The organism is Curtobacterium sp. MCPF17_047, from assembly GCF_003234045.1.
In the GTDB taxonomy this organism is placed as follows: domain Bacteria; phylum Actinomycetota; class Actinomycetes; order Actinomycetales; family Microbacteriaceae; genus Curtobacterium.
Genome location: NZ_QKSF01000009.1, coordinates 56,541 through 166,794 on the forward strand (window position 1 = coordinate 56,541; position 110,254 = coordinate 166,794).

At 72.3% G+C, this 110,254-nt stretch carries 111 protein-coding genes and 1 pseudogene (1 of these 112 running past the window's edge); 68 read left to right on the top strand and 44 right to left on the bottom strand.

Annotated features, from left to right (window positions below; genetic code table 11):
• The 11 genes from DEJ33_RS10640 to DEJ33_RS10685 form a co-directional block, all read left to right on the top strand.
• Positions 1 to 248: the 3' portion of a glycoside hydrolase family 127 protein gene (locus tag DEJ33_RS10640; protein ID WP_111194919.1), read on the top strand. Its footprint begins 1,648 nt before the window's first position; the window shows 248 of its 1,896 coding nt (coding positions 1,649-1,896); its start codon lies beyond the left edge, outside the window; its stop codon occupies positions 246 to 248.
• A 102-nt stretch (positions 249 to 350) separates the two neighbouring features.
• On the top strand, positions 351 to 2,021 hold the full coding sequence (locus DEJ33_RS10645; RefSeq protein WP_111194920.1) for a xylulokinase: 1,671 nt from the start codon (positions 351 to 353) through the stop codon (positions 2,019 to 2,021).
• Entirely contained in the window at positions 2,021 to 2,722 is a 702-nt protein-coding gene (locus tag DEJ33_RS10650) for an L-ribulose-5-phosphate 4-epimerase (protein WP_111194921.1), read from the top strand. The genes DEJ33_RS10645 and DEJ33_RS10650 overlap by 1 nt, the downstream gene beginning before the upstream one ends.
• Positions 2,719 to 4,248, top strand: a complete 1,530-nt coding sequence (araA, locus tag DEJ33_RS10655) for an L-arabinose isomerase (RefSeq protein WP_111194922.1) — start codon at positions 2,719 to 2,721, stop codon at positions 4,246 to 4,248. The genes DEJ33_RS10650 and araA overlap by 4 nt, the downstream gene beginning before the upstream one ends.
• Before the next feature lie 28 nt (positions 4,249 to 4,276).
• Positions 4,277 to 5,554: a D-arabinono-1,4-lactone oxidase gene (locus DEJ33_RS10660; RefSeq protein ID WP_258378147.1), complete on the top strand. Its 1,278-nt coding sequence runs from the start codon at positions 4,277 to 4,279 to the stop codon at positions 5,552 to 5,554.
• A gap of 169 nt (positions 5,555 to 5,723) precedes the next feature.
• Entirely contained in the window at positions 5,724 to 5,894 is a 171-nt protein-coding gene (locus DEJ33_RS17260; RefSeq protein ID WP_181432943.1) for a hypothetical protein, read from the top strand.
• Positions 5,895 to 6,006: 112 nt separating this feature from the next.
• Positions 6,007 to 6,876, top strand: a complete 870-nt coding sequence (locus tag DEJ33_RS10665) for a cation-transporting ATPase (protein ID WP_111194924.1) — start codon at positions 6,007 to 6,009, stop codon at positions 6,874 to 6,876.
• 184 nt (positions 6,877 to 7,060) lie between these two features.
• Entirely contained in the window at positions 7,061 to 8,728 is a 1,668-nt protein-coding gene (locus DEJ33_RS10670; RefSeq protein WP_111194925.1) for an ABC transporter substrate-binding protein, read from the top strand.
• Positions 8,725 to 10,524, top strand: a complete 1,800-nt coding sequence (locus DEJ33_RS10675) for an ABC transporter ATP-binding protein (RefSeq protein ID WP_111194926.1) — start codon at positions 8,725 to 8,727, stop codon at positions 10,522 to 10,524. The genes DEJ33_RS10670 and DEJ33_RS10675 overlap by 4 nt, the downstream gene beginning before the upstream one ends.
• A complete protein-coding gene (locus DEJ33_RS10680) occupies positions 10,521 to 11,459 on the top strand; it encodes an ABC transporter permease (RefSeq protein WP_111194927.1) in 939 nt (312 codons plus the stop codon). Before DEJ33_RS10675 ends, DEJ33_RS10680 begins: the two co-directional genes overlap by 4 nt.
• Positions 11,456 to 12,454 (top strand): ABC transporter permease, encoded by a 999-nt coding sequence (locus DEJ33_RS10685; RefSeq protein ID WP_111194928.1) that lies wholly within the window; start codon positions 11,456 to 11,458, stop codon positions 12,452 to 12,454. The genes DEJ33_RS10680 and DEJ33_RS10685 overlap by 4 nt, the downstream gene beginning before the upstream one ends.
• 199 nt (positions 12,455 to 12,653) lie before the next feature.
• Here the strand turns inward: DEJ33_RS10685 and DEJ33_RS10690 are convergent, their stop codons facing one another.
• Positions 12,654 to 13,982, bottom strand: a complete 1,329-nt coding sequence (locus DEJ33_RS10690) for a GNAT family N-acetyltransferase (RefSeq protein ID WP_111194929.1) — start codon at positions 13,980 to 13,982, stop codon at positions 12,654 to 12,656.
• 201 nt (positions 13,983 to 14,183) lie between these two features.
• On the opposite strand from DEJ33_RS10690, the gene DEJ33_RS10695 reads away from it, so the two are divergent.
• Positions 14,184 to 15,230, top strand: a complete 1,047-nt coding sequence (locus DEJ33_RS10695) for an NAD(P)-dependent alcohol dehydrogenase (protein ID WP_111194930.1) — start codon at positions 14,184 to 14,186, stop codon at positions 15,228 to 15,230.
• 61 nt (positions 15,231 to 15,291) lie between these two features.
• Here the strand turns inward: DEJ33_RS10695 and DEJ33_RS10700 are convergent, their stop codons facing one another.
• Positions 15,292 to 15,831 (bottom strand): hypothetical protein, encoded by a 540-nt coding sequence (locus DEJ33_RS10700; RefSeq protein ID WP_111078998.1) that lies wholly within the window; start codon positions 15,829 to 15,831, stop codon positions 15,292 to 15,294.
• A 198-nt stretch (positions 15,832 to 16,029) separates the two neighbouring features.
• Between DEJ33_RS10700 and DEJ33_RS10705 the strand changes: the two genes are divergently transcribed.
• Together DEJ33_RS10705 and pnuC are read left to right on the top strand one after the other, a co-directional pair.
• On the top strand, positions 16,030 to 17,640 hold the full coding sequence (locus DEJ33_RS10705; RefSeq protein WP_111194931.1) for a Mur ligase family protein: 1,611 nt from the start codon (positions 16,030 to 16,032) through the stop codon (positions 17,638 to 17,640).
• A gap of 132 nt (positions 17,641 to 17,772) precedes the next feature.
• Positions 17,773 to 18,438 (top strand): nicotinamide riboside transporter PnuC, encoded by a 666-nt coding sequence (gene pnuC / locus DEJ33_RS10710; protein ID WP_110904371.1) that lies wholly within the window; start codon positions 17,773 to 17,775, stop codon positions 18,436 to 18,438.
• A gap of 34 nt (positions 18,439 to 18,472) precedes the next feature.
• Here pnuC and DEJ33_RS10715 read toward each other — a convergent pair whose 3' ends face one another.
• The 3 genes from DEJ33_RS10715 to DEJ33_RS10725 form a co-directional block, all read right to left on the bottom strand.
• The gene (locus DEJ33_RS10715) at positions 18,473 to 19,693 is read right to left on the bottom strand and encodes an ABC transporter permease (RefSeq protein WP_111194932.1); all 1,221 of its coding nucleotides are present in this window, start codon (positions 19,691 to 19,693) and stop codon (positions 18,473 to 18,475) included.
• Positions 19,690 to 20,661: an ABC transporter ATP-binding protein gene (locus DEJ33_RS10720; RefSeq protein WP_258374665.1), complete on the bottom strand. Its 972-nt coding sequence runs from the start codon at positions 20,659 to 20,661 to the stop codon at positions 19,690 to 19,692. The genes DEJ33_RS10715 and DEJ33_RS10720 overlap by 4 nt, the downstream gene beginning before the upstream one ends.
• A 91-nt stretch (positions 20,662 to 20,752) precedes the next feature.
• Positions 20,753 to 21,751: a low specificity L-threonine aldolase gene (locus DEJ33_RS10725; RefSeq protein WP_111078996.1), complete on the bottom strand. Its 999-nt coding sequence runs from the start codon at positions 21,749 to 21,751 to the stop codon at positions 20,753 to 20,755.
• A 59-nt stretch (positions 21,752 to 21,810) separates the two neighbouring features.
• Here DEJ33_RS10725 and DEJ33_RS10730 point away from each other — a divergent pair, with 59 nt between their 5' ends.
• Positions 21,811 to 22,722 (top strand): metallophosphoesterase, encoded by a 912-nt coding sequence (locus DEJ33_RS10730; protein ID WP_111194933.1) that lies wholly within the window; start codon positions 21,811 to 21,813, stop codon positions 22,720 to 22,722.
• Positions 22,723 to 22,932: 210 nt separating this feature from the next.
• Positions 22,933 to 24,012, top strand: coding sequence for an NADP-dependent oxidoreductase (locus DEJ33_RS10735; protein WP_111194934.1), 1,080 nt, complete (start codon positions 22,933 to 22,935; stop codon positions 24,010 to 24,012).
• A gap of 83 nt (positions 24,013 to 24,095) precedes the next feature.
• Here DEJ33_RS10735 and DEJ33_RS10740 read toward each other — a convergent pair whose 3' ends face one another.
• From DEJ33_RS10740 to DEJ33_RS10765, 6 genes are all read right to left on the bottom strand, one after another.
• The gene (locus tag DEJ33_RS10740; protein ID WP_111194935.1) at positions 24,096 to 24,992 is read right to left on the bottom strand and encodes an ABC transporter permease; all 897 of its coding nucleotides are present in this window, start codon (positions 24,990 to 24,992) and stop codon (positions 24,096 to 24,098) included.
• Positions 24,979 to 25,992, bottom strand: coding sequence for an ABC transporter ATP-binding protein (locus DEJ33_RS10745; RefSeq protein ID WP_111194936.1), 1,014 nt, complete (start codon positions 25,990 to 25,992; stop codon positions 24,979 to 24,981). Before DEJ33_RS10745 ends, DEJ33_RS10740 begins: the two co-directional genes overlap by 14 nt.
• Entirely contained in the window at positions 25,989 to 27,056 is a 1,068-nt protein-coding gene (locus tag DEJ33_RS10750) for an outer membrane lipoprotein carrier protein LolA (protein ID WP_111194937.1), read from the bottom strand. Before DEJ33_RS10750 ends, DEJ33_RS10745 begins: the two co-directional genes overlap by 4 nt.
• A 127-nt stretch (positions 27,057 to 27,183) precedes the next feature.
• The gene (locus tag DEJ33_RS10755; RefSeq protein ID WP_111194938.1) at positions 27,184 to 27,645 is read right to left on the bottom strand and encodes a ribose-5-phosphate isomerase; all 462 of its coding nucleotides are present in this window, start codon (positions 27,643 to 27,645) and stop codon (positions 27,184 to 27,186) included.
• Positions 27,642 to 29,435, bottom strand: a complete 1,794-nt coding sequence (locus tag DEJ33_RS10760) for a dihydroxyacetone kinase family protein (protein WP_111194939.1) — start codon at positions 29,433 to 29,435, stop codon at positions 27,642 to 27,644. Before DEJ33_RS10760 ends, DEJ33_RS10755 begins: the two co-directional genes overlap by 4 nt.
• 52 nt (positions 29,436 to 29,487) lie before the next feature.
• Positions 29,488 to 30,801 (bottom strand): RbtT/DalT/CsbX family MFS transporter, encoded by a 1,314-nt coding sequence (locus DEJ33_RS10765; protein ID WP_111194940.1) that lies wholly within the window; start codon positions 30,799 to 30,801, stop codon positions 29,488 to 29,490.
• 49 nt (positions 30,802 to 30,850) lie between these two features.
• Between DEJ33_RS10765 and DEJ33_RS10770 the strand changes: the two genes are divergently transcribed.
• Both DEJ33_RS10770 and DEJ33_RS10775 read left to right on the top strand, forming a co-directional pair.
• Positions 30,851 to 31,675 (top strand): GolD/DthD family dehydrogenase, encoded by an 825-nt coding sequence (locus tag DEJ33_RS10770; RefSeq protein ID WP_111194941.1) that lies wholly within the window; start codon positions 30,851 to 30,853, stop codon positions 31,673 to 31,675.
• A gap of 70 nt (positions 31,676 to 31,745) precedes the next feature.
• Positions 31,746 to 32,771, top strand: coding sequence for a sugar-binding transcriptional regulator (locus DEJ33_RS10775; RefSeq protein WP_111194942.1), 1,026 nt, complete (start codon positions 31,746 to 31,748; stop codon positions 32,769 to 32,771).
• 87 nt (positions 32,772 to 32,858) lie between these two features.
• Here DEJ33_RS10775 and DEJ33_RS10780 read toward each other — a convergent pair whose 3' ends face one another.
• The gene (locus DEJ33_RS10780; RefSeq protein ID WP_111078986.1) at positions 32,859 to 33,383 is read right to left on the bottom strand and encodes a DinB family protein; all 525 of its coding nucleotides are present in this window, start codon (positions 33,381 to 33,383) and stop codon (positions 32,859 to 32,861) included.
• 53 nt (positions 33,384 to 33,436) lie between these two features.
• Between DEJ33_RS10780 and DEJ33_RS10785 the strand changes: the two genes are divergently transcribed.
• Positions 33,437 to 34,096: a histidine phosphatase family protein gene (locus DEJ33_RS10785; RefSeq protein ID WP_111194943.1), complete on the top strand. Its 660-nt coding sequence runs from the start codon at positions 33,437 to 33,439 to the stop codon at positions 34,094 to 34,096.
• A 109-nt stretch (positions 34,097 to 34,205) separates the two neighbouring features.
• Here the strand turns inward: DEJ33_RS10785 and DEJ33_RS10790 are convergent, their stop codons facing one another.
• Positions 34,206 to 35,948 carry a glycerol-3-phosphate dehydrogenase/oxidase gene (locus DEJ33_RS10790; RefSeq protein ID WP_181437293.1) on the bottom strand — a complete coding sequence of 581 codons (1,743 nt, stop codon included), beginning with the start codon at positions 35,946 to 35,948 and terminating at the stop codon, positions 34,206 to 34,208.
• 193 nt (positions 35,949 to 36,141) lie between these two features.
• On the opposite strand from DEJ33_RS10790, the gene DEJ33_RS10795 reads away from it, so the two are divergent.
• The 3 genes from DEJ33_RS10795 (at position 36,142) to ald (ending at position 39,482) form a co-directional block, all read left to right on the top strand.
• On the top strand, positions 36,142 to 37,104 hold the full coding sequence (locus DEJ33_RS10795; protein WP_111079032.1) for a sugar-binding transcriptional regulator: 963 nt from the start codon (positions 36,142 to 36,144) through the stop codon (positions 37,102 to 37,104).
• A 104-nt stretch (positions 37,105 to 37,208) separates the two neighbouring features.
• Positions 37,209 to 38,228 (top strand): helix-turn-helix domain-containing protein, encoded by a 1,020-nt coding sequence (locus DEJ33_RS17690; protein ID WP_111194945.1) that lies wholly within the window; start codon positions 37,209 to 37,211, stop codon positions 38,226 to 38,228.
• Between the two features lie 153 nt (positions 38,229 to 38,381).
• Complete coding sequence (ald, locus tag DEJ33_RS10805; RefSeq protein ID WP_111078982.1) at positions 38,382 to 39,482, top strand: alanine dehydrogenase; 1,101 nt, start codon at positions 38,382 to 38,384, stop codon at positions 39,480 to 39,482.
• Positions 39,483 to 39,710: 228 nt separating this feature from the next.
• Here the strand turns inward: ald and DEJ33_RS10810 are convergent, their stop codons facing one another.
• Positions 39,711 to 40,499, bottom strand: coding sequence for a tryptophan-rich sensory protein (locus DEJ33_RS10810; RefSeq protein WP_258378148.1), 789 nt, complete (start codon positions 40,497 to 40,499; stop codon positions 39,711 to 39,713).
• A gap of 102 nt (positions 40,500 to 40,601) precedes the next feature.
• On the opposite strand from DEJ33_RS10810, the gene DEJ33_RS10815 reads away from it, so the two are divergent.
• The 6 genes and pseudogenes from DEJ33_RS10815 to DEJ33_RS10840 all read left to right on the top strand — a co-directional run bounded on the left by DEJ33_RS10815 (position 40,602) and on the right by DEJ33_RS10840 (position 46,059).
• Positions 40,602 to 41,585 (top strand): magnesium and cobalt transport protein CorA, encoded by a 984-nt coding sequence (locus tag DEJ33_RS10815; protein WP_258366531.1) that lies wholly within the window; start codon positions 40,602 to 40,604, stop codon positions 41,583 to 41,585.
• A 151-nt stretch (positions 41,586 to 41,736) separates the two neighbouring features.
• Complete coding sequence (locus DEJ33_RS10820; protein ID WP_111194948.1) at positions 41,737 to 43,020, top strand: chloride channel protein; 1,284 nt, start codon at positions 41,737 to 41,739, stop codon at positions 43,018 to 43,020.
• Positions 43,021 to 43,154: 134 nt separating this feature from the next.
• Positions 43,155 to 43,367 carry an antitoxin gene (locus tag DEJ33_RS10825; RefSeq protein WP_110902524.1) on the top strand — a complete coding sequence of 71 codons (213 nt, stop codon included), beginning with the start codon at positions 43,155 to 43,157 and terminating at the stop codon, positions 43,365 to 43,367.
• A 93-nt stretch (positions 43,368 to 43,460) separates the two neighbouring features.
• Entirely contained in the window at positions 43,461 to 44,792 is a 1,332-nt protein-coding gene (locus tag DEJ33_RS10830) for a SufS family cysteine desulfurase (protein WP_258378149.1), read from the top strand.
• Positions 44,789 to 45,226, top strand: a pseudogene (gene sufU, locus DEJ33_RS10835) (Fe-S cluster assembly sulfur transfer protein SufU); the annotation flags it as partial. The gene DEJ33_RS10830 and the pseudogene sufU, both read left to right, overlap by 4 nt.
• 146 nt (positions 45,227 to 45,372) lie before the next feature.
• Entirely contained in the window at positions 45,373 to 46,059 is a 687-nt protein-coding gene (locus DEJ33_RS10840) for an alpha/beta fold hydrolase (protein WP_111194950.1), read from the top strand.
• A 22-nt stretch (positions 46,060 to 46,081) separates the two neighbouring features.
• Here the strand turns inward: DEJ33_RS10840 and DEJ33_RS10845 are convergent, their stop codons facing one another.
• Positions 46,082 to 46,567, bottom strand: coding sequence for a MarR family winged helix-turn-helix transcriptional regulator (locus DEJ33_RS10845; protein WP_110902526.1), 486 nt, complete (start codon positions 46,565 to 46,567; stop codon positions 46,082 to 46,084).
• Between the two features lie 63 nt (positions 46,568 to 46,630).
• On the opposite strand from DEJ33_RS10845, the gene DEJ33_RS10850 reads away from it, so the two are divergent.
• From DEJ33_RS10850 to DEJ33_RS10860, 3 genes are all read left to right on the top strand, one after another.
• Entirely contained in the window at positions 46,631 to 46,999 is a 369-nt protein-coding gene (locus DEJ33_RS10850) for a VOC family protein (protein ID WP_111194951.1), read from the top strand.
• Between the two features lie 110 nt (positions 47,000 to 47,109).
• Positions 47,110 to 48,510 carry an LLM class flavin-dependent oxidoreductase gene (locus DEJ33_RS10855; protein ID WP_258366530.1) on the top strand — a complete coding sequence of 467 codons (1,401 nt, stop codon included), beginning with the start codon at positions 47,110 to 47,112 and terminating at the stop codon, positions 48,508 to 48,510.
• An 82-nt stretch (positions 48,511 to 48,592) separates the two neighbouring features.
• Positions 48,593 to 49,087 carry an N-acetyltransferase gene (locus DEJ33_RS10860; protein WP_110902528.1) on the top strand — a complete coding sequence of 165 codons (495 nt, stop codon included), beginning with the start codon at positions 48,593 to 48,595 and terminating at the stop codon, positions 49,085 to 49,087.
• Here the strand turns inward: DEJ33_RS10860 and DEJ33_RS10865 are convergent.
• A complete protein-coding gene (locus DEJ33_RS10865) occupies positions 49,075 to 49,881 on the bottom strand; it encodes an SGNH/GDSL hydrolase family protein (protein WP_111194952.1) in 807 nt (268 codons plus the stop codon). The two genes, DEJ33_RS10860 and DEJ33_RS10865, sit on opposite strands and share 13 nt — an antisense overlap.
• A gap of 152 nt (positions 49,882 to 50,033) precedes the next feature.
• Here DEJ33_RS10865 and DEJ33_RS10870 point away from each other — a divergent pair, with 152 nt between their 5' ends.
• Positions 50,034 to 50,756 carry a VIT1/CCC1 transporter family protein gene (locus DEJ33_RS10870; RefSeq protein WP_111078973.1) on the top strand — a complete coding sequence of 241 codons (723 nt, stop codon included), beginning with the start codon at positions 50,034 to 50,036 and terminating at the stop codon, positions 50,754 to 50,756.
• 295 nt (positions 50,757 to 51,051) lie between these two features.
• On the opposite strand, the gene DEJ33_RS10875 is transcribed toward DEJ33_RS10870, so the two are convergent.
• From DEJ33_RS10875 to DEJ33_RS10885, 3 genes are read right to left on the bottom strand one after another with little or no spacing between them, the layout of a single operon-like run.
• A complete protein-coding gene (locus tag DEJ33_RS10875) occupies positions 51,052 to 51,993 on the bottom strand; it encodes an acetamidase/formamidase family protein (RefSeq protein WP_111078972.1) in 942 nt (313 codons plus the stop codon).
• Complete coding sequence (locus DEJ33_RS10880; protein WP_258378150.1) at positions 51,990 to 53,459, bottom strand: APC family permease; 1,470 nt, start codon at positions 53,457 to 53,459, stop codon at positions 51,990 to 51,992. Before DEJ33_RS10880 ends, DEJ33_RS10875 begins: the two co-directional genes overlap by 4 nt.
• A 46-nt stretch (positions 53,460 to 53,505) precedes the next feature.
• On the bottom strand, positions 53,506 to 54,420 hold the full coding sequence (locus DEJ33_RS10885; protein WP_111194953.1) for a proline iminopeptidase-family hydrolase: 915 nt from the start codon (positions 54,418 to 54,420) through the stop codon (positions 53,506 to 53,508).
• A 115-nt stretch (positions 54,421 to 54,535) separates the two neighbouring features.
• Here DEJ33_RS10885 and DEJ33_RS10890 point away from each other — a divergent pair, with 115 nt between their 5' ends.
• Complete coding sequence (locus tag DEJ33_RS10890; RefSeq protein ID WP_111194988.1) at positions 54,536 to 55,273, top strand: FadR/GntR family transcriptional regulator; 738 nt, start codon at positions 54,536 to 54,538, stop codon at positions 55,271 to 55,273.
• A gap of 105 nt (positions 55,274 to 55,378) precedes the next feature.
• Here the strand turns inward: DEJ33_RS10890 and DEJ33_RS10895 are convergent, their stop codons facing one another.
• Positions 55,379 to 56,257: an ABC transporter permease subunit gene (locus DEJ33_RS10895; protein WP_111194954.1), complete on the bottom strand. Its 879-nt coding sequence runs from the start codon at positions 56,255 to 56,257 to the stop codon at positions 55,379 to 55,381.
• Positions 56,254 to 57,183: an ABC transporter ATP-binding protein gene (locus tag DEJ33_RS10900; protein WP_111194955.1), complete on the bottom strand. Its 930-nt coding sequence runs from the start codon at positions 57,181 to 57,183 to the stop codon at positions 56,254 to 56,256. Before DEJ33_RS10900 ends, DEJ33_RS10895 begins: the two co-directional genes overlap by 4 nt.
• A gap of 273 nt (positions 57,184 to 57,456) precedes the next feature.
• Between DEJ33_RS10900 and DEJ33_RS10905 the strand changes: the two genes are divergently transcribed.
• The 8 genes from DEJ33_RS10905 (at position 57,457) to DEJ33_RS10940 (ending at position 67,442) form a co-directional block, all read left to right on the top strand.
• Positions 57,457 to 59,016, top strand: coding sequence for an NCS1 family nucleobase:cation symporter-1 (locus tag DEJ33_RS10905; protein ID WP_111194956.1), 1,560 nt, complete (start codon positions 57,457 to 57,459; stop codon positions 59,014 to 59,016).
• A 157-nt stretch (positions 59,017 to 59,173) separates the two neighbouring features.
• Positions 59,174 to 59,935: an aspartate/glutamate racemase family protein gene (locus tag DEJ33_RS10910; protein ID WP_111194957.1), complete on the top strand. Its 762-nt coding sequence runs from the start codon at positions 59,174 to 59,176 to the stop codon at positions 59,933 to 59,935.
• Positions 59,932 to 61,311, top strand: a complete 1,380-nt coding sequence (gene allB, locus DEJ33_RS10915) for an allantoinase AllB (RefSeq protein ID WP_111194958.1) — start codon at positions 59,932 to 59,934, stop codon at positions 61,309 to 61,311. Before DEJ33_RS10910 ends, allB begins: the two co-directional genes overlap by 4 nt.
• Entirely contained in the window at positions 61,304 to 62,374 is a 1,071-nt protein-coding gene (locus DEJ33_RS10920; protein WP_111194959.1) for an acetamidase/formamidase family protein, read from the top strand. The genes allB and DEJ33_RS10920 overlap by 8 nt, the downstream gene beginning before the upstream one ends.
• Entirely contained in the window at positions 62,365 to 63,969 is a 1,605-nt protein-coding gene (locus DEJ33_RS10925; protein WP_258378151.1) for an AtzH-like domain-containing protein, read from the top strand. The genes DEJ33_RS10920 and DEJ33_RS10925 overlap by 10 nt, the downstream gene beginning before the upstream one ends.
• Before the next feature lie 43 nt (positions 63,970 to 64,012).
• Positions 64,013 to 65,317, top strand: a complete 1,305-nt coding sequence (locus DEJ33_RS10930; protein ID WP_111194960.1) for an alanine--glyoxylate aminotransferase family protein — start codon at positions 64,013 to 64,015, stop codon at positions 65,315 to 65,317.
• A complete protein-coding gene (locus DEJ33_RS10935; protein WP_111194961.1) occupies positions 65,314 to 66,618 on the top strand; it encodes an allantoate amidohydrolase in 1,305 nt (434 codons plus the stop codon). The genes DEJ33_RS10930 and DEJ33_RS10935 overlap by 4 nt, the downstream gene beginning before the upstream one ends.
• Positions 66,615 to 67,442, top strand: coding sequence for a MurR/RpiR family transcriptional regulator (locus tag DEJ33_RS10940; protein WP_111194962.1), 828 nt, complete (start codon positions 66,615 to 66,617; stop codon positions 67,440 to 67,442). Before DEJ33_RS10935 ends, DEJ33_RS10940 begins: the two co-directional genes overlap by 4 nt.
• Here DEJ33_RS10940 and DEJ33_RS10945 read toward each other — a convergent pair.
• The gene (locus tag DEJ33_RS10945) at positions 67,409 to 67,924 is read right to left on the bottom strand and encodes an SRPBCC family protein (RefSeq protein ID WP_111194963.1); all 516 of its coding nucleotides are present in this window, start codon (positions 67,922 to 67,924) and stop codon (positions 67,409 to 67,411) included. The two genes, DEJ33_RS10940 and DEJ33_RS10945, sit on opposite strands and share 34 nt — an antisense overlap.
• 36 nt (positions 67,925 to 67,960) lie before the next feature.
• Between DEJ33_RS10945 and DEJ33_RS10950 the strand changes: the two genes are divergently transcribed.
• The 4 genes from DEJ33_RS10950 to epsC all read left to right on the top strand — a co-directional run bounded on the left by DEJ33_RS10950 (position 67,961) and on the right by epsC (position 71,871).
• Positions 67,961 to 69,049 (top strand): YeiH family protein, encoded by a 1,089-nt coding sequence (locus DEJ33_RS10950; RefSeq protein ID WP_111194964.1) that lies wholly within the window; start codon positions 67,961 to 67,963, stop codon positions 69,047 to 69,049.
• Positions 69,050 to 69,159: 110 nt separating this feature from the next.
• Positions 69,160 to 70,197 carry a dipeptidase gene (locus tag DEJ33_RS10955; protein WP_111194965.1) on the top strand — a complete coding sequence of 346 codons (1,038 nt, stop codon included), beginning with the start codon at positions 69,160 to 69,162 and terminating at the stop codon, positions 70,195 to 70,197.
• Between the two features lie 154 nt (positions 70,198 to 70,351).
• Entirely contained in the window at positions 70,352 to 71,290 is a 939-nt protein-coding gene (gene cysK, locus DEJ33_RS10960) for a cysteine synthase A (protein ID WP_111194966.1), read from the top strand.
• On the top strand, positions 71,287 to 71,871 hold the full coding sequence (epsC, locus tag DEJ33_RS10965) for a serine O-acetyltransferase EpsC (RefSeq protein ID WP_258374654.1): 585 nt from the start codon (positions 71,287 to 71,289) through the stop codon (positions 71,869 to 71,871). The genes cysK and epsC overlap by 4 nt, the downstream gene beginning before the upstream one ends.
• Before the next feature lie 33 nt (positions 71,872 to 71,904).
• Here the strand turns inward: epsC and DEJ33_RS10970 are convergent, their stop codons facing one another.
• On the bottom strand, positions 71,905 to 72,204 hold the full coding sequence (locus DEJ33_RS10970) for an excalibur calcium-binding domain-containing protein (RefSeq protein WP_258374814.1): 300 nt from the start codon (positions 72,202 to 72,204) through the stop codon (positions 71,905 to 71,907).
• Positions 72,205 to 72,322: 118 nt separating this feature from the next.
• Between DEJ33_RS10970 and DEJ33_RS10975 the strand changes: the two genes are divergently transcribed.
• Positions 72,323 to 72,706, top strand: a complete 384-nt coding sequence (locus tag DEJ33_RS10975; RefSeq protein ID WP_110902547.1) for an MmcQ/YjbR family DNA-binding protein — start codon at positions 72,323 to 72,325, stop codon at positions 72,704 to 72,706.
• 67 nt (positions 72,707 to 72,773) lie between these two features.
• On the opposite strand, the gene DEJ33_RS10980 is transcribed toward DEJ33_RS10975, so the two are convergent.
• The 8 genes from DEJ33_RS10980 to DEJ33_RS11015 form a co-directional block, all read right to left on the bottom strand.
• Positions 72,774 to 73,409 (bottom strand): MOSC domain-containing protein, encoded by a 636-nt coding sequence (locus DEJ33_RS10980; protein WP_111194968.1) that lies wholly within the window; start codon positions 73,407 to 73,409, stop codon positions 72,774 to 72,776.
• A gap of 170 nt (positions 73,410 to 73,579) precedes the next feature.
• Positions 73,580 to 74,464, bottom strand: coding sequence for a phospholipase (locus tag DEJ33_RS17265; protein ID WP_181437294.1), 885 nt, complete (start codon positions 74,462 to 74,464; stop codon positions 73,580 to 73,582).
• A 363-nt stretch (positions 74,465 to 74,827) separates the two neighbouring features.
• Positions 74,828 to 75,283, bottom strand: coding sequence for a MarR family winged helix-turn-helix transcriptional regulator (locus tag DEJ33_RS10990; RefSeq protein WP_111194969.1), 456 nt, complete (start codon positions 75,281 to 75,283; stop codon positions 74,828 to 74,830).
• 187 nt (positions 75,284 to 75,470) lie between these two features.
• Positions 75,471 to 76,121: a GntR family transcriptional regulator gene (locus tag DEJ33_RS10995; RefSeq protein WP_111194970.1), complete on the bottom strand. Its 651-nt coding sequence runs from the start codon at positions 76,119 to 76,121 to the stop codon at positions 75,471 to 75,473.
• A 127-nt stretch (positions 76,122 to 76,248) separates the two neighbouring features.
• Positions 76,249 to 76,686 (bottom strand): DUF1810 domain-containing protein, encoded by a 438-nt coding sequence (locus tag DEJ33_RS11000; RefSeq protein ID WP_111194971.1) that lies wholly within the window; start codon positions 76,684 to 76,686, stop codon positions 76,249 to 76,251.
• Positions 76,683 to 77,510 carry a DUF2071 domain-containing protein gene (locus DEJ33_RS11005; RefSeq protein ID WP_111194972.1) on the bottom strand — a complete coding sequence of 276 codons (828 nt, stop codon included), beginning with the start codon at positions 77,508 to 77,510 and terminating at the stop codon, positions 76,683 to 76,685. Before DEJ33_RS11005 ends, DEJ33_RS11000 begins: the two co-directional genes overlap by 4 nt.
• A complete protein-coding gene (locus tag DEJ33_RS11010) occupies positions 77,507 to 77,908 on the bottom strand; it encodes a hypothetical protein (protein ID WP_111194973.1) in 402 nt (133 codons plus the stop codon). The genes DEJ33_RS11005 and DEJ33_RS11010 overlap by 4 nt, the downstream gene beginning before the upstream one ends.
• A 65-nt stretch (positions 77,909 to 77,973) precedes the next feature.
• A complete protein-coding gene (locus DEJ33_RS11015; protein ID WP_111194990.1) occupies positions 77,974 to 79,275 on the bottom strand; it encodes a phosphopantothenate--cysteine ligase family flavoprotein in 1,302 nt (433 codons plus the stop codon).
• A gap of 74 nt (positions 79,276 to 79,349) precedes the next feature.
• Between DEJ33_RS11015 and DEJ33_RS11020 the strand changes: the two genes are divergently transcribed.
• Positions 79,350 to 80,117 (top strand): NRDE family protein, encoded by a 768-nt coding sequence (locus DEJ33_RS11020; protein WP_111194974.1) that lies wholly within the window; start codon positions 79,350 to 79,352, stop codon positions 80,115 to 80,117.
• An 80-nt stretch (positions 80,118 to 80,197) separates the two neighbouring features.
• Here the strand turns inward: DEJ33_RS11020 and DEJ33_RS11025 are convergent, their stop codons facing one another.
• Positions 80,198 to 81,115 (bottom strand): SDR family oxidoreductase, encoded by a 918-nt coding sequence (locus tag DEJ33_RS11025; protein WP_111194975.1) that lies wholly within the window; start codon positions 81,113 to 81,115, stop codon positions 80,198 to 80,200.
• 101 nt (positions 81,116 to 81,216) lie between these two features.
• Between DEJ33_RS11025 and DEJ33_RS11030 the strand changes: the two genes are divergently transcribed.
• From DEJ33_RS11030 to DEJ33_RS11040, 3 genes are all read left to right on the top strand, one after another.
• The gene (locus tag DEJ33_RS11030; protein WP_111079324.1) at positions 81,217 to 82,326 is read left to right on the top strand and encodes an LLM class flavin-dependent oxidoreductase; all 1,110 of its coding nucleotides are present in this window, start codon (positions 81,217 to 81,219) and stop codon (positions 82,324 to 82,326) included.
• A gap of 137 nt (positions 82,327 to 82,463) precedes the next feature.
• A complete protein-coding gene (locus DEJ33_RS11035) occupies positions 82,464 to 83,090 on the top strand; it encodes a hypothetical protein (RefSeq protein ID WP_111194976.1) in 627 nt (208 codons plus the stop codon).
• Between the two features lie 120 nt (positions 83,091 to 83,210).
• Positions 83,211 to 83,702 (top strand): pyridoxamine 5'-phosphate oxidase family protein, encoded by a 492-nt coding sequence (locus DEJ33_RS11040; protein ID WP_111079322.1) that lies wholly within the window; start codon positions 83,211 to 83,213, stop codon positions 83,700 to 83,702.
• Positions 83,703 to 83,766: 64 nt separating this feature from the next.
• Here the strand turns inward: DEJ33_RS11040 and DEJ33_RS11045 are convergent, their stop codons facing one another.
• Positions 83,767 to 85,008: a hypothetical protein gene (locus tag DEJ33_RS11045; RefSeq protein WP_111194977.1), complete on the bottom strand. Its 1,242-nt coding sequence runs from the start codon at positions 85,006 to 85,008 to the stop codon at positions 83,767 to 83,769.
• Positions 85,009 to 85,182: 174 nt separating this feature from the next.
• On the opposite strand from DEJ33_RS11045, the gene DEJ33_RS11050 reads away from it, so the two are divergent.
• Together DEJ33_RS11050 and DEJ33_RS11055 are read left to right on the top strand one after the other, a co-directional pair.
• Complete coding sequence (locus DEJ33_RS11050) at positions 85,183 to 86,622, top strand: MFS transporter (protein ID WP_111194978.1); 1,440 nt, start codon at positions 85,183 to 85,185, stop codon at positions 86,620 to 86,622.
• Positions 86,623 to 86,833: 211 nt separating this feature from the next.
• Entirely contained in the window at positions 86,834 to 87,541 is a 708-nt protein-coding gene (locus tag DEJ33_RS11055) for an endonuclease/exonuclease/phosphatase family protein (RefSeq protein ID WP_258374667.1), read from the top strand.
• Between the two features lie 575 nt (positions 87,542 to 88,116).
• On the opposite strand, the gene DEJ33_RS11060 is transcribed toward DEJ33_RS11055, so the two are convergent.
• From DEJ33_RS11060 to DEJ33_RS11070, 3 genes are read right to left on the bottom strand one after another with little or no spacing between them, the layout of a single operon-like run.
• Positions 88,117 to 88,788, bottom strand: a complete 672-nt coding sequence (locus tag DEJ33_RS11060) for a methionine ABC transporter permease (protein ID WP_111194979.1) — start codon at positions 88,786 to 88,788, stop codon at positions 88,117 to 88,119.
• Complete coding sequence (locus tag DEJ33_RS11065; protein WP_111194980.1) at positions 88,785 to 89,822, bottom strand: methionine ABC transporter ATP-binding protein; 1,038 nt, start codon at positions 89,820 to 89,822, stop codon at positions 88,785 to 88,787. Before DEJ33_RS11065 ends, DEJ33_RS11060 begins: the two co-directional genes overlap by 4 nt.
• Complete coding sequence (locus DEJ33_RS11070) at positions 89,822 to 90,787, bottom strand: MetQ/NlpA family ABC transporter substrate-binding protein (protein ID WP_111194981.1); 966 nt, start codon at positions 90,785 to 90,787, stop codon at positions 89,822 to 89,824. Before DEJ33_RS11070 ends, DEJ33_RS11065 begins: the two co-directional genes overlap by 1 nt.
• 210 nt (positions 90,788 to 90,997) lie before the next feature.
• Here DEJ33_RS11070 and DEJ33_RS11075 point away from each other — a divergent pair, with 210 nt between their 5' ends.
• Positions 90,998 to 91,495: a 2'-5' RNA ligase family protein gene (locus DEJ33_RS11075; protein WP_111194982.1), complete on the top strand. Its 498-nt coding sequence runs from the start codon at positions 90,998 to 91,000 to the stop codon at positions 91,493 to 91,495.
• Between the two features lie 32 nt (positions 91,496 to 91,527).
• On the opposite strand, the gene DEJ33_RS11080 is transcribed toward DEJ33_RS11075, so the two are convergent.
• From DEJ33_RS11080 to DEJ33_RS11090, 3 genes are all read right to left on the bottom strand, one after another.
• On the bottom strand, positions 91,528 to 92,775 hold the full coding sequence (locus DEJ33_RS11080) for a D-arabinono-1,4-lactone oxidase (RefSeq protein WP_111194983.1): 1,248 nt from the start codon (positions 92,773 to 92,775) through the stop codon (positions 91,528 to 91,530).
• A gap of 101 nt (positions 92,776 to 92,876) precedes the next feature.
• On the bottom strand, positions 92,877 to 94,376 hold the full coding sequence (locus DEJ33_RS11085) for an MDR family MFS transporter (RefSeq protein WP_111194984.1): 1,500 nt from the start codon (positions 94,374 to 94,376) through the stop codon (positions 92,877 to 92,879).
• 131 nt (positions 94,377 to 94,507) lie between these two features.
• Positions 94,508 to 94,789 carry an acylphosphatase gene (locus tag DEJ33_RS11090; protein ID WP_111044419.1) on the bottom strand — a complete coding sequence of 94 codons (282 nt, stop codon included), beginning with the start codon at positions 94,787 to 94,789 and terminating at the stop codon, positions 94,508 to 94,510.
• A gap of 127 nt (positions 94,790 to 94,916) precedes the next feature.
• On the opposite strand from DEJ33_RS11090, the gene DEJ33_RS11095 reads away from it, so the two are divergent.
• The 6 genes from DEJ33_RS11095 (at position 94,917) to DEJ33_RS11120 (ending at position 101,086) form a co-directional block, all read left to right on the top strand.
• Positions 94,917 to 95,597 carry an NUDIX domain-containing protein gene (locus tag DEJ33_RS11095; RefSeq protein WP_111079312.1) on the top strand — a complete coding sequence of 227 codons (681 nt, stop codon included), beginning with the start codon at positions 94,917 to 94,919 and terminating at the stop codon, positions 95,595 to 95,597.
• A gap of 31 nt (positions 95,598 to 95,628) precedes the next feature.
• The gene (gene nadA / locus DEJ33_RS11100; RefSeq protein WP_258374651.1) at positions 95,629 to 96,996 is read left to right on the top strand and encodes a quinolinate synthase NadA; all 1,368 of its coding nucleotides are present in this window, start codon (positions 95,629 to 95,631) and stop codon (positions 96,994 to 96,996) included.
• 2 nt (positions 96,997 to 96,998) lie between these two features.
• Entirely contained in the window at positions 96,999 to 98,651 is a 1,653-nt protein-coding gene (gene nadB, locus DEJ33_RS11105; RefSeq protein WP_111079311.1) for an L-aspartate oxidase, read from the top strand.
• Positions 98,648 to 99,592, top strand: coding sequence for a carboxylating nicotinate-nucleotide diphosphorylase (nadC, locus tag DEJ33_RS11110; RefSeq protein ID WP_111079310.1), 945 nt, complete (start codon positions 98,648 to 98,650; stop codon positions 99,590 to 99,592). Before nadB ends, nadC begins: the two co-directional genes overlap by 4 nt.
• Positions 99,593 to 99,600: 8 nt before the next feature.
• Positions 99,601 to 100,740 carry a cysteine desulfurase family protein gene (locus tag DEJ33_RS11115; protein WP_111079309.1) on the top strand — a complete coding sequence of 380 codons (1,140 nt, stop codon included), beginning with the start codon at positions 99,601 to 99,603 and terminating at the stop codon, positions 100,738 to 100,740.
• A gap of 82 nt (positions 100,741 to 100,822) precedes the next feature.
• On the top strand, positions 100,823 to 101,086 hold the full coding sequence (locus DEJ33_RS11120; protein WP_111079308.1) for a hypothetical protein: 264 nt from the start codon (positions 100,823 to 100,825) through the stop codon (positions 101,084 to 101,086).
• A 187-nt stretch (positions 101,087 to 101,273) separates the two neighbouring features.
• On the opposite strand, the gene DEJ33_RS11125 is transcribed toward DEJ33_RS11120, so the two are convergent.
• Positions 101,274 to 101,738 (bottom strand): MSMEG_6728 family protein, encoded by a 465-nt coding sequence (locus DEJ33_RS11125; RefSeq protein ID WP_110902572.1) that lies wholly within the window; start codon positions 101,736 to 101,738, stop codon positions 101,274 to 101,276.
• A gap of 104 nt (positions 101,739 to 101,842) precedes the next feature.
• On the opposite strand from DEJ33_RS11125, the gene DEJ33_RS11130 reads away from it, so the two are divergent.
• Complete coding sequence (locus tag DEJ33_RS11130) at positions 101,843 to 102,439, top strand: NAD(P)H-dependent oxidoreductase (RefSeq protein ID WP_181432939.1); 597 nt, start codon at positions 101,843 to 101,845, stop codon at positions 102,437 to 102,439.
• A gap of 240 nt (positions 102,440 to 102,679) precedes the next feature.
• Here DEJ33_RS11130 and aroQ read toward each other — a convergent pair whose 3' ends face one another.
• Positions 102,680 to 103,114 (bottom strand): type II 3-dehydroquinate dehydratase, encoded by a 435-nt coding sequence (gene aroQ / locus DEJ33_RS11135; RefSeq protein WP_111079306.1) that lies wholly within the window; start codon positions 103,112 to 103,114, stop codon positions 102,680 to 102,682.
• Positions 103,115 to 103,252: 138 nt separating this feature from the next.
• Here aroQ and DEJ33_RS11140 point away from each other — a divergent pair, with 138 nt between their 5' ends.
• The 4 genes from DEJ33_RS11140 (at position 103,253) to DEJ33_RS11155 (ending at position 106,505) form a co-directional block, all read left to right on the top strand.
• Entirely contained in the window at positions 103,253 to 104,923 is a 1,671-nt protein-coding gene (locus DEJ33_RS11140; RefSeq protein WP_111079305.1) for a sodium:solute symporter family protein, read from the top strand.
• 24 nt (positions 104,924 to 104,947) lie between these two features.
• The gene (locus tag DEJ33_RS11145) at positions 104,948 to 105,286 is read left to right on the top strand and encodes a hypothetical protein (protein WP_220033191.1); all 339 of its coding nucleotides are present in this window, start codon (positions 104,948 to 104,950) and stop codon (positions 105,284 to 105,286) included.
• A gap of 175 nt (positions 105,287 to 105,461) precedes the next feature.
• Positions 105,462 to 105,878: a VOC family protein gene (locus DEJ33_RS11150; RefSeq protein WP_111079304.1), complete on the top strand. Its 417-nt coding sequence runs from the start codon at positions 105,462 to 105,464 to the stop codon at positions 105,876 to 105,878.
• A gap of 30 nt (positions 105,879 to 105,908) precedes the next feature.
• Complete coding sequence (locus DEJ33_RS11155; RefSeq protein ID WP_111079303.1) at positions 105,909 to 106,505, top strand: DNA-3-methyladenine glycosylase I; 597 nt, start codon at positions 105,909 to 105,911, stop codon at positions 106,503 to 106,505.
• A gap of 31 nt (positions 106,506 to 106,536) precedes the next feature.
• Here the strand turns inward: DEJ33_RS11155 and DEJ33_RS11160 are convergent, their stop codons facing one another.
• Together DEJ33_RS11160 and DEJ33_RS11165 are read right to left on the bottom strand one after the other, a co-directional pair.
• Positions 106,537 to 107,040 carry a GNAT family N-acetyltransferase gene (locus DEJ33_RS11160; protein ID WP_111079302.1) on the bottom strand — a complete coding sequence of 168 codons (504 nt, stop codon included), beginning with the start codon at positions 107,038 to 107,040 and terminating at the stop codon, positions 106,537 to 106,539.
• A gap of 2 nt (positions 107,041 to 107,042) precedes the next feature.
• On the bottom strand, positions 107,043 to 107,861 hold the full coding sequence (locus DEJ33_RS11165) for a LysR family transcriptional regulator substrate-binding protein (RefSeq protein WP_181436630.1): 819 nt from the start codon (positions 107,859 to 107,861) through the stop codon (positions 107,043 to 107,045).
• Positions 107,862 to 107,894: 33 nt separating this feature from the next.
• On the opposite strand from DEJ33_RS11165, the gene DEJ33_RS11170 reads away from it, so the two are divergent.
• The 3 genes from DEJ33_RS11170 to DEJ33_RS11180 are packed head-to-tail and all read left to right on the top strand — an operon-like array spanning position 107,895 to position 109,340.
• Positions 107,895 to 108,272, top strand: a complete 378-nt coding sequence (locus DEJ33_RS11170) for a DUF5997 family protein (RefSeq protein WP_110902580.1) — start codon at positions 107,895 to 107,897, stop codon at positions 108,270 to 108,272.
• 8 nt (positions 108,273 to 108,280) lie between these two features.
• On the top strand, positions 108,281 to 108,790 hold the full coding sequence (locus DEJ33_RS11175) for a hypothetical protein (protein ID WP_111079300.1): 510 nt from the start codon (positions 108,281 to 108,283) through the stop codon (positions 108,788 to 108,790).
• 19 nt (positions 108,791 to 108,809) lie between these two features.
• The gene (locus tag DEJ33_RS11180; RefSeq protein ID WP_110902582.1) at positions 108,810 to 109,340 is read left to right on the top strand and encodes an Lrp/AsnC family transcriptional regulator; all 531 of its coding nucleotides are present in this window, start codon (positions 108,810 to 108,812) and stop codon (positions 109,338 to 109,340) included.
• A gap of 19 nt (positions 109,341 to 109,359) precedes the next feature.
• Here DEJ33_RS11180 and DEJ33_RS11185 read toward each other — a convergent pair whose 3' ends face one another.
• Entirely contained in the window at positions 109,360 to 109,791 is a 432-nt protein-coding gene (locus tag DEJ33_RS11185) for a GNAT family N-acetyltransferase (RefSeq protein WP_220034040.1), read from the bottom strand.
• Between the two features lie 107 nt (positions 109,792 to 109,898).
• On the opposite strand from DEJ33_RS11185, the gene DEJ33_RS17270 reads away from it, so the two are divergent.
• On the top strand, positions 109,899 to 110,254 hold a 356-nt coding region (locus DEJ33_RS17270; RefSeq protein ID WP_220034478.1), incomplete at its 3' end, for a hypothetical protein.

Sequence of the window (110,254 nt, forward strand, 5' to 3'; positions counted from 1 at the left end):
TGGAGTCCACGGACCTCGGCCGCGACGTCGGCGACGTCGTGGTGCAGCCTGGGTCGGACCCGCTCGACGACGGACCGGACGCCGTGCGCATGCGGGTGCGCCAGCGCACGGTGCACCGTGTCGGGCCCCTGCCGTACGGCGACCCCGACGTGCAGGAGACCGAGCCGGAGACGGTCCGGCTCGTGCCCTACGCGACGTGGGGCAACCGCGGGCCGTCCACGATGCGGGTGTTCCTGCCCGTCGCCTGACCCGGGTCGCTCCCGCCGCGACACGGCCGGACGAGTTGTCGGGTGAGCGCTCACGCGCTACGGTGTGAGCGCTCACTCGACGGCGAGAGCAGGAGGCCCACCATGAGCGACGACCGGACCCGCGAGATCGCGGACGGCCGCACGACCCTCGGCATCGAACTCGGGTCGACCCGGATCAAGGCGTGTCTGGTGGGCGAGGACCTGACGGTCATCGCCGCGGGCTCCCACGAGTGGGAGAACGAGTTCGTCGACGGCCGCTGGACGTACCCGTTGGCCGCCGTCGAGACCGGCGTGCGTGCCGCGTACGCCGCACTCGTCTCCGACCTGCAGGAGCAGCACGGCTCGGTGCCGACGACGTTCCGCGCCGTCGGCGTCTCGGCGATGATGCACGGCTATCTGCCGTTCGACGCCGACGGTGAGCTGCTCGTGCCGTTCCGCACCTGGCGGAACACCTCGACCGGCCCCGCTGCGGCTGCGCTGAGCGACGCCCTCGGCTGCAACATCCCGCTCCGCTGGTCGATCGCGCACCTGTACCAGGCCGTCCTCGACGACGAGCAGCACGTCGCGCAGACCACGGGCATCACGACGCTCGCCGGGTACGTGCACCGCCAGCTCACCGGGCAGGACGTCCTCGGGGTCGGCGACGCGTCGGGCATGTTCCCGATCGACCCCGCCACCGGCGACTACGACGCCCGGATGCTCAGCACCGCGCAGGACCTGATCGGCGTCCCCGACCTCCGCGCACTCCTGCCCGAGGTCCGCGTCGCCGGCCAGGACGCCGGCACCCTGACCCCGGCGGGCGCCGCCTGGCTCGATCCCACCGGCACACTGCAGCCGGGTGCACCGCTCTGCCCGCCCGAGGGAGACGCCGGCACCGGCATGGTCGCCACGAACGCGGTCGCCCAACGCACCGGCAACGTCAGCGTCGGCACGAGCATCTTCGCGATGGTCGTGCTCGAGCGGCCGCTCGGCACCCCGCACGAGGAGCTCGACGTCGTCACCACCCCCGCCGGCGACGCCGTCGCGATGGTGCACTGCAACAACGGCGCCAGCGAGATCGGCAGCTGGGCCCGCGTGTTCGGCCGGTTCGCCGAGGCCGCCGGCAGCCCGGCCGACGCCGACTCCGTGTTCCGCACGCTGCTCGACGAGGCCGCCACCGCCGACCCGGACGCCGGCGGCCTGCTCGCGGTCAACTACCTGGCCGGCGAACCGGTCACCGGTGTCGACGACGGCCGACCGCTGCTCCTCCGCGCCCCCGACGCCCGCTTCACGCTCGGCAACCTCGTCCGCGCCGAACTCATGGGCGCCTTCGCCACGCTCGCCATCGGCATGGAGGTCCTGCACGGCGAGGGCGTCACCGTCGACCGGATGACCGCGCACGGCGGGCTCTTCCGGACGCCCGGGCTGCCGCAGCGCCAGCTCGCCGCCGCACTCCGCGTGCCCGTGGCCCTCGAGGCGACCGCCAGCGAGGGTGGGGCGTGGGGCATCGCCGTCCTCGCCGCCTACCTCGAGCACGCCGCCGACACCTCGCTCACCCAGTACCTGGAAACGACCGTGTTCGGGACGGCGGACTCGGACGTGGTCGACCCGGACCAGCGCGACGTCGACGGGTTCACCGTGTACCTCGACCGTTTCCGCGCGGCGCTGCCGATCCAGGCGATCGCCGCCGCGGTCCCCGGCACCCGCGACGCGGCCACGTCGAGCGGCGAGCCGACGACGGCACCCGGCCCGGGCCTCCCGACCGAACACCAGCAGGAACAGGACGTGAACTGATGACCGACGACACCACCCGAGCGGCCGTCGCCGCAGCGCGTGAGCGCGTGGCCCGACTGCACGGCGAACTCGTCCGCTACGGCCTGGTCATCTGGACCGGCGGCAACGTCTCCGAGCGCGTGCCCGGCACCGACCTGTTCGTCATCAAGCCGAGCGGCGTCGTCAGCGAGGACCTGACGCCGGAGAACCAGGTCGTCTGCACCCTCGACGGCGTGCCGGCCGAGGGCTGGGGCAACGAGCACGGCCCGTCCTCCGACACGGCCGCGCATGCCTTCGTGTACCGGAACATGCCCGAGGTGAACGGCGTCGTGCACACCCACTCGACGTACGCCACCGCGTGGGCCGCCCGCGCGGAGGAGATCCCGTGCGTGATCACCGCGATGGCGGACGAGTTCGGCGGACCGATCCCGGTCGGCCCGTTCGCGATCATCGGCGACGACTCGATCGGCCGCGGCATCGTCGACACCCTCGGCGGACACCGTTCCCGGGCAGTCCTCATGCAGAACCACGGCGTCTTCACGATCGGCAAGGACGCGAAGGACGCCGTCAAGGCCGCCGTGATGTGCGAGGACGTCGCACGTACGGTCCACATCGCGAAGCAGGGCGGTGACCTCGTGCCGATCGCGCCCGAGGACGTCGACCGCCTGTTCGACCGATACCAGAACGTCTACGGACAGAACCCCGAAGGAGCCATGCGATGACGCAGGACAACGTCGACCCCCAGGCCACACTCGACGGCTACGAGGTCTGGTTCCTCACCGGCTCACAGGGCCTCTACGGCGAGGAGACCCTCCGCCAGGTCGAGGAGCAGAGCCGCGCGGTGCACGCCGAGCTCGCCGGCGCCCTGCCGGTCCGGCTCGTCTGGAAGCCCGTCCTCAAGGACGCCGACGGCATCCGCCGCGCCCTCATCGAGGCCAGCGCCGACGACAGGGTCATCGGCGTGACGACGTGGATGCACACGTTCAGCCCCGCCAAGATGTGGATCGGCGGCCTCAACGCGCTGACCAAGCCGCTGCTGCACCTGCACACGCAGGCGAACGTCGCACTGCCGTGGGCGGACATCGACTTCGACTTCATGAACCTCAACCAGGCCGCGCACGGCGACCGTGAGTTCGGGTACGCCCTGGCACGGATGGGCGTGCGCCACGCCACCGCCGTCGGCCACGTGTCCGACCCGCGCGTGCAGCAGCGGGTGTCCGACTGGACCCGTGCCGCCGCCGGCGCCGCCGCGATCCGCGAGCTCAAGCTCACCCGCTTCGGCGACAACATGCGCTACGTCGCCGTCACCGAGGGCGACAAGACCGAGGCCGAGATCGAGCTCGGCGTGCAGGTCAACACCTGGGGCGTCAACGACCTCGTCGCGGCCGTCGAGACCGCGACCGCGGACACCGCCGCCGTCGACGCGCTCGTCGCGCAGTACGACAGCGCCTACGACCTGGTGCCGGAGCTCCGGGCCGACGGTGCGCGACGCCAGTCCCTCCGCGACGGCGCCGCGATCGAGCTCGGCCTCCGCGCCCTGCTCGCCGAGAACGGGTCCGCCGCCTTCACCACGAACTTCGAGGACCTCGGCACGCTCAAGCAGCTGCCCGGTCTGGCGGTCCAGCGGCTGATGGCGGACGGCTACGGCTTCGGTGCCGAGGGCGACTGGAAGACCGCCGTCCTCGTCCGCGCGATGAACGTCGCCGGCGCCGGACTCCCCGGTGGCGCCTCGCTCATGGAGGACTACACGTACGACCTGACGCCGGGCGCGGAGAAGATCCTCGGTGCCCACATGCTCGAGGTCTCGCCGACCCTGACGTCGTCGACCCCGACGCTCGAGATCCACCCGCTCGGCATCGGCGGGAAGGACGACCCGGTGCGCCTGGTCTTCACCGCCGACGCCGGCCCCGCGGTCGTCGCCGCACTGAGCGACACCCGCGACGGCTTCCGCCTCACCGCCAACGTCGTCCAGGTCGTCCCGCCGACCGAGGCGCTGCCGAACCTGCCCGTCGGCCGGGCCGTCTGGGAGCCGCAGCCGTCGTTCCCCGTGTCCGCCGAAGCCTGGCTCACCGCCGGTGCCGCACACCACACGGTGATGACGACGGCCGTCGGGATCCAGGTGATCGAGGACCTCGCCACCATGATCGGCACCGAGTTCCTGGTCATCGACGAGCACACCACGCTGCGCGGCTTCCGCGACGAGGTCCGCACGCAGCAGACCTGGCACCGGCTCGACCGGGGCTTCTGAGCCGGTCGGGAGGCCTACGATGAGCGACGTGATCGACGACGACACCACCACCGCAGCCCACACCCGCACCAACTGGGCGGCGAACGTCACCTACTCGGCGAGCCGCCTGGCGGAACCGACGAGCGTGGACGAACTCCAGCGGCTCGTCGCCTCGACCCCGCGCCTGACGGCGCTCGGGTCACGGCACTCGTTCAACACCATCGCCGACACCGACGCGGTGCAGGTGACGCTCACGGGCCTCCCGCCCGAACTCGACGTGGACTCGGACCGGCGCGTGGCCCGCGTCGCCGCCGGCCTCACGCACGCGCAGGTCGCCGTCGGCCTGGAGGCCCGTGGCTGGGCCCTCGCGAACCTCGCGTCCCTGCCGCACATCTCCGTCGCCGGCGCCGTCGCGACGGGCACCCACGGTTCCGGCGTCGGCAACGCGTCGCTCGCCCAGTCCGTCGTCGGACTCGAGATCGTCCGGGCCTCCGGCGACGTCGAGGTCGTCGGCGCGGATGACCCCCGGCTCGACGCGCACCGGGTCGCCCTCGGCGCACTCGGGGTCGTCGTCGCGGTGCACCTGGCCATCGAACCGACCTACCGCGTCGCGCAGACCGTGCACACCGGCGTCGGCTGGGACGTCGTCGACGCCCAGTTCGAGTCGATCATGTCGGCCGGGTACAGCGTCAGCATGTTCACCGGGTACACCGATGACGGCATCCGGCAGATCTGGACCAAGCGGCGCGAGGACCGTGACGACGCCGTCATCGACCTCGCCGCCCTCGGTGCCGTCGCCGGCGTCGAGCCGATCCACCCCGTGCCCGGCAGCGAGACCGCGGGCGTCACCGAACAGGGCGGCGTGCCCGGACCCTGGCACGAGCGACTGCCGCACTTCCGGTCCTCGTTCACGCCGTCCGCGGGCGAGGAGATCCAGGCCGAGTACATGATCGCCGCGAGCGATGCCGTGCCCGCGATCCAGGCCCTCCGGCGCATCGGGGACGCCATCGCGCCCGTGCTGTTCGTCTCCGAGATCCGCCGCATCGCCGCCGACGACGCCTGGCTCGCGCCGAGCTCCGGACGGGACTCGGTCGCCTTCCACTTCACGTTCCGCCGACAGACCGAGGACGTCGCGGTCGCGCTGCCCCTCATCGAGAACGCCCTCGCGCCGTTCGGTCCCCGGCCGCACTGGGGCAAGGTCACGGCGGCGAGCGCTGAGCGGCTGCACCAGGTCTACCCGCAGCTCGGCGCGTTCTCGGCGCTGGCGCGGGACCTCGACCCGGAGGGGCGCTTCCGCAACCCGTTCCTGGAGCGTGTGCTCGCCTGACCCCGGATAGACCTCCTGGTGTCATCGCCGGCGGACACGAGGAGCGTCAGGCCAGTCCCGGGCTTCACTCGTTCGCTCTGAGCGCGGTCCGGCGGTCGCGCGCTCGACGACGAGCCCACCGGCGTGATACACGTATTCCAGTGTCATCACGGCTCGGAGGGTGCAACGCATGGACGTCATCGGATCGCATCTCGTACCGTTCCTCGCACTCGTCCTGCTCGGCACCGTCGGGCTCTGCGGCGTGTTCGCCTGGCAACTCACCGCGCCGTTGCGGCGAACGTACCGGGACGAGGTCGGCAGTGTCGGACGGGCGGCGCCGGAAGACGTCGACGCGGAGTGAGGAGGGTCACGAGTGGGACCGCGGCGGTCCTCACAGGGGATGTCGGGGGACTGCACCGCTGGTCCACCGGGTCGTCGCCGGGACCGTACATGTGAGAACGCAAAGGTCAGGTATGGCGAACCTGAACCGCATCCTCGGCATGGCCTCGAAGGTCATCGACAAGCAGCTCCAGAAGCGCTCCGGCCAGCAGCCCGGCAGCGGGCAGCAGCCCGGGGGTGTGCAGCAGTACCGGCAGCCCGGCCGACCCGGCGGGACGGACTGGCGGGGGCTGGTGCGCACCGCGGCGGAGAAGCTGACGGGCGACGACCGCGGGGGCCAGCAGCACCAGCAGTCTGACCACCCGCGCTCTGGCCAGCAGCAGCCGTACGGCCAACAGCAGCGATCCGCGCCGCAACAGCCGGGCGCAGGGCAGGGTCGCGCCCACGCGAACGAGGCCGAACGGGTCGCGATCGCGAAGTACGACTACCTGCTGAAGACCGCCGACCCCGAGCGCCTCGAGCAGGCGCACCACGACGCGTTCGCCCGACTCACCCCGGAGCAGCGGCAGCAGGTCCTGCAGCGACTCAACGCGGAACTGCCGCAGCACGACCAGGGGACCGATGCCTCCGCGGCAGGTCTCGCCCGCACCGCGACCCGGGGTGAGACGAGCCGTCCCGGGACGATGCGCAAGGTGCTCGGCGGCGCCGCGATCGGTGGCGGTGCCCTGGCGGTCGGCGGTCTCGCGGTCGCGGTCGCCGGCGGTGCGGTCCTCAGCGCGGCCGCCGGACCGGTGCTCGCGCAGGCGGCGGACCTCGGCGTGGACTTCGAGGGCGTCGCGGCCGGCCTCGGCGACACGGTGGGCGGCGGGCTCGGCGACCTCGGCGGCAGCGTCGAGGGCGTGGCCGCACAGGGGGAGCAGGCGCTCGGCGGTCTCGGCGAACAGGTCGGGAACCTCGGCGAGGGCTTCCAGTGGCCCGGGATCGGCGACTTCTTCGACCGCTGAGCCGTCTCTGGAGACCGCACGGTCTCCAGATCGCGACCACCGTTCGGGAATGGCGGACGACGCCGACGACTTGGAGTGTTTCGTCGTGCGTCGTCCCGCACGCGCGGGATTCGGAACGGATCCGGGCGCGGTGCCAGGATGGACGCCGCCCACCCGGCACCCCCGAACAAGGAGACCCGTCGTCATGAGACGTCCGAAGCGCCTGACCATCACCGCGGCCGTCGCCGCCGCAGCGGCCCTGGTCCTCACGGGCTGCTCGGGCGGCAACGCCTCCGACGACGCGAGCGGCGGGACGGACAAGGGCGGCACGCTCAACATCCTCACGTCGCAGACCGCGTTCCACCTCGACCCCGCGACGAGCCAGAGCCTCGGCATCACCTCGATGGGCCTCGTCGCCCGTCGCCTCACCACGTGGGACGTCGAGCCGGGCAAGACCGCGAAGGTCGTCCCGGACCTCGCCACGAACACCGGCGTCGCGAGCGACGGCGGCAAGACCTGGACGTACACGCTGAAGGACGGCGTCGAGTTCCAGGACGGCACGCCGATCACGACGAAGGACATCAAGTGGGGGATCGAGCGCTCGTTCGCGCCGACCCTGTCCGGTGGCCTCAGCTACCACAAGTCGCTCCTGGTCGGCGGCAGCGACTACCGGGGGCCGTTCGAGGGCAAGAGCCTCGACAGCATCGAGACCCCGAACGACAAGACCATCGTCTTCAAGCTCAACGACGCGTACGGCGACTGGCCGTGGCTCGCGTCGATGCCGGCGTTCACCCCGGTCCCCGAGGGCGAGGGCACCGACACCGGTGCGTACGACCTCAAGCCGGTCGCGTCCGGCCCGTACCAGGTGCAGTCGAACCAGCAGGGCTCGCAGGTCACCCTGGTCCGCAACGAGGCCTGGTCCGCGAAGACCGACGAGGTCCGCACCGCCGGCCCCTCGAAGATCGTCTTCAAGGAGAGCCAGGACCCGTCCACGGTCACGCAGACGCTGATCGCCGACAACGGTGACGCGAAGAGCTCCTTCGGTGCGATCTACCTCGGTGCCGCCGAGCTCAACCAGGTCCGGAGCAACCCGTCCGCGCAGGACCGCCTCGCCACGTCGAAGGCCGGGCCGATCAGCTACATGGCGATCAACACGCAGCGGGGCGAACTCAAGGACCTCAAGGTCCGTCAGGCCCTGCAGTACGCGGTCGACCGGAAGTCGTTCCGGATCGCCGCGGGCGGTGCTCTCGCCGGCACGTACGCCTCGACGCTGATCACGCCGGGCATCGCCGGACGTCAGGACTACGACCTCTACAAGACGAGCGCCACGGGTGACGTCGACAAGGCGAAGTCCCTGCTCGAACAGGCCGGTGTCTCGGACCTCAAGCTGACGCTCGTCACGCAGAACGACCCGACGTTCCTCGCCCAGGCGCAGGCCCTGCAGGCCGGACTCAAGCGCGCCGGCATCACGGTCACGCTGAAGCCGCTCGACTACGACTCGTTCACGCAGGCCACCACGAACGGCACCGACTTCGACCTGTCGCTGTCGAGCTGGCAGCCCGACTTCCCGAGCGCGAACGCCAACCTGCAGCCGCTCTACGACTCGTCGCAGATCGGTGGCGGTGGCTACAACGTCTCGAAGTACAGCAACCCGGAGGTCGACGCGCTCATCGCGAAGGCCAGTGCGACGGTCGACCAGGACGACGCGCAGAAGACCTGGGCGAAGGCGGACAAGACGATCATGGCCGACGCCCCGGTCGTGCCACTGATGTACGCCAAGCAGTCGTTCCTGGCCGGCTCGGACGTCCAGAACTTCCAGATCGCCGACTTCCCGGCGTACCCGAACTACCTCAAGGTCTCGCTCAAGCGGTGACCGGTCCCATCCTGGAAGTCCGTGGGCTCCGCGTCGCGTTCGGCGACGCGGAGCCCGTCGTCCGTGACGTCTCCTTCGACCTGACGCCCGGGCGGGTGCTCGCGCTCGTCGGGGAGTCCGGCTCCGGCAAGTCCGTGGGTGCCATGAGCGTGCTCGGACTCCTGCCACCGCAGGCGCGTGTCGAGGGCAGCGCCCGGTTCCGCGGCGAGGAGCTCGTCGGTGCACCCGTCGAGGAACTCCGCCAGGTCCGCGGTGCCGGCATCGGCGTGGTGTTCCAGGAACCGATGAACTCCTTCACCCCGGTGCTGTCGATCGGGACCCAGATCGCCGAAGCGGTCCGGGCGCACCCGACGTCCCTCGACCGCGCAGGGGTGTCCGCGAGGGTGGACGAGCTCCTCCGGTCCGCCGGCCTCGACGACCCGGCGCGGATCCGGAAGGCCTTCCCGCACGAGTTGTCCGGCGGGCAGCTGCAGCGCGCGATGATCGCGATGGCACTGGCCGGTGACCCGGTCGCGCTCATCGCGGATGAGCCGACCACAGCGCTCGACGTCACCGTGCAGGCGGGGATCCTCGACCTGCTCCGGACCCTCTGCCGTGACCGCGGGCTCGCGGTGCTGCTCATCACGCACGACATGGGTGTGGTGGCCGACGTCGCCGACGAGGTGCTCGTGATGCGCCGGGGAGACCCCGTCGAGCACGGCCCGGTCGTCGAGCTGTTCGCGCACCCGCAGGCCGAGTACACGCGGGCGCTCCTCGCCGCCGTCCCCGCTCTGGGCCCCCTCGTGCCGGTCCCGCCGCGCCGCGGAGCTCGCGGAGCGGCGGGGCGGCCGAGCTCGCGGGGAGAGGCGCGTCCCACCTCCGCCACGGACGGCACCTCGGCCGAGACTCGCCCTGGCGGACACGACGCGGCCCCGGGGAGCCGCGATCTGTCCGCGGACGCGGGACTCGGCGCGGTGCCGATCGACGACGCGAGGCGCGCCTCCCGGCCGGTGGTCGCGCGCCTGCGCGACGTCGGCGTGCGGTACTCGCGCCGCGGCGAGCCCACCGTGTCGGGCATCGACCTGGAGCTGCACGCCGGCGAGACCCTGGGCCTCGTGGGGGAGTCGGGCTCCGGCAAGACCACGATCGGTCGTGCCCTGGCCGGCCTCGTCCCGGTGGTCGAGGGGACGGTGGACGTCGACGGGCAGGACCTCCGCACCGCCCGCGGCCGTCGTCTCCGCGAGATCCGGAAGCGCGTCGGCATCGTGTTCCAGGACCCGGCCTCGTCGCTGAACCCTCGGCAGAGCATCGGATGGAGCATCGCCGAGCCGCTCCTGGTGCACGAGCCGAGCGCCGACCGACCGGCACGCGTCCGGGAACTGCTCCAGGCCGTGCAGCTCGACCCGTCGTGGGCCGAGCGGTTCCCGCACCAGCTCTCCGGCGGGCAGCGACAGCGCGTCGCCGTGGCACGGGCCCTGGCGCTCCGGCCGGCCCTGCTCATCGCCGACGAACCGACCTCGGCGCTCGACGTGACCGTGCAGGCAGCGGTGCTCGACCTGCTCCGAGACCTGCAGGACGAATTCGGGTTCGGGTGCCTGCTGGTCAGCCACGACCTGGCCGTCGTCCGACAGCTCGCCGACCGTGTGGCCGTGCTGCACCACGGGCGGATCGTCGAACACGGCACGACCCAGGCCGTCCTCGACGACCCGCAGGAGGACTACACCCGCATGCTGCTCGCCGCCGCACCGGTCGCCGACCCCGCCAGGCAGGCGGAACGCCGCCGCGCCTGGCGCGGATGGGAAGGGGTGGTCGCATGACCGCGAACGTCGTCGACCGTCCGGTCCGTCCGGCTCCGGGCTCCGGCACCGGCTTCCGTGCCGTCGTCGGCCGCATCCGTCGTGACCGGTGGGCCGTGGTCTCCGCGGTCGTCATCGCCGTCTTCGTCGTGGTCGCCCTCGCCGCGCCGCTCATCGCCCGGATCAGTGGGCAGGACCCGTACGGCTACCACGTCGACGCCCTCAACGACTTCGGCGCACCCCGCGGTCCCCTCGGTGGGATGAGTGCGCAGCACTTGTTCGGCGTCGAACCGCTGACCGGTCGGGACCTCTTCGCGATCGTCACCTACGGCGCGCGGACGTCGCTCGGCATCGGGCTCGCCGCGACCGTGGTGTCGCTCGTCATCGGCGTGCTCGTCGGCGTCACCACCGGCTTCTTCGGCGGTTGGTACGACCGGGTGCTCAGCCGGGTCGTCGACGTGATGTTCGGCTTCCCGTCGCTGGTGTTCATGATCGCCCTGACCGCGATCGTGCCGACCTCGTTCCCGAAGCCCGTGCTGGTCGTGCTCGTCATCGGGTTCTTCGGCTGGCCGGCGGTCGCGCGCGTGATCCGCGGGCAGACCCTGTCCCTCCGCGAGCGGAACTACGTCGTCGCCTCGACGGCGATGGGGGCAGGCCGCTGGCACGTCATCCGGACCCAGCTCCTGCCGAACCTGGCCGCGACGATCACCGTCTACGCCACCATCTCGATCCCGTCGATGATCGGTGCCGAGGCGGCGCTGTCGTTCTTGGCCGTCGGCGTCACCCCACCGACGCCGTCCTGGGGGCGGAGCATCGGCGACGCCGTCGGATGGGTGCAGACCGACCCGATGTACCTCGTCTTCCCGGGAGCCGCCCTGTTCCTCGTCACCCTGGCGTTCAACGTGCTCGGCGACGCCCTCCGCGACGCACTCGACCCGCGAGGAGGCACCCGATGATCGCGTTCCGCTTCGTGCTGTTCCGGGTGCTCGGCGCCGTCGTCGTGCTGCTCGTCGTCGCCGCGATCACCTACGCCCTGTTCATGCTCCTGCCGACGAACCCGGCGCGCGCGATCTGCGACAAGCCCTGCACCCCCGACCGGCTGGCGCAGGTACAGGCGTTCCTCGGCACCGACAAGCCGTGGATCCTGCAGTTCACGGCCTACCTCGGCGGGATCTTCACCGGTCGGTCGTTCGGCAGCGGCGTCTCGGCCGTGCAGTGCGCCGCGCCCTGCTTCGGGTACTCGTTCCAGCTGCACGAGAGCGTCACCACGCTCATCGTCGACCGGCTGCCGGTGACGGCGTCGATCGCGATCGGTGCCGCGCTCCTCTGGCTCGTCGCCGGTGTGCTCGGTGGGACCGCCTCGGCGCTCCGACCCGGCTCTGCCCTCGACAGAACCGTGATGACGGTCGCGGTGGCGGGGGTGTCCTCGCCCGCGTACCTGATCGGGCTGCTGTCGATCCTGCTGTTCGGGTTCGTGCTCGGGATCCTGCCGACGAGCGGGTACGTACCGCTGACGGAGGACCCGGTCGGCTGGCTGACGCACCTGGTGCTGCCGTGGTGTGTGCTCGCGTTCATCAGTGCCGCGATCTACGCCCGGCTCACCCGCGGCGAGATGCTCGAGGCGATGGGGCAGGACTTCGTCCGGACCGCCCGCGCCAAGGGTCTCCGTGAGCGCCAGGTCGTCGTGCGGCACGGGCTGCGGACGGCGATCCTGCCCGTGGTGACGCTGTTCGGCCTGGACCTCGGGACCCTGCTCGGCGGCGCTGTCATCACCGAGAAGGTGTTCTCGATGCAGGGGCTCGGGGCGCTGCTCATCGACGCGGTGCACACCCTGGACCTGCAGGTCGTCGTCGGCTTCACGGTGTTCTCGGCGTTCCTGGTGGTCACCGCGAACGTCGTCGTCGACCTGGTCTACGCGGTCGTCGACCCGCGGGTGCGCCGCCGGACGTAGGGCGAGCCTCCCGTCCTGCGCTGCCCGCCCGTGGCGCAGGCCGGACCCGGACAACAGGATCCGGCCCGAACCACGAGATCCCTTGGTTCGGGCCGGTTCCTGTTGTGCGACGCCACGCGACGCCACGCGACGCCACACCACGCGACGCGACGCCACGCCGGCCGGCCGCGGCCGACCGGCCGCGCGGCCGCCGCCCGCGTCAGAAGTACGTGATGCCGTGCGGGGTCCGGGGCGGCGTGAGCATCGCGCGGAGGAGCACCGGCGCCGCCGGGTCCATCGCACGCAGCAGCCCCGCCGCCGCGAGCGTCACCGGTGAGACCGACCCGATCAACAGCGCGCCGAGGTCGGCGACGTCGAGCGCGATGTCGGAGCCGGCCACGTCCGTGTCGGATGCCAGGCGCGTGACGGTGCCACGGGCCTCCCGGACGTCGAGCCGGTACGTGCCGGAGGCGTGGCCGAGCGAGTCGGTGACCGCGATGGTGAGCGAGCCGTCGGCCGCGTACGGGCGGGACTGCAGCACCGCGGCGACGTCGAGGACGCGCAGCCAGACGTGGTCCTCCTCGTGGTCGACGTCGTAGGTGCGAGCGTCCGCCAGCGCGGCGACGATCGGGTCGTCCATCCGGGACCGCTTGTAGACGACGACGTCGTTGAGGTCGATGGACAGCAGGAACTCCCACAGCGACAGGTACGCGGCGTCGGTCGTGTACACCAGGTCGACGATCTCGACGCGGGTGTCCTCGCCGGTCCTGCCCTCGACGACGCGCCAGGTGACGTAGCCGTCGACCTCGTCGGAGTCGTCGGGGCGGTGCACGGCGGCGCGGACGTCCTTGGCCTTCTGGCCGTCGGGACCGAGCTCCCCGAACACGATCGGCCAGGTCCCGGTGTTGCGCACCATCGAGCCGGGCGTGCGGGCATGGAAGCGGGTGAAGACGTCCTGGCCGACGCCGTCCGCCAGCCACTGTGTGGTGACCATGACGACCGTGCCGGTGGTCGGGGCGAGGAACGGCAGCGCCCGGGCACGGCGGACGTGCACGGCGCGCTCGCGGATGGCGCAGCCGAATCCGAAGCGGCGGTAGATGGTGCCCTCTGAGGCGGTGAGCGAGGCGACGGCGTAGCCCTCCTCCACCCCGCGCTCGAGTGCGTGCGTCATCATCCGGCGGAGGATGCCGCGCCGACGTTCGGTCGGGCGGACCGTCACGGCGGACACGGCCTGGGTCCGGATCGCGGTCCCGTCGCCCCAGCTGAGGTCCTTCGGGAACCACGTGAACGTGCCGGCGGGCCAGGTCTCGTCGACGGACCCGGCGACGGGCCGGTTGACGTACACGCCGAGGAACGTCTCCTGGTCGGCGACGAAGTGCGACGCCATCCGGGCGGCACCCTCGTCGGACTCCGGAGGCTCGTGGAAACCGACGCCCACGGCGTCCATCCAGGCGCGGGTGGTGGCGTCCGGCGCCCCCTGGTCGTCGGTCTGCGGGCGGAACTCGCGGAGGTCGTAGCGGTCGGTGGATTCGTCGTTGATCAGAGCCACGATCCGACCCTACCGGGGAGCCGGTCGGGGACAGTGGGCATGCCGCATCCACACCCCGGGGGACCCGTGTGATGGCGGGCACGCCCCGGAGCAGTGCACCTGCGAGCGTCAGGCACCGGGGCGGAGCAGCATGGGACCCGCGCGTCGAGCGACACGTGTCGGCCAACGGAGGCCACGCGCTCCCGCGGAGGAGGTCCCCACATGAAGGCACTGCGATACGTCGAGGTCGGCAAGCCGCCGGTGGTCGTCGACATCCCGATCCCCACCCCCGGCCCTGGGCAGGTGCTGCTCAAGGTCACTGCCGCCGGTGTCTGCCACTCGGACGACTACGTGATGAGCCTGCCCGAAGAGGCCTACCGCGACCAGCACTACCCACTGCCGCTCACCCTCGGCCACGAGGGCGCCGGTGTCGTCCACGAGCTCGGCGAGGGTGTCGACACGGCCCTGCAGGTGGGCGACGCAGTCGCGGTCTACGGACCGTGGGGTTGCGGCTACTGCCACAACTGCTCGACGGGACGCGAGAACTACTGCACGAACGCGGACGCCCTCGGCATCCGTCCGCCCGGCCTCGGCAACCAGGGCTCGATGGCGGAGTACATGATCGTCGACGACCCGCGGCACCTCGTGCCGCTCGGCGACCTCGACCCCGTGCAGAACGTGTCACTGACCGATGCGGGACTCACGCCGTACCACGCCATCAAGCGGTCCCTGCCGAAACTCGGTGCGGGCACGTACGCGGTCGTCATCGGCTCCGGCGGGCTCGGCCACGTCGGCATCCAGATCCTCAAGGCACTGTCCGGCGCGACCGTGATCGTGCTCGACGTCAACGAGGACAAGCTCGAGCTCGCGAAGCACGTCGGCGCGGACGTCACGCTGATCAGCGACGCGTCCGCGGCCGCGAAGATCCGTGAGATCACCGGCGGCCTCGGTGCGAACGCGGTGTTCGACTTCGTCGGCGCCGACCCGACGATCGCGACGGCCATCGCGGTCGCGGGACTCGACTCGGACGTCACGATCGTCGGGATCGGTGGCGGCACCGCCTCGTTCGGCTTCGGATCGATCGCCTACGACGCGGCTGTCCGCGTGCCGTACTGGGGATCGCGGAGCGAGCTCATCGAAGTGCTCGACCTCGCCCGTGCCGGCAAGGTCGACGTCGAGGTGCAGACGTACTCCCTCGACGACGGGCCCAAGGCGTACGAGGACCTCGCCGCGAGCACCATCCGCGGGCGCGCGGTGATCGTCCCGTAGCGAGCGAGCGAGCGAGCGAGCAGGACTGGAGGGACGGAGCGGCCCAGCACCGTCCCTCCAGTCAGTCCGTCGCACCGGGCGGCGGGTCCACGAGCAGGCCGACCCGGTCGGCGAGGTAGTCGGCCAGTGGCACGTCGGTGCCGGCGGTCGCGGACCACCGCACACGGGGCTCGTCGTCCCGCACGAACAGCGTCGTGTCCGCACCGACGAGCGTGGCGTCGAGCGGGATCGGCGTCACACTGTGGTTCACGGTGTCCCCGGGCGCGAAGTGCCCCTTCGCCGCAGCCGCCCGGTACGCGCGACGGACCTCGGCGGAGACGGAGACGAACTGGGACCGCCCGGCCTCGGTCACACGCGTGATCGATCCCGTCGCCCAGACCTGGCCGGCGGTCTCGGGTGAGGACCCGAGCAGCAGCGCACCGACCCGCCAGACCCGCCCGAGGGAGCGGATGGTGGGGTCCCGTCGGATGCCGAGCACCGGCTTCGGTTCGACGTACTCCCCGAGCGCCTCGTCCCGCGCGCCCGCTGCCGCCAGTCGCGCCGTCGCGTCGTCGAGCAGGGAGCGTGCGCGCTGCACCCCGTCCACCCGACCGTCCGTCACCCGCCAGAGCCTAGACCGCGACCGGCGCCGGATCGACCCACCGCCACCCGCGCACCACCGGGGTACGGGTGCCTGTGGTGCCGCTCGGTGCGCAGCGCGTTGACTGGTCCTCCGGGTCACGGCCGCGCTGCGACAGCCGACGTCGTCGCCCGGTGGATTGACACCCTGACGATCCGCACGCGACGTCCGTCGGACCCGATGCTCGTCGACCCGACCACCGCCGTCCCGACGGCCGTGGAGCCCGACGAGGAGGACCCCGTGTCGCACGCCTTCGATCCCGTCCGCCCGCAGCCGATCCGGCTCGCCGACGTCGCTGCGGCGGCCGGGGCCCGTCCGCTGCCGTCGGTGTTCGCGGACGTGCACGTCACCGGGGCAGCCGTCGCCACCGAGGACCTCCGACCCGGGTGGCTCTTCGTCGCGGTGCCCGGTCGGCTCGGGCACGGCGTCCGTCACGTCGGCGCAGCCCGCGCGAGCGGTGCGGTCGCGGTGCTGACCGACGAGGCCGGGGCCAGGGAGGCGACCCGATCCGGTCTGCCGACCGTGGTCGTCCACGACCCGCGAGCCGTCCTCGGAGTGGTCGCCCGGACGGTGTCCGGCACCGCGGACCTCGGTTTCCCGGTGCTCGGCGTCACCGGTACGAACGGCAAGACCTCGACAGTCTCCGTCCTCGACGCCCTCATGCGGCGGCTCGGGTGGACGACGGCGATGACGTCCACCGCCGAGCGTCGCATCGCGGACCAGGTCGTGGCGAGCCGTCTGACCACCCCCGAGGCCACCGAGCTGCACGCCTTCCTCGCGCGGGCCCGGGAGCGTTCCGTCGACGGCGCCGCGATCGAGGTCAGCGCCCAGGGGCTCTCGCGGCACCGTGTCGACGGCGTGCACTTCGACGTCGCCGGGTTCACGAACCTCAGCCACGACCACCTCGACGACTACGCCGACATGGACGAGTACCTCCGCGCGAAGCTGCGGCTGTTCCAGCCGGACCGCGCCACCCGCGGTGTCGTCTCGCTCGACTCCGCCGCCGGTCGCGCGGTCGTCGCCGAGGCCGGGATCCCGGTCGAGACGATCACCAGCGAACCCCGCACGGTCGCGGACTGGCACGTGACGGTGCTCGACCAGCACGCGGACGGCACACGGTTCCGGATCGACGGCCCGGACGTCAGCATGACGACCGAGGTCCCGCTGCTCGGCCGGCACATGGCGGCGAACGTCGGCCTCGCCGTCGCGATGCTCCGGGCTGCGGGCATCCCGGCAGCGGACCTGGTGGCGGCAGCCGGCGGATCGCTCGACGTCGTCGTCCCGGGCCGGATGGCCGACGCGTCGAGCCCGACCGGACCGCGGGTCTTCGTCGACTTCGCCCACACCCCGGACGCCTTCGCGAAGAGCCTGGAGGCCATCCGGGCGTTCGCCACCGGGCCGGTCGGCATCGTCCTCGGTGCCGACGGCGACCGTGACCCGAGCAAACGGGAGGCCATGGGCACGGTGGCAGCGTCGCTGGCGGAAGTCGTCGTGGTCGCCGACCACCACCCGCGGTTCGAGGACCCGGACGGCATCCGGGCCGCGATCCTCCGCGGTGCGCACGGGGTCCGGGGAGCGACACGGGTCGTCGAATTGCCGGACCCGGCGCAGGCGATCCGTCATGCCCTGGCCGCGGTCGGGGACGACGGTGTCGTCTACTGGGCGGGACCAGGACTCACCGACTACCGGGACGTCCGCGGCGTGCACGTGCCGTACTCGTCCTTCCGGGACGCGCAGGCGGCGCTCGCCGAGGCCGGCCATCCGGCGAGGGAGGCCGTCTCCGCCTGCTGAGCGGGACGGTGGACGTGGTCCACACAGCGCTCCCGACGGCGAGCCCGAGCCTGTGCCGGGATGCCGACGAGGCCTGTGCCGGAATGCCGACGAGGTCTGTGCAGTTGCATCGAGTCGGATCGAGGAGGTCACATGGGCATCGTGCGGTGGTTGTTCGACGCGCAGCTCGTCATCGGCGACCAGACGGTGCTCTGGCGCGAGGTGATCGGCAACGTCTTCGGGCTGCTCAGCGCCCTGGGCGGGATGCGCCGCAAGGTGTGGGCCTGGCCGGTCGGCATCGCGGGCAACGCGCTCCTCTTCACCGTCTTCATGGGCGCGCTCTTCGACACCCCGAACCCCGTCAACCTGCTCGGTCAGGCCGGGCGCCAGGTCATGTTCATCCTGGTCAGTGTCTACGGCTGGTACCGCTGGACGCACCGCGCGGACGAGGCGACCACCGTGCTCGAGCCGAAGTGGGCCTCCTGGCGGTCCCGCGCACTGCTCGTCGTCGCGCTGGTCGGCGGCACCGCGGTCCTGACCCCGGTGTTCCGTGCCCTCGGCTCGTACGAGCCGGTGTGGAGCGACGCGTGGATCTTCGTCGGATCACTCCTGGCCACCTACGGCATGGCGAAGGGCTGGGTCGAGTTCTGGCTCATCTGGGTCGCGGTCGACCTGGTCGGCGTACCGCTGCTGTTCTCCGCCGGCTACTACGCCTCGGGCCTGATGTACGTCGTCTACGGCGCCTTCACCCTGGCCGGGTTCTTCGTCTGGATGGCACAGGGCCGGAAGCCCTCCGCCGCGCCGGTCACCGTCGGCTGACGGGAGGCCCGGGGGCGCCTCACGGAGACGGGCGTCAGCGTGCTCGGGTCCGCCGCCAGCCCGCGATCTGCTTCAGGCTGACCTTCGACCCGTACTGGGCGACCGAGTGCCGGAACAGGTACTCCGCGAACCAGAGCAGCACGCCCGCGACGACGAACACCTCGACGATGCACGCGATCGTCTCGACGACCGACAGGGACCCCACGGCGTTCCGCACCATGGCCGTCACCGGCGTGAACGTGGGGAAGTACGTGAAGAACGCGGCGACGGGCGACGAGGGCGTCGTCATCACGAAGAACGCCGCGTAGAGCGGGATGATCACCGCGAACAGCGCCGCCGACTGCAGCGTCGACGCGTCCTTGATCGTCGGCACCGACGCCCCGACCGCCACGAACAGCGCCGACGCCAGCAGCACCCCGCCGACGAGCAGCAGCGCCCCCGCGACCATCCGCCAGGGATCCAGCGCGACCGTGCCGACCCGACCGGCGACCAACGGCAGCACGACCGCCAGCGACAGCAGCCCGGGCACCAGGAACACGCCGACCTGCACGAGTCCCACGAGCAGCATCGCGATGACCTTGCCGCGGATCAGCGTGCCGGCCGTGACGGTGGTCAGGATCATCTCGGAGATCCGGTTCTCCTTCTCCTCGACCACGACGGTGACCATGCGGGCGGCGAGCAGGATCACCAGCCCGAAGAAGGCCGCCACGTAGAGCAGCGGCGGCACGATCGACAGCCAACCCGGCGCGACCCGCCCGTCGGCGTAGGTGGTGACCGTCGCGTCCGGTGGTGACCGGAGGATGTGCACGGCCTCGGCGTCGTCGACCTGCGCGGCGACGCTCTGCTCGAGCACCCGCTCCGCCAGGGCCGAGTACCCGGTGTTGGCGAACAGCCCACGGTCCGCTCCGAGCACGGTGACGGGCGTGCTCGACGGTGCCACCGGGAACTCGATGAACGCATCGAGGTGTCCGGCGCGGACGGCCGCCCTGTCTGCCGCGGGGTCGGTGGAGGGGGAGCCGCCCCACTTCGCGGCGACCGTCTCGGACACCAGCCCGGACCGGTCGACGTAGTGGAACGGCGTCCGGGCGGCGGAGCCGCTGGAGATCGCGGAGTCCGTGCCGGCGGCCTGCCCGACGCCGACGAGCAGCGACACGACGACGACGACGAGCGGGAGGGCGAGGGTGCCGATCCAGAACGCCGGCTTCTTCACCGCGCGGACGAACTCGAACCGGACGACCGTGCCCAGGCGGTTCATCGCGCTGCTCCGACCGCGACGGCCGGGCGAGCGGCGGACGCGGTCTCGGCCCGAGCGGCGTCCGCGTCGGCGTCGTGCCCGTACAGCTGCACGAAGATCTCGTCGAGCGGGATCCGGCGCATCTCGAAACCGGTCACGTGGACGTCGGCGGCCACGAGTTCGGCGAGGATGTCCGACCCGTCGGCCGCCGCCGCCGCGGTGGGCACCAGGTACGCGACGTGGCCCTCGTGGCGGGCGAGCCGGTAGCGGTCGGACCGCGGGACCGGCCCGCTGAGGGCGACCTTCGCGACGGCACCGCCGAAGGCGTCCTGCACCTCGGGGATCGTCCCGTACGCGGCGGCGACCCCGTCCTTGAGGAGCAGGATCCGGTCGCAGAGCCGCTCGACCTCGTCCATGTGGTGAGTGACGAGGACGACCGTCGCGCCGTCGGCCTTCCGCTCGTCGACCAGGTCCAGGAGCAGCCGGCGGTTCACCGGGTCCAGGCCCTTCGTCGGCTCGTCGAGGATCAGCAGCCGCGGCCGGTCCATGATCGTGATGCCGAGCTGCACCTTCTGCTGCTGCCCGCCGGAGAGCTTGTCGATGCGCACCTTCGCCTTGTCCGCCAGACCGACGCGCTCCAGGTAGTCCGTCGCCCACCGGGTCGCCGGGCCGCGGGGCATGCCGCGGAGGGCCGCGAAGTACGTCATGACGTCGATGACCGTCTCCTTCCGGTAGAGCCCGCGCTCCTCCGGCAGGTACCCGATGCCGCCCGTCGCGGGCCGGTAGGGTTCGCCGTCGATCGTCAGGGTGCCGGCGGTCGGGGCGGTGATGCCGAGGAGCGCGCGGATCGTCGTGGTCTTGCCGGAGCCGTTGCTGCCGAGCAGGCCGAACGTCTCACCGGGGGCGATGTCGAACGTCAACCCGTCGACGACGTTGCGGTCACCGAAGCGCATGACGAAGTCGCGGACGCTGATGCCTGCTCCGGCCACGGTGGACCCCTTCCGACGTGCCGACCCTACCGAGGCCGTCTGACGGACCGGTCTCCGGCGTCGCTGACGCGATCGGTACGCCGGTCGCGCCTCAGCGGGGGAGTGCGGCCAGCACCCGGGCCGCCTGCTCGGCGTCCTCGGCCGACACGTCGAGGTGTGTCACGATCCGCACCGTCGTCCGCCCGAGCTGCATCACCCGGACACCGGCCGCCGCAGCAGCCGCGACGAAGGCCGCCGGGTCGGACACCTCGGCGAAGACGATGTTCGTGTCCACCGTCCCCGGGTCGACGTCGAGCGCTGCCGCGATCGTCCGGGCGTTCGCGTGGTCCTCGGCCAACCGGTCGACGTGCTCGTGCAGGGCGTACCGGGCACCGGCGGCCAGGATGCCGGTCTGCCGCATGCCCCCGCCGTAGCGCTTCCGCCAGATCCGGGCTGCCGCGATCCGTTCGGCCGAGCTGACGAGCACCGACCCGACCGGCGCGCCGAGACCCTTCGACATGCAGACCGACACGGTGTCGAAGCCGCTGGCGAGCTCCCGGAACGAGGTGCCCGACGCGACGTGGGCGTTCCACAGCCGGGCGCCGTCCAGGTGCAGCCCGATGCCGTGCGCACGACCGAAGTCCTGCACGGCACGCACCTCGAGCTGCGGCTGGACGGTGCCGCCGCCGAAGTTGTGGGTGTTCTCGACCGCGATCGCCGTGGTCGACACCGAGTAGGCGCCCGCGTTGGGTTCGGCGATCTCCTGCACGGACTCGGCGACCAGCCGGCCCCGCTCCGACGCCCACGTCCGGGTCGTGATGCCGGAGAACACCGCCGCCGCCCCGAGTTCGGCGCGGACGACGTGGGCCTGGACGTCGGCGAGCAGCTCCTCACCCGGACCGACGAGCAGCCGCAGACCGAGCTGGTTCGCCATCGAGCCGGACGGGGTGAACAAGCCGGCCTCGTGCCCGAGGAGCTCCGCGACCTCCTGCTCGAGCAGGGTGGTCTCCGGGTCCTCGCCGAACACGTCGTCGCCGACCTCGGCCTCCGCCATCGCGCGGCGCATCGCCGGGGTCGGACGGGTGACGGTGTCGGAGCGCAGGTCGATCACCGGACAACGGTAACCCTGCCGACGGTCCGCTGGTGCACGGCCCGGCTACGGTGTGCGACATGCAGCCTCCCGCACCCGGAACACTCCGCATCCTGCACCTGTCGGACACGCACCTGACGGGCGACGGCGCCCTGCACCAGGGCACGGTCGACACGACCGCGGCGCTCCGCGCGCTGCTCGAGCACCTGGACACCGTTCCGGGCGTCGGCCTGGTGGTGATCTCCGGCGACGTGTCCGAGGACGGCTCGCCCCGGTCCTACGAGACGGTCCGGCAGACGGTGGGCAGCTGGGCCGAACGGCACGGTGCCGCGTTCGTCACCGTGCCCGGCAACCACGACCAGCGCGCCGGCTTCCGGCAGGTCCTGGTCGACGGCCACGTCCTCGGCGAGGGCGGACAGCCGCTCATGCACACCATGGAGTACCACGACCCGTCGGTGCCGGTGCGGGGGCAGTCGATCGTCGCCGGGCGGCGCGTCGTCACCGTCGACACCAGCGTCCCGGGGGCGGGGTACGGCGAGCTCGACGCGTCGGTGCTCGAGCACCTGCGCACCGTGCTCGCCGAGCCGTCCGACCACGGTTCCGTCGTCGTCCTGCACCACCCACCACTGCCCGCGCCGACCGCGCTGCACGACGCCCTGAAGCTCCGGAACCCGCAGGACCTCGCCGACGTGCTGCGGGGGACCGACGTCCGCGTCGTGCTCGGCGGTCACTACCACCACCACTTCGCCGGGTCGGTCGGCGGGGTGCCGGTGCTCGTGGCGCCGGGTGTCGCGAACGACAACGACGTCGCCGGACCGTACGAGCAGGAGACCGCGCTCATCGGCACCGGCGCGCTCGTGGTCGACCTGGCAGCCGACGGCTCGCTCTGGTCGACACCCGTCCGCCTGCCCCGCGCCGACGCGGACCAGCAGGCCCTGCACCTCGACGCGGCCGCCGCGACCCGGATCGCGGAGGCGTTCGGCCCGTCGTGACCGGCAGGTCCGGACGAACCACCTGACGGCCGGGAGGCACGTGGCGGCCCCGCCCCGCGCCTCCCGGCCGTCTCGTCCGCCTTCCCGACGTCCCGCCACCCACGGCCGGTCCCCGGAACCGGGCCGGTCCCTGCGAGTACCCCACATCCACGGACAGAGCCGTGGCTGAGGCGAGTAGGACGGAACGCACGACGTCCCGAGGAGGGTCTCATGCGAACCGGTAGCGCAGTGCAGTACGAGCGGTACGGCGACTTCGACGTGGTCGAGGTCGTGCCACAGGAACGGCCGAAGCCCGGACCCGGAGAGGTCGTCGTCGAGGTCATCGCCGCCGGCCTCAACCACATCGAGCGGTTCCTCCGCGAGGGCAGGTTGCAGGACCACGTCCAGGTCGACTTCCCCGCGCGACAGGGCGTCGACCTCGCCGGCATCGTCCGCGCCCGCGGCGACGGCGTGAAGGACCTGCGCGTCGGCGACGAGGTCATGGGCCACGCACCCGAGGGTGGCTCGCACGCCACATGGGTCGTGGTGCCCCGTGAAGCGGTCGTCATCAAGCCCACACACGTCGGGTGGGAGGTCGCCGGCGGGCTCTACCTGGCGGGCTGCACCGCCGTCGACGTGGTCCGGAAGCTCCGCCTGGGCCCGGACGACACCGTCGTCATCAGCGCCGCCGCCGGTGGTGTCGGCCACATCCAGTGCCAGCTCGCCCGCGACGCCGGCGCGACCGTGATCGGACTCGGCAGCCCACGCAACCACGACTACCTCCGCCAGATCGGCATCCTGCCCGTCGCCTACGGGGACGGTGAGGAGGCCCGGATCGCCGAGATCGCGAACGGCCGACCCGTCACCGCGTTCATCGACAACCACGGTGACGACGCCGCGCACGAACTGGCCCTCCGCCTGGGCGTGGACGAGAAGCGCTTCGTCTCGTCCGAGGCCCGGCGCGACGCCGAGCTGCGGTTCCTCCGGGCCCCCGCGTCCGACCCGGAGGCGAAGGAGCTCATCCTGTTCCTGGCGAAGGCCGTCGAGGACCGCCGCGTGCAGATCCTCATCTCGGGCTTCTACCCGTTCGAGTACATCGTGGACGCGTACGAGGACCTGGCCGAGATGCACTCCCGTGGCAAGGTCGTCGTCGGCATGCAGCCGGTCGAGACCGGAGCCCGACAGGACTGGTACCGGTCCGAGAAGGCCCGCGATCTGCGCGACCGGTACGCCGAGGAGAAGGCCGACGGCACGCTCGAGAGCGGCTCGCCGGCGTCCCGCGGGGCCGAAGGCGCGGTCTCGACCAGCTGACGTGCCGATCGAGGACGCCCTTGCCGTGGAGCGGAGGGCGTCCTCGGTCGCCTCCGTCCTCGGTTGCCGACGTCCTCGGGCGCCTAGCTGAGGATGTCCTTGCTGGTGAAGCGGCCGTACGCCAGCGCCCCGAACACGACCAGGTAGCCGAGCTGCAGCAGTGCGTTGCTGCCGAACGAGTCGAACGAGATCGGGTCGCGGAGCAGGTCGCCGAACCCGAGCCACAGGTGCGAGAACAGGTACGGGTGCAGCCAGTCCAGCTGCGGCAGCTGGTCGAGCACCTGCGAGACACCGGCCAGCACCACGGTCGCCGCCATCGCCCCGACCGGAACGTTCGTCAGCGTCGAGGCGAACAGCCCGATCGCGACCAGTCCGAGCATCGACAGGGTGACGTAGAGCGCGAGGAGCAGGGCGCGCGCGGCGTACGACCAGCCGCCGACCTGCGTGCCGGACAGCAGCGTCACCGGACCGATCGGGAACAGCACCGCTCCGATCGCCGCACCGACGAGCACGACGAGCAGGGTCGCGGCGAGGCAGAACGCGATCGCACCCGCGGTCTTGACCAGGATGAACCGCACCCGACCGGTCGGGGCGACCAGCAGGTACCGCAGCGTGCCGTGGCTCGCCTCACCCGCCACGGTGTCGCCCGCGACGACGCCGACGGTGAGCGGCAGGAACAGCGGGATCGACACGGTCAGGGCGGTGAAGGCGACGAAGAGGCCGTTGTTCGTGATGTCGCCGAGGAACGCCGGGCCGCCGCTGTCCTCACCGGTGGTCAGGCGGACGGCGACGGCGATCAGGATCGGCACGGCCGCCAGTGCCCCGAGCATCGCCCAGGTACGGCGGCGTCGGAAGACGAGCGCGAGTTCGGAGCCGAGCAGGGCGAAGGCACGCGACCGCCGCACGGGGGCGGAAGCGGGGACGACGCCGGCCCTCGACGGTCGCTCGGCAGTGGTCGGGGTGGGGTCAGCCAGCGACATCGAATCCCTCTCCGGTGAGCGCGACGAACAGGTCCTCGAGCGTCCCGCCACCGACGGCGATGCCCCGGACCCGGACGTCGGAGCGGACGAGTTCCGCGGTGATGGTCTCGGGTTCGACGTCGGCGACCAGGTCGGCGACGAGGACGTCCGACCCGCCGTCCCGTCGCGGTGCCAGACCGAGGCGCCCCAGGACGACCGCTGCCTGTCCGACGTCCGGGGTGCGGACCGTGACGGTGCGGGCACCGGCGGAGCGGAGGTCGTCGAGCGTGCCCTGCGCGACGAGCTGCCCGGTCCGCATCACGGCGGCGTGCGTGCAGACCTGCTCGATCTCCGCGAGCAGGTGGCTCGACACGAACACCGTGGTGCCGTCGTCTGCCAGGGAGCGGATGAGGTTGCGGACCTCGCGGGTGCCCTGCGGGTCGAGGCCGTTCGTCGGCTCGTCGAGGACCAGGAGTTCGCGGGGGGTGAGCAGGGCGTTCGCCAGACCCAGGCGCTGCTTCATGCCGAGGGAGTACGCGTGCGCCTTCTTGTCGGCGGCGTGCGTCAGGCCGACGCGGTCCAGTGCGTGCGCGACCCGGTCCTTGCGGCTCCGTGGGTCCGAGGTGGGGTCGGCGGCGTCGAACCGGGACAGGTTCGCGCGGCCCGACAGGTAGGGGTAGAAGGCCGGACCCTCGACGAGCGCACCGACGCGGGGGAGCACCGAGCGGAGCGCCGCGGGCATCGACTCGCCGAGCACCTCGATCGAGCCACCGGTCGCGCTGGAGAGCCCGAGGAGCATCCGGATCGTGGTGGTCTTGCCGGAGCCGTTCGGCCCGAGGAACCCGAAGACCGAGCCGCGGGGGACGGCCAGGTCGATGCCGTCCACCGCGCGCTGCTTGTGGAACACCTTCCGGAGTCCGTCGGTGCGGATCGCGAGGTCGGTGGTGGTCTCCGGTCCCGCCGCCGCTGCCGTGGCCGTGCCGGTCTGGGGCGCCGCGGCTGCGTCCGTACCCGTCGTCACTTCGCCGCGGCGACCAGGGCCGTGACCGGCACCGCGCCTGCCAGGACCCGGCCGTCGTCGGTCAGGTAGACCGACACGAGCGAGGTCTGGACGGCTCGACCGCCGGCCACCGCGGTCGTCAGCTGGTCGAGGAGCCCCGACGCGTCCGACCCGAGGCCGGCCTGGTCGGCGCTCCCCGCGGGCAGCGCCACGACGGTGTCCCAGCCGCTGCCGGAGACGGTCGGGCGGTCGGCGCCGGCAGACTCGTGGTGGCGCGCACCCGGGCCCGGGCGGGCGTCGGACAGGTCCTTCGAATCGACGTCGGCACCGGTCGGCGGGGTGAAGTCGAACAACCGTGCTGCCGGCGCTCCGTACTCGAGACTGGTGAACCCGACCTGGAACGCCGGGTCGTCCGCGCCGGTGGCCGTGACGGTCGCGCGGAGCGGGAGCCCGGTCTGCTGGTCGACCCCGAGCTGGACCGAACCGACCAGGGTGTCCGAGGACTTCGGAGTGAGGGTGAGCAACCAGGCGTCGTGCCCCGCGACCGAGGTCGCAACGGGCTTCGAGACGGTCGTGGTCGGCGTGATCGCGTCGATGGCCTGCTCGGCGACGTCCGACGGAGTGGCCGTGCCGCTGGCGTGGGACTCGGCCGACCGGCTGGGCAGCGTGGTCTTCGTCGCCGCGCGCTCCTTCGAGTCCCACGTCCACACGGTGCTGCCGTTGCGGATCAGGTCCTGCTCGGCGAGCTGCTCGGTGACCTGCACGCGCTGCTTGCTCGGTCCGTCGACGTAGACGCGGGCGGTGTGCGATGCCGTGAGCAGGCTGAGGGCGTCCGAGGCATCGCTCTCGAGCGAGGAACCGCCGGCACCGGCGGGGAGTTCCGGCAGCCCCAGGTCGCTCGTCTGTGCGAGCTTGCCCGAGTACTGCGCGTCGGACGACTTCGCGATGCTGGCGATGACGGCAGCCGCGGTCGGGTCGTCGCCGGCGATCGGGGTGGACGCGGCCTGCGCGATGACGGGAGCGGCGACGGCACCGGCCACGACGACGGGTGCGATCAGGGCTGGCAGCCAGACGGACTTCTTCATGGGTCGATCCCCTCGGTGGAACGGCAGACCTCGGTGGAGCATCGGAGTCGGCAGCACCGTACGTCCGACAGCCGACAGAACGCTGTGCTCCGGCCACCCCTGCGGCCGGAGCACAGCGTCCGTGGTCTCAGTCGTCCGAGCGCTCGTAGGACCGGATCGCGTCGACCTTCCCGGCGCTCGCCGAGGTGGGGTCGAACGTGTATCCGAGCCACTCCCGGACCAGGCGTCGGGCGAGTTCGGACCCGATCACACGTTGCCCGAGGCAGAGCACCTGGGCGTCGTTGGACAGCACCGAGCGCTCGACGCTGAACGGGTCGTGTGCGGTGACGGCTCGGATGCCCGGCACCTTGTTCGCGCTGATCGCCACGCCGAGACCCGTGCCGCAGACCAGCAGGGCCCGGTCGGCATGGCCCGCGGCGACGAGACGGGCCGCCTCGACGGCGACGTGGGGGTACGCGGTGTGGGCGTCGGCGTCGACCCCGACATCGGTGAGCTCGGCGACGCGCGGGTCGGCGGCGAGGTCGGCGCGCAGCACCTCCTTCAGGGTGAAACCGGCGTCGTCGGACCCGATCGCGATGCGGAACGTCATGCGTGCACTCCTCTGTTCGTGGTGGTGGTGCTACCGGTGGTGTCGGGCTGCTCGTCACGGCCTGCCAGGACCTCGCCGATCCGGGTGAGGAGCATCCCCATCGAGACAGCACCGGCGTCCGGCGTCCCGAGGCTCTTCTCGGCGAGCGGGCGTGCCCGGCCGACCCGCGGAGTCAGCGCGGCGGTCGCCTCTGCCCGCCGGACGGCGACCTCGGCGGCGGTGGCCCAGGCCTCGGGGAGCGGCCGACCGGTCGTGACCGCCTCGGCGAGTTCGTCGACGAACGGCAACAGCGCGTCGAGGAGCGTCTTGTCCCCGCGCTGCGCCCGACCGAGCTGGACGATCGCCTCCGCGAACGCCGCCGCGGCGTCGACCACCATCGGCGGGGTGACCTCGTCGGCGTCGTCTCCGATCGACGCGCCGAACGCTTCGAGCGCCGCACCCCACAGGACGCCGGACGTCCCGCCGGCCTCGGCCGCCCAGGCCTCTCCCGCGCGTCCGAGCAGGAAGCCGACCCCGGCGGACCCGTCGATGCCCTCGACTGCCCGGCGAGCGGCGCCGACGCCCTTCACCATCCCGCGTCCGTGGTCCCCGTCACCGGCCACCGCGTCGATGCGACCCAGTTCGTGTTCCTGCTCGCGGAGCAGTCCGTCCATCGCCAGGACCGCGGCGCGTGCTGCCTCGCCCGCTCGACGGGAGGCCGGGGTCGCGTCCGGGACGACGGACGCCGTGGTCGCCGCCTCGGTCGCGACGTCCGCCGGGACCAGTGCCGCGACCGGTGCGGCGGACTTGCGGTACGCCGGCGTGTGGGCATCGGCTCGCCAGAGGCGCTCGAGTTCGTCGTCGAGCCACTGCAGGGTGAGCGAGCAGCCGCCCATGTCCAGGCTCGTCACGAGTTCGCCGACCTCGGGTTCGACGACCTCGACCCCCGCGGCCGTCAGCAGCGGAGCGATCCGGCCCCACAGCAGGAACAGCTCCTCGTACTTCGTGTCCCCCAGGCCGTTCAGGACGGCTGCGACCCGACGGGGCGCCGTCGAGTCACGCACCGCTGCGTCGAGCGGGGACTCCGCCAGCAGACGCTCGACGAGCAACTCGGCCAGGGCTCGTGCCGGGAGCAACGGGACGTCCCGGATGCCCGGCTCACCGTGGATGCCGAGCCCGAGGCCGAGGTGTCCGGCCGGCACGGTGAAGAGCGGCCCGTCCGAACCCGGCAGGGTGCACCCGGAGAAGGCGACCCCGATGGTGCGGGTCCGTCCGTTCGCGTGTCGACCGATCCGCTCGACCTCGTCGAGGGACGCACCCTCGGCCGCGGCGGCACCCATCGCCTTGAACACCGCGAAGTCGCCCGCGATGCCGCGGCGACGGTCGGCCTCGTCGCCCGAGGCGACGTCGTCGGTGACGACGACGATCCGGGTGTCGATGCCGGCCGCACGGAGCCGCTCCGCAGCGAGCCCGAAGTTCATCGTGTCTCCGGCGTAGTTGCCGAAGGACAGCACGACCCCGCGGCCCTGGTCGGCGGCCCTCGCGACCGAGTAGACCTGCGCGGCCGACGGCGAGGTGAACACGTTGCCGACGACGGCACCGGTCGCGAGCCCGGGTCCGACCAGCCCGCTGAACGCCGGGTAGTGCCCCGAGCCTCCGCCCACGACGACCGCGACCTGCGGTGACGCGTCGGCGGTCGGCAGGGTCACCACCCCGCCGGTGACGCCGCGCACCCGGTCGGCGTACAGGGCGAGCCAGCCCCTGAGTTGGTCCTCGGCGAAGTCCTCGGGGTCGTCGCAGATCGTGGTCATGGTGTGGTCCTCCTCAGGGACTTGTGGGTGGGTGGCATTGCGGTCATCTGTCTCAGGGCTGCGCATCGGTCGTCGGGGCCGGCGGCACGCGGAGTCGGCCGACCATGACGAAGGCGCAGGCGTAGAGCCCGACGAAGGTCCACGTGACCGCGGCGCCGTCACCGCCGAGCGCGAAGACCGCGGCGACGACCCCGGTACCGAGGAACGCGGCGCCCCCGGCAGCGGTGGTGTACATCGCCATCGCGGCGCCCCGGTGCCGCGGTGCGAGCGCCGGCATGATGGCGCCCATCGGGACGAAACCGGCGAGCGAGCAGCCGAATGAACACCCCGCGACGACGGCGAGGACGTAGCCCCAGTCGGAGCCGGCCGGGACGAGCTGTGGGACGTACCACCAGGCGAGCAGGCCGATCGCGGAACCGACGACACCGAACCACCGCACGGTACGGACCCACCCGATGCGGTCTCCGACCCAGCCGAAGAAGGCGTTCACCAGGACGTTCGTCGCGTAGACGCAGACGGTCATCAGCAGCCAACGCCCCTGTCCCCAACCCCGGTCCTCGGCGATGACGACGGGCAGGACGATGAACATGCCGAACTCGGGCGCGGTGTTGATGAGCCGGACGAGGAAGCCCATGAGCACCTGTGGTCGGGTGACAGTGAGCCGGAGGCCGCTCGTGAGGACCCGGCCTGCGCGCTCCTCCCGCGGCGCGATCCGCTCGCTCGGCAGGTGGACGCCGAAGTGCGCGAGTGCCCAACCCGCCGCGACGAGGACGATCGACGCGGTCATCGCGCCGGTCTCCCCGACGACGCCACCGCCGAGGACCGGGATGGCGCCCAGGGCGACCAGGGAGCCGAGGGTGGGCAGGCCGCCGGTGAACGCGACGGAGAACCAGCCGACCGCCGCGCCACGCCGTTCCGCCGGCGCGGTCACGTTCACCCAGACGAGGAACGCGAAGGCGAAGAGCGGGTGTCCGAACCCGCGGAGGGTGTACGCGACGGCGGTGATCGGGACGCTGCCCAGCTGCAGCCCGCCGAGGAACAGGAGCTCGAAGACGACCCAGACGACCATGCCCAGGGCCATCACGCGGCGGGGTCCGACGAGGTCGGACAGTGCTCCGGACAGGTAGCTGCCGACCAGGGTGGCGAGGCTCGCGGCGGTGACGATGGTCGCGACCGTCGTCTCGGGGCTGCCGAGGACGGTGACCAGGTGCGGCGTGACGAAGTTCGACTCGACGCCGACGCCGGTCATGGTGACGAGGACCCCGAGGAGACCAGCGGCCAGGGGACTGGGGATCCCCAGGCGGTCGAGCGCGCCCGGGCCGGCCGGACGCGCGCGAGGGAGGAGGGGTTTCGTCGACGTTGACATGTTCGCTCTCGATCGCGGGACTATGTGACATCGGGTATGTTACCCACTCATGTCCCACTCCTCGCACCACGACCCTGCAGCAGACGACGTCGCAGCGGCCCTCCGCTCCGGTCCGGTCAGCGTCGACCACACCAATGCCTTCGCCGGCCGGGTGGCGGTGGTGACCGGTGGCGCCTCCGGAATCGGCGAGGCCATCGCCCACGCGCTCGCCGAGCGCGGCGCCCGGGTCGCCGTCGTCGACGTCCGCGCGGAGGCTGCTGCCGCCGTCGCGGCCGACCTCGTCGGTACCGGGCACCTCGGTACGGCCTGCGACGTGACCGACCGAGCTTCGGTGGACGCCGCGGTCGCGACCGTGATGGCCGCCACCGGCCGTGTCGACGTCCTCGTCAACAGTGCGGGCATCGTGGCCCTCGGAGCGGCCGAGGACCTGGGTGCCGACGCCTGGGCACGGACGCTCGACGTCAACCTCACCGGCACGCACCGGGTGGCGCAGGCGGTGGGGCGGCACATGCTCGCAGCCGGGTACGGGCGCATCGTGAACATCGCGTCGCAGGCTGCGCACGTCGGGCTCGACGGGCACGCCGCGTACTGCGCGTCGAAGGCCGGTGTCCTCGGCCTCACCCGGGTGCTCGCGCTCGAGTGGGGACGTCGGGGTGTGACGGTCAACACGGTGTCGCCGACCGTCGTGCTCACCGCGCTCGGGCGCTCGGCGTGGGCGAACGACGCGGGCCTGCGCCACCAGGACGAGATCCCGACCGGGCGGTTCGCCACCCCGGCCGAGATCGCGTCGGCCGTGCTCTTCCTCGCGGGCGAGTCCGCAGCGATGGTGAACGGTGCGGACCTCCGGGTCGACGGTGGTTTCACGATCCGGTGACGCGGTCGGCGTTACGATCGCGGTGCCGTCCGCACGCCCGACGGCACCGCACCCGGGAGGCCCGCGCTCGATGTCCGACAGAACCCCGTCCGCATCGGCGCCGTCCGTTCCCGCTCCGGTCAGCCCGGACCGGCCCGGGTCGGCGACGCCCGCACCCGAGGGCCAGCGGTCCCGGTTCCCGCTCGACACGGTCTACCAGGCCGCGCGGATGTACTACCTCGAGGACGCCACGCAGAACGAGATCGCCACCCGTCTCGGGGTGTCCCGCCCGACGGTGAGTCGACTCGTGTCGGAGGCCCGCCGTGCCGGCCTGGTCCGGATCGAGGTCGTCGACCCGTTCCAGGACGAGACCGTCGCCCTGGCAGAGCGACTGCAGGTGGTGCTCGGGCTCCAGGCCGTGCACCTCGCCGCCGTCACGCACACCGCGACCCTGGGCGTGGACCTCGCCGAACCGGTCGCCGCCGCCGTCGAGGGGATGCGCCTGGCCCCGGGCGACGCCGTGCTGATGTCGTCCGGCAGCACCGTGCACGCGATCGCGCACGGAGCGATGCCAGCGATGCCGGGCGTGCAACTCGTCCCGACCGTCGGCGGTCAGGCCGACCCGAACCAGTGGTTCCAGACGAACGAGATCACCCGCGCGGCCGCGGAGCGGTCCGGTGCGATCCCGACGTTCCTGTTCGCGCAGGCCCTGCCGTCGGAGGCGCTCCGGGCCTCCCTGGACGAGGACCCCGCGTTCCAGCACGTCGTCGGGCTGTGGAGCCGAGCGAAGGGCGCGATCCTGGGGATCGGCGCGCCGGTCGTGACGCGGGACGCGATGGCCCGCGGGCTGCCGGTCGACGACGACGTGTTCGACCGGGCGACCGGCGACGTCTGCCTCAACTTCACCGGCCCGGACGGTGAGCCCATCGAGTTCCCCGGCAGCGACCGGATGGTGCGGACCTCTCGCGAGGTGCTCGCCGCCGTGCCCCACGCGGTCGGCGTCGCCGTCGGTGCGGTCAAGGTGCCGAGCATCATCAGCGCCGTGCGCGGCCGTCTGGTCAACGAGCTGGTCACGGACGCGGCGACGGCCAGGGCGCTGCTCGACGCGCTGGCCTGAACCGTCGGCGGCCCGGTCCGTCGGCGGCCCCGTCCGTCAGTGGTCCGGTCCGTCAGTGGTCCTGGTCGGCCGGGAGGCCCGGATCACTCAGCGCGCGTGCCGCACGTCCCACAGGTGGTGGACCGGGTCGTGCGCGTAGTAGACCGCGAGGGTCGCCACCGTGAAGCCGCTGCCGTCGGAACGACGTCCGGTGCGGTCGAGCTGGTCGTCACGGACGGCGGCGAAGGCCCGGGCGGCCCGACGGGCGGCGGCCGTCAGCTCCTCGGTGACCGCCGCGGGGTCCTGCTCGCCGTAGCGCTCGGCGACGGCGGTGGCGTCCTGGTCCCAGTTCGGGAACAGCGGGTCGTCCTCGGCGAGCATCAGCTCGAGGCGCTCGGTCATCTTCCGGTGCACGTCGCGGACGTGTGCGCCGTACTCGAGTGGTGACCAGGTCGCGTCGTCCGGGCGCTGCCGGACGTCGTCGCGGCGCAACCGCTCCGGCCACCCCGCGGTGTTCGCGTCGATGAGTTCCGGCACGTCGCGGATCGTCGTCGTGCCGCCGTCGAAGCCACAGTCCGGGCAGGCCGACTCGATGACCCAGGTCCAGTTCTTCGTGTCCGGTTCGATCGCCACGGCCAGACCGTAGCAGTCACCGGACCCGGCAGGGCGGTCCGTAGGGTGAGGCCATGCGACTGCTGCTCGTCCGCCACGGACAGACCCCCGCCAACGTGACCGGCCTGCTCGATGCCGAAGTCCCCGGGCCCGGCCTGACCGACCTCGGGCAGGAGCAGGCGGACGCGCTGCCCGCAGCCCTCGGCGACCGGGGGATCGAGCGGCTCTTCACCTCGACCATGGTCCGGACGCAGATCACCGCCGCACCGCTCGCGCGTGCGCTCGACCTGGAGCCCGTGGTGCTGCCGGGCCTCCGTGAGATCGAGGCCGGCGAGCTGCAGGGCAAGCGCGACACCGTGTCGGTGCAGAGCTACCTCGCCGTGGCGTACGCCTGGGCCGCGGGAGACCTCGACGAGCGGATGCCCGGCGCCGAGGACGGCCACGCCTTCTTCGGCCGCTACGACGACGCCGTCCGGCGGATCGAGGAGACCGGCGCCGAGGTCGCGGCGGCGTTCAGCCACGGTGCCGCGATCCGGATCTGGGCCGCGGTGACGGCGCAGAACGTCCCGAACGACCTCGGCCGGAACCGGCGGCATCTGGAGAACACCGGCGTCGTCGAGCTCGAGGGCTCGACGACGGACGGGTGGCGCCTCGTGGACTGGGCGGGCGAGCCGACCGGCGGCGACGACCTGGCGGATCTGAGCGCGCAAGACCCGACCGGCGAGCGGTTCTGACGGGGCCGGTCCGGGCCTCCCGTCCGGGTCCCCGCACAACGCAAGGCGGGCGGCTCCACGCAACGGGATGTCGTTGCGTGGAGCCGCCCACGTTGCGTGTTGCGAGGGGTCAGGCGAGCTGCGACGCCGACGTCAGCGGCACGATGACGCGGTGCGACTCGCGCAGCACGTCCAGGGTGCGCTGGACCTCGTCGGCACGGTCCTCCGCCGTCCAGTCGAGGGTCTCGGCCATCACGTCGGCGAGCTCGTCGAGCAGGTCGATCGTGACGCCACCGACGAACGCGAGGTTCGTGCGGCGCAGCACCACGTCGACCAGGTGCACGGCCTGCTCGCGCTCGGCGAAGTACCGGACCTCGGCGCGGGTGAGCGTGGCGTCGGACTCGAGCGGCTCGACCGGACCGGTGACCAGCGCGTCGACGACCTCGGCGGCACGGGTGCCGTAGCGGTCGAGCAGACGGTCGACGGTCTCGGATGCGAGGCCGTCGCGGTGCGACTTGATCCACAGGGCACGCTGCCCGTCGGTGGTGGGGAAGTCCTTGCCACCGCCGATCGGCATGCCGGTCGTGTCGACCTTGCGGGTGATGCCGAGCTTCGTCGTGACGTCGGTCGACAGGTGTGCGGCGAGGGCACGGAAGGTCGTCCACTTGCCGCCCACGAGCGACAGCACGGTGGTGTCCGGCAGTCCGGCGATCGCGGTGTCGACGATCCGGTAGTCGCGGGACACGAAACCGGGGGCCGTGTCCTCGTGACGGGGGAGCGGCCGGATGCCCGAGTAGCTGTAGACGATGTGGTCCCGCGTGACCTCGATCTGCGGGAACACGTGCTTCACGAGCCCGAAGAAGTAGTCGATCTCCTCGTCGGTCGTGACGACCGGCTGCGACGGGTCGGCGTCGATGTCGGTCGTGCCGATGAGGACCCGGCCCTTGAGCGGGTAGATGAGGACGATGCGGCCGTCGTTGTTCTCGAAGAACAGCTCGCGGCCCTTCGTCGCCTCGAGCAGCTCGGGGTTGTCGACGACGATGTGGGAGCCCTTCGTGCCGCCCATGTACTTCGTGCCGCCGCCGAACGCCTCGTTGGTCAGGTCGGTCCAGGGGCCGGACGCGTTCACGACGACATCCGCCGTGAACACGAACTCCTCGCCGGTCTCGCGGTCGCGGAGCAGGACGCCGCCGTCGCGGGCGCCGACCGCCTCGACGTAGTTCGTCGCACGGGCAGTCGCGTCGGAACCGGTGCCGGTGCCGGCGGCCAGACCGTCCTTGAGGACGTCGAGCGCCAGGCGCTCTGGCTCGTGCACTGAGGCGTCGTAGTAGGTGCCGGTGTACTTCAGGTCCCGGTTCAGCGCGGGCATGTCCTCGAGGGCGGCCTTCTTGGTGCGGAAGACGTGCTTCGGGACGGAGCCACCGTCACGCGAGAAGGAGTCGTAGATCGTCATGCCGATCTTGATCAGCATCGCGCCGCGCTCCTTGGTGGAGCGCTGCTTGTGCGTGAGCATGCGCAGCGGGGCGTTCATGATGCCGGAGAAGGTGGAGAAGACCGGCATGGTCGTCTGCAGCGGCTTGACGTAGTGCGGGGCGATGCGGATCAGGCCGTTGCGCTCCTGCACGCTCTCGCGCACCAGGCGGAACTCGCCGTTCTCCAGGTAGCGGATGCCGCCGTGGATCATGTGGCTCGATGCTGCGGAGGCGCCGGAGCCGTAGTCGCTGCGCTCGACGATGGCGACGTCGACACCCTGCAGGGCGAGGTCGCGGAAGGTGGCGATGCCGTTGATCCCGCCCCCGACGATGAGGACCTGTGCGTTCGGGCGTCCGGTGAGGGCGGTGACCGTGTTCCTGGGCTGCGTCTTCTTCGACATGGTCGTTCGCATCGCTTTCTGGGGTCGATTCCGTTGGTACTCCATCGATCGTGCGCTCGTCGGAACGCTTGGGCAACCTACGTGCACGGACGTGCAGAACGGTTGTCGCGCCTCCTCTCGGTGCCGCGTGAGCGCGGACTGGAGGCACGGACGGGGTTGCAGAGGTCGTGCACGTCCGTGCATGCTCGGTTCCATGAGCGATGCCGCCCAGCCCGTGCGCACCCAGCAGGCCCTGCGGGCCGCGCACCTCTACTACCTGCAGGACCTGACGATGGACGCCATCGCCGACGAGCTCGGCACGTCCCGCTCGTCGGTGTCCCGACTGCTGAAGTACGCACGGGACACCGGACTGGTCGACATCCAGATCCGCTCGCCACTCGACCAGGCCGCCGCGCTCAGCCGCAGCATCCGCGCTCGCTTCGGGGTGCACGCGCACGTCGTCCCGGTGCCGGACCACACGAGCGACGTGGACCGGCTGGAACGGGTCGCGCTGTCCGCCGCGCGGATCCTCACGCAGTACATCGAGTCGAACATGGTGATCGGCATCTCGTGGGGCTCGACCGTCAGCGCCGTCAGCCGGTACCTCGTGCCGAAGACGACCCACGGCTCCACGATCGTGCAGGTGAACGGTGCGGCGAACACCCGCACGACCGGCATCGTCTACGCCTCGGAGATCCTCCGCCGGTTCGGTGAGGCGTACGGCGCCCTCGTGCAGCAGTTCCCGGTGCCCGCGTTCTTCGACGACCCCGCCACCAAGGCCGCGCTCTTCCGGGAACGCTCGATCCGCCGCGTGCTCGACCTGCACGAACGGATGGACGTCGTCGTGTTCGGTGTCGGCGCCCCGCAGGCACCGGTGCCGTCGCACGTGTACTCCGGCGGGTACCTGGACCCGGCCGACCAGGACGAGCTCGTCACCGCGCAGGTCGTGGGCGACGTCTCCACGGTGTTCTACCGGGCGGACGGGTCGTGGAAGGACATCGGGGTGAACGCCCGGGCCGGTGCCCCCGACCTCGACACGATCAAGCGCGCACCGCGGCGGATCTGCGTGGTCGCCGGGCGCGGCAAGGCCGCGTCGTTGCGCGGAGCGCTGGCGGCGGGGCTCGTCACGGACCTCATCCTCGACGAGAGCGTGGGGCAGGCGATCCTGCAGAACTGACGGGTGTCCGGGTCGGCGGGGACGGCCGCGTCCGCGGGCCCTGACCCCGCTTCTGGGGTGGGTGGGCCGGTCAGGATGTCGGTCGCCTGATCTACGGTCGGAGCATGGTGCTCTCTCCCGAAGCCGGTCCGTCCGTCGCCCGCCGATCCGGTGGCGCCGAGCGGCCACGCGCCGTCCCGCGGCAGGACACGCGTTCCTACCGCCGGCTGGCGGGGACGGACATCGACCAGGCGATGGCGTTCTTCACGTCCGACTACGACCTGAAGGCGCCGGTGATCCGCCGCACCCGTCCGGACACGCTGTGGGACTTCGCCGGTGTCACCGACGAGCGGATGTCGCTCCGGACCTCCCGGTTCGGTGTCGACCTGCGCAGCCAGAGCCAGTCCGACGACGTCATCGTCGCGTGGCTCCGCAGCGGCAGCAGCACCATCACGTTCAACGGACGCTCCGTCGACCTGGTGCAGGGGGTGCCGATGGTCCTGCCGTCGGAGACCTACGACCTGCACCACCGTGACATCGGCCTGAACCTGGTGCACCTGGATCGGAAGTTCCTGACCGACCTGGTCGGTGACGAGACCTTCGCGTTCGAACCGCTCGAGCGCCCGGACCAGGACGGCCTGCGCATCTGGCAGGAGACCGTCCGCCGGCACTCCTCGACGTGGCTGCAGGTCGACACCGAGCTGTCCGCCATCGCCCGCCGGGACATCGCGGAGGCCTTCGCGACCGCCGCCGTCCGCGCGTTCCCGCGTCGCAGCAGCTGGCGCGCCGCGGTCTCCGGCACCGGGCCGGAGCACCAGCGCCTCCGTCGTGCTCTCGACTACGTGCACGCCCACGCCCGCGAGCCGATCGGGACGCCCGAGATCGCCGCGGCCGCCGGTCTCAGTCCGCGCGGTCTGCAGCAGTCGCTCCGCCGTCACCTCGACCAGACCCCGGGTGAACTGCTCCGGTCCGTGCGACTCGACGGTGCGCGCGACGACCTGCGGCGAGCCGAGCGGGACGAGACCTCGGTGGCCGACATCGCCCGTGGATGGGGCTTCGGGCACCTCGGCCGGTTCTCGGCGGCGTTCCGGTCCCGCTTCGGCGAACTACCGAGCGACGCGCTGCGCTCGCGACTGCGTCGCTGAGCAGCATTCGGTGGGAGCGCTCCGGAGTGCTGCCCCGCCGAACACCATGACACCGAACTCCTCCGATACGGGCGATCGTTCGGCCTGACCGCATCCGCGACGAACACGCGGCTGAATGGTGGGACCGAGCAACTGCCCACGAAGGAGTCCGTCATGCGCATCGGCATCCCCACCGAGATCAAGAACAACGAGTTCCGCGTCGCCGTCACCCCCGCCGGGGTCGCCGAGCTGACGATGCACGGACACGAGGTGCTCGTGCAGGCCGGAGCAGGGACGGGATCCGCCTTCGGTGACGACGAGTACAGCGGCGCCGGCGCCACCGTGGTGCCCGACACCCGTCGGGTCTGGGACCAGGCGGAGATGATCCTGAAGGTCAAGGAGCCCGTCGCCGCCGAGTACCCGCTGATCCGCGAGGGCCAGGTGCTCTTCACCTACCTGCACCTGGCAGCCGACCGCCCGTTGACCACGGCGCTCGTCGAGTCCGGCGCGACCGCGATCGCCTACGAGACCGTGCAGCTGCCAGACCGCTCCCTGCCGCTGCTCTCGCCGATGTCCGAGATCGCCGGCCGGCTCGCCGCGCAGGTCGGTGCGCACCACCTGATGCGCGCCAACGGCGGACGTGGCCTGCTCCTCGGCGGCGTCCCGGGGACACCGAAGGGCCGTGTCGTGGTGATCGGCGGCGGCGTCGCCGGTGAGCACGCCGCGACGATCGCCCTCGGGATGGGCGCCGAGGTGACGGTCTTCGACATCAGCCTGCCGCGCCTCCGTGCCCTCGACGCGCGCTTCGACGGACGGGTGACGACCCTCCGATCGAGCCCGCTCGCGATCGCCGCGGCCGTGGCGGACGCCGACCTGGTCATCGGGTCGGTGCTGATCCCGGGTGCCTCAGCACCGAAGCTCGTGACCGACGCGATGGTCGCCGACATGCGACCCGGGTCGGTCCTGGTCGACATCGCCATCGACCAGGGCGGCTGCTTCGAGGGCTCGCGGCCGACCACCCACGACGACCCGACGTTCGCGGTGCACGACGCCGTCTACTACTGCGTGGCGAACATGCCGGGCGCGGTGCCCCGCACCAGCACGATCTCGCTGACGAACGCGACGCTGCCCTACGCGGTGGCGATCGCGGACCAGGGGTGGGAGCGCGCGCTCGAGTCCGACCCCGCCCTCGCGCTCGGGCTCAACGTGCACGCGGGCCGGGTGACGAACGAAGCCGTCGCCGCTGCGCACGGGCTGGTGGCCGCCGCACGTTGAGCCCACCGGAGCCCACCGGAGCCCGCCAGCGGGGCGGGGTGGGCCGCGCCTCCAGTCCGGCCCTGCCCGTCGGTCCGTGCCCGTCAGGGACGCGAAAGCGACAGATCAGCGCCCAACTGTCGCGCCGATCTGTCGCTTTCGCGTCTGCGTCGGGCCGGGCCGCGCCGCGCCGGGCCGGGCCGCCGGGCCGGGCCCGGCGGGCCGGGCCGGGCCGGGCCGCGCCGGGGGCTACGCGGTGCGCAGCGCGGCCGGGCGCGCAGCCCAGCCGGCGCGGGCACGCGCGACGATCGTCACGACGACGACCACCACGGTGGCGCCGACGGCCGTGACCGCGGTCGGCACCGAGACCAGGGGCCCGTCCAGGCGGGCGACCGCGACCCACGCGAGCCCCCAGCCGAGCGCGAGCGTCGGCGAGATGCGCCCACGTCCGGTGACGGCCACGAGGACGCCGACGAGTCCAGCGACCGCTGCGACGACGACACCCCAGACGTCCTGACCGAGGCCGAGACCCCGGAAGCCCGCTGCCGACAGGACCGCGGCCGTGTTCGCCGCCGTCGCCACGCACACCCAGCCGAGGTAGAGCCCGAACGTGCCGTCGGCGACGATCGCCTCGACCCGGCCGGACGGCGTCGTGCGCCGCAGCACCACGAAGGCCCAGGCGAGCACGCCGAGGAGCGCGACGATGATCGGTTCGCTGAGCCACAGGTACCCGAACTGCACGGACAGGATCCATGCCGCGTTGAGCAGCAGGGACAGTGTCGCGGGTACGGCGAGCCGGTCGTGGCGGGCGCGGTCGGCGGTGCGGGGGAGGAACTGCCACACGGCGAAGGCGATGAGCCCCACGTAGACGACGCTCCAGATCCCGAACGCCGGTCCTCCCGGTGCGATCGCGGTGGCGGAAGCCGAGAGCGCCCCGTCCGCCGCCTCCGCGATCGGGGTGCCCCCGGCCGCACCGGACCCGATGAACGAGCCCACCACGGCGACGACAGCGCTCACCGCGATCACGATCTTCCGCATCCACCGCATGGTCGTCCTTTCGTCAGCATGCTGAGGATCCGGACGCTACGCCGTCCCGCTGCCGTTCGCCCACCCGTTGCCCAGGGTGCGTACGGTGGTGCCGTGACCGTCGAGTTGAACACCGTGTACGTGGACCGCATCGCCCCGACGGCGAGCGGCACGCTCGACGACAGCTTCCGGATGATCGAGGAACACGGCGCCTCGGCGTGCATCGTGCTCGACCGGCCGGACGCCGTCGAGCTCGGGGACGTCGCGGTGGCCCTCGGGCTGCACGAGTTGGCCGTCGAGGACTCCGCCGAGGGGCACCAGCGGCCGAAGCTCGAGCGGTACGGTTCGACCCTCTTCGCCGTGCTCAAGCCCGCGGTGTACCGGGACGCCGAGGAAGAGGTCGAGTTCGGCGAGGTGCACGCCTTCGTCGGTGAGGACTTCTTCCTGGCCGTCGTGCAGGCAGACCCGCGCGGACCGAGGACCGTGCCGCGCGCCCTGCAGCGGATGAGCGGCAAGCCGGGCCTGGTCACCGCCGGGTCACAGGCGCAGCTCTGGGCGCTGATGGACTCGATCGTCGACGACTACCGCCCGGTCATCGACGGTCTCGAGGAGGACATCAACCAGATCGAAGGCCAGCTGTTCTCGGGCAGCGCCGGGGTGTCCCGCCGCGTCTACGAGCTGTTCGGCGAGGTCGTCGACTTCCAGCGGGCAGCGCGCCCGCTCATCCGGATGATCGAGGACCTGCACCGCGGCGCCGAGAAGTACCACCTGCCGGTCGAGCTGCAGCGTCGGTTCCGCGACGTGCTCGACCACGTCATCCGGGTCGTCGAGCGCCTGGACACCTTCCGGCAGCTGCTGCAGAACGCGCTGACCGTCGACTCGACCCTGGCAGCGCAGAAGCAGAACGACGACACAAAGCGCATCTCCGGCTGGGCGGCGATCCTGTTCGCCCCGACGCTCATCGCGGCGATCTACGGCATGAACTTCACCCACATGCCCGAGCTGTCGTGGACATGGGGCTACCCGCTGTCGATCCTCGCGATGGTCCTGTTCGCGGCGGTCCTGTACGCGGTGTTCAAGGTCAAACGCTGGTTCTGACCGCGACAGCGCGTCAGTCCGCAGGGCGCCGCCGGCGGACCGGGAGGCCCGGATCACCATCCGCGGGTCGCGACCGGGTCGGGACCGGACCGCGGGGGCGAGCCGAGCCTCCCGGCCGTCCCGGCGGAGCGCTCCCACTACGCTTGCCGACATGCCACACAACGGTCACGCCAGCCCGGCCTGGGTGCTGAAGCTCGCCGTGGTCACCGGACTCGTCGGTGTCGCCGGCGGGGCCGCGGGGATCGCCGTGTGGCTCGCGCTCCAGCTCATCCAGTTCGTCGCCTTCGGGTACCCCTTCGCCGGCCACCACGAGGCCGCCGATGCACCGTCGGGCCTGAACCGGTTCCTGGCGGTCCTGGCCGCCGGGGTCCTGACCGCGACCGCGTGGTGGGCGATCCGACGCTGGGGACGACCCGTCGTCGGTGTGCCCGCGGCGGTCGCCGGCAGACGGATGCCGTCGCTCGTGACGCTCGGCAACGCGGGCGTGCAGATCCTGGCGGTGGGGCTCGGCGCCTCGATCGGCAAAGAGGTCGCACCGCGGGAGATCGGCGCCTGGGCCGCCCAGCTGCTCACGGTCCGGGCCGGTCTGAGCCGGCGAGAGACCAAGGTGCTCGTGGCCTGCGGAGCGGCGGCCGGCCTGGCGGCGGTGTACGACGTCCCGCTCGGTGGGGCGCTGTTCGCGGTGGAGGTCCTGCTCGGCGAGCTCACCCTCGCCACCGCGCTGCCGGCGTTCGTGACGAGTGCGGTGGCGGCGTTCGTCGCGCGGCTGGTGATCCCGGACGAGGTGCTCTACCACGTGCCCGCGATGCACCTCTCGCCCTCGCTGCTCGTCTGGGCGGTCGTCGTCGGGCCGCTGCTCGGGTTCGCCGGGGTCGGGTTCGTCAAGACCACGAACCGGCTGCAGGGCATCGCCCCGACCGGGTGGAAGCTCCTCGTGGTGCTGCCGGTCGTCTTCGCACTCGTCGGCCTGGTCGCGGTGCCGTTCCCCGAGGTGATGGGCAACGGCCGGGCCCTCGGCATCGCGGCCATGAACGCCGACCTCGACGGTCCGACCCTGCTCGGCATGGCACCACTCCTGGCGCTGCTGGTGCTCGGTCTGCTGAAGACCGTGACCACCGCCGCGACGATCGGCGCCGGCGCGGTCGGTGGCACCCTGACGCCGTCGATCGCGATCGGGTCGGCACTCGGCGGGTTCCTCGGTGCCGCCTGGCTGCTGCTCTGGCCGGTGGACGGCGGCAGCATCGCCTCGTTCGCGTTCATCGGGGCGGCCGCGTTCCTGGCGACGACGATGCGCGCACCGTTCACGGCGCTCGTGCTCGTCGTCGAGTTCACGCAGCAGGGGACCGACATCCTCATCCCGTCCCTCCTGGCCGTCAGCGGGTCGGTCGCCGTCGGGTACGTGCTGGCCCGCCGCCGCAGCGCCCAGATGGCCTGACGACCCGGCCGTCGGCCCTCGCGGGGACGCTGCTGGGCATCCGGTGGACGAGCCGGACCGACGGGTCGTGCCGTGGTTAGCATCGGCGCCAGGACGCGGAGCACCAGGCACCGCGGCGAAGTGAGGAGCCGGTCATGGCGGGGTTCGACGACATCACGAAGAAGGCCCAGTCCTTCCTGCGGGACGGCAAGGTCCAGGACGCGCTCAAGAGCGAGAAGGCCGAGGGCGTCAGCGACAAGGTGTTCGACGGCGTCGCCGACGCCGTGAAGAAGGCCACCGGCGGCAAGTACGACGACAAGATCGACAAGGCCCGCGACGAGGCGGACAAGCGCGTCGGCAACGAGTAGCCCGGCGCGGCGCTGGCCCGACTGGACTGCACCGGGAAGAACGACCACGATTGACGGGTTGTCTCCCGCGAGACGCACAGGAGGGCCAGCACCGTGACGATCGTTGCACCAGCGCCGACGGACGACACCGTCGAACCGCTCACCGAGGACGAGGTCGCCCGCATCCGGGCCGACTTCCCGATCCTGCAGCAAGAGGTCAACGGGCAGCCACTGGCCTACCTCGACTCCGGGGCCACGGCCGAGCGACCCGTGCAGGTCCTGGACGCCGAACGTCGCTTCCTGGAGCACGACAACGCCGCCGTGCACCGCGGCGCACACACCCTCGCCGCGCTGAGCACCGACGCCTACGAGGACGCCCGGGCCACCGTCGCCCGGTTCATCGGCGCCGCGAACCCGTCCGAGGTGGTCTGGACGGCGAACGCCACCGATGCCCTCAACCTCGTCGCGTACGGCATCCGGAACGCCAGCGCCGGCCGCGGTGGTCCCGAGGCCGACCGGTTCCGGATCGGTGCCGGTGACGAGATCCTGGTCACCGAGGCCGAGCACCACGCCAACCTCGTGCCGTGGCAGGAGCTCGCCGCGGCCACCGGTGCGACGCTCCGCTGGGTACCGGTGGACGACACCGGCTGCTGGAGTGCCGCCGACGCACTCGCGCACGTCACCGCGCGCACCCGGGTCGTCGCGATCGCCCACGTCTCGAACGTCACCGGCATGGTCGCCCCGGTCGCCGAGGTCGTCGCCGCGGCACACGCGGTCGGGGCCCTCGTGGTCCTGGACGCCTGCCAGTCCGCGCCGCACCGTCCGCTGGACGTGCGCGCACTGGACGTCGACTTCGCCGCGTTCTCCGGGCACAAGATGCTCGGACCGAACGGCATCGGCGTCCTCTGGGGGCGCCAGGCCCTGCTCGACGCGCTGCCGCCGTTCCGCACCGGTGGGTCCATGATCACGACCGTGACGATGGAGCACACCGACTTCATGCCGGCTCCCGAGCGTTTCGAGGCCGGCACCCAACCCGTGTCCCAGGCCGTGGCGCTCGCCGAGGCCGTCCGCTACCTGGAACGGATCGGCATGCGGCGCGTGCAGGCGCACGAGGAGCACCTGGCGCAGCGGATGCTCACCGGGCTCACCGCGGTGCCGGGCATCACCGTCGTCGGGCCGCCCGCCGGGGTCGCGCGCAGCGGCCTGGCCTCGTTCGTCGTCGACGGGGTGCACGCGCACGACGTGTCGCAGTACCTCGACGCGCAGGGCATCGCCGTCCGCTCGGGCCACCACTGCGCCCAGCCGCTGCACCGCCGGCTCGGCCTGACCGCGACGAGCCGGGCGAGCACGTACGTGTACACGACCGAGCAGGACGTCGACCGCTTCGTCACCGCCGTCGCCGAGATCCGCGGGTACTTCGGTGCCGACGCCGAGGACGCCTCGTGAGCAGCCTCGACAGCCTGTACCAGCAGGTCATCCTGGACCACGCCAAGGCGCGGCACGGCGACGGCCCGCTCGAGCACGCCGACGCCGAGCACTTCGAACGGAACCCGACGTGCGGGGACGAGATCACCGTGCGGCTGCGTCTGGAGCCCGGCACCGACCGCATCGCGGAGGTCGCCTGGCAGGGGGACGGCTGCTCGATCTCGATGGCATCCGCATCCGTGCTGACCGACATGGCCGTCGGGCGGACCGTTCCGGAACTGTTGGCGCTGACCGAGGAGTTCCGCACGATGATGCGCTCCCGCGGCGCCGGCGAGCCGGACGAGGACGTGCTCGAGGACCTCGTCGCGTTCCACGGGGTCTCGAAGTTCGTCATGCGCGTCAAGTGCGGGATGCTCGCCTGGGTCGCCGCCGAGACGGCGGCGCAGCAGGCGGTCGCGGCGCGCTCAGCGGCGGTCCCGCGCCGCGGATCGCGGAAGCGGCGACGCCCGACCACCGGACGGGAGGCGCGGTGCCAGTGGGTACCGTGCCTCCCGTCGCCGTGTTCCTCGATCACGGCATCCGCACCGCTACGCTGCAGCCCATGGCGGGTGAGGTGACGGGCGCAGGGATCGTGTTCCTCCACGCCTCGAACCGGAGCACGGACCGTGCCTGGTCGGCCGTCGGGGGCCTTCCGGGTGCGCGGTTCGCCGTGATGCCCGGCTACGACTCCACAGAGCCGGTCTGGTTCGACCAGGACCGGTGGGAGCATCGCCTACTCGAAGCGTGCGGCACCGGAGCTGCCATCGCGGCGCATTCCTTCGGCGCCCCGGTCGCCATGCGTGCCGCGGTCCGTCGGCCGGACGTGGTCCGGGCGCTCGTGCTGTTCGAACCCGGCGCCTACGCCCTGGCGCGGGGGAACCCGGCTGTCGAGGACCACGTCCGCCGCGTGCAACCGGTGCTCGACCGCGCGTCGGAACTGCCGCCTGCGGAGTTCGCCGTCGCCTTCACCGCGGCCGTCTCCCGACGCACGATCGCGTCGCCGACGGGAGCGGGCGACTTGCTCGCTGCCGAGCGGCAGCGTCGGTTGCCCGGACCGTGGACGTTGGACACTCCGGGCTGCATCGGCGTGCCCACGCTGGTGGTCACTGGCGGGTGGAACGACGAGTACGAGGCCATCGCCTCCCGGATCGTCGGTGCCCGCCACGTGACACTCGTCGGCCACGGTCACCGGCCGCAGGACCACCCGGACGCCGCCGGGGTGGTGCGCGCGTTCCTCGACCAGACCTGACGCGCCCGACTGACGACGCCGGTCAGTCGGCGACGTCGGCCGGGTCGGGCTGCCGGTCGGCTCCGTCGCTGCGGAGCGACCGGACCATGCTCCGCAGGAGTCGCCTGGCGGCTGCGCGGTCGTCCTCGTCGAGGTCGCCGAGCATCCGGTCCTCGACGGAGCGGACGGCAGCGGTCGCCGCGGCCAGGTCCCGCCGTCCACGATCGGTCAGTCGTGCCGGCATGACCCTGCCGGCACGGGCCTCCGTGGGCCTCGTGACGACGCCGTCCCGCTCCAGTGTCCGCAGGAGGACGTTCATCGACTGGCGGGTCACGAACGTGCCGCGGGCCAGTTCGGAGTTCGACGAGCCCGGCCGCTGGGCGAGCAGTTCCAGGCAGGCGTAGTGCGTCACGGTCATGCCGAGCGGCCTGAGGACGGCCTCCATCGACGCACGGAGCGCGCTCGCGGTCTCTTTGAGGAGGTACCCGATCGACGTCGGCAGGTCGACGCCGTGTCCGTCTTGACTCATGTCAGTAGTCTGACATACGCTCGTCCATGTCAGAAGCCTGACATCAACAGAAGGAGCAACCCCATGCCCGTCACCGGCCCCGACTTCGTCTCCCTGCAGGTCCGCGACCTCGACGCCTCGCAGGCGTTCTACGAGCGGTACCTCGGCCTGGTCCGCTCGCCCGCCGGCCCCCCGCACGCCGTGGTCTTCACCACGACGCCGATCGCCTTCGCGCTGCGGGACATCGTCCCCGGAACCGACCTCGACGCGGCGGACCAGCCCGGCGTCGGCGTCGCGCTCTGGCTGCACGGCACCGAGGTCCAGGCGATGCACGACGCGCTGCAGGCCGACGGCCACCGCATCGTCGCCGCGCCGATCGACGGTCCGTTCGGTCGGACGTTCACCTTCGCCGACCCGGACGGCTACCACGTGACGCTGCACGACAAGGCCTGACGCGGTCGTCGGCCCCGCGCGCAGCGCACCGAGCGCGGCGCGGCGGACGCCGGCGTCACGGGGCGTCACGGTCCGTGACGCACCCCCGGTGCCCGTCGTACGGTCGCGTCGTGACCACGAACCGCGAGCCCCGGCAGATCCGCTTCAACGCGTTCGACATGAACTGCGTCGCCCACCAGTCCTCCGGACTGTGGCGCCACCCGCGCGACCGTTCCCGGCACTACAACGACCTGTCCTACTGGACCGACCTGGCGAAGACGCTCGAGCGCGGTGCGTTCGACGGCATCTTCATCGCCGACGTCCTGGGCACGTACGACGTGTACGGCGGCACGAACGAAGCGGCGCTCCGCACCGGGTCGCAGGTACCGGTGAACGACCCGATCCTGCTCGTGTCGGCGATGGCGGCCGTCACCGAGCACCTGGGGTTCGGGATCACCGCCGGCACCGCCTACGAGCACCCCTACCCGTTCGCCCGACGCATCTCGACACTCGACCACCTGACGAAGGGCCGCGTCGGCTGGAACGTCGTCACCGGGTACCTGCCGAGCGCCGCCCGCAACATGGGGCAGACCGACCAGCTCAGCCACGACGACCGGTACGACGTCGCCGACGAGTACCTCGAGGTCCTCTACAAGCTGTGGGAGGGCTCGTGGGAGGACGACGCCGTCATCGAGGACCGCGAGACCGGCGTCTTCACCGACCCGGCGAAGGTGCACCCGATCGAACACCACGGCAAGCACTTCGACGTGCCGGGCATCCACCTGTCGGAGCCCTCCGTGCAGCGCTCACCCGTCATCTACCAGGCCGGTGCATCACCGCGCGGCATCCGCTTCGCGGCCGAGAACGCCGAGGCCGTCTTCGTCGGGGCGCCCACCCTGCCGCAGCTCGCGGTGACCGTCGGCAAGATCCGGGACGCCCTGGAGGCTGCTGGTCGCGACCGGTACGCCGCCAAGGTCTACACGCTGCTCACCGTGATCACCGACGAGACCGACGAGCTCGCGCAGGCGAAGTACCGCGACTACCTCTCGTACGCATCCGAGGAGGGCGCCCTCGTGCTCAACTCCGGCTGGATGGGTGTCGACCTGTCGCAGTACGACCTGGACGAACCGCTCGGCAACATCGAGTCCAACGCCATCCAGTCGGCCGCCGCGAACCTGTCCGCCGCCACGGGTGAGGACGGCACCACCTGGACGGTCCGCGACATCGCGCGGCAGACGGCGATCGGCGGCCTGGGCCCGGTCGAGGTCGGCAGCGGGGCGACGATCGCGCAGCGGCTCGTCGACATCCAGGAGCAGACCGACGTCGACGGGTTCAACCTGGCGTATGCGGTGACTCCGGGCACGTGGGAGGACGTCATCGAGTTCGTCATCCCGGAGCTCCGGGCCCGCGGTGCCTACCCCGAGGGGTACCGCGAGGGGTCGCTGCGGAACAAGCTGTCCGGGCGCGGGGACCGGTTGCCGGAGGAGCACCGCGGAGCGTCGTTCCGGGTGCGGGAGCCCGCGTCGGCATGACGGACTGACCACCGGAGGTTAGGCCGGCCGCCCCGCCGACCGGCGAGGCCACGCAGGGGCGCGGTCGTAGGGTGGGCGGGTGATGGAGTCGACGGCAGCCGTGCGGGTCGCCGAGCCGGGGTCTCGGGAGTTCGATGCTGCCTGCATCGACCTCTGGGCCGCGGCGGTCGCCGCACGTGACGGTCGCCCCGAGGACCCGGCAGTCCGGGCACGAGCGGCGGAGAAGTTCGCCGCCGGACGCGTCGCCTTCGTGGTCGCGCCGGGGGCAGACGGCGCGGTCCGTGGTTTCGCCCTCGTCACGACACCGGGCAGCGGTGGGGGAGCGAGCCCGTCGGACGCCGCGTACCTGAGCCTGCTCGCTGTCGATCCGTCGGCGCAGGGCAGCGGTCTCGGCCGCGCGCTCCTCGTCGCCGCGGTGCAGGAAGCCCGCGCCGCCGGACACGAGCACTGCATGTTGCACGCGCTCGAGGACAACGCCCCCGCCCTCCGCCTCTACCGCAGCGCGGGGTTCCGGCCGGTGGGCGAGCCGTTCCCGCACGCGCTGAGCGGCCGACCGACGCGGACCTACGTGGTCTGACCCGCGCCTCCCGGACGGGACGGCACGACCGGCGCCCAGTCGCCCTGCCCGGCGACCCGACCGTCCCCGGAGGACCGACCCGTCACTCGACGCCGGACCCACGGGACGACGTGGTCGCGGTAGTACCGGAGCTCCTCGCCCACCGACGTCTTCGTCGCGTCCGGCACGCGCGGGACCGCGGCCTCCGGACCGTCGGCGATCGCGTGCAGTGCCAGGTCGGCGACCCGCTGGTGTCCGAGCGGGTTCATGTGCAGGCGGTCCTCGGACCAGAACTCGGCGCGGCCGAGGTGCGCGTCGCGTGAGACGTCGACGAACGGCAGCCCGCGCTCGCGACTGAACCCGGTCAGCGCCTCGGCCCAGGCGTCACCGCGGGCGTTGATGAGCCGTCCGAGGGGCAGTCGTGCACTCGGGTCGGCGGGGCTGAGCAGTGCGAGCCGGATCCCACGGGCGGCGACGACGTCCGCTGCCTCGGCCAGGCGTCCGAGCAGCACGTCGACGTCGTAGCCGGGGCGGAGCATGTCGTTGCCGCCGCCGCAGAAGGTGATGAGCGTCGGTGCCGGGTCGAGGGCGAGTGCGGCGTCCAGCTGCCCGTCGAGGACCCCCGCGAGCAGACGACCGCGGATCGCCAGGTTGGCGTACGAGACCGGCCCGGACAGGTGGTCCGCCAGGCCGACCGCCAGGCGCCCCGCCCAACCGGGGAACGGGACGTCCCCGTCGTCGCCGACACCCTCGGAGAAGCTGTCCCCGATGGCGACGTAGCGGACGGGATCGGTGCGGGCGGGCACGGCGGACATGGTCCTCCTCGGTGAGACTCGGTCGTGGCGTCATCCATCGTGCTCCTCATGCGCAGGCCGTGCTGAGGGAAGGCTTGCCTCACCACGAAATGCCCGGTCAGGGCAGCCTTCCCTTGCTGGTGCGATCAGCTGACAAGTGCTTTCCTTTCCTCATGTCGACCGCTGCTGACCTCGCGCTCCCCGCCACCGGGCACGACGACGCCACGAGCGCCGCCCGCCTGAACTGGTTGCGCGCCGGGGTCCTGGGCGCCAACGACGGCATCGTGTCCGTCGCCGCCGTCCTCGTCGGTGTCGCCGGGACCGGCGCGGCCGCCGGACCGGTCCTGGCCGCGGGCACGGCTGCCCTCGTCGGTGGCGCCGTGTCGATGGCGCTCGGCGAGTACGTGTCCGTCAGCGGCGCCCGTGACGCCCAGCGCACCGGGCAGGCCGCACACCAGGCACAGCTCGAGGCCGAGTCCGAGGACCAGGCCACCATCGCCGCGCACTACCGCGGGCTCGGGGTCTCCCCGGACGTCGCCGAGACCGTCGCCGCCGAACTCGTCCGGCCCGAGGTCCGGGACCGCCGCGCCGCCGCCGCCCTCCGCGACGCCGAGGACGAGGTCGTCAGCCCCTGGCGCGCCGCCTGGGTCTCCGCCGCGACCTTCACCGTCGGTGCCGCCCTGCCGTTCCTCGCGATGCTGCTCGCGCCGGCGTCGAGCCAGATCCTCGTCACCGTCGTCGCCGTCCTCATCGCGCTCGCCGTCACCGGCACCACCGGCGCGACCCTCGGTGGTGCACCCCGCGGTCGGGCGACCGTCCGCGTCGTGCTCGGGGGAGCACTCGCACTCGCTGCCACCTACGGCGCCGGGACCCTGCTCGGGGCACACGTGTCCTGACGCGGGTGCGACGCGCTCGACGCGCGGGTCACGTCGCGCACGTCGCCTCGCGTCGTGCGCGTGGGTCCGGCCCGAGATGCCGAGATGCCGAGATGCCGAGATGCCGGCATCTCGCGAGTCGAGCGGCCAGCATCTCGGCGCCCGGACGATCTGCGCGCGGCGAGTTGCGACGTCACGTGACGCGCGGCGGTGGGGTGGGACGTGGGCGCAGGAGCGCGCCGACGGACGGGAGGCCCGGACCACGTGACCGACGTCGGTCACGTGATCCGGGCCTCCCGTCCGGCACGGCGCCGGGTCAGTCCCCGGCGGTCAGCACCGCCTTCGGCACCCGGTGCAGCGTGACGGCACCGACCGCGTCGAACGGGTGCAGCGGGTCCGGAGCGCCGGATCCCGTCGGCCCGCCGAGCTTCGAGTCGCCCACGGCGCTGAGCACCGCGTAGGCGTCGTCCGGGGTCCAGCCGTGCTCGTCGACGAGGAACGCGAAGGCGTCCTCGTACCCGCGGCGGATGCTCTCCTGCACCGGCTCGCCGAGCCCGACGAAGAGCCACTCGTCGTCGGTCTCGATGCGTGGCGCGCGGAGCGCGGGGCCGCCCTTGACCAGGTCGACCGACACGACGGCGGTGCCCTGCGCCTCGATCGCGACGAAGGACGATTCGCCCTCGGCCATGATCGCGTGGATGTCGCCGATCGACAGCAGCGCGCCCGGTACCCGGACCGGCAGGTACACCGTCGAGCCGGGGCGGGCTTCGGTGACGTCCATGTTCCCGCCCTCGGCGTACGCGGGCATGATCGTCGAGTTCTCGCCCTCCGCCGGTGCGGTGCCGATGCAGCCGATCATCGGCCGGACCGGGAAGGCGTGCCGGTCCGAGACGCGCACGACGCCGTCCTCGATCGGGCAGCGGCGGGTGAACACCCGGTCGCCCATCACGTGCTGCAGCGCTCCGGACCCCGGCAGCGAGACCGACCAGCCGTGCGTGGTCAGCTCGATGTCGTGGATCGTCACCGCGAGGGTGTCGCCCGGTTCAGCGCCCTCGACGTACACCGGACCCGTCACCGGGTTGATCGGTGCCTGCAGCTGGGCCATGTCGTGGTGCTCGTCGAGTTCGGCGTAGACGGCGTCGGTCGTCTCGAAGCCGATCGTCTCGCCGGTGCCGGGGGCGATCGTCAGCACGGGCTCCCGGTCGGCGGAGTACCCGGGACGGCCGAGCGTGTTCGGCAGGTGGTGGTCGGCGGTCATCGGTGGTCCTCGTCCGTCGACATCGGGCTGGAGGTCTTGCTGCTGACGGGCGCGCCGGTGGGGTCGCCTTCACCCAGCGTGCCCGGCTCCTCGGAACCGACCTCGGTGGAACGGCCGGTGGAGCGGTAGTACAGGAAGACGCCGGCGCCGACGATGAGCCAGACGATGCCGCCGACCTTCGCCTCGACGGCCGCGTTGAGCAGCACGTACCCGATGATCAGGAACCCGATCAGCGGCACGACCAGGTGCAGCAGCCAGTTGCGCGACTTCCCCTTCACGATGTGGTGCACGAACACCGACACGTGCAGGAGCATGAAGCCGAACAGGGCACCGAAGTTCACCAGCGACGAGATCGTGTCGATCTGCCCGACGAAGAACAGCACCAGGATCGCGGACAGCACCGAGACGACGAGGATCGCGTTCTGCGGGACCTGACGGCCGTTGAGCTTGTGCAGGAAGGCGGGCAGCTGCCGGTCACGGCTCATCGAGAACAGCAGGCGGCTCGTCGCAGCCTGCGCGGCCATGGCGTTCGCGATGCCGACGGCCAGGACGTTGACCGCGAAGAACGCCGTGGCCCACCCGCTCGACGACGCCTGCTCGACGATCGTGAAGAACGCGTTGCCTGCCTCGCTGTCCGAGAAGGAGTCACGGCCGGCGGCCAGGGCGCTGGCGAGCCAGGTCTGCACGACGAACAGGAACGCGACGATGACGAGCGCCAGGATCATCGCGAGACCGGCACCGCCGCGGCGGCCGGTGGACTCCTCGGACAGCGTCGAGATGCCGTCGAAGCCCAGGAAGCTCAGCACCGCGATCGAGAGCGCGGAGGCGATCAGTGGCGCCGACACCTTCGCCGGGTCGAACACCTGGTCGGTGCTGAAGGACGCTCCCGGAACCGTGCCACCGGTCAGGGCGACGATCGCGATGACGACGAAGACGACCACGAACACCAGCTCGATGAGCAGGAAGATGCGGTTCGCCAGCTTCAGGGACGACACCCCGGCCAGGTTGATGACGGTGTTGATCGCCACGAAGACGAGCGCCCACAGCCACCGCGGGGTGCCCGGGAAGATGCCGACCATGCTCTCGGCCGCGAACACGTAGAGCAGCGTCGGGACGAGCAGGTAGTCGAGCAGGATCGCCCAGCCGGCGAAGAAGCCCGCCGTCGGGTGGATACCGCGGCCGACGTACGAGAAGACACTGCCGGCCAGGGGGATCGACTTCGCCATCTGGGCGTACGCCAGGGCGGTGAAGATCATCGCGACGAGGCCGACCAGGTAGACGAGCGGCACCATGCCGGACGACGCGTTGTAGACGGTGCCGAAGATCGCCCACGGGGCGATCGGCACCATGAAGACGAGCCCGTAGACGAGCAGGTCGGTGGTGGAGACGGAGCGTTTGAGCTCCTGCTTGTAGCCGTAGGCCTCGAGCTGCTGCTGTGCGGAGAGCTCGCTGTGCTGCTGCGACATGTCGGGTTCCGTTTCGGGGAGGAGGGACGGTGCAGGGATGGGCGGGTCAGCCGGTGGGCTGGACGTCGTGCTCGGCCAGGAAGGCGCCGATGACGCGACGGAACTCCTGCGGCTGCTCCAGTTGGGTGCAGTGGCTGGCGCCGGGGAAGACGTGCTGGCGTGCGTCCGTGATGTGCTGCACGAACGGCTGCCAGGTGGCGGGGGTCGCTTCGTCGTGCTCACCGGCGACCACGAGGGTCGGGACGTCCACCTGGTCGAGGCGGTCGATGACGGACCAGTCCCGCAGCGAGCCGATGACGTGGAACTCGTTCGGCCCGTTCATCGTGTGGTAGACGGTCGGCTCCGCTTCCATCTGCTCCTCGGAGGCCACGAAGTCCGCGGGCATCGGGACCACTCGGCAGACGTGGCGCTCGTAGAAGACCTGCGTGGCGGCGAGGTACTCCGGGTCCTCGACGGTGCCCGCGGCCTCGTGCCGGGCGAGGGCGTCCTGCACGTCGTCGGGCAGCTGCGCACGGAGTTCCGCCGCCCCGTCGACCCACAGCTGCATGGAAGCGGGGGAGTTGCAGATCGACAGGCTCGCGATGCCGCCCGGTCGTCGGACGGCGATCTCGGCTCCGAGCATGCCGCCCCACGACTGCCCGAGGACGTGGTGCTCGCCGAGGCCCAGGTGCGCGACGAGCGCGAGGTACTCGTCGACGAAGAGCTGCGGCTGCCAGAGGTCGGCGGGGGCGTCGGGGCGGTGGCTGCTCCGGCCGCAACCGAACTGGTCGTGGTGCACGACCATCCGACCCGTCTCGTCGGCGAAGGCCTCGAGGTTCCGCAGGTAGTCGTGGGCCATCCCCGGGCCGCCGTGCAGCACGACGAGGGGCAGCGCACCCGGGACGGGGCGGTCGGGTTCGGTGATCCGGTACCAGGTCTCGCCGTCCTGGAACGGCATCGTGCTCTCGGTGATGCGGGACATGGGGTGAGCATGGCCCGTCCAAAGGTCCCAGGCAAGACCTTTTTCGCTCGTTTAACGTGGCCGTAACAGGACACCCGGGCGACCGGGGTCAGGGTGGAGGGCGGAAGGGGTGCCGGTGACCGATCGCGCGACGGAGACCCGGGTCGACGAGGTCGAGGACCGGCTCGTGACCGCGGTCGCCGTCGGCGAGTACCTCCCCGGCTCCCGGCTGCCACCCGAACGCGAACTCGCCGGCCTGCTCGGGGTCGCCCGCGTCACGGTCCGCGGCGCGCTCGCCCGGCTCGTCGACCGCGGGTTGCTCGAGACCCGACGCGGCCGGGGCGGCGGGACCTTCGTCCGTGACCAGGAGGCCGGCGCCGCCTCGGACTCGGTGGGGCGCACGCTCCTGGCACGGTGGGCGGGGATCCAGGACACGGCCGACGCGATCGCGATCCTGCACGGTGCGCTCGCCGCAGCCGCCGCCGAACGGATCACCGCGGACCAGGCGGCCGGACTCCGGGAACGACTCGAGGCCTTCCGCACCGCGACCTCGGGGTTCGCCAAGCAGCAGGCCGACGCGGTCCTGCACCGCAGCATCATCGACGCAGCGCAGAACGACGTGCTCCGCAGCACGCTCGCGTCGCTCGAGTCGCAGATCTCCATCGCCGCGCCGGCGCACCTCTGGGGGACCGTCGACGGGATGACGGCGATGGAGGCCCGGGCGCTGCGGGACCACGAGGAACTGGTCGACGCGGTCTGTGCGGGACGGGTGGCGGACGCCGGGCGGATCGCACGGCAGCACGTGGGGATCGACGTCGAGTTGCTGGAGCGCGCGATGCTCCGGGCGGGACAGGTGCCGACCGGGCCGGTGTGACGGTGCCGGGCCGGTGTGATCGTGCCCGGGGGCAGGGACACGGGAGGCCCGTGGCGGAGTCGCCACGGGCCTCCCGTGCTGGTGGTGCTGCCGGTGTCGTCCGGGTCAGACGTCGCGGCGCTTGGCGACGGTCATCGCCAGGGCGTTCACGACGACGACCTCGGCCAGGAGCACACCGGCACCGCTCCAGCCGTTGAGCGTGATGCCCTTCGGCGCGGGGGCACCCGAGTCGAACTGGTACAGGTGGGCACCGGCCGCGTCGGGCAGGAACTGGGTCACGTCGTTCAGCCAGTCGAGGTTCGTCAGCCCGGCGACGAGGCTGATGACCACGGGCAGGACCAGCAGGATGCCGAGCGTGATCGCGATGCCGCCCGCGCTCGAACGGACGAGCAGGCCGATACCGAAGGCGAGCAGTGCCAGCAGGGTGACGTCCACCGACGCGCCGAGGATCGGCATCCAGACGGACGGGTCGGCCAGGTCGGGTTCGAGTCCCTTGCCGACCTGCAGGGCGGTCGAGATCCCGACGCCGATCCAGTTCGCCACCGCGCTGACGACGAAGGTGGTGACCGCGAGGACGGTCGCCTTCGCGACCAGGGCGCCGAGCCGACCGGGGTCGGCGGTGAAGGTCGACCGGATCTGTCCGGTGGCGTACTCGCCGGTGATGATGAGCACACCGAGCACGCCGACGACCAGGGCGGTCAGGTAGACGCTGATGGTGTTGATGCTGACGATCATGGCGTTCGCGCCGACGGTGCTCTGCTCGCCCCGTCCCGGTTCGAAGGCGGACCCGAGCAGGACGGCCAGGCCGAGGGTCAGGACGGCGATGACGGCGTAGCACCAGAACGTCGACCGGATGCTCCGGAACTTGATCCACTCGCTGCGGACGAGTCGGGTGTAGCCGAGGTGCACGTCACGCGAGGACAGGTCCCCACGGTGGCGGTGCTGCTGGGTCGTCGGCTGGTCGGTCTTCTGCGGGGCGCTCATCGGGCTCCCTCCGATCGGTACTCGACGTCGTCGCGGGTGAGTGCCATGTAGGCCTCTTCCAGGCTCGCGCCGGTCGGGGTGAGCTCGTGCAGGACGACGCCGGCTCGGGCGGCGATGTCGCCGACGGTCGGTGCGTCCGGCCCGACGACGAGGAACGAGCCGTCCTCGCGCTGGGTGACCGTCGCGTTCCGGCCGATGGCGGTGAACAACTGGTCCGGCATCGGGGTGCGGACGACGACGCGCGCCAGGCTCACGTTGCCCGCGTGGTCACCGGCACCGGCGACGAACTCGGCGATCGGGGCGTCGGCGAGCACCTTGCCGCGACCGAGCACGACCACGCGGTCGGCGGTCTGGGCCATCTCGCTCATCAGGTGGCTGGAGAGGAACACGGTCCGGCCCTCTCCGGCCATCCGACGGGCGAGCTGTCGGACCCAGAGGACCCCGTCGGGGTCCAGGCCGTTCACGGGCTCGTCGAGGATCAGGGTCTGCGGGTCGCCGAGCAGCGCTGCGGCGATGCCGAGCCGCTGGCCCATGCCGAGCGAGAAGCCGCCGACCCGCTTGCGGGCGACGGACTCGATGCCGGTCATGTCCATGACCTCGTGCACCCGCCGCTTCGGGATGCCGTGCGTCGCGGCGAGCGCGAGGAGGTGGTTGTACGCGCTCCGACCGGAGTGCACCGCCTTCGCCTCGAGCAGTGCGCCGACCTGCCGGAGCGGGTCGCGGTAGCTCTGGTACGGGCGGCCGTTCACCGTCGCCGTGCCGGAGGTGGGCTCGTCGAGCCCCATGATCATGCGCATGGTGGTCGACTTGCCGGCGCCGTTCGGGCCGAGGAAGCCGGTGACGCTGCCGGGGTGCACGACGAACGAGACGTCGTCGACCGCGAGTTTGGGGCCGTAGCGCTTGGAGAGGTGCTGTACTTCGATCATCGCCGCCCACCGTACGGGGACGCCGGAGCCGGCCGCCTCCCCCTGGAGGCGGAGATCGCGACCTGCCTCGTGATCCTGCCGAGCGCCTCCCGTCGGCGACGGACGAACACCGGTGTCCGGCGCCGAACCCTCCCGCCATTTCGGAACGATCGTTCCAGGTCGGGTGTGATGTCACACGGTCGTCACACAGGGGAAACGGGCGGCGCGACCGAGGTCCGTAGCTTCGTGCCCAGGCAGACGCCGACCTCACCCTCTCCCACTCCGGAGGACGTCATGGCAACAGAAGTCGCGACACCCGTCGCAGCGCCCCACGCCCCCCTCACGCCGACCACCCCTGCGGGCGCCGGCCTGATCAAGCCCGGGTACGACCCGGCCCTCACGAACGAGGACCTCGCCCCGCTGCGGAAGCAGACCTGGACCAGCTACAACGTCTTCGCGTTCTGGATGTCGGACGTGCACTCCGTCGGCGGGTACGTCACCGCCGGCTCGCTCTTCGCGCTCGGGATCGCCAGCTGGCAGGTGCTCGTCGCCCTGGTCGTCGGCATCCTGATCGTGCAGGTCTTCGCGAACCTCGTCGCGAAGCCGTCGCAGCGCACCGGCGTGCCGTACCCGGTGATCAACCGCGCGGTCTTCGGGGTCCTCGGTGCGAACGTCCCCGCGATCATCCGCGGACTCATCGCGATGGCCTGGTACGGCGTGCAGACCTTCCTGGCTGCCCAGTCGCTCAACATCGTGTTCCTCAAGTTCATCCCCGGCGCAGCCGCCCTCCTGGAGCCGTCGTTCCTCGGGTTGAACGCGCTCGGCTGGATCTCCTACGCCGTCCTCTGGGTCGCACAGGGCGCCCTGTTCTGGATGGGCATGGACGCGATCCGGAAGTTCATCGACTGGGCTGGTCCCGCGGTGTACGTCGTGATGATCGCGCTCGCCGTGTACCTCGTCGCGACCGCCGGCATCGGCAACATCTCACTGACGCTCTCGGTCGGTGCGCCGATGTCCTTCGGTGCGAGCATCCCGGTGATGCTGTCCGCGATCGCCCTGGTCGTCAGCTACTTCTCCGGCCCGATGCTCAACTTCGGCGACTTCTCGCGGTACGGCAGGTCCTTCGCGGCCGTCAAGCGCGGCAACATGCTCGGCCTGCCGGTCAACTTCCTGTTCTTCTCGATCCTCACCGTGCTGTGCGCCAGTGCGACCGTCCCGGTGTTCGGCAAGCTCATCACCGACCCGATCGAGACTGTGCAGGCCATCGGCGCCCCGTTCGCGATCCTGCTCGGCGGACTGACCTTCGTGACCGCGACGGTCGGCATCAACATCGTCGCCAACTTCATCAGCCCCGCGTTCGACTTCTCCAACGTCGCACCCCGCCGGATCAGCTGGCGGATGGGCGGCATGATCGCCGCGGTCGGGTCCGTGCTGCTCACCCCGTGGAACTGGTACGGCAACGACCAGGCGATCCTCTACACGCTCGGCGTCCTCGGGGCACTGATCGGCCCGCTCTTCGGCATCCTGATCGCCGGCTACTACATCGTCGGCAAGCAGCGGGTCGCCGTGGACGACATGTACTCCAAGGACCCGGCCGGCCGGTACTGGTACCGGAAGGGGTTCAACCCGAACGCCATCTGGACGCTCGTCACGACCGGTGCGGTGTCCGTCGCCAGCGCTGTGCTCCCGCCGGCCCTCGGGGTCGTCCCGTGGTTGAGCAGCTACAGCTGGTTCATCGGCTGCGGCCTCGGCCTCGTCGTCTTCTGGGCGCTCGAGCGTCGGTCGCCCGCCATGCCGCTCCTCGACGCCGACGACCCGACGGTCGACGACGGCGCCGCCCTCGGCCGCGCCTGACCGCCCTCGATCGCGTCTGACCGGGGGACCCTCCCTGCACAGGGGCACCGCCGCACCGACTCCGGCAGGTGCCCCTGTGGACAGCCGGGAGGCCCGCCACCAGCCCGCGATGATCGTCACCACCCACGCTCCACCCGCTCCAACGGAAGGACCCACGATGCGCATCCGCGTCGTCAACCCCAACACCACCGTGTCGATGACGGCGGCCATCGGCCGTGCCGCAGCCGCTGTCGCCGGACCGGGAACGGTCATCGAAGCCGTCCAGCCCAGCATGGGTCCGGCGTCGATCGAGAGCCACTACGAGGAAGCGCTGGCCGTGCCGGGGCTCCTCGAACAGGTGCTCGCCGGGGAGCGCGACGGGGTGGACGCCACCGTCGTCGCGTGCTTCGGGGACCCGGGCATCGACGCGGCGCGCGAGATCGCCCACGGCCCGGTGATCGGCATCGCCGAAGGGGCGTTCCGGACCGCCGCGATGCTCGGTCGGCGCTTCGGCGTCGTGACCACGCTCGAGCGGACGACCGGCCGTGCACGCGAACTCGCCGACCGCTACGGCTGCGCGTCCCTGCTGACCGAGGTCCGGGCGTGCGAGGTGCCCGTGCTGCAGCTCGACGACCCGTCCTCCGGCGCCCGGCAGCTCGTGGTCGACGAATGCCGTCGGGTGATCGCGAACGGCGCCGACGCCGTGGTGCTGGGCTGTGCGGGGATGGCGGAGTTCTGCGCATCGGTGTCCGAGGAGATCGGGGCCCCGGTCGTCGACGGCGTCAGCGCCACGACCCTCCTCGCCGAGACGCTCGTCCGACTCGGGCTGACCACCGGCAAGCACGGCGAGTACGCGCCGCCGCCGCCCAAACGGTTCACCGGGGCGCTCGCGTCCTTCGAGCTCGACGGCGCCCGCGCGATGGTCGGAGCGGGCGCATGACGAGCCTCCAGACCGCCGCGGTGGCGGACGCCGTCACGCCCGCCGACCTCGTGCTCCGTGCCCGCCGGACCTGGGTCGACGGTGCCTTCGGGCCCGCCGCCGTCGTCGTCCGCGACGGGCGGGTGGCATCCGTCGAGCCCTTCGACGCCGACGTCGTCGCCGACCGTGACGAGACCGTCCCCGACGCCCACGTCCTGCTGCCCGGGCTCGTCGACACCCACGTCCACGTGAACGAGCCCGGGCGCACCGAGTGGGAGGGCTTCGCGTCCGCCACCCGCGCAGCCGCCCTCGGCGGGGTGACCACCGTCATCGACATGCCGCTCAACTCGATCCCGGCCACCGTGGACGTCCCCGCACTGCGGGTCAAACGGGCCAGCGCCGCCGGACGCGTCGCGGTCGACGTCGGGTTCTGGGGCGGAGCGGTCCCGGACAACGCCGGCACCCTCGCCGGCCTGCACGACGCCGGGGTCTTCGGCTTCAAGTGCTTCACCGCCCCGTCCGGGGTGGACGAGTTCCCGCACCTCGACCCGAGGCAGCTCCGGGCCGCGATCGCCGAGGTCGCCGCCCTCGACGCGCTCCTCATCGTCCACGCCGAGGACCCGGACCACCTCGTCGAGCACGACGCCCTCGGCCCGCGCTACCAGGACTTCCTCGACACCCGACCCGTCCAGGCGGAACGGTCCGCGATCGCCCGCGTGATCGACGGTGCGCGGGAGACCGGTGCCCGGGTGCACGTCCTCCACCTCTCCGACGCCGGCGCGCTCCCGATGATCCGCGCGGCGAAGGACGACGGCGTGCGGATCACCGTCGAGACCTGCCCGCACTACCTGGCCTTCGAGTCCGGCTCGATCCCGGACGGTGCCACGGCCTACAAGTGCTGCCCGCCGATCCGCGACGACGCCAACCGGGACGCACTGTGGGCCGGCCTCCTCGACGGCACCATCGACATGGTGGTCTCGGACCACTCGCCCTCGACCGCCGACCTCAAGGTCGACGACTGGGGCCTCGCCTGGGGCGGCATCGCCGGCCTGCAGGTGGGCTTCCGAGCGCTGTGGACCGAGGCCGCCCGCCGGGGGCTGCCCCTCGAGGCGGTCCTGCCCGCCGTGACCACCGGACCGGCGGCGCTCGCCGGGTTCACCGACCGTGGCCGGATCGTGCCGGGTGCGCTCGCACACTTCGCCGTGTTCGACCCGGACGCCGAGTCCACGATCGACGTCGACGCCCTGGCACACCGGAACCCGGTGTCCGCGTTCGACGGGCTCCAGGTCCGCGGCCGGGTCACCCAGACGTGGCTCCGCGGGCGGCGTGTCACCGGCACCACCGACGGCGTCACGACGGTGGACGTGGTCGCCGGGGAGCTGGTGGACCGTGGCTGAGACACGCACCGCCGCCGACGTGCACATCGGGTCGACACCCGACGACGTCCTGTGGGGGCAGCTGCCGAGCCGCGACGACGCCCCCGTCCGCGCGGTCGCCCCGGGCACGGTCGTGACGATCGACACCGTCAGCCACGAAGGGCTGTTGTCCGACCAGGGGTCCGACCCGGTGGCGTTCTTCGGTGGGCACGGCGTCGAACCGGATGCCGTGCTCCAGGACGCGATCGACATCGTGCGGGATCTCGACCGGAACGCCGCCGACGGTCCGCACGTGGTGTCCCGACCGATCGCCGTCACCGGAGCCGAACCCGGCGACGTGGTGTCGGTGGCGATCCTCGCGGCGGTGCCTCGGGTGCCGTACGGGGTGATCTCGAACCGGCACGGACGCGGTGCACTCCCCGGGGAGCTCCCGCGCGGTGACGGCCCCGTCTCGGTGTTCGCCGACGTCGTCACCCGCGACGGCGTCAACCACGGCCGGCTGCCGGTGGTGGCGGGCGGCCCCCGCGTGGTGACCTTCCCACTCCGACCGTTCCCCGGCATCGTCGGGATCACCGTCGACAGCGACGTCCGGCCGCACTCCGTCCCGCCGGGGGCCCACGGCGGGAACATCGACATCGCCCTGCTGACCGCCGGGGCGACGCTGCACCTGCCCGTGCAGGTGCCGGGAGCCGGTGTGTACGTCGGCGATCCGCACTTCGCCCAGGGCGACGGCGAGGTCGCCCTCACCGCGATGGAGGCCTCGCTCCGCCTGACCCTGCGCCTCGACGTGGTCCCGCGTGCCACTGCGCTCCGGCGCTTCGGTGACCTGGTCGGTCCGGTCGCCGAGACGACCGAGTTCCTCGTGCCGACGGGCATGGACGCCGACCTGGACGAAGCCGTACGCCGATGCGTCCGGGCGGCGATCACCCTGCTCCGGGCACGGTGGGGCGTCGACGAGCACCTGGCGTACGCGTACCTCAGCGCCGCGACCGACTTCCGCATCTCGCAGGTCGTCGACCTCGTCTGCGGCGCACACGCGACCATCCGCAAGGCGGACTTCGACGCGGTGGTGCCGTGCGGCTGACGGGGACGTGGCCCGCCGGCCTCGAGTCGGCGTTCCACGAGTACGAGTCGGCCCTGATGCGGGACGACACCGCCGTGCTCGACGCGCTGTTCGAACCCGGCCCGGGCACCCTGCGCGGCGACGGCGCCGGCCTGCTGCGCGGGCACGGGCAGATCAGTGCGTTCCGCTCGTCCCGCGGCGGTGTCGCCCGCCGGGAACTGGTCGGCGTGGACGTGCAGGTCCTCGGCCCGGACGCCGTGCTGGTCGTGGGCGAATCGCAGTTCGTCGACGGCGGGCGCGGCCTGCAGACCCAGCTCTGGTGCCGGACCGACGGCGCTTGGCTGATCCGCACGGCGCACGTCACCGGACGCGCGCCGGCGTTCGACCGGTCCGTCTGGCGCGTGCTCGGCGACCCGCTCGTCCCCGGCGGTGGTGCCGACGCCGGCCCCGGTCCTGGTGCTGGTCCCGGTCCTGGTGCTCGCCCCGGTCCCCTCGCCGGGGTCCGGGTGGCGGTGAAGGACCTCTTCGCCGTCCGCGGGCAGGTCATCGGCGCGGGCAACCCGACGTGGCAGGCCGCAGCCGCCGTCGAGCACGAGCACGCCCCCGCGGTCGCGATGCTCCTCGACGCCGGAGCCGAGCTGACCGGCATCGCCCGGAGCGACGAGTTCGCCTACGCGCTCGCCGGCCGGAACGCCCACTCCGGGACGACGCCGAACGGTGCGGCACCACAGCGGATCGGTGGTGGGTCGACCTCCGGTTCGGCTTCGGCGGTCGCGCTCGGGCAGGCGGACCTCGGTCTCGGCACGGACACGGCAGGCAGCATCCGCGTGCCCGCGTCGTACCAGGGGCTCTGGGGGCTCCGGACGACCCACGGCACCGTCTCGCGGAGCGGCGTGCTGCCCCTCGCGCAGACCTTCGACACGGTGGGCTGGCTGACACGTGACCCCGAGCTGCTCCGGCAGGTCGTCGGCATCGCACTCGGTGACACCGCTGCGCAGCTGCGCGGTGCCGACGCCGGCGCGATCCGGACGGCTCCGCTGCTCCTGAGCGACGCGTTGCTCGACGCCGCCGAACCCGGCACCCGGAGCGCGTTCCTGGCGTGGGTCGAGCGGACCGGCCGCCCGGTGCGGTCGGTCGAACTGCCCGACCTGGACGACCTGGTCGAGACGCTGCGGATCGTCCAGGCCGCCGAGGCACACCGGAACCACGGTGACTGGGTCGCTGCGCACCCGGGGGCACTCGGAGCAGACGTCGCCGAGCGGTTCGCGGCTGCGGCGGCCGTCACGGCGGAGCTGGAGTCGGCAGCGCGTGTCCGCCTCGTCGAACTCCGGACCGCGGTCCGACGGGCGATCGACGACGGTGTCCTGGCCCTCCCCACGGTGCCCGGACCCGCGCCGAGCCGCACGGCCGACACCGCTGCCGTGCTGGTCACCCGTCGGGCCACACTCCGCATGACGTCGGTCGCCGGGGTCGGCGGCCTGCCCGCGGTCAGCATACCGGCGCTGCACCTCGGGGACGCTCCCGTCGGGATCTGCCTCGTCGGACCGTCCGCCGCCGACCTCGCGCTGGTCGACCTCGCGATCGACCTGTCCCCCTCATCCGCAACACGTTCGTAACGCGCGTTCCACTACTCTCAATCGTGGAACGGAAGGATCAACCATGCACCCCGTGAACCCGCCCGCACGTCTCCTGATGGGCCCCGGCCCGATCGACGCCGACCCCCGCGTCCTCCGCGCACTCTCGACCCCGCTGGTCGGGCAGTACGACCCGTGGATGACCGAGACGATGAACCAGACGCAGGAGCTCTACCGCCGGGTGTTCGGCACCGCGAACGAGGCCACCGTCCTCGTCGACGGCACCTCCCGCGCCGGCATCGAAGCCGCCCTCGTCTCACTGCTCGCCCCCGGCGACAGCGTCCTGGTCCCGGTGTTCGGCCGGTTCGGGCACCTCCTCGCCGAGATCGCCGGACGCGCCGGAGCGACGGTGCACACGATCGAGACCGAGTGGGGCCAGGTGTTCCCGGCCTCGGTGATCGAGGACGCGATCATCCGGGTCCGACCGAAGCTCCTGGCCGTCGTGCAGGGCGACACCTCGACGACGATGAACCAGCCGCTCGACGAACTCGGTGCGATCTGCGAACGGCACGGCGTGCTGTTCTACACGGACGTCACCGCCTCCGTCGGTGGGAACCCGCTCGAGGTGGACGCCTGGGGCATCGACGCGGTCAGCGCCGGACTGCAGAAGTGCCTCGGCGGCCCCTCCGGTAGCGCACCGCTGTCGCTCTCACCGCGAGCGGTCGCGGTGCTCGACGGGCGTCGGAGCGTCGAGGCCGGCATCCGCGAGCCCGGCGACGAGGTGTCCGACCACCCGATCCAGTCGAACTACCTCGACCTCGCGATGATCATCGACTACTGGGGGCCCCGGCGCCTCAACCACCACACCGAAGCGGCGTCGATGCTCTACGCGGCGAACGAGTGCGCCCGGATCCTGCTCGAGGAAGGCCGCGACGCCGTGGTCGAACGGCACGCCCGCGCCGGCCGCGCGATGCTCGAGGGTGTCCGAGGCCTCGGTCTCACGGTGTTCGGGGACGTCGGCCACAAGATGCACAACGTCGTCGCGGTGGAGATCCCCGACGAGGTCCAGGGGGACGCGGTCCGCTCCGCGATGCTCGAGGACCACGGCATCGAGATCGGCACGTCGTTCGGCCCGCTGCACGGACGGGTGTGGCGCATCGGGACGATGGGCTACAACGCACGGAAGGACGCCGTCGTGACGACCCTGGCCGCCCTCGAGCAGTCCCTCCGTCGCGGCGGGAAGTCCGTGCCGCAGGGCGGTGGCGTCGACGCGGCGCTCGACGTCTACGCCGGTCACGGTGCGGAACCCGACCCCGAGTTCGACGCTGAACCCGACGCCGAGCTCGGCGCTCAACTCGACGCCGAGCTCGGCGACGGGGTACGCGCGTGAGCGCGGCCGTCCAGGTCCCCGTCCCCAGCGCTCCGGCTCGCGCTGCCGCCGACCGGATCGTCACCCGCTGCGACGAACTCGCCGCGATCAGCGAGACCGCGGGGTACATCACCCGGGTGTACCTGTCGCCCGAACACGCACGCGCGAACGCCGTCGTCGACAACTGGATGCAAGACGCCGGGCTCGACACGTGGCAGGACGCCGCGGGCAACCTCCACGGGCGGACCGGTCGAGCCGAGCCGGACGTACCCGTCCTGCTGCTCGGGTCGCACCTGGACACGGTGGTCGACGCCGGCCGGTACGACGGGGTCGTCGGTGTCCTCATGGCGATCGAGGTCGCCGCGCGCCTGCAGCAGGCTCGTGCCGAGCTGCCGTTCGCGCTCGAGGTCATCGCGTTCTCCGACGAGGAGGGCACCCGGTTCGGCAAGGCCCTGCTCGGGTCCTCGGCGGTCGCCGGCGTGTGGGACGAGTCGTGGTGGGATCTCCGTGACGGGGACGGCACCACCCTCCGTGCCGCCTTCGAGTCGTTCGGGCTGGACCCGGCCCAGGTCGGGCAGGCTGCGGTCGACCCCGCCTCGCTCGTCGGGTACCTCGAGGCGCACATCGAGCAGGGGCCGTACCTCGAGCACGCCGACCAGGCACTCGGCGTCGTCACCAGCATCGCGAGCGCTCGCCGGTTCACCGTGCGGGCGGTCGGCGAAGCGCGTCACGCCGGCGGCACCCCGTACGAGCGACGCCACGACGCCCTGCTCGCCGCCGCCGAGGCGGCCCTGGCGGTCGAGCGGATCTGTCGCACCGAGCAGCACATCGGCACCGTCGGCACGATGGCCGTCGAACCCGGGGCGGTCAACGTCGTGCCCGGCCTCGCGACCTTCGCGGTCGACCTCCGCGGCGAGTTCGACGACGGACGTGACCGTGTCTGGGACGAGATCGCCGAGGCGTTCCGAGAGATCGCGGCGCGGCGCGGCGTGGACGTCACGCCGACCGAGGTGCACCGGGCACCGGCGGTCTTCTGCGCCCCGCACCTGATGGACGCCGTCCGTGCGGGCATCGTCAGCACCGGTGAGCCGGAACCGCTCGAGCTGTTCTCACGCGCGGGGCACGACGCGATGTCCCTCGGCCGGGTCACCGACGTCGCGATGCTGTTCCTGCGCAACCCGGACGGCATCAGCCACCACCCGGACGAGTTCGTCTCCGCCGCCGACGTCGCGCTCGGACTCGACGCGCTCGTCGGAGCGATCGAGCACCTCGCCCGGACGAGCGACACCCTCCCGCCTGCGACGACGGCGGTGGAGGCATGAGCGTCCCCGACGTCCGCGGACGCATCGACTCGGTCTGGGAGCGCCTCTCACCGGCCGAACGCCGGGTCGCCGCGATGATCCGGCACGACCCCGAGCTCCTGCTGGTCGGCACCTCGGCGCAGTTGGCCGCCGAGTCCGGCACCTCGAAGGCGACGGTCTCGCGGCTCGTGCGGTCGCTGGGGTTCCAGGACGCCGCGGAGGTCCGCCAGAACCTCATGTCGGCGCGGGGGACCGGCCTGCCCTGGGCGGCGGAGGACGCCGCCCACGTCGACCAGCGTGCGGTGGAGGCGCGGAACCTCGACGCGGCGTTCGCCTCCCTCGCCCGAGCCGACCGTCCGCGCCTCTCCCGACGGATCGTCCGCGCACGGCGGGTCCTGGTCTTCGGCGAGCGCGGCGCGTACCCGATCGCGCTGCAGCTCCGTGCGCAGCTCGCGCAGGTCCGTCCCGACGTCCGCGTCGGGCCGTCGCCGGGACAGCGCCTGGGGGAGGAGGTGGCCGACCTCGACCGCCGCGACCTCGTGGTCATCGTCACGGTCCGGCGGCACGCCGCGGGGGTCGACCGTCTCGTCCGACACTGCGTCGGGACCGGGGCGGACGTCGTCGTCATCGGGGACCCGACCGCCGCCGTCATCGCGGCGCCAGCGACCACCGCGGTGCTCTGCCCCGTCGACTCGCCTTCGGCGTTCGACTCGCTGGCGGCGCTGTTCGCGGTCGTCGCGGCGATCACGAACGACGTGTACGAGGCCTCCGGCCCCTCCGGTCGCACCCGGGTGGAAGCGGTGGCGAACGCCTACGACACGCTCGGCGAACTCGCCGGCTCCTGATCGACGTCACCCGGACCTCCGACGGTGCCGGCGGCGCGGAGCTCGGCGGCGAGCGACCGGTTCCGCTCCCGGATCAACCGCACCAGGTACCGCCGCAACACCAGCCCCTCGGCGATCCGCCCGAGCGCACCGAACGGTGCCCGGAAGGTGATCTCGTCCACCATGCGGGTCCCGGTGGGTGTCGCCTCGAACCGGTGCCGGTGCCGGAACCGGGCGAACGGTCCGCGCACCTGTTCGTCGACGAACGTGTGGGGAGCCTCCAGGGCGGTGATCTCGTTCGTCATCCGCCAGACGACCCCGAAGTGGCGGGCACGCCAGGTCACGCTCTCGCCGATCCCGATCAGCCCGTCGGTGCGTCCGGCGACGGCCTGCTCACCGGTCGCGGCCATCGACCGCAGGTGCGCGCCGATGTCCAGGGACAGCGCGAACGCCTGCTCGGGTGGCACAGGCAGGTCGGTCACGATCCGGAAAGCAGCGCTCACCCCTCGATCCTGGCGCACGGGCGGCAGGATGGTCACGTGACCGATGCCGCCCCGACTCCGCTCGACCGTGCCGGGAGGCTCGTCCCCGGCCTCGCGCTCGCCACCGGCATCGCCGTGGTCGCGACCGTGATCGGGCGGTTCCTGCCGGTCGTCGGAGCGCCGGTCAGCGGGGTCGTGATCGGCGCGGTCCTCGGGACGGTGCGACGTCCGGGTCAGGTGTTCCGGCCGGGGATCGCGACCGCGAGCAAGACCGTGCTGCAGTCCGCGGTCGTCCTGCTCGGCGCGCAGCTGTCGCTCGTGCAGGTCGCCCGGGTCGGGGTGCAATCGCTGCCGGTGATGCTCGGCACCCTCGTCATCTGCCTCGTCGCAGCGTGGGGGATCGGTCGGGCGCTCGGTGTGGTCGGCAACCTCCGGACCCTGATCGGCGTCGGGACGGGCATCTGCGGGGCGTCGGCGATCGCTGCCGTCACCCCGGTGATCGGCGCGGTGTCGATCGAGGTCGCGTACGCCGTGTCGACGATCTTCCTGTTCAACGTGGCCGCGGTCGTCGTCTTCCCCGTGGTCGGGCACGCGCTGGGCATGAGCCAGCACGCGTTCGGGCTGTTCGCGGGGACGGCGGTGAACGACACCTCCTCGGTCGTCGCCGCAGCGAGCACCTACGGCTCGGGGGCGGCGGACTTCGCGGTCGTCGTGAAGCTGGTCCGGACGCTCATGATCATCCCGGTGGTCCTCGGCCTCGCGTGGCTCGTCGGGCGCCGGGCCGAGCGGTCCGCGACGACAGCGGGGGACGTGGCGCTGGACGGGACCGGGATCGACCCCGCCGTCGCACCCGCTCGACCGAGGTGGTCACCGCGCCGCGTGTTCCGTCTCGTGCCGTGGTTCCTCATCGGCTTCGTGCTGGTGGCCGCCGTGAACTCCACCGGGGTGATCCCGGGGCCTGCGCACCCGGCGATCGCCACGGTCGCCGCGTTCCTCATCACCGTCGCCCTGAGCGCGATCGGCCTGTCCACCGACATCGCCGGGTTCCGCCGCGCCGGGTTCCGTCCGCTGGTCCTCGGTGGGTCGCTCTGGATCGTGGTGTCGCTGTCGAGCCTCGGCCTGCAGGCCCTCACCGGCAGCATCTGACGCCGGCAGCCGAGCAGACCCCGCCCGGCAGGCCTCGTCCGGCAGACCCCGTCCGGCAGACCCCGTCCGGCAGGCCCCGCCCGGCAGACCACGCCCGGTACGGTCGGGGGATGGACCTCGACGCCCTCCCCTTCCCCGTCATCGACGGCCACAACGACCTGCCGTGGGAGCGTCGCGAGACGCACGGGTCCGGCGTCGAGGGCATCGACTCCGAGACCGACTCGCTGCACACCGACCTGCCGAAGCTCCGTGCCGGTGGGGTCGTCGGCCAGTTCTGGTCGGTGTTCGTCCCGGTCGAGGAGCCCGACCCGGTCCGGACGACGCTGCAGCAGATCGACCTCGCCCATCGCATGATCGAGCGCTACCCGGATGACCTGGCGCTCGCGCGGACCGCCGCCGAGGTGCGGGCGGCGATCGCCTCGGGCCGGATCGCCTCGCTGCTCGGCGCCGAGGGCGGGCACTCGATCGGTGACGACCTGGCCGTCCTCCGCGACTTCGCACGGCTCGGCGTCCGGTACATGACGCTGACGCACAACGACGACACCCCGTGGGCCGACTCGGCCACCGGTGCCCGGGCACACGGAGGCCTGACCGACCGCGGGCGCGAGGTCGTCGCCGAGATGGAACGGATCGGCATGCTCGTCGACCTGTCCCACACCGCACCCACCACGATGCGGGACACCCTCGACGTGGCCACCCGGCCGGTCGTGTTCAGCCACTCGTCGACGGTGGCGATCGACGACCACCCCCGGAACGTGCCGGACGACGTGCTCGCGCGCTTGGCCGACAACGGCGGTGTGGTGATGCTCACCTTCGTGCCCAAGTTCGTCTCCCGGGCCTGGGCCGACTGGGAGGAGTCCGGCGCCGCGGGCGAACCGCCCCTCGTCACGGTCTCCGACGTCGCAGACCACGTCGAGCACGCCCGCAGCGTCGCGGGTGCGGCACACATCGGCCTCGGCGGGGACTACGACGGCACGCCGGTGCTGCCGTCGGACCTGCGCGACGTCTCGCGGTACCCGGTGCTCGCCGAGGAGCTCCGCCGCCGCGGCTGGGGCGACGGTGATCTGCGGGCGCTGGCGGGCGGCAACGTGCTCCGCGTGCTCGAGGCCACCGACGACCGGTTCGCACGCACCGCCCACGTCCGCTGACCGGCGGTTCCCGGCGCACCCCCGAACTGGTGCCCCGTCGTCGCGCGCGCAGCACGTGGCACCAGGGATGTGCCCCGGGCCGGCTCGCTAAGATCAGGCCGCACACCGAGCCTCCTGGGATGGAGGCCCTGGGACCGACGTGAGGACGCAACGCATGACCGGCACCATCTACGACAACATCTCCCAGGCCTTCGGCAACACCCCGCTCGTGCGGCTGAACCGACTGCCCCAGGAGGGCGGGGCCGAGGTCCTCGCCAAGCTCGAGTTCTACAACCCGGGCGCCAGCGTCAAGGACCGTCTCGGCGTCGCGATCATCGACGCGGCCGAGGAGTCCGGTGACCTGGAGCCCGGCGGCACGATCGTCGAGGGTTCGTCGGGCAACACCGGCATCGCCCTCGCCCTCGTGGGTGCAGCCCGCGGGTACAAGGTCGTCATCACGATGCCCGAGACCATGAGCGTCGAGCGCCGGGCCGTCATGCGTGCGTACGGAGCGGAGATCGTCCTGACCCCGGGCTCCGAGGGCATGAAGGGCGCCGTGGAACGCGCCGGTCAGATCGTCGACGAGACCCCGGGCGCGATCCTCGCCCACCAGTTCGAGACGACCGCGAACGCGGCGATCCACCGTCGGACCACGGCGCAGGAGATCCTCCGCGACACCGAGGAGCACGTCGACGTGTTCGTCGCGGGTGTCGGGACCGGTGGCACCATCACCGGCGTCGGGCAGGTCCTCAAGGAGCGCGTCCCCGGTGTGCAGGTCATCGCCGTCGAACCGGCCGACTCGCCCCTCCTGACCAAGGACACGGCCGGTCCGCACAAGATCGCCGGCATCGGGGCGAACTTCATCCCCGAGGTCCTCGACCGTTCCGTGATCGACGAGGTCATCGACGTCGAGCTCGACGACGCCCTGCGGGTCGCCCGCGCGCTGGCCACGGAGGAGGGCATCCTCTCCGGCATCTCCTCGGGTGCCATCATCCACGCAGCCCTGCAGGTCGCGGCGCGGCCGGAGAACGCCGGCAAGCGTATCGTCGCGATCGTCTGCGACACGGGGGAGCGCTACCTCTCGACGGTGCTCTTCGAGGGGCTCTCTGCGTGACGACGGCTCCACGCCGCGGCGTGCTGCGGACGGTCCGGGAGGACCTCGCCGCCGCACGCCGCGGTGACCCCGCCGCGCGCGGGGACCTCGAGAACGCGATCGTCTACTCGGGGCTGCACGCGATCTGGGCGTACCGGGTCACGCACCGGCTCTGGATCGCGCAGGGCCTGCCCGGGTCGCGGACGGCGGCGCGGATCCTCGCGCAGGTCGCGCGGACCCTCACGGGCATCGAGATCCACCCCGGGGCCCGCATCGGTCGCCGGTTCTTCATCGACCACGGCTTCGGTGTCGTCATCGGCGAGACGGCGGTGGTCGGCGACGACGTCCTCGTGTTCCACGGTGTGACCCTGGGCGGTCGGGGTGGAGGCCCGGGGCCGGGTTCCAAGCGGCACCCGACGGTGGGCGATCGGGTCGTCCTGGGTGCCGGCTCCGCGCTGATCGGCGGCATCACGGTCGGTGACGACGCCGTCATCGGCGCGGGGACCGTCGTCACGAAGGACGTGCCGGCGAACTCGGTCGTGACCGGGATCGCCGGCACCGCACGTCCGCGGTCCGGGCACGAGGGCGTACCGGAGCTCTGAGGCCGAGCTCCCGGGCGTCCGGGGACTGCCGGGTCAGCTCTTCTCGCAGGCGATCCCGTCGGCGTCGCGGTCCATCTTCTTGTTCGCGTTGTAGAGGGCGTCGTCCTTCTTCACGGTGCCCTTGAGTGCGCGGTACGAGGTCTTGCCGCCGGAGGTCACCTTGTTCTGGGTGACGGACTTCTTGGCGATCCCGCCCGAGTACACCTTGTTGACGGCGGTGCAGTTGGCGTAGGCCTTCGGCGCGGCGGAGGCGCTCGTCGCGGTGCCGGCGACGCCGCCGACGGTGAGGGCGAGGGCGACGGCAGCGATGCCGAGGGTTCGAATGGTCGTCACGGGTTCCTCCTGGAGGTGCGTTCGCCGACCGTCGGGTACGTGCGGCACGACGAGGGTACTGCCGATCATTGAGGGAACTTCACCCCCACAACGAGGCAGGAACGGGCATCCTGGTGCGATGGACGGGACCACCCTGCACACGATCGTCGCGCGGACCGCGATGGCGCTGCCGGCCGTGACCGAGACGCAGCCGTTCGGCGAGGGGACCGACGTCTACAAGGTCGTGGACAAGATGTTCGCGATGAACGCGGAGCTCCGCGGTGTGGCGATCGTGAACCTCAAGTGCGCCCCACCCCACGGCGCCGCGCTGGTGCGGGACCACCCGGAGATCACTCCTGGGTGGCACATGGACAAGCGGCACTGGATCACGCTGTCGCCGGGGGAGGGGATCGACGAGCAGATGGTCGAGGACCTCGTCGCGAACGCCTGGGACCTCGTCGTCGCCGGCCTGCCGCGTGCCCGTCGCCCGTACGACCCGGGCCGTGGCGCCGGACCGGCCTGACGCGCGCCGGACTGCCGGGCCGGCGCGGAACCCGCCGGAACCCGCCTGGCCAGCGCGGAAACCACGGTCAGACGGCTGCGCGCCGGAGGGCGAGCTGGGCCTCCCGGACGACCTTCGGCGCCAGTCCGCCGCCCGAGGCGAGCACCGCCGTGGCCTGCTCCGCCGTGAGTCCGGCGGACATCTGCCCGATCGTGACCCCGTGCTCGGGGCGGTCCAGCACCGTCACCGCGTTGCCCGCGGCGACCACACCGGAGCGCCGGACCCGGAAGTACGCGCCGGGACGGCCCTCCTCGGCGAAGCGCTTGACCCACCTGTCGACCTGCATCCGGCGCGCGAAGGTGCCGCAGGGGGTCCGCGGGATCGTGACCTCGAGTTCCAGGGTGTCGCCGATGCGCAGGCGCTCCCCGATGACCAGGCCGGTGACGTCGATGCCCGTCGTCCGGAGGTTCTCGCCGAACAGCCCGGGCGGGATCGGCCGGTCCAGCTGTTCGGCGAAGTACGCGGCGTCCTCGTCCGCGTACACGTAGACGGCCTGGTCCTCGCCGCCGTGGTGCTTGCGGTCCGCCTGCACGTCCGCGTGCAGCCCGAGCGGGCGGACGCGGACCGGCCCGTCGACCGGGCGTTTGTCGATGGCGGTGATGCCGATCGTGCCGGAGTCGCGGAGCAGCTGTTCGACGCGGCAGACGGCGGTGACGACGGGCATGGGTCCACCCTGCCGTACGGCGGCCCCGCTGTGCACCTGGCAGCTCGACGCGCAGGCCGATCTGCGCCGTCAGCAGGACGAGGGGACCGTGCAACCGCGGCGACACCGAGCGGAACTCGTCGACGCTCGGATCGACCGGTCCCGGCATCGGCATCGGCACCGGGTCCGGCTCAGTACCAGTTGACCGCCTGCGAGTGCGACCACGCACTGCACGGGGTGCCGTAGGAGCCCTTGATGTACTGCAGGCCCCACGCGACCTGGGTGGCGGCGTTCGTCTGCCAGTCCGCCGCGATCGAGGCCATCTTCGAGCCGGGGAGTGCCTGCGGGATGCCGGTCGCGCCACCGTTCGCGTTGACCGCGCGGTAGTCCCAACCGGACTCCTTGGTCCACAGGCTGTCGAGGCACTGGAACTGGTCGGATCCCCAGCCGTACTGCGACGACGCCAGCGCGGCGGCTGCGGCCCGGGCGCCGGCGGGGGTGTTCACCCGAGCCTGGGCCTCGGCGGCTGCTCGCTCCGCCGCGGCCCGCTCGGCGGCGGCCTCCGCCGCTGCTGCCGCGTCCGCGGCACGCTTCGCGGCCGCCTCGCGTGCGGCGGCGGCCTGTGCGTCGGCGTGGTCCTGGTCGGCGCTCGCCTGGGCGACGTCCTGCGTGGTGTCGACGGTCGACGCGATCCGTTCGGTCAGCGCCGAGCCGGAGAGCGAGGTGTAGTCGGACAGCGAGGCGATCCGGTGTTCGAGCCGGGAGGTGTCGGTCCCCGCGTTCGCGTCCCGGACGACCGTGCGCGCCGTCGAGATCGTGGCGGCGGCCTGGGCCCGGTCGAGGTCGGTGCCGGACAGGTGGGGCGTCGCGGTGGCGCTCGGGACACCGAGCGCCTCGCCGAGTGCGGGCTGCGTCATGGTGAGGGCGCCGCCGGCGATCGCGACGACCGCGGCGCTGCCGGCGATCAGGACGCCGTGCCGACGGAGGGTCCGGCGCATCCGGCGGGACGGGGTGTCGAGGGCTGCGCGGCGGGTGCCGGGAGCCGGGGTGCTCGTGCGGGGAGTGGTTCTCGTCATCGTTTCCGGGTGTCGGCCGGCTCGTGGTGCGGGTCCGTGCGGGCGTCGAGGCGTGGCGTGCGCACGGGCGGTGCGCACGCCGGTCACCGGTGCCCGTCGACCGTCGGGGGGACGATGAGGGCTCCGGAAGGGCAGGAGGGTGGGGGACCTGCTGTCAGCGCGTCGTCGCGTGGACCCGCGAGCCGGGGGAGGACCGGACGGTGATGTGGGGCCCGTCCGTTCCGCCTCCGGGCGGTGACGATCACGTCACTCGCGGGGGCGAAGCGGCAACGATGACCCGCGATCCTGGGCGCCCGGTCCGTGTCCACTCCCCGAACGGTCGGTCCACCGTCCGGTAACGGTTCAGTAACGGGCCGGTGGCGATCAGCGTGCGGGGCTGGCCTGGCTCGTCGGGCTCTGCGCGACCCGCTCGAGGGCGTCGAGTGCCTTCGCGATGGAGCCGACGTCATCGGGGGACAGCTCGGCGATGAGCCCGGCGACGATGCCGGTGCGCTGCGACCGGGCCGCGTCCATGGCGTCCATGCCCGCCTGGGTCGCGCTCACCATGAAGGCCCGACCGTCACGGGGGTCCGGGTCCCGGACGATGAACCCGCGCTGTTCGAGCTCGGTGAGGATCCGGGTCATCGTGGGCTTGGTGACGACCTCGATCCGCGACAGGTCGCCGGGGCGCAGGGGGCCGTGCTGCACGATCGACGCCAGGGCCGAGACGATGCCGTAGCCGAGCGAGGCCGAGTCGGTGCGTGCCCGCCGGTTGATCCGGCCGACGGCCGCGGCGAGGCGTGCGGCGACCTCGGTGCGGTCCGGGTCGAGGTCGGTCATGGTCGCTCCGCGGGTGTCGTTCGGGTGGTGAGCATGATCGTAGCGGTCGGGGAACACGCGTCGAACGGGGGACACGGCTGTGGTCTCGGCCGACGGCGCCCGATGCCCGGCACGCCGCCCGCCCGCCGCGACCGACCGACGGCGATCAGATCCTGTACGGACGCTCAGGACATCCCGCGGGTCCGGGTCATCGCTTCGCTCCCGGGAGCAGGTGGATCGCCTCCGTCGCCAGTTCCGCCGCGACGTTGTCGCCGTCCGCGGTTGCCGCCCGCAGGCGTCGGAAGTCCGCGGTCATCTGGTCCCAGTCGAGGAGCTCGTCCAGGTTCGGCAGGCGCAGTCGGAACGCCAGGCCGTCCATCGTGTCCTGGCAGACCCGCCGCAGGTTCTCGTTGCCGCACTCGGCGACAAACAGGGCGAACACCCCGAGCGCGTCGCGGTTCACGGCCGGGACGTCGTGCGCCTCGAGCTCGGAGATGGTCTTGTCGAGCGCGCCGAGGATCCGCTTGCGTGTCGCGGTGCCGAGTCGGGGGACCGCCAGACGGACGACGCCCCCGAAGAGCACGCCGAGGGTCTGCATGGCCTCGATCACCTCGGCCGGGTCCGGGGTCGTCACCCGCGTGTACCGGTTCGGTGCCATCTCGATGAGTCCGGCGCGCGCGAGTTGGCTGAGTGCCTCGCGGATGGGTGTCCGCGAGACCCCGAGCCAGGCGATGAGCTCGTCGTCGTTCAGGCGTTCCCCGGGCTCGAGCGTGCCGTCCATGATCGCCTCGTGGATCTTCTGGCGGACGGTGTCGCGGAGCAGCTTGTGCTCGGTCGGGGCGCTGCTGGGGACCGGCATGGGAGGCCTTCCGGGTTCAGGACGGGTGCCCGCCCACCGTACCTGATGTGGTACCGGACGGTTGCCGGGCCGAGCGCGCTCGGAGCCGGTGGGCCCAGCGGCCCGTGCGCTCCGACGCCCCGTGGGGTCAGAGCCCGAGCAGGCGGAGCGTCTCCGGGTCCTCGGCCCCGTCGAACCACCGGTCGAGCACGGCGGTGAACGGCGTCGGGTCGTCGGCCACCCGGGCGAAGAGCGTCATCGACGAGCGGGCCTTCACCGCGTCGATCCCGCCGAACAGCTCCTCGGCCGAGGTCGCGGGCGCGTCGAGCACGGTCGCCGCGACCGTGCGCAGCCGCGGTCCGAGCACCGGGTGCGCCAGGTACGCGCGCGCCTCGGCCAGTCCCGACACCGCGTACCGCTGCGCGGTCGCACTCCGTCCGAGCCCGGCGACCTGCGGCATGACGAACCACATCCAGTGGGAGCGCTTCCGCCCCGCCGCGAGCTCGGCCAGGGCGGTGTCGTGGACTCCCTGCTGCGCGGTCACGAACCGGTCGAGACCGTACGGGTCACGTGCTGCGTCGTTCACCGGACCACGTCCCCCCACGCGTACCGGACCGTGGTGCCGTCCACCACGAGGAGCGAGTCGGGCTCGCGGTCGAACAGTCCGGGCAGCCCCACCGCATCGGGGAGGTCACCCTCCAGGCGCTCCAGTCGGGCCGACCGCACCGTGAGGGGCGCGTGCTGCCGCTGCCAGAACAGCGTCTGGGCGAGCAGCCGCGCGTGGATGCCGGCGCGGGTCGTGAGGTCCGCCGCCAGGGCCGAGCGGTCGACCTCGCCGGCCACGACGCGGACCGAGGCGGCATGGCGTGGGCCGGTCGTGCCTCCCGTCCGACGGGCCTGGCGGACCGCGCGGATCGGGTGCCGGACCCGGTCCGGGTGGCGGACCGACCGGTGGCCGAGGGTCTCGCCACGGCGACGGGAGCGCGCCCAGGCGAACGTGTAGGGGACGCCGAGCAGTGCGTGCGCGGCGACGATCGCGGGCACGTTCGGGGTGTCCACGGTCAGGTAGGCGATGCCGCGTCGGCCGACGTCGTCGACGGTGAGGACCTCGACCGTGACCTCCGTCATCGAGCCCAGGCGGGTCGACGGCGGGAACGGCGGCACCTGCGTCTCGCGGAAGACGTACGAGACGAGGCCCACCCAGGCGCTGCCGTCCACGATGTCCGGTCGCGTGCCCCGGGGGACGAGGCGGGCCAGCGTCTCCGGCTCGCACCGCCAGTGCGCGAAGACGATGTCGTCCCAGGCGTGCACCGTCACCGCCCGGTGTCGGAGCGCGACCGCGGCGCGGCTGCGCAGATCGGCGTCGCCCGCCCCGAGGCCGGCCGGTGGCTCCTGGCCGTCGTCGGTCACCGGCGTGGGGTGTGCCGGGCGACGCGGACCGCCGACGCGACGAGCGGTGCCTGCAGCGGCAGCCGGAGGACCGCGATCAGGCGTGCCGCCCGGGAGGCCCGTGGGTGCTCCAGCAGGTCGCTCGCCATCTTCAGGTTGGCGGGGAACACCGCGAGGAAGAGGGCGGCCGCCGCCCAGCCCGCGCGTCGCCGGGTCTCGGGGACGAGGAGACCGGCGGCGATGCCGAGCTCGGCGAGACCCGAGACGAGCGTCGTGGTCCGGGGCGGCAGGGCCTCCGGGACGATCCGGTCGTAGCCTCGGGGACGGAGGAAGTGGGTCACCCCGGCGCCGCCCAGGAGGAGGGCGAGGACACCGGCGGTCCTCCTGGCACGTCGTGCGCGTTCGGTCCGGCGTCGCATCGCCCCATCGTGCCCGACCGCACACCGTCCACGCCCAGGTCCGGTCCAGGGGAGCGCGGGCGCGTTCAGGTCAGCGCGGTCGCGACCAGGTCGAGCACCGCCGTGGCCACCTCGGCCTTCGTGCCCGAGGTCTCGCGGACGACCGCGCCCCCGGGGACGAGCACCTCGATGGCGTTCTCCTCGCGCTCGAACCCGTGCGACCACCCGACGTGGTTCACGACGAGCAGGTCGGCCGGCTTCCGGGCGATCTTGGCACGGCCGAGTTCGAGGCGCGCCTCGCGGTCGGGTTCGGTCTCCGCCGCGAAGCCCACGATCACCTGCCCGACCCGGCGTGCGGCGACGAGTTCGGCGAGGACGTCGGGGTTCTTCACCAGCTCGAGGGTCATCCGGTCGCCCTGCTGCTCCTTCTTGAGCTTCGACTCGAGCACCTCGGCCGGTCGGTAGTCGGCGACCGCCGCGGTCATCACCAGGACGTCCGCCTCCGGTGCTTCGGCGTGCATGGCGGCGGCGAGCTCCTGCGCGGACCCGACCCGGACGATGCGGACCGGCAACCCCTCGGTGAGGCCGGGATCGGTGTTCGCGGCGACGAGGGTGACGTCGGCACCGCGGCGGGCGGCCTCGGCGGCGAGCGCCACCCCTTGCCGGCCGCTCGACCGGTTGCCGACGAAGCGGACCGGGTCGAGGGGCTCGCGGGTGCCACCGGCGCTGACGACGACACGGACGCCGGCCAGGTCGCCCTGCTCGCCCCGGGCGCCGGTGTGGAGGCTCGGTGCGGCGTCGAGCGAGCCGCTGCGGTCCGCCGCTTCGGCGGCATCGAGCACCGCGAGTGCCGCGACGACGATGTCCTCCGGCTCGGACATCCGACCGATGCCGGCGTCGTCCCCGGTGAGCGCGCCGACGACCGGCCCGACGACGTGCACGCCGCGGGCCCGGAGCGTGGCGAGGTTCGCCCGGGTCGCGGGGTGCTCCCACATCTGCGGGTGCATGGCGGGGGCGACGACGACGGGGGCTTCGGTGGCCAGCAGGGTGGTGCCGAGCAGGTCGCCGGCGAGCCCGGCGGCCATCTTGGCCAGGCTGTCGGCGGTGGCGGGCGCGATCACGACGAGGTCGGCGCGACGGCCGAGCGCGACGTGTCGGACCTCGGCGACGTCGTCCCAGACGCTGGTCGAGACGGGGTTGCGGCTGAGGGCCTCCAGGGTGGGCAGGCCGACGAACCGCAGCGCGCCCTCGGTGGGGACGACGTGCACGTCGTGGCCGCGCTTGACCAGGTCGCGGACGACGCCGACGGCCTTGTAGGCGGCGATCCCGCCGGTGATGCCGACGACGACGGTGCGGGGACGGGCGGGCTGCGTGGCTGCGTCGTTCACAGCGCTCACGCTACCCGGGCGGCTCCGCAGGCCGCCGGGTCGGTTCCCGGAGTGCGGGTGGCAGGATCGGCCCCATGTGCACCGTCGTCGTCCGTGTCGATCCCGGCGCGGCGTGGCCCGTGACCGTCCTGGCGCTCCGGGACGAGTCCCCGGACCGGCCGTGGGACCCGCCGGCCGCGTGGTGGCCGGACCGTGACACCGGCGTCGTCGGCGTCCGGGACCAGCAGGCGGGGGGCGCGTGGCTGGCCGCCTCGGACCGCAACGGCCTGGCCGTGGTGCTCAACCGGTGGGAGTCGACCCCGGGCGTCGACGGCACCTGGACCACCCGGGGGACCCTGCCGCTGGACGCGGTCGTGGACGGAGTCGTCCCGGGCGCGGACGGTGTTCTGCCGACGAGCCGCGCCTTCAACCTGGTCCGCGCCACCGCCGACGGCGCCGAGGTCGTCACCTGGGACGGCATCGCCGTCCGGACGACGGCGCTCGGACCGGGCGTGCACATGGTCACGCACGGGGAGCCGGACGATCCGGCCGCACCCCGGATCGGGCGGTGGCTCGACGCCTTCCGCGCGGTGCCCGCTCCGACCGGGCCGCCGGCCGCCGAACCCGCCGACGAACTGCGCACCACGCCGGACGACGGGTGGGCGCCGTGGTTCGGGGTGCTCGCCGGGTCCACCGCGCTGGCACCGGACGACCGGGACGCGATCCTCCGGGACAGCGTCGAGCCGGAGGGGCACTTCGCGACGCTCTCGATCGTGGCCGCGGCGGTCGGACCCGGGCGGACGGTGCTCCGGCACACCAGGCTCGCGGAGCCGGGGGAGTTGCGGCTCGACACCGCCCACTGACAAGGGGGTCGCGGGGCGGGGGCGGGTCGGGCCTCCCGGCTGGGCCGGCGCGTGCCGACCGGTCGGGAGGCCCGCTCGTGTCAGTCCGGCAGGCGCGTGCCGGTGAGGTCCTCGGCCACGGCCCACAGGGACCGGGCGAGGTCGACGCCACGGGCTGAGCGGGGCACCGAGGCGAGGGTGGTCGGCCCGGTCAGACCGAACGCCCCGGCCGGCCCGTAGTAGGCCCCGGAGGCGGCGTTCCGCCCGACGGCCGCGTACAGCAGGGGCTCGGAGCCCTGCTCGACGTCCTGTGTGAACGGCAGCGCCCGGTCGCTCGACTGCACGGGGCGGTCGCGGCCGAGCGACCGACCCGCCGACTGCAGGTTCGTCCGGGTGTAGCCGGGGTGCGCGATGGTCGAGGACAGGTGCCAGTCGCGGGTGACCGCCACCTGGTGCAGGTGCAGTCCGAGGAGCAGGTCGGCGAGCTTCGACTGGGCGTAGGCGAGCCACGGCTGGTAGCCGGTCTGCCACTGCAGGTCGCCGAAGTGGATCTTGCCCGGCACCGCGGCGATGCTCGACATCGTCGCGACCCGGGGGGCTCCGGCACGCAGCAGGGTGGGCAGCAGCAGGTTCGTCAGCGCGAACGGGCCGAGGTAGTTCGTCCCGAACTGCAGCTCGAAGCCGTCCGCGGTCTCGAAGCGCTCCCGGGGTGCCATCACGCCGGCGTTGTTGACGAGCACGTCGAGCGGACGGTCGTCGGCGATGATCCCGTCGGCGAAGCGGTGCACGCTCGACATGTCGGCGAGGTCGAGTTCGCGGACCTCGAGGTCGGCGTCGGGGTGCTCGCTCCGGATCTCGGCGGCGGCGGCTTCGCCCTTGGAGGCCGTGCGGACGGCGAGGACGACGCTCGCGCCGGCTCCTGCGAGCCTGCGGGCGGTCTCCTTGCCGGTGCCGCTGTTCGACCCGGTGACGACGATGCGTCGGCCGGTCTGGTCGGGGAGGTTCGCGGGCTGCACCATGCGTCGGACCGTACACAGCCGTGCTGGGGGTGCGGGGGCGGGCGGATCGTGCTAGTTTTCATGCGTTCGCATTGATCGACTGCGAGATCCGGGAGGGTCCCATGAGCAACGCCTTCGGCACCGACCGACCCTCGGACGTGCCGCCCCCGGCACCGGACCGCATCGGCCCCGTGCAGCTCGGCCTCGACACCTTCGGCGACGTCACCGAGTCCGCGGACGGGGGCGTGCAGACCCACGCCCAGACCCTCCGCGACCTGCTCGACGAAGCCGTCCTCGCCGACCAGGTCGGCATCGACTTCATCGGCGTCGGGGAGCACCACCGCGCCGACTACTCCGTGAGCGCCCCCGAGGTCGTCCTCGCCGCGATCGCCGCCCGCACCGAGCGCATCCGACTCGGCAGCGCCGTCACGGTGCTCTCCTCCGACGACCCGGTCCGCGTGTACGAGCGCTTCGCCACCGTCGACGCGATCTCGGACGGGCGCGCCGAGGTCATCCTGGGCCGCGGGTCCTTCACCGAGTCCTTCCCGCTGTTCGGCTTCGACCTGCACGACTACGAGGTGCTGTTCGAGGAGAAGCTCCAACTCTGGAGCGCCCTCCGCGGGGGCGACACCGTCACCTGGCAGGGCACCAAGCGTGCCTCGCTCGTCGAGCAGGACGTCTTCCCGAAGCTCGAGCACGGCCCGATCCCGACCTGGATCGGCGTCGGCGGCTCCCCACAGTCGGTGATCCGGGCGGCGTCCTACGGCATGCCGCTGTTCCTCGCGATCATCGGCGGGCAGCCCGCGCAGTTCGCCCCCTTCGCGCGGCTCTACCGCCAGGCGCTCGACCAGCTCGAACTCCCGCAGCAGCCGATCGCCATGCACTCGCCGGGCTTCATCGCCGAGACCGACGAGGAAGCGGCCGAGCGCTACTGGCCCTTCCACAAGGCCGTCACCGACCAGCTGGGTCGGGAGCGCGGCTGGCCGCCGCTCGACCAGGCCGGCTACCGCGCCGGGCTGTCCGCCGGCGGGTCGCTGTACGTCGGGTCCCCGGAGACCGTCGCGCGGAAGATCGCGCGCAACATGCGGATCCTCGGCGTCTCGCGTTTCGACATGCGGTACGCCACCGGACGCCTCCCGCACGCCGACATGATGCGGTCGATCGAGCTCTACGGCACACGTGTCGCGCCGCGGGTCCGCGAGCTGCTGGCCGAGCCGGTCCCGGTGCCCTGAGCGCGCCTCCCGTCCGGCCCGGCCTGCCGATGCCACCGGTGTCTCGCATCCGTCCGCCTGTCTGCGTCCGCACGGCCGGGAGGCCCGGGGTGCGCCCGCCCGGTGGCTCCCGGGACGACGCGGGTAGCGTCGGGCGCATGTCGCCGAGCAGCAACGAGACCACCGAACGACGGTTCCGCGGGCGGATCCTCGGCGCCGGGAGCACCTCCGGCGTCCGGTTCGTGGTCGGCATGTGGGAGTCGTCACCGTTCGGCGCCTTCACCGACGTCTTCGTGGAGCTGCCCGACGGCTCGAGCGTCCTGCTGGCCCCGGACGAGATCGTCGCCGCCTACGTCTCCGGCACGTACCGCTTCGACGCCGTGTCCGTGGTCGACATCGACGCCCGCCGCACCGACCGCGGCCTGGAGCTCGACGCCGGCCCGCTCATCGCCTCGGTCGACGTCGGCGCGATCTCCCCGCTCGGCAGGGTCCTGCGGATCGTCCCGAAGCGCATCGCCCGCGACCCCCGCTGGCTCACCGTGATCGACCCGGTCGCGAAGCTCGTCGCTCCGGGGGCCGGGACCGCCGGCACCGCGGGCAACGGCCGGCGCGAGTACTACGGCGTCACCGGGGCACACGACGTCGTCGGCGTCCGCGGCACCTGGGCGGGGGAGGCGCTCGGCGACCTCGCGCCGCTCGACCCGCCCGTGCGGTTCGGGTTCGCCTCACTGCCGCGGATCCCACAGGTCGTCGACGTCGAGACCACGATCCGCGAACGCGCCTGAGGCACGGGACGGGCCCCTCGCGCGCGTCCAGTGAACGGGGGCACACTGGTCGGAACGGTTCGCGCCCGACGCCCGGCTGACGTGTCAGCGGGGACGGGGCGCACGACGCAAAGGAGCATCATGACCGACACCCAGACCGACCACCGTGCCGCCATCTCGGACATCGTCCACGGTGCCCGCACGGCGCTCCTCACGACGGTGAGCGAGGACGGGCAGCTGCACGCCCGGCCGCTCGCCGTGCAGGACAAGTCCTTCCACGGCAGCCTGCGTTTCCTGGTGCAGGACGGCAGCGAGAAGGTCGAGGACATCGCCCGGAACCCGCACGTGAACGTCGCGATCGAGTCCCAGGGGGGCTACCTGTCCATCGCCGGCACGGCCACCGTCACCGAGGACCGGGCGGTCGTCGACGAACTGTGGTCGCCGTTCGCCGAGGCGTGGTTCCCGGAGGGACGCGACGATCCGTCGATCCGGCTGCTCACCGTCGAGGGCGTCTCGGTCGAGTACTGGACCCAGGACACCGGCACGGTCGGGTCGCTCGTGCAGACCCTCAAGGCGGCGCTCGGGCACCAGTCCCAGCCGGACGTCGGCAGCCACGGCACGCTCGAGGTCTAGCCGTGCGGATCCGCCCGGGCCGCAGCGGCCCGGGCGGGTGCACGTGCCGGCGCTCCGGGTACCGTCAGGGCGGCCCGAGCAGCCAGAGCACCGCGACGAACACCGGTTGCAGGACCAGCGCCCCGGCGACGAGGGTCCAGCGCATCGCCGGTCTCGCGACGAGTTCCGGCGAGCCCATCAGCGGCGCGAGCGGCATGAGCAGCCGCGGGGTCGACGCCATCGGCAGCGACACGGCGAACACGTAGAGCGCGTACCCGGCGGCGAACACGAGCGTGGTCGTCCCGAGCTTCCGAGTCGACCGGCGCGCCAACCACACCGGGTAGAGCACGAGCAGCACGACGACCATGAGCACACCGCCCACACCGAGCCACTTCGCGGTGGTCAGGAACCACGGCGACAGCGGGACGAAGTGCACCCGGCCGATGAAGTTCACCCACCAGGACATCTCTGTCGCCAGGTACGCATCGGGGCGACCGGTGGCCCAGCCGGCGATGACCGGCCACGCGGCTCCGGCGGCGGCCATCACGAGTCCGGCGACCACGACCTGGACCCGCTCGCGGACGGGGAACCCGTCGAGGCTGCGGGCGCCGGAGCGACGGGCCCCGACGTACCGGACGAGCGCGATGACGCCGAGGGTCAGGGGGATCGCGAGCGCACCAGGACGTGTGAACGAGGCGACGATCCCGAGCACGGTGAGCAACCCGTAGCGTCGTCGTTCCATGGCCAGCAGCGCCCCGAAGGTCAGCGCGAGGAACGCGGTCTCCGCGTACCCGACCTGCAGCAGGAACGACAGCGGACCGCAGGTGAAGAAGAAGACCGCCCACCGCGCCGCCGTGTCACCCGCGTGGTCCTGGACGAGTCGGTGGAGCAGGAACGTCGCGATGAGTCCGGCGATGATCGCGACGGCCGGGCCGCCGATCGTGAACGGCAGACCTGTGGAGACCGTCAGCAGGCGGATCGTGAAGGGGAACGCCGGCAGGAACGCCCATGCGTTCTGGGCGACGTGACCGGTGGCGTCGAGCGGCAGCACCGACGGGTACCCGTGCAGTGAGATCGCCTCGTAGTACTGGCCGTCCCACGAGGTCAGGAACGCCGTGAACCCGTGGTCGTTGCCCCAGAGCGCGTTGTCGGGCTGGACCCGGCTCATCAAGGGGTAGGCGACCATCAGCCACATCGTCGACAGCAGGCGTCCGACGGCCCACAGGAGCAGGACCGCCGCCCACGCCGGCATGCTGACGACCGTGTCGACGACGCGACGGCGACCCGCGGCGACCGAGCCCGTCAGGACACCGTCCGGGCGGCTCACGCGCGCGGTCCGCGGAGGTCGGGTACGGCAGACTGCACGAGGCCACGCTAGTCGGCGATCCCTGGAGAGGAGGGACGCGCGACGGTGCGGGTGTCCAGAGCGCGTGATCCGGGCCTCCCGACTGCGTCGGCCGGAACGCGAGCCGGGACGCGAGCCGGACTAGCATGCCAGGCGATGACGACGACGACAGCACGACGGACGAGCAGCACGGCGGTCGCCGTGCTCGTGGCCGGCACCTTCTTCATGGAGCTCCTGGACGGCACGATCCTGGCCACCGCGGCCCCGGCCATGGGGCGCGACCTGGGGGTCGACTCCGCAGCGGTCGGCGTCGCGATCACCGCGTACCTGGTCACCCTCGCGGTGTTCATCCCGGTCAGCGGATGGATCACCGACCGCGTCGGCTCACGGACCGTCTTCGTCGGCGCCATCGCGCTCTTCACGGTCGCGTCCGCGCTCTGCGCCGCCTCCACCGGACTCGTCGAGCTGACGCTCTGGCGGATCCTGCAGGGGCTCGGCGGCGCGCTCATGGTGCCGGTCGGGAGGCTCGTGGTGCTCCGGAGCGCCGGTCGCGACCAGCTCGTCACGGCCATCGCGATCCTCACCTGGCCGGCGCTCGCGGCTCCGGTCATCGCGCCGTTCCTCGGCGGGGTGCTCGTCGACACCCTCTCGTGGCACTGGATCTTCCTCGTCAACATCCCGCTCGGGGTGGTCGCCGTCGTCGCGGCGCTCCTGATCGTGCCGCAGGAGCGGGCGCCGGAGCGGGTGCCGTTCGACTGGCTCGGGTCGCTGCTGGCGTGCCTGGGGCTGGGGGCGCTGGTCGTCATGGCGTCGCTGCTCGCGCTCGACACCGTGCCCGTCGTACCGACCGTGCTCGCGGGCGTCGTCGGGGCGCTCTGCACCTGGCTCGCGATCCGGCACTTCCTCCGGGCCGCGCACCCGATCATGGGGCTCGGCGCGTTCCGGCTCGAGACCTTCCGGGTGTCCCACGCCGGCGGCAGCCTGTTCCGCCTGGCCGTGTCCGCCGTGCCGTTCGTGCTGCCGCTGCTGTTCCAGGACGCATGGGGGTGGACCGCGCTCGAGGCCGGGTCCGCCGTGCTCTGGGTCTTCGTCGGGAACCTCGGCATCAAGCCCGCGACCACGCCGTTCCTCCGCTGGTGGGGGTACCGGCCGGTGATCGTGGTGTCCTCGGCCGTCGCCGCACTGTCCGTCGTGGCGATGGTGTTCCTCACGCCGACGACCCCGTTCTGGCTGCTCGTCGTGCTCCTCGTCGTCAGCGGAGCCGCACGCTCGGTCGGGTTCACCGCGTACAACACCATCGCGTTCGCCGACGTCGAGCAGCCCGACATGACCGCGGCGAACACGCTGTCCTCGACGCTGCAGCAGACCGCGGCCGGGTTCGGCGTCGCCGTCGTCGCCGTCGTGCTCCGGGCCGCGGCCGGGGTCGGCGGGGAGGGGCTCGCCGGCTCCGGGCCCTACGCGGTCGCGTTCGTCGTGATCGCGGTGCTGCTGGTCGTCGCCTGCGTCGAGGGGCTCCTGATGAGCCGGACCGCGGGGGAGACGGTGCGGCCGTCGCGGCGTCTGCGAACGGGGTCGTCGGGCGTTCCGCGGAGCTGACCGAGTGTCACGGCTCGTCACCCGGCGTGCACCCGCAGGTCACGTGTCCGGGATGCGCAGCGCGCTACAGTCTCAGCAACCTGCTGCGATGCCCGAGTACCGTGACCGCGGCAGGAGAGCGGGCCGTTCAGGGCCCAGGACGGAAGGCAGCATGGCGGCGCCACACGAGCAGGGATCCACCGAACCGACCACCGCAGTCGGGCAGAGGTCCTTGCGTGTCGTGAGCTACAACCTCCGTGAGCACACCGCGAACAGCGAGCTCGCCGCCCTGGCCGAGGCCTCGCGGGCCGATGTGCTCTGCGTCCAGGAGTGCGACAGCACCGACCTCGCCACCTCGGTCGGCGGGCTGACCCTCGCCGCGTCGACCCAGGCGAACCGTCTCGGTCTCGCCATCTACAAGCGCGACGACCGCTTCGACGTGCAGGACCTCGGCATCCACTCGCTGCAGAAGTCCCTGCACGACCGGGTCCTCTCGCCCGCGCACGAGCGACTGATCGCCATGCACCTGTACGACAAGGAGGCCGAGGCCGAGGTCATCGTCGCGTCGTTCCACGCCTCGCCCCTGACCGCGACGAACTCGCTGCGCCGCAAGCAGATCGAGGCCGCGCACGACTTCGTCCGCGACCTGTCGAGCGAGGCCCCGGCGATCATGGTCGGCGACTTCAACTACCCGTGGTTCCAGACGAACCTGCGCCGGAAGATCGAGGAGTCGGGCTTCGCGCTGTCGCTCTCGGACCAGCCGACGTACCTGCGCTACCGCAAGTTCACCGGGCACTTCGACTTCGCCACGAGCGTCGGGCTGCACATCGCCGGCGTCGAGACCCTGCCCGCGGGCATCTCCGACCACCGCCCGATCCTCGTGCGCGCCGACTACGACGTGCCCGCGTCGGCTGCCGGGACGTCGTCCGCGGTCGCCTGACCCCTCGGCGTCTGCCGGACGGGAGGCGCTTGGCGTCTTCCGGACGGGAGGCGTGTGGCGGGCTGGCCGCGTGCCTCCCGTCCGGCGTCGGTTCGGCGAGGTCGCACGACGTGCCGTCGGCGTTCCGCCGGGGTCGCACGATCTGCCGCCCGGGGAGCGGTCCGGCGGCAGATCGTGCGACCTCGGCGGCGCCGGACGGGTGACGGACGCGGTGGCGGACGGGAGGCGCGTGGCGGGCTGGCCGCGTGCCTCCCGTCCGGCGTCGGTTCGGCGAGGTCGCACGACGTGCCGTCGGCGTTCCGCCGGGGTCGCACGATCTGCCGCCCGGGGAGCGGTCCGGCGGCAGATCGTGCGACCTCGGCGGCGCCGGACGGGTGACGGACGCGGTGGCGGACGGGAGGCGCGTGGCGGGCTGGCCGCGTGCCTCCCGTCCGGCGTCGGTTCGGCGAGGTCGCACGACGTGCCGTCGGCGTTCCGCCGGGGTCGCACGATCTGCCGCCCGGGGAGCGGTCCGGCGGCAGATCGTGCGACCTCGGCGGCCGACGCGGGCGGACGCACCACGCCCGGGCCGGGCGTCAGCGACGGAGCGTCGCGCGCGCCAGGCGGTTGCCGACGAACTGGCCGAGCTGCACGATCACGACGATCGCCGCGACGGACACGTAGACGACCCACCAGTCGTAGCGCTGCGACCCGTAGGTGATGGCGTACTCACCGAGCCCGCCGCCACCGACCAGCGCGCCCTGTGCGGTCATGTCGACGATGCCGATGTAGATGAACGTGTAGCCGAGGACCAGCGGTCCGAGCCCCTCGGGGATGAGCACGGTCAGCAGGATCGACACCGGGTGCGCACCGGAGGCCCGTGCCGCCTCGACGACGCCCGGATCGATCGCGAGGAGGTTCTGCTCCACGATCCGCGACACCGCGAACGCGGCCGCGAGGGAGATCGCGAACGTCACGGCGGGGACGCCGATCGTGGTCTGCACGGCGACGCGCGAGAGCGGTGCGATCGCGGCGAGGAAGATCACGAACGGGATCGGACGCACCAGGTTCACGACCAGGTTGATGGCCGTGTACGCGGTCCGGTTCGACAGCAGGTTGCCCGGCCGGGTGGCGTAGAGCAGCAGCCCGAGCGCCAGGCCGATGACGCCCGCGATGACGAGCGACACCAGGGACATGACGATCGTGTCCCGGGTGGCGGCGAGGAACACGTCGAACGTGTCGATGACGCTCTGGAACGAGTTGTTCATGCGCGTGCCTCCTCGACGACGGTGATACCGACGGACCGCAGGGCACCGACCGCCCGGTCGACGTCGGCGTCGGTCCCACCCAGTTCGTAGGTGAGCGACCCGATGCGGCGCTCGCGGATCTCGCTGACCCCGCCGAAGACGAGTTCGGCGGTGACGGTGGTGTCGCGGAACGCCTGGTCGATGCGGCCCTGCAGTCCGGCCTCGTCGGTGATCCGGACGGACACGAGGCGCCCGGGGTGGCGTTCGTGCAGCCGTGCGACGGTCTCGGCCGAGGGGCGGTCGTGCAGGGCGGTCCGGACGAAGCGCTGCGCGGCCTCGGTCGTGGGGGCGGAGAACACGTCGTAGACGTCCCCGACCTCCACCACGCGGCCCTGCTCCATCACGGCGACCCGGTCGGCGATCCGCCGGACGGCGTCCATCTCGTGGGTGATGACGATGATCGTGACGCCGAGCTCCCGGTTCACGCGGCGGAGCAGCGCGAGGACCTCGGACGTGGTCTCGGGGTCGAGGGCGCTCGTGGCCTCGTCGGCGAGCAGCAGCTCGGGGTTCGACGCGAGCGCCCGGGCGATGCCGACGCGCTGCTTCTGGCCGCCCGAAAGCTGCTCCGGGTAAGCGTACGCGCGGTCGAGCAGTCCGACGAAGTCGAGCAGTTCCGCGACGCGGCGGTCCCGTTCGGCCTTCGCGACACCGGCGACCTTCAGCGGGTACGCCACGTTGCCGGCGACCGTGCGCGAGCGGAACAGGTTGAACTGCTGGAAGACCATCCCGATGCGCCGACGGGCCTGACGGCGGTCGCGCTCGGGGATCGCGGTCAGCTCCTGCCCGGCGACGGTGACGGTGCCGGAGGTCGGGAGCTCCAGCGCGTTGACGAGTCGGACCAGCGTCGACTTGCCGGCGCCGGAGTACCCGATCACCCCGAGGACCTCGCCCTTCTGGACGTCGAGGTCGACACCCTCGACCGCGGTGACGGTCTCTCCGGTGTCGGCGCGGCGGTAACTCTTGGTGACACCGCGGAGTTCGACGAGGGCGGCCACTACTCCGCTGCTGCCTTCGCGTCCTGCTCGACCGTGGCGAGCTCGTCCTGCAGGGTGGAGGCATCCTCGTCGCGGGCGACGGCGTCCGGGTAGTCCTTCTTGAACACCTTCTGCACGGCGCTGTCCTGGAACAGGTGCGCGAGGTCCAGGTAGGTCTTGTTCGTCTTGTCCTCGTCCCGGACGGCGAAGACGTTCACGTAGGGGGCGGCCGAGGAGCTGGACGGGTCGTCGGTGAAGACCTTGTCGGAGGCGGGCAGCCCGGCGGCGGTGGCGAAGTTGTTGTTCACGACGGCGGCGGCGACGGAGCCCTGCTGCAGCGCGTTCGCGGTCTGTGAGGCGTCGAGCGGCTGCACGTCCACCTTGTGCGACTCGATGTCGTCGGTGGTCGAGAACGCGCTGCCGCCGTCCTTCAGCTCGACGAGCTTCGCGGACTGCAGGACGAGCAGGGCGCGGGCCTCGTTGATGGCGTCGTTCGGGATCGCGACCTTCGCGCCCTCGGGGATCGCCGACGGCTCGTCGTACTTCGTGGCGTAGAGGGGCAGCGGGTAGACCGCGGTCGAACCGATCGGCTGCAGGTCGTCCTTCGCGGTGACGTTGTAGTTCGCCAGGTACTGGATGTGCTGGAACTGGTTGATGTCGACCTGCCCGTCCTTCAGCGCGGGGTTCGGCAGCGAGTAGTCGGCGAAGTTGGTCAGCTTCACCGTGACGTCGAGTCGTTCCTTCGCGAGCGCCGTGTAGGTCTTCCAGTAGGGCAGCGCCTTGTCCGCGACACCGATCGTGACGGTCTGGGCCTTCCGGTCCGAGCCGGACGTCCCGGCGGCACCGGCCTGGTCGGAGCCGCCGCCGCGGACGGCGACGACCACGACGGCGATGACGATCGCGACGACGACGACGGCTGCGGCGATGATCCACCCGATCGGGCGCTTGCGCTGCGGACGGTCGGGCAGGACGGGTGCGGCGGACATGGGTGCTCCTCGTGACGGGTCGCCCTGGTGGCAGGGACGGTGCTGTGGGGGTCCCGACGCCGGGCGTCGCCCCGCGGGACAGCCACGAGTGTGCCGGGCGGGCCCCGACCGGGTCGATTCGCGTTCCGTCGTGTTACGGCGGAGGTCGCTGCGTGACGGCACGGCGTCGTCCTGAGACGTCGGTGTTCGACGACGGGCAGGCTCGGACGCGTGCGCAGCATCGAACTCGTCCTCGCTCCGGGCGCCGAACGGGCCGTCCGGGTCGCCTGGGAGGCCCTGGTCGTCGCCGACCTGCCGAGCATGGGCCGGCACACGTCCGACACGAACGCCCCGCACGTCACCCTGACGGCAGGGGAGACCCTGCCCGTGCCGTCCCACTTCGACGCGCCGCTGCCGACGAGCATCCGCCCCGCCGGTCTCCTGCTGTTCCCGGCCGGCCCCGGGCGTCACGTCCTGGGTGTGTCCGTCGTGGTCGACCGCTCGCTCGCCGTGTTCCACGAGGCGGTGCACCGGGCGGCCCCCGGCGGCGTCGACACCTCCCTGCCGGGTCGGTGGGCGCCGCACCTGACACTGGCGCGCCGCCCGCGGGACGTGGACCTGCCGCGGATGCTCGAGGTGCTCGCGTCGGTGCCGCTGCCGGAGACGCTGGACGTCGCCGGCGTCCGGCACTGGGACGGCGGGACGAAGACGGTCACGCGGCTCGTCTGACGGGCGGACCACGTGCCTCCCGGAGGCCCTGCTCAGCTCCCCAGGACCCGCTCGCCGAACGCGGACGAGAACTTGCCGTCCGGGTCGCGTCGCGCGACCAGGTCGCGGAACGCCGGGAGGTGCGGGTGGAGCGCGGCGATCGCCGCCCCGTCGAGGGAACTCATCTTCCCCCAGTGCGGACGCCCGCCGAACGGGGCGAGCCGCGCCTCCAGGTCGGGCAGGAGGGCCGCGACCTCGTCCGGGTGCTTCTGCCAGGTGAAGGCGATGCAGAGCACGTCCTCGCCCTGCGTCGGACTGAGCCAGAGGTCGTCGGCCGCCATGGTCCGCAGCTCGCAGACGTGCAGGTGCGGCTGGATCCGGTCGGCCAGGCCGCGCAACGCGTCGAGCGCGGCGGCCGCGTGCCGGAGCGGCACGAAGTGCTCGCTCTGCACCTCGGACCCGACCGAGGGCACCGACTCGATCGGGAAGTGCGGCAGGCGGTCCCACCACGGCCCGACCGAGCCGTCACGCGCGGTGTGGTGGCCGTCACCGGGGGAGCCGGGCAGACGGGGTGCGCCCAGGAGGCTCGTGGGGACCTCGACGTCGTCGGCACCGTCCGGGACGCGGGACTTCACGAGCACCTCCGACACGGTGTCGCCGAACAGCGTGTAGGCGCAGACCGAGTAGCCGGCGGCGAAGACCTGGGCGGCGGAAGCGGTGAAGGTGTCCCACGGGATCGGCCCGTAGAGGTCCTGTCGCATCCGGTAGGCGGGTTGCACGTCGACGGTGACGCGGGTGACGATGCCGAGCAGCCCGAGGTGGATCGCGGCGCCGGGCAGGTCCGGGTCGCCGCGCCGGATCGTCGTCGTGGTGCCGTCCGGGCCGATCAGCTCGAGCGCGGCCACCGCGGTGCTCAGCGAGCCGAGGGTGGTGCCGGAGCCGTGCGTGCCGGTGGCGATCGCACCGCCGAGCGAGATGTGGGGGAGGGACCCCTCGTTGTGCAGGGCGACCCCGGCGGCGTCGAGAGCGGGAGCGACCAGTCCGTACCGGGTGCCGGCACCCATCGTGGCGGTGCGGCGGTCCTCGGCGACGACCAGGTCGGTGGGCACCGCGGTGAGGTCGAGCAGCACGCCCGCGGTGTCGGCGACGTCGTTGAAGGAGTGCCGGGTACCGAGGCCGTGGATCCGCGGACTGCGGGCGACGAGTTCGGCGACGTCGTCGAGTGAGGTCGGCCGCACCACCCGCTCGGCCGTGTAGGTGACCGTGCCGGACCAGTTCAGCTCGCTCGTCGTCGACCGCATGTGCCCACGATGCCACGGCTGCGCAACGCACGACGCGCCCCCTCGGGAAGAGGGGGCGCGTCGTGTGATCCGGGTGGTCGGTGCGGTGTGTCGGGCCGCCGTCAGTGCATGGCGGGCGCGGGGGCGCCCTCCGGCGTGGCCGGCTTCCGGACCATCGCCGAGGCGATGATGCCGAGCATCGAGATCACCGCGCCGACGAGGAACGCCGAGTGCACGCCGGACGCAGTCGCCCGGGCCGTGGCCTCGGCGGCCGTCGCGGCACCCGCGACGTCGCCGTTCGTCGCCGCGGCGGTGGCGCCGAGGGTGAGCAGTGTGACGAACAGTGCCGTGCCGGCCGCGCCGGCGAGCTGCTGGGCGGTGCCGAGGACCGCGCTGCCGTGCGAGTACAGGCGCGGCGGGAGCCCGCCGAGCGCAGCGGTGAACAGCGGCGTGAAGGTCAGCGCCAGGCCCAGGCTCAGCACGATGTGCGCGACGAGGACGAACGTGACGCTGGTGTCCGCGGTGACCGTCGAGAGCGCCCAGAGCACGGCGCTGATGATGACCGACCCGGGGATGAGCAGCATGCGCGGCCCGTGCCGGTCGTAGATGCGACCGACGATCGGGGACAGCAGCCCCATCAGCAGACCACCGGGGAGCAGCAGGAGTCCGACCTGCAGGACCTCGAGGCCGAGCACGCGCTCCAGGTAGATCGGCAGCAGGATCAGCGTGCCGAACATCGCCATGAAGCTGATCGCCATCGCGACGATCGGGATCGTGAAGCCCTTCGTGCTGAAGGTGCGCAGGTCGAGCAGTGCGGCGTCGCGGCGCTGCAGACGGGTCTGGCGGACGATGAACACCGCCAGGGCGACGAACCCGACGACGAGCGAGCCGATCGGCAGTCCGTACCCGGTGTCGCCGGCCTCGCCGATGCTCGACAGGCCGTAGACGATCCCACCGAACGCGAAGGCCGAGAGGACCACCGAGAACACGTCGATCGCGGACCTGCGCGGGGTCGAGACGTTCCGGACCTTCAGCATGCCGAGCACCAGGGCGGCGAGTGCGATCGGCAGGACGAAGCCGAACAGCCAGCGCCACGAGAACGCGTTGAGGATGAGACCGGAGATCGTCGGGCCGATCGCGGGGGCGACCGAGATGACGATCGAGATGTTGCCCATCACACGGCCGCGGTGGGCCGGCTCGATGAGGGTCAGGACGGTGGTCATGAGCAGCGGCATCATGATCGCGGTGCCGCTCGCCTGCACGATGCGCCCGATGAGCAGCATCGTGAAGCCGGGGGCCAGCAGTGCGATCAGCGTCCCGGCGGAGAACAGGCTCATCGCCCAGACGAACACCGGACGGGTGTTGAAGCGCTGCAGCAGGAAACCGGTGATCGGGATCACGACGGCCATGGTGAGCAGGAAGCCGGTGGTCAGCCACTGTCCGGTCGCGGCGCTGATGCCGAGGTCGTCCATGAGTCGCGGCAGCGCCACGCCCATGATCGTCTCGTTGAGGATGACGACGAACGCCGAGACGAGCAGCAGCCCGATCACGAGGCGGTTGCCCGCGGGGGAGGACTCTTCGACGGACCCGGTGCGGGGTGCGGAGTCGACGGCCTGGGTCAAGGGGGCTCCTGGTGTCTTCGTGGTGTGACGGTTGACCCACGACGGGTGGGTACCGAGGCTGCAAGAGCTGACAGGACCACGGCATTCCCGACTGCTGCCGAACGCGGGGTGAACTCCGCGTGTCGCTCGCGTCAGTGCAGGATGCGGAAGCCGTCGTCCTCGCCGAGCGGGGCGACCTCGCGGACGGCCACGTCGGTGACGGTCGCCGAGGGCGGACCGGAGCGGAGCATCACGACGAGGGCGTCGACCGCGGGGCCGGGGCCCTCCGCCTCGACCTCGACGGTGCCGTCGAACAGGTTCCGTGCGTACCCGACGAGTTCGAGTCCGTCGGCCTTCCGTGCCGTCCAGTACCGGAACCCGACGCCCTGCACGGTCCCGGTCACGACGGCGTGCTTCCTCGTGGTGCTGCCCATGGCCCGATGCTACGAGCGACGTGTTACCCGGGCGTCACGGCTGCGTTCCGGTCCGGTGACCATCGTGATACGGTCATCAGTACCCGAACAGTTCGGGTCAGAATGACCATAACAACCAGGAGCAGTGATGGGCGACACCGGGATCCGGCTCGCGGTCTCGACCGTCATCGTCGCGCTCCGCCCGCACCCCGACACCGGCGTCCCCGCGCTGTGGATGCCGCTGGTCCGTCGCGTCGCCGAGCCGTTCGAGGGTTCCTGGGCGCTGCCCGGTGGCTGGGTCGGGTCGGACGAGGGGCTCGACGACTCGGCCGCCGCGCGCCTCCGCGAGACGACCAAGGTGCAGCCGCGGTACCTCGAGCAGCTCTACGCGTTCGGGGCCGTCGACCGTTCGCCGAGCCGGGTGGTCTCGGTCGTCTACTGGGCACTCGTGCACCCGGACGAGGCGAACGTCGTGCCGGACGACTGGAACGTGCGGTGGTTCCTCGCCGACGAGCACCCGCCGCTGGCGTTCGACCACGACCGCATCGTCGAGTACGCGCTCTGGCGACTGCGCAACAAGATGTCGTACTCCCGGATCGCACAGGCGTTCCTCGGCGACCGGTTCACGCTCGCCGAACTCCGTGGCGTGTACGAGGCGGTGCTCGGGCAGACGCTGGACCCCGCGAACTTCCGACGGCAGGTCGCCCAGAGCGACGCGGTCCTGCCGACCGACGAGACCACGAGCGGCGGGCGGCACCGACCGGCCCGGCTGTACCGCTCGAACCCCGACCTGTCGTACGCGGACAACGGCCCGCTGACGACCCGCTGACATCCGACCCCCACCTGAGACGGGAACCGCCGTGTCCATCGCGACCACCATCGAACTGATCTCCAACGGCCGGGCTGCCGGCGCCACCTGCACGCCGGACCTCGCGGCGCCGACCTGGGACTTCGACACCGTCCCCGGCTACGGCCCCGGTTCGTCGATGTCCGACGTCATACCGACCTCGGCCCCGCGGCAGGGCGTGATCCCGGACGAGTACCGGAACGCCCCGGACGACGAACTGCACGAGCGCATCGAACGGGCGAAGGCGACGCTGGGGGACCGGGTGGTCGTCCTCGGGCACTTCTACCAGCGGGACGAGGTCGTCCGGCACGCGGACTTCCTCGGTGACTCGTTCCAGCTCGCCAACGCGGCGTTGACGAAGCCCGACGCCGAGGCGATCGTGTTCTGCGGCGTGCACTTCATGGCGGAGACGGCCGACATCCTGGCGCGGGACGACCAGCGGGTGATCCTGCCGAACCTGGCCGCCGGCTGCTCGATGGCGGACATGGCCGACATCGACAGCGTCGAGGCCGCCTGGGCCGAGCTCGAGGCGCTCTACGGCACCGAGCCGGACGCCGACGGCCGCGTGCCGGTCATCCCGGTCACGTACATGAACTCCGCTGCGGACCTCAAGGCGTTCTGCGGGCGGAACGGCGGCATCGTCTGCACGTCCTCGAACGCCGCCACCGTGCTCGAGTGGGCGTTCGAGCGGGGGCAGCGCGTGCTGTTCTTCCCGGACCAGCACCTGGGCCGGAACACCGCGAAGGCGATGGGCATCAGCACCGACCGGATGCCGATGTGGAACCCGCGGCTGCCCGGCGGCGGCAACACCGCGGCGGACCTGCTCGCGGCGGAGGTCGTCCTGTGGCACGGCTTCTGCTCGGTGCACCGGCGCTTCACCGTGGACCAGATCGAGCAGGCTCGCCGGGATCACCCGGGCGTCCAGGTCATCGTGCACCCGGAGTGCCCGATGGCCGTCGTCGACGCGGCCGACGTCGCGGGCAGCACGGACCTGATCCGGAAGACCGTCGCTGCCGCCACCGAACCGACGACCTTCGCGATCGGCACCGAGATCAACATGGTGAACCGCCTGGCGGCCGAGTACCCGCAGCACACGATCTTCTGCCTGGACCCGGTCGTCTGCCCCTGCTCGACCATGTACCGGATCCACCCGGGGTACCTGGCGTGGGTGCTCGAGGCGCTCGTCCGCGGTGAGGTCCTCAACGAGATCGTGGTGCCCGCCGCCGTGCAGGTCGACGCGAAGGTCGCCCTCGAGCGGATGCTCGCGGCCAAGCCCCGCCCCCTCGCCGGCCAGCGGGACCCCGGTCCAGCCGCCACGGGACCGACTGTCACCGGCCCGACCACCACCGGCCCGGCCACGACCACGGACGCGCGGGCCTGAGGATGCACGTCGTCGTCGTCGGGTCCGGCATCGCCGGCCTCACCGCCGCCATCCGGGCCAGCGCCCGGCACGACGTCACCCTCGTCACGAAGGGCGCCCTCGCCGACGGTGCCACCGCGCGCGCCCAGGGTGGCATCGCGGTGGCGCTCGGGGCGGACGACTCCGCCGCCCTGCACGAGCACGACACCCACGTCGCTGCGGCGGGCAGTGCCGACGCCCGTGCCGTGGACGTCCTCTGCACCGACGGCCCGGCCCGCGTCCAGGACCTGCTCGCGCTCGGCGTGCCCTTCGACCGCAGCACCGACCCGGAGACCCTCGACCGCTACGGGGACGACCTGGCCCGCGGGCGGGAGGCCGCGCACGCCCGCTGGCGGGTGCTGCACGCGGACGGCGACGCGACCGGGGCCGCGGTGGAGCGGACGCTCGTCGCCGCCCTGCACCGTCGGCACGTCACGATCCTCGAGCGCACCTGCCTCACCGACCTCGTCGTGCGGGACGGCCAGGTCGTCGGCGTCGAGGTCCTGGACCTGCTCGGCGAACCCCGACGGCTCGACGCCGACGCCGTGCTGATCGCCTCCGGGGGCGCCGGGCACCTGTACCGCGAGACGACGAACCCCCTGGTCGCGACCGGCGACGGCACGGCCGCGGCCTGGCGCGCGGGAGCCGTGCTCGCCGACCTGGAGTTCGTCCAGTTCCACCCGACCCGGCTCGCGGTCCCGGACGGCGGCCTGGTGTCCGAGGCCGTCCGCGGCGAGGGGGCCGTCCTCCGCGACGCGACCGGTCACCGGTTCATGACCGACGTCCACCCCGAGGCCGAGCTCGCCCCGCGGGACGTCGTCGCACGCGGCATCGCGGCTGCCATGCGATCGCAAGGAGGCCGACCCGTCCTTCTCGACGCGACCGGCCTCGACGCCGACTTCCTCGTCCGCCGCTTCCCGGGGCTCACCCGCGACACCCGGGCGGCCGGCTTCGACTGGACCCGCGAGGGCGTCCCCGTCGCCCCGGCCGCGCACTACGCGATGGGCGGGATCGCGACGGACACGGAGGGCCGCACGAGCCTCCCGGGTCTCCTCGCGGTCGGCGAGGCCGCCTGCACCGGGGTCCACGGCGCGAACCGGCTGGCCTCGAACTCGCTGCTCGAAGGGCTCGTCTTCGCGGTCCGCGCGGCGGACGCGCTCGGGGCACCCCGACCCGGTCGACTCCGGCTGCGCGGCGACGCGACGCTCGTCCCGACCGTCGTCCGGTCGGGCGGCGACCGGACGGGAGGCCCGGCCCGGCTCGATCCCGGCACCTCCGTCCGGCAGTCGCTGCAGTCCGTCATGACCGACCACGTCGGCCTGCTCCGCGACGCGATCGGGCTCGCCGGGGCCCGCGCTGCCCTGGCCGCACTGTCCGCCCCCGCCCCGACCACCGTCCGGGACGCCGAGGACCGCGCGCTGCTCGACCTCGCCCGGCTCACCGCCCTCGCGGCCGAGGCCCGCACGGAGTCCCGCGGCGCTCACGCGCGCACCGACCACCCGGAGACCGACCCGACCGCACCCGTGACGATCGCCTGGGTCATGGCGACGCCCGCGCCCACCGGCACCGCCAGGCCCACCGGTACCGCCACGCTGGAGCCCCTCCGACCGTCCGCCCGACAGGGAGCACTCGCATGACCGGCACGACACCAGCCAGCCCGACACCAGCCAGCACGACGCCCACCACCACCGCGTCACCGACCGCGGCCGCCCTCGACCCCGGCACGATCCCGCCGCACGCGCTCCGCCGGGTCATCGACACCGCCCTGGAGGAGGACGCCCCCTGGGGTGACGTCACGAGCGAGACGCTGATCCCCGCCTCGGCCACCGCGACCGCGACCCTGGCCGCCCGCGAACCCGGCGTGCTGGCGGGCGGGGACGTGTTCGTCGCGGTGATGCACGCCGTCGACCCGGGCCTCGTCGTCGCGCTCGCGCTCCGCGACGGTGCGGCCTTCGGCGCCGGGGACGTCATCGCGAGCGTCACCGGCTCGGCGCGTTCGGTGCTCCGGGCCGAGCGGGTGGCGCTCAATCTGGTGCAGCGGATGTCCGGCATCGCCACGCTGACCGCGCGCTACGTCGACGCGACCGTCGGCACGGGGGCGCGGATCGTCGACACCCGGAAGACGACGCCCGGGCTCCGCGCCCTCGAACGGCACGCGGTCCGCTGCGGCGGCGGTCACAACCACCGCACGTCGCTGTCCGACGCGGTGCTCGCGAAGGACAACCACCTGGCGGTGCTGCTCGCCGAGGGCGTCGGCATCGGGGACGCGATCCGTGCCGCCCGAGCCCGGCTCGGACACACCGTGCACCTCGAGGTGGAGGTCGACCGCATCGACCAGATCGAACCCGTCGTCAGTGCAGGCGTCGACACGATCATGCTCGACAACTTCACGGTGCCGATGCTGCAGGAAGGCGTCGCACTCGTGGCCGGCCGGGCGCTCGTCGAGGCCTCGGGTGGTGTGTCGCTCGACACGGTCGCCGCGATCGCCGCCACCGGCGTCGACATCGTCTCGGTCGGTGCCCTGACCCACTCGGCGCGCGCGCTCGACCTCGGGCTCGACGTCGACGTCGACGTCTGAGGGCGGCCGTGTTCTACCTCGACCGCGCCGCGACCACGCCGGTCCGTCGCGAGGTCCTCGAGGCGATGTGGCCCTACCTGACCGGGACCTTCGGCAACCCGTCGTCGACCCACGGCATCGGGGACGCCGCCGCCCGGGGCCTGGCCGGCGCACGGTCGGTCGTCGCCGGAGCGCTCGGCTGTCGTCCGGGCGAGGTCGTCTTCACCAGCGGCGGCACCGAGGGTGCGAACACCGCGGTCAAGGGGATCGCGCTCGCCGCACCCCGCGGCCGCCACGTCGTCACGAGCGCCGTCGAGCACGAGGCCGTCCTCGAGAGCTGCCGTTACCTGGAACGGTTCCACGGCTTCGACGTGACGGTGCTCCCCGTGGAGCCGGACGGCACGGTGGCGCCGGAGACCCTGCGTGCCGCCCTCCGACCGGACACCACGCTGGTCTCGATCGCGCACGCCGACAACGAGATCGGCACGGTACAGGACGTCCCCCGACTCGCCGCGATCGCCCACGAGGTCGGCGCTCGCTTCCACACCGACGCCGTGCAGTCCGCCCCGTGGCTGCCCGTCGGGCTCGACGTCCTGGGTGTCGACGCGGTCTCGGTGTCGGGGCACAAGCTCGGCGCGACGAAGGGGACCGGTGCCCTCGCCGTCCGTTCAGGCGTCCGGTTCGAACCGCTCGTCCACGGCGGGGGACAGGAGCGCGGACGGCGTTCGGGCACCGAGGACGTCGCGGGTGCGGTCGGCCTCGCCGCGGCCTGGAGGGCCGTGCTCGCCGAGCGGGACACAGCCGCAGCGCACGCGTCGGCCGTCCGTGACGTCGTCGTCGCCGGGGTGCTCGACCGGGTGCCGGGTGCGCTCCTCACCGGATCGGCCGACCACCGCCTGCCGGGACACGCCTCCTTCTGCTTCCCGGGCGTGCACGGCGAGACGGTGCTGCTCGCACTGGAACGACGGGACGTGGTGTCGTCCTCGGGCAGCGCCTGTGCCGCCGGCAGCACCGAGGCCTCGCACGTGCTGCTGGCACTGGGCCTCCCGGAGGACCTGGCGCGCTCCGCCGTCCGGTTGACGTTCGACGCGTCCCTCACGACGGACGACGCGACGGTCGTCGTGGAGGCCGTGGTCGACGCCGTCACGGCGGTCCGGTCCCTCGCCTGACCTGGTGTACTAGACGTTCTACTCCATGTCTGGGGCCGTGTCCCCCCTATTGCGGACACGCGCGGTCGTCCAGAGTGGAGGCATGGCGAACGCGACGACCTCATCGGTGACGCAGGGCGACCGCTTCCGAGCGGTCCAGCTCCTGCCCGCACCGGCGACGGTCCTGGCGCTCGCCGTCGGTTCCGGGCACGGCCTCGACGCCGGCCCGCTCGCGGTCGTCGCCGCGGTCGGTGTGCTCGCGACGCTCGCCAGCGCGCTCCTGCCCGCGCAGCTCGCGCGGGCCGGTCGCCCGATGCCGGTGCCGTCCGAATCCGATCGGTACCGGGGAGACCGGGACCGGAACTGACCTCGAGACCTGCACCGCCCCTCCCGGCGGTGCGCTGGACCGGACGCGACCCCTGATACGCGTCCGGCCGGGACACCGGCCCCTGCCGGACCGTCCCGGAACGACCGGGTCCGCCGTGGCCTTCGGGACCATCGACCCCTGAACGATGCGTCCCGTTCCCCCTGAGGTGCGGCGGGCCCGGTCCCGCTCAAGCGGTCGTGCGGTGCTCCACGGTGCCCGGCCAGAGGTAGTCCAGGTCGTCCGGCACGTCGGGGAAGAGCGGGCGGTAGTGCTCCGGCGCCTTCTGCACGAGCTTCGACCGGTGTGACAGGTGCACACGCTCGTCGGTGTTCCACGAGGGCACCTCGAAGTCGCCGCGCTCGTACGCCTCCAGGTCCTCGGGGACGAGCGCCAGGTCCGCCAGGGTCTTCTCGAGACAGGTGTCCGCGTGCCCGCGCTCGAGCCACACCCGGCACGTGGCGTCCTGGTACGCCATCAGCGCCGGCCGGAAGCCCCGCCACATCGCGGTGACCGGGTGGTGCTGCCAGCCGTAGTCCGGCAGCGTCAGGGCCCGCATCACCTGCAGGGTCTCGACCCGCTGCTTGCCGAGGCGCTTGTCGTCGAGGACCTCGGCGGAGGCGCGGAAGTCGGCGAACGGCAGGAAGGTCTGCATCTGCCGGACGGTACGCCGGAGTGCCCGGGAGTGCCCGGGTCGTCGCAGCGACACATGTCGTCACATCGTCACCGGGCCCGACGGGGCGTGTGAGCATCGACGGCATGAGCAGTTCCCTCGTCGTCGGGGTCAGCGGCAGCCCGTCCGACCCGTCCCGCACCTCGACCCTCGTCGCCGCGACCGTCGACCGGCTCGCCGCCGAGCTGCCGGACGCCGAGACCGTCCTCGTCGAGATCGGTCCGCTCCTGGCGGACCTCGGTGCGGCCGTCGACCGGGAGCACATGTCCGCCGCCACCCGCGCCGCGCTCGAGGCGGTCGAGGCGGCGGACGTGCTGGTCGTCGGGAGTCCGGCCTTCCGCGCCGCGTACTCCGGCGCGTTCAAGCTCTTCTTCGACTGGATCGGGCAGTACGACCTGGTCGACACCCCGGTGCTGCTCACCGCGACCGGGGGCAGCGACCGGCACGCACTCCTCGTCGAGCACCAGATGCGCCCGCTGTTCGGCTTCTTCCAGTCGACGACGCTGCCGCTGGCGGTGTTCGGCAACGAACGGGACTTCGACAAGCGCGTCGGGGGCTACGACATCGCGAGCATCGACCTCGAGCTGCGGATCGACCAGGCCGTCCGTCGGGCGCTGCCGATCATCCGCGGCGGGTTCGTGGCTGCGGGCGTCGACGAGGTGCGGCGGCCCGCGGAGTTCTGACGGGCCTCCCGCCCGATCGCCGGCGTGGGCGGCGCACGTGTCCCCGAGACGCCCCCGCGTGCCCGAGACACCCCTGCGTGCCCGAGACGTCCCGTCTGGCCGAGACGCCCCCGTGTGCCCGAGACGCCGCGATGGCGTCGAGGCGCCGCGGTACCCGGCGGCGTCTCGACGGCAACGCGGCGTCTCGGATCGACGCCGACGTCTCGCGCCGGCGTCTCGCGCCGGCGCCTCACCGCGGCGTCAGCCGCGCAGGAGCGCCGCGACGTGGGCGACGGCCAGGCGGTACCCGTCCGCGCCAGCACCGGCGATGACCGCCGTCGCGGCCGTGGCGACGTGGTCGACGTGCCGGAACGGCTCGCGCTTCCACGTGTTGGACAGGTGCACCTCGACCACGGGGACGCTCAGCGCCTCGACCGCGTCGTGCAGTGCCACCGACGTGTGCGCGTACGCGGCGGGGTTGATGACGACGCCTGCGAAGTCGTCGAGCGCCTCGTGCAGCCACTCGACGAGCTCGCCCTCGCGGTTGCTCTGTCGGAAGTCGGCCTCGAGCTCGTGCACCGCGGCCTCGGTGTGGACGATCGCCTCGATCTCGGCGAGCGTCACCGTGCCGTACTGCTCCGGGTCGCGTCGGCCGAGGATGTCCAGGTTCGGGCCGTTGAGGACGAGGATGCGCATGCGCCGAGCCTAGCGAGCGACCCGAGCACGCGATCGCGCGGGATGCATGCCTCGGCTATGTGAACGGTCACACGCCGTGTAACGTCTTCGTTCGGGTCGGCGCAGTTGTCGACTGCAACACATCGACGGAGAGTGTGAATGGTCCTCGCAGCAGCGAACAGCGGGATCCGGCTCGACTTGGGCTGGGTCGACTACTTGATGATCCTCGTGTACTTCGGGGTGGTCATCTGGATCGGGTTCACGGCTCGGCGGCAGGTCCGCACGAGCATGGACTTCTTCCTCTCGGGCAGGTCCATGCCCGCGTGGATCACGGGCCTGGCGTTCGTGTCCGCGAACCTCGGCGCCACCGAGATCCTCGGCATGGCGGCGAACGGTGCCCAGATCGGCATGGCGACGCTGCACTACTACCTCATCGGGGCCGTGCCCGCGATGGTCTTCCTCGGCCTCGTGATGATGCCCTTCTACTACGGCTCGAAGGTCCGGAGTGTGCCGGAGTTCATGCTCCGCCGCTTCGGCAAGGCACCGCACCTGGTGAACGCGATCGCCTTCGCGGTGTCGAACGTCCTCATCGCGGGCATCAACCTCTACGCGATGGCGATCGTCATCGAGGCGATGCTCGGCTGGCCGGAGTGGCTCGCGATCATCGTGTCCGCAGGCTTCGTCCTCGCCTACATCACCCTCGGTGGTCTCTCCAGCGCGATCTACAACGAGGTCATGCAGTTCTTCGTGATCCTCGCCGGCCTCATCCCACTGACCATCGTGGGCCTCCACCGCGTCGGCGGCTGGAGCGGCCTGACCGAGGCCATCAAGCAGACCCAGGGCGTGCAGCACCTGCAGACCTGGGCCGGCACGGGCATCGGCAACGTCACGAACCCGATCGGGGCGAACTGGCTCGCGATCGTGCTCGGACTGGGCTTCGTGCTGTCGTTCGGGTACTGGACGACGAACTTCACCGAGGTGCAGCGCGCGTTCTCGGCGAAGAACATGTCGGCCGCCCGTCGCACCCCGCTGATCGCCGCCATCCCGAAGCTCTTCATCCCGTTCATCGTCGTCGTGCCCGGCCTCATCGCCGCGGCCGTCGTCGGCAACCAGTTCGCCGACGGGACGCTGACCTACAACGACGCGATCCCGAAGCTCATCCAGATGTACCTGCCGACGGGTGTCCTCGGCGTCGCCGTCACGGGCCTCCTGGCCTCCTTCATGGCCGGCATGGCGGCGAACGTGTCGAGCTTCAACACGGTCTTCACCTACGACATCTGGCAGCGCTACATCAAGCCGAACATGCCCGACCTGCACTACCTGAAGACCGGTCGCTGGGTCACCGTCGTGGGGGTCGTCGTCGGCGTCGGCACGGCGTTCCTCGCCGCGCAGGCCGGCAACATCATGACGTACATGCAGACGCTGTTCTCGTTCTTCAACGCGCCGTTGTTCGCCGTGTTCATCCTCGGCCTGCTCTGGAAGCGGATGACCACACAGGGCGCACTCTGGGGCTACGTCCTCGGCATCATCACCCCGACGATCACCTGGATCGCCTACCTGGTGAACCCGGACCTGTTCTCGACCGCCACGGCCGAGACCATGTACGGCGCGATCATCTCGTTCGTCACGGTGATCATCGTCGCCGTCGCGGTCTCGATGTTCACGAAGCCGAAGCCCGTCTCGGAACTCGGAGGCCTGGTCTACGGCATCGGCAAGATCGACATGAGCGCGGGCGCCGTCGCCACCGACACCGCCTGGTACCGCTCGCCGGCGCTGCTCGGCACGGTCGCCCTCGTGCTCTGCGTCGTCCTCTACCTGCCGTTCCTCTGATCCCGACCCCGAAGGAGACACCCCATGGCTGACACCACGAACACCTCGGGCTCGATGACCGAGGACGAGAAGGCGGCACTCGTCCGCTCGACCCGCCGCCTGGACCTGCGTCGGATCCTCGGCGGTCTGTTCCTGCTCTACGGCGTCATCACGACGATCGTCGGCATCGTGCACTGGGACAGCGATCCGAAGATGACCGGTGGCATCCACATCAACCTGTGGGTCGGGCTCGCGATGCTCGCCGCCGGCCTGCTCTTCTTCCTCTGGGACCGCCTCGCGCCGGTCCCGGCAGAGGACATCGTCGGCCAGGCCGAGGCGGAGGCGCACCAGCGCGCCGCCGGCGAGGGCCGCGAGCTCGCGTAGCCGACGGCCGGTCGCCCACGCGACCACCATCGGACGGGAGGCCCGGTACCAGCTGGTACCGGGCCTCCCGTCCGTCGTGCGGTGCGGCCGCGTCCTCCGGAGCCTGGTTCCGCCACGGAACGGTTGCGCGCGATGCCGGAGGAGGCCAGGTTGGTCACGACGGAAGGGACCCCACATGTCGACCATGGTGTTCATCAACCTGCCGGTGTCCGACCTGGCGCGGGCGACCGCGTTCTACCAGGCGCTCGGGTACCCCCTGAACGCGGTGTTCAGTGACGACACCGCCTCGAGCATCGTCGTCAGCGACACCGTGTACGTGATGCTCCTGACGCACGCGAAGTTCACCGAGTTCACCGACAAGACGATCGCCGCGCCCGACACGATCGAGGTGATCAACTCCCTCACCGCCGAGACGAAGGAAGAGGTGCACCGGATCGTCGACGCGGCCGTCGAGGCCGGCGGGACCGAGGACCGGCCGGAGATGGACCTGGGCTTCATGTTCCAGCGGAGCTTCACCGACCCCGACGGCCACCGCTGGGAGTACGTCTGGATGGACCCCGCCGCCGCCGAGGACGGCCCGCACGCCGACTGACCCCGACGGGTGCCACGGCAGGATGGGGGGATGACCGACGACCTCGTGACCGGCGCGGACGGCCTCGCCCGGCCGCTCTGGGCGTCGACGGACCCGATGCTCCGCGCCTACTACGACACCGAGTGGGGGATGCCGGTCCGCGACGAGCGGGGCGTGTTCGAGCGGCTCTCGCTCGAGGCGTTCCAGTCCGGGCTGTCGTGGCGCACGATCCTCGCGAAGCGCCCCGCGTTCCGGGCCGCGTTCGCTGACTTCGACCCCGATGTGGTCGCTCACTTCGGGGACGACGACGTCGCCCGGCTGCTCGGCGACGCGGGCATCGTCCGGAACCGCGCGAAGATCGCCGCGACGATCACCAACGCGAACGCCACCGTCGCGCTGCGGGCGGACGGGGGACTCGCCGACTTCGTGTGGTCCTTCCGGCCGACCGACACGCCGAGACCGCGCACCGCCGCCGAGGTCCCGACGACCAGCCCGGAGTCGACCGCGCTGTCGAAGGCGCTGCGGAAGCGCGGGTTCGCGTTCGTCGGACCGACCACCATGTACGCGCTCATGGAGGCGCTGGGGATCGTCGACACGCACCTGCTCGGCAGCCACCGGCGAGCGTCGTCCGGCGTCTGGCCGGACTGAGGACGGGCGCCGACCGGTGGGGCGGCTGTCGTCAGCCCAGCGGCAGCCGCATCTGCACCGAGGCGACCTCGTACCCGAGCTCCTCGTACAGGTGGCGAGCGCCGGTGTTGTACCCGAAGACGTTGAGGCCGATGCTGGTCGCGCCCCCCGCCCGCGCGACCTCGTGCGCGAGCTCCAGCGCTCGTCGGGCGTGACCCTGCCGGCGGTGGGCCGGGTCGACCTCGACCTCGAAGACCCACCAGTCGGCGCTGCCCGGGGTGAACGGGCCGATCCAGAGGTGCCCCACCACGGTGTCCGCACCGAGCGTCAGTTCCCACACGTGGTGGCCCGCCGCCGGCGAACCGCCCGGGAACCACTGCTCGAGGGACTGCCGCATGTTCGCCTCAGCCTGCTCGCGGCTCTCGCCCGAGCGCATGCGCGACGCGACGTACTCCGCCATCGAGCGGTCCAGCCAGCCCGGCAGGCGTTCCCCGGGCATCGGCTCGAGCCGCAGCTCGCTCCGCGCCGCGGTCCTGCCCGTGTCTGCCGGGTCCATGGTCAGCGGTTGCCCTTCGAGCCGCGCTTCGGCTTGCCGGACATGCCACGCGGGGTCCGGCCGCGACCGGTGGAGTTCTTCCCACCGCCACTCTTCGCACCCGTGCCCTTCGTGGCGCTGCGCTTCGCGACCGTCTTCGCGTTCGCCGCCGTGGCCTTGCCACCGGCCGCCTTGCTGCTGGTGGCCTTGCCGCCGACCGCCTTGCCGCCGGTCTTCTGGCGTGCGTCGTCCTGCTCGTCGGGATCCGTGCCTCCCGGCTGGTCCGGCTGCTGCCGGGAGCTGTTCGCGGTCCGGCCGCGGACGACGCCGATGAACTCCTCGGTGAGTTCCGAGGCGTCCTCGTCACGCCAGACGAGCGCGACGCGGGTGCCGGGGGAGCCAGCGAGCGGGCGGGAGATCAGGGACTTGCGGCTCTCGGCCCGGAAGAGGGACTGGGGGAGGACGACCACGCCGACGTTGGCTTCGACCAGGTCGAGCGCTGCCGCGACGTCCGGTGGCACGGGGCCCGCGTCGAGGACGGTGACGCCGGCGAGGTCCGCGTCGGTTACCTCGTCGAGGTCGGCGAGGGGGGAGTCCTTCGGGGCGGCGACGACCGCGGTCTCGGTCCACAGCGGGATCGCGTGCGGTTGTTCTCCGTCGGCCCGCTCGGGCACCGGCATCCGGGCGAAGACCATGTCGGCGTCGCCCTCGATCGCGTCGAGGACCCCGTCCGCGCCGACGGGCATGAGGACCAGGTCGACGTCCGGTCGGCGCTCGCGCCAGACCCGCACCCACTTGGCGGGGGAGACCCCGGGTACGAAGGCGATGGAGAGCGCGGTCATGCACCCGAGCATACGGGCCGTACTCTGGTCACCATGGCCCAGGAACAGACCATGAAGCCCGAGACCGCTGCCAAGAAGCTCGGCATCCTCCTCTCGGCGACGCCCGAGTCGTTCCGTGCGGGCCCGATCGCTCGCACGACGTTCGACGAACTGCAGAGCGAGCCGCCGACGTGGCTGCAGGACCTCCGTCGCGACGGTCCGCACCCCCGACCGGTCGTCGCCGCGCGCCTCGGGGTGTCGATCTCCGGACTCGCCCGCGCCGGCGTGGACGACGTCCTCACCACGGAGCAGATCAAGCAGCTCCTGCAGGACATGCCGGCGTGGCTCGTGCAGGAGCGTTCCACCCAGGCCGCGGTCCGCACCGAGAACGTACGCGTGAAGCAGGAGCGCGCAGCCCGCACCGAGGGCTGATCCCACCCGTGCACGGGACCGTCGCCGACGCCATGCTCGTCGTGCCGCAGCTCGCGTCCGTGTGCTGCATCGTCGGCGACCGGTACCGCCCGCGTCCCGGCGTGATCGTGCCCGCGACCGTGATGCTCGTCGCGATGCTCATGCCCGTCGTGCAGGCCGGGCCGTCGTGGACGATCCTGGCCGCGGCACTGCTGCTGGTCCTCGCGCCGATGCCCGTGGTGCGGCGACGTCGGCGGGACGGACGTCGCGCCGAGCCGATGGACGTGCACCGGGCGCTCTCCGCGGTCGTGATGGCGGGGATGCTCCTGATGGGGCACACCACCGAGCTCCCCGGCACCGCCGTCCACGTCCACGCTCTGGTCCTGACCGCGGTGCTCGGCGCCGGGGTGATCGGCTACTGCGCCTTCAGCGGCTGGCTGCTCCGGCACGAGTGGGCACGGGAGGACCGTCGCGCGGTCCGGAGCGGTGAGGTCTTCGCGATGACCGTCGCCGTGGTCGGGATGACCCTGGCGATGTGACCGGCGTTACGGTGGTGCCGTGTCCGACCGCATCGTCCGCCGACCCGACGCTCCACCGCCGCGCCTCGACGAGGTCGACGAACGGATCCTCTGGGTCCTCGCCTCGGACGCCCGGATCCCGAACAACCGGCTCGCCGCTGCCGTGGGCATCGCGCCGTCGACCTGTCTGGTGCGCGTCCGGGCGCTGGAGGACGCGGGCATCATCACCGGCTACCGGGCCGAGGTCGACATCGCTCGTCTCGGGTTCTCGATCGAGGCGATGGTCTCCGTCCGGGTGCACGCTGCCGCGCGGCACGAACTGCGGGAGTTCGCGAAACGCCTGCTCCGGGTGCCGGTGGTGCTCGACGTCTCGTTCCTGGCCGGGGACAAGGACTTCCTCGTGCACATCGCGTGCACGTCGACCGAGCAGCTGCGGGACTTCGTCGCCGACGAGCTGAGCGGGGACCCGTCGGTCGCGACGACGCAGACGTCGATCGTGTTCGAGCGGCTGGTGGCGGACCGGGAACACCAGGCCCGCTCCTACGGCGAACTGCGCCGCTGGCAGGCCTGAGCGCAGCGAGCGCGGTCCGTCAGCGGGTCCGGACCATCGGGGTGTGCGGGATCGCGTCCTCGAGGAAGTCCTCACCCGAGCGCACGAAACCGAACTGTGCGTACCACTCGCCGAGGTGTGCCTGCGCGTTGATGCTGATCCGCTCCGAACGACTCTCGGCGATCGCGGCCTGCATCAGCGCGGCACCGAGGCCCTTGCCCCGGGCGTGCGCTGCGGTGGCGACCCGGCCGATCCGCTCGGTGCCGTCGGGTTCGCGGAGCAGCCGCAGGGTCGCGTCGACCGAACCGCTGCCGGCCCAGAACTGCACCGTGCCGGGCTCGAGGTCGCGGCCGTCGATGTCGTCGTAGGCGCATGCCTGCTCCACCACGAACACGTCCTGTCGCAGGCGGAGGATCTCGTGCAGGGTGACGACGTCGAGGTTGCGGGTCGGGGCGCTGAAGGTCGAGGGCACGACGTTTCCTGACTTTTTCTTGTGAATGGGTTCCGCACGGCACCCGTCGAGGCGTACCGTGCCGGTCAACCACTCTACGTGCGCAGCCGAGATCAGGAGGTGAGCGCATGGACGCATCGATGCGTGCACCCCTGAACGCGGTCATCCGTTGGGCTCTCATGGCCTCCGGGATCGCGGTGGCACTGGTGCTGCTCTCGCTCTTCTTCGGTGCTCGGCCCGCTGCGGCGGCCGGGGTCCTCGGACTGGGTGGGGCGTCTCCGAGCGGCTCGCAGACGAACTCGTCGCAGCGCTCGGACGGCCTGCTGAGCGGCGTCGTCTCGGGCGTCGGTGGCACGGTCGAGGGCGTCGGACGGGCCGTCGGGAGCGTCGTCACCCCGGTCCGACCGGCCCCCGCGCCGGTTCCGGCCGTCCCGGCAGCACCGGCCCCCGCCCCGGTCCCGGCCGCGCCGGCGCCGGTTGCGCC

Excerpts from the sequence above, each read along its gene's own strand:
- DEJ33_RS10645 (WP_111194920.1), top strand. The coding sequence starts at position 351 with ATGAGCGACGACCGGACCCGCGAGATCGCGGACGGCCGCACGACCCTC.
- DEJ33_RS10650 (WP_111194921.1), top strand. The coding sequence starts at position 2,021 with ATGACCGACGACACCACCCGAGCGGCCGTCGCCGCAGCGCGTGAGCGC.
- araA (WP_111194922.1), top strand. The coding sequence starts at position 2,719 with ATGACGCAGGACAACGTCGACCCCCAGGCCACACTCGACGGCTACGAG.
- DEJ33_RS17260 (WP_181432943.1), top strand. The coding sequence starts at position 5,724 with ATGGACGTCATCGGATCGCATCTCGTACCGTTCCTCGCACTCGTCCTG.
- DEJ33_RS10665 (WP_111194924.1), top strand. The coding sequence starts at position 6,007 with ATGGCGAACCTGAACCGCATCCTCGGCATGGCCTCGAAGGTCATCGAC.
- DEJ33_RS10670 (WP_111194925.1), top strand. The coding sequence starts at position 7,061 with ATGAGACGTCCGAAGCGCCTGACCATCACCGCGGCCGTCGCCGCCGCA.
- DEJ33_RS10680 (WP_111194927.1), top strand. The coding sequence starts at position 10,521 with ATGACCGCGAACGTCGTCGACCGTCCGGTCCGTCCGGCTCCGGGCTCC.
- DEJ33_RS10685 (WP_111194928.1), top strand. The coding sequence starts at position 11,456 with ATGATCGCGTTCCGCTTCGTGCTGTTCCGGGTGCTCGGCGCCGTCGTC.
- DEJ33_RS10695 (WP_111194930.1), top strand. The coding sequence starts at position 14,184 with ATGAAGGCACTGCGATACGTCGAGGTCGGCAAGCCGCCGGTGGTCGTC.
- DEJ33_RS10705 (WP_111194931.1), top strand. The coding sequence starts at position 16,030 with ATGCTCGTCGACCCGACCACCGCCGTCCCGACGGCCGTGGAGCCCGAC.
- pnuC (WP_110904371.1), top strand. The coding sequence starts at position 17,773 with ATGGGCATCGTGCGGTGGTTGTTCGACGCGCAGCTCGTCATCGGCGAC.
- DEJ33_RS10715 (WP_111194932.1), bottom strand. The coding sequence starts at position 19,693 with ATGAACCGCCTGGGCACGGTCGTCCGGTTCGAGTTCGTCCGCGCGGTG.
- DEJ33_RS10730 (WP_111194933.1), top strand. The coding sequence starts at position 21,811 with ATGCAGCCTCCCGCACCCGGAACACTCCGCATCCTGCACCTGTCGGAC.
- DEJ33_RS10735 (WP_111194934.1), top strand. The coding sequence starts at position 22,933 with ATGCGAACCGGTAGCGCAGTGCAGTACGAGCGGTACGGCGACTTCGAC.
- DEJ33_RS10740 (WP_111194935.1), bottom strand. The coding sequence starts at position 24,992 with ATGTCGCTGGCTGACCCCACCCCGACCACTGCCGAGCGACCGTCGAGG.
- DEJ33_RS10750 (WP_111194937.1), bottom strand. The coding sequence starts at position 27,056 with ATGAAGAAGTCCGTCTGGCTGCCAGCCCTGATCGCACCCGTCGTCGTG.
- DEJ33_RS10755 (WP_111194938.1), bottom strand. The coding sequence starts at position 27,645 with ATGACGTTCCGCATCGCGATCGGGTCCGACGACGCCGGTTTCACCCTG.
- DEJ33_RS10760 (WP_111194939.1), bottom strand. The coding sequence starts at position 29,435 with ATGACCACGATCTGCGACGACCCCGAGGACTTCGCCGAGGACCAACTC.
- DEJ33_RS10765 (WP_111194940.1), bottom strand. The coding sequence starts at position 30,801 with ATGTCAACGTCGACGAAACCCCTCCTCCCTCGCGCGCGTCCGGCCGGC.
- DEJ33_RS10770 (WP_111194941.1), top strand. The coding sequence starts at position 30,851 with ATGTCCCACTCCTCGCACCACGACCCTGCAGCAGACGACGTCGCAGCG.
- DEJ33_RS10775 (WP_111194942.1), top strand. The coding sequence starts at position 31,746 with ATGTCCGACAGAACCCCGTCCGCATCGGCGCCGTCCGTTCCCGCTCCG.
- DEJ33_RS10785 (WP_111194943.1), top strand. The coding sequence starts at position 33,437 with ATGCGACTGCTGCTCGTCCGCCACGGACAGACCCCCGCCAACGTGACC.
- DEJ33_RS10790 (WP_181437293.1), bottom strand. The coding sequence starts at position 35,948 with ATGTCGAAGAAGACGCAGCCCAGGAACACGGTCACCGCCCTCACCGGA.
- DEJ33_RS10795 (WP_111079032.1), top strand. The coding sequence starts at position 36,142 with ATGAGCGATGCCGCCCAGCCCGTGCGCACCCAGCAGGCCCTGCGGGCC.
- DEJ33_RS17690 (WP_111194945.1), top strand. The coding sequence starts at position 37,209 with ATGGTGCTCTCTCCCGAAGCCGGTCCGTCCGTCGCCCGCCGATCCGGT.
- ald (WP_111078982.1), top strand. The coding sequence starts at position 38,382 with ATGCGCATCGGCATCCCCACCGAGATCAAGAACAACGAGTTCCGCGTC.
- DEJ33_RS10810 (WP_258378148.1), bottom strand. The coding sequence starts at position 40,499 with ATGCGGAAGATCGTGATCGCGGTGAGCGCTGTCGTCGCCGTGGTGGGC.
- DEJ33_RS10820 (WP_111194948.1), top strand. The coding sequence starts at position 41,737 with ATGCCACACAACGGTCACGCCAGCCCGGCCTGGGTGCTGAAGCTCGCC.
- DEJ33_RS10825 (WP_110902524.1), top strand. The coding sequence starts at position 43,155 with ATGGCGGGGTTCGACGACATCACGAAGAAGGCCCAGTCCTTCCTGCGG.
- DEJ33_RS10840 (WP_111194950.1), top strand. The coding sequence starts at position 45,373 with ATGGCGGGTGAGGTGACGGGCGCAGGGATCGTGTTCCTCCACGCCTCG.
- DEJ33_RS10845 (WP_110902526.1), bottom strand. The coding sequence starts at position 46,567 with ATGAGTCAAGACGGACACGGCGTCGACCTGCCGACGTCGATCGGGTAC.
- DEJ33_RS10850 (WP_111194951.1), top strand. The coding sequence starts at position 46,631 with ATGCCCGTCACCGGCCCCGACTTCGTCTCCCTGCAGGTCCGCGACCTC.
- DEJ33_RS10860 (WP_110902528.1), top strand. The coding sequence starts at position 48,593 with ATGGAGTCGACGGCAGCCGTGCGGGTCGCCGAGCCGGGGTCTCGGGAG.
- DEJ33_RS10865 (WP_111194952.1), bottom strand. The coding sequence starts at position 49,881 with ATGTCCGCCGTGCCCGCCCGCACCGATCCCGTCCGCTACGTCGCCATC.
- DEJ33_RS10870 (WP_111078973.1), top strand. The coding sequence starts at position 50,034 with ATGTCGACCGCTGCTGACCTCGCGCTCCCCGCCACCGGGCACGACGAC.
- DEJ33_RS10875 (WP_111078972.1), bottom strand. The coding sequence starts at position 51,993 with ATGACCGCCGACCACCACCTGCCGAACACGCTCGGCCGTCCCGGGTAC.
- DEJ33_RS10880 (WP_258378150.1), bottom strand. The coding sequence starts at position 53,459 with ATGTCGCAGCAGCACAGCGAGCTCTCCGCACAGCAGCAGCTCGAGGCC.
- DEJ33_RS10885 (WP_111194953.1), bottom strand. The coding sequence starts at position 54,420 with ATGTCCCGCATCACCGAGAGCACGATGCCGTTCCAGGACGGCGAGACC.
- DEJ33_RS10895 (WP_111194954.1), bottom strand. The coding sequence starts at position 56,257 with ATGAGCGCCCCGCAGAAGACCGACCAGCCGACGACCCAGCAGCACCGC.
- DEJ33_RS10900 (WP_111194955.1), bottom strand. The coding sequence starts at position 57,183 with ATGATCGAAGTACAGCACCTCTCCAAGCGCTACGGCCCCAAACTCGCG.
- DEJ33_RS10905 (WP_111194956.1), top strand. The coding sequence starts at position 57,457 with ATGGCAACAGAAGTCGCGACACCCGTCGCAGCGCCCCACGCCCCCCTC.
- DEJ33_RS10910 (WP_111194957.1), top strand. The coding sequence starts at position 59,174 with ATGCGCATCCGCGTCGTCAACCCCAACACCACCGTGTCGATGACGGCG.
- allB (WP_111194958.1), top strand. The coding sequence starts at position 59,932 with ATGACGAGCCTCCAGACCGCCGCGGTGGCGGACGCCGTCACGCCCGCC.
- DEJ33_RS10930 (WP_111194960.1), top strand. The coding sequence starts at position 64,013 with ATGCACCCCGTGAACCCGCCCGCACGTCTCCTGATGGGCCCCGGCCCG.
- DEJ33_RS10940 (WP_111194962.1), top strand. The coding sequence starts at position 66,615 with ATGAGCGTCCCCGACGTCCGCGGACGCATCGACTCGGTCTGGGAGCGC.
- DEJ33_RS10955 (WP_111194965.1), top strand. The coding sequence starts at position 69,160 with ATGGACCTCGACGCCCTCCCCTTCCCCGTCATCGACGGCCACAACGAC.
- cysK (WP_111194966.1), top strand. The coding sequence starts at position 70,352 with ATGACCGGCACCATCTACGACAACATCTCCCAGGCCTTCGGCAACACC.
- DEJ33_RS10975 (WP_110902547.1), top strand. The coding sequence starts at position 72,323 with ATGGACGGGACCACCCTGCACACGATCGTCGCGCGGACCGCGATGGCG.
- DEJ33_RS10980 (WP_111194968.1), bottom strand. The coding sequence starts at position 73,409 with ATGCCCGTCGTCACCGCCGTCTGCCGCGTCGAACAGCTGCTCCGCGAC.
- DEJ33_RS17265 (WP_181437294.1), bottom strand. The coding sequence starts at position 74,464 with ATGACGAGAACCACTCCCCGCACGAGCACCCCGGCTCCCGGCACCCGC.
- DEJ33_RS10990 (WP_111194969.1), bottom strand. The coding sequence starts at position 75,283 with ATGACCGACCTCGACCCGGACCGCACCGAGGTCGCCGCACGCCTCGCC.
- DEJ33_RS10995 (WP_111194970.1), bottom strand. The coding sequence starts at position 76,121 with ATGCCGGTCCCCAGCAGCGCCCCGACCGAGCACAAGCTGCTCCGCGAC.
- DEJ33_RS11010 (WP_111194973.1), bottom strand. The coding sequence starts at position 77,908 with ATGCGACGCCGGACCGAACGCGCACGACGTGCCAGGAGGACCGCCGGT.
- DEJ33_RS11020 (WP_111194974.1), top strand. The coding sequence starts at position 79,350 with ATGTGCACCGTCGTCGTCCGTGTCGATCCCGGCGCGGCGTGGCCCGTG.
- DEJ33_RS11025 (WP_111194975.1), bottom strand. The coding sequence starts at position 81,115 with ATGGTGCAGCCCGCGAACCTCCCCGACCAGACCGGCCGACGCATCGTC.
- DEJ33_RS11030 (WP_111079324.1), top strand. The coding sequence starts at position 81,217 with ATGAGCAACGCCTTCGGCACCGACCGACCCTCGGACGTGCCGCCCCCG.
- DEJ33_RS11035 (WP_111194976.1), top strand. The coding sequence starts at position 82,464 with ATGTCGCCGAGCAGCAACGAGACCACCGAACGACGGTTCCGCGGGCGG.
- DEJ33_RS11040 (WP_111079322.1), top strand. The coding sequence starts at position 83,211 with ATGACCGACACCCAGACCGACCACCGTGCCGCCATCTCGGACATCGTC.
- DEJ33_RS11050 (WP_111194978.1), top strand. The coding sequence starts at position 85,183 with ATGACGACGACGACAGCACGACGGACGAGCAGCACGGCGGTCGCCGTG.
- DEJ33_RS11060 (WP_111194979.1), bottom strand. The coding sequence starts at position 88,788 with ATGAACAACTCGTTCCAGAGCGTCATCGACACGTTCGACGTGTTCCTC.
- DEJ33_RS11070 (WP_111194981.1), bottom strand. The coding sequence starts at position 90,787 with ATGTCCGCCGCACCCGTCCTGCCCGACCGTCCGCAGCGCAAGCGCCCG.
- DEJ33_RS11080 (WP_111194983.1), bottom strand. The coding sequence starts at position 92,775 with ATGCGGTCGACGACGAGCGAGCTGAACTGGTCCGGCACGGTCACCTAC.
- DEJ33_RS11090 (WP_111044419.1), bottom strand. The coding sequence starts at position 94,789 with ATGGGCAGCACCACGAGGAAGCACGCCGTCGTGACCGGGACCGTGCAG.
- DEJ33_RS11095 (WP_111079312.1), top strand. The coding sequence starts at position 94,917 with ATGGGCGACACCGGGATCCGGCTCGCGGTCTCGACCGTCATCGTCGCG.
- nadB (WP_111079311.1), top strand. The coding sequence starts at position 96,999 with ATGCACGTCGTCGTCGTCGGGTCCGGCATCGCCGGCCTCACCGCCGCC.
- nadC (WP_111079310.1), top strand. The coding sequence starts at position 98,648 with ATGACCGGCACGACACCAGCCAGCCCGACACCAGCCAGCACGACGCCC.
- DEJ33_RS11120 (WP_111079308.1), top strand. The coding sequence starts at position 100,823 with ATGGCGAACGCGACGACCTCATCGGTGACGCAGGGCGACCGCTTCCGA.
- DEJ33_RS11125 (WP_110902572.1), bottom strand. The coding sequence starts at position 101,738 with ATGCAGACCTTCCTGCCGTTCGCCGACTTCCGCGCCTCCGCCGAGGTC.
- DEJ33_RS11130 (WP_181432939.1), top strand. The coding sequence starts at position 101,843 with ATGAGCAGTTCCCTCGTCGTCGGGGTCAGCGGCAGCCCGTCCGACCCG.
- aroQ (WP_111079306.1), bottom strand. The coding sequence starts at position 103,114 with ATGCGCATCCTCGTCCTCAACGGCCCGAACCTGGACATCCTCGGCCGA.
- DEJ33_RS11140 (WP_111079305.1), top strand. The coding sequence starts at position 103,253 with ATGGTCCTCGCAGCAGCGAACAGCGGGATCCGGCTCGACTTGGGCTGG.
- DEJ33_RS11145 (WP_220033191.1), top strand. The coding sequence starts at position 104,948 with ATGGCTGACACCACGAACACCTCGGGCTCGATGACCGAGGACGAGAAG.
- DEJ33_RS11150 (WP_111079304.1), top strand. The coding sequence starts at position 105,462 with ATGTCGACCATGGTGTTCATCAACCTGCCGGTGTCCGACCTGGCGCGG.
- DEJ33_RS11155 (WP_111079303.1), top strand. The coding sequence starts at position 105,909 with ATGACCGACGACCTCGTGACCGGCGCGGACGGCCTCGCCCGGCCGCTC.
- DEJ33_RS11160 (WP_111079302.1), bottom strand. The coding sequence starts at position 107,040 with ATGGACCCGGCAGACACGGGCAGGACCGCGGCGCGGAGCGAGCTGCGG.
- DEJ33_RS11165 (WP_181436630.1), bottom strand. The coding sequence starts at position 107,861 with ATGACCGCGCTCTCCATCGCCTTCGTACCCGGGGTCTCCCCCGCCAAG.
- DEJ33_RS11170 (WP_110902580.1), top strand. The coding sequence starts at position 107,895 with ATGGCCCAGGAACAGACCATGAAGCCCGAGACCGCTGCCAAGAAGCTC.